The organism is Pseudomonas sp. S11P7 (assembly GCF_023195435.1).
GTDB lineage: Bacteria > Pseudomonadota > Gammaproteobacteria > Pseudomonadales > Pseudomonadaceae > Aquipseudomonas > Aquipseudomonas fluorescens_G.
This window is the reverse complement of record NZ_JALPKS020000002.1, coordinates 5,655,488-5,770,830: the sequence shown is the minus strand read 5'-3', so window position 1 is coordinate 5,770,830 and position 115,343 is coordinate 5,655,488. Positions and strand designations below refer to the sequence as shown.

The following is a 115,343-nucleotide window of genomic DNA, read 5'->3' as shown; positions in this document are numbered from 1 at the left end:
GCCCAAGCCACCGGCCGACATGCTCAACAACGGCTCGATCGAAATTGTTGCGCCGTTTGTTTATTCGCTCGAACGCCGCCGCTAAGCAACATCGCAATACCTGTGGGAGCTGGCTTGCCAGCGATAGCGGTGTGTCAGAGAAGGCTTTATTAGCTGACCCACCGCAATCGCTGGCAAGCCAGCTCCCACAAGGTTCTTCGCCAGCCGAGAGAACCAAGCCAAAAGGCACCGAAAGGTGCCTTTATCGTATCTCCCTGCGGCAAACCGACATCGCCCGGTGTCGCACTCAGCCCTCAGTCTGATAACGTGCGTCTATCGATTGCAGCCGGTATGCTTGGCGCGCATCTTCATGGACGCTTGCTATGACCCTCACAGAATTACGCTACATCGTTACCCTCGCCCAAGAGCAGCATTTCGGCCACGCAGCCGAGCGTTGCCACGTCAGCCAGCCGACGCTGTCGGTGGGCGTGAAGAAACTTGAAGACGAACTCGGTGTGCTGATTTTCGAGCGCAGCAAAAGCGCCGTGCGCCTGACCCCGGTCGGCGAAGGCATCGTCGCCCAGGCGCAGAAAGTGCTTGAGCAGGCCCAAGGCATCCGCGAACTGGCCCAGGCCGGCAAGAACCAGCTGACCGCACCGCTGAAAGTCGGCGCCATCTACACCGTCGGCCCGTACCTGTTCCCGCACCTGATTCCGCAACTGCACCGGGTCGCCCCGCAGATGCCGTTGTACATCGAAGAAAACTTCACCCACGTGCTGCGCGACAAACTGCGCAACGGCGAGCTCGACGCGATCATTATCGCTTTGCCGTTCAACGAAGCCGACGTGCTGACCCTGCCGCTGTACGACGAGCCGTTCTACGTCCTGATGCCGGCCCAGCACCCGTGGACCAAAAAAGAAACCATCGACGCCGGCCTGCTCAACGACAAGAGCCTATTGCTGCTCGGCGAAGGCCACTGCTTCCGCGATCAGGTGCTCGAAGCCTGCCCGACCCTGACCAAGGGCAACGACGGCGCCAAGCACACCACAGTCGAATCCAGCTCGCTGGAGACCATTCGGCACATGGTCGCCTCCGGCCTGGGCATCTCGATCCTGCCGCTGTCGGCAGTGGACAGCCATCACTACGCCCCGGGTGTGATCGAAGTCCGTCCGCTGACCGCGCCGGTGCCGTTCCGCACCGTGGCGATCGCCTGGCGCGCGAGCTTCCCACGGCCGAAAGCCATCGAGATCCTCGCCGACTCCATTCGCCTGTGCTCGGTGGCCAAGCCTGCCGCGCCGGTCACGGCCGGTTAAGCCAGGGTCATGACGGAGCTGTCGCAAGTGTCGGTGACGGCACTCAAGGGTGTCGGCGAAGCCATGGCCGAGAAGCTGGCCAAGGTCGGCCTCGAGAATCTGCAGGACGTGCTGTTTCACCTGCCGCTGCGTTATCAGGACCGCACCCGCGTGGTGCCGATCGGTGCGCTGCGGCCGGGGCAGGACGCCGTGGTCGAAGGCACCGTCAGCGGTGCCGACGTGGTCATGGGTCGCCGTCGCAGCCTTGTAGTGCGCTTGCAAGACGGGACCGGCGGCCTGAGTCTGCGCTTCTACCATTTCAGCAACGCGCAGAAAGAAGGCCTCAAGCGTGGCACGCGCGTGCGCTGCTACGGCGAAGCGCGGCCCGGTGCGTCCGGCCTGGAAATCTACCATCCGGAATACCGCGCGATCACCGGCGACGAACCGCCGCCCGTAGACGAAACCCTGACACCGGTCTACCCGCTCACCGAAGGCCTGACCCAACAGCGTCTGCGCCAGTTGTGCATGCAGACCCTAACCATGCTTGAACCTTCGACCCTGCCCGACTGGCTGCCGACCGAGCTCGCTCGCGACTACCAACTCGCGCCGCTGGCCGATGCGATCCGTTACCTGCACAACCCACCCGCCGATGCCGATGTCGATGAACTCGCCCTCGGTCATCATTGGGCGCAGCATCGTCTGGCCTTCGAAGAATTGCTCACCCATCAACTGTCGCAGCAGCGCCTGCGCGAAAGCCTGCGTTCGCTACGCGCACCGGCGATGCCGAAAGCCACGAAGCTGCCACCGAAATACCTGAAGAACCTCGGCTTCAGCCCGACCGGTGCCCAGCAACGGGTCGGCAACGAAATTGCCTACGACCTCAGCCAGCACGAACCGATGCTGCGGCTGATTCAGGGCGACGTCGGCGCGGGCAAAACCGTGGTCGCCGCCCTCGCTGCGCTGCAAGCGCTGGAGGCTGGTTATCAGGTCGCGCTGATGGCACCGACCGAGATTCTTGCCGAACAACACTTCATCACCTTCAAGCGCTGGCTCGAACCGCTAGGGATCGACGTCGCGTGGCTGGCCGGCAAGCTCAAGGGCAAGAACCGCGTCGCCGCGCTGGAACAGATCGCCAGCGGCACGCCAATGGTCGTCGGCACTCATGCGCTGTTTCAGGACGAAGTGCAGTTCAAGAACCTGGCGCTGGTGATCATCGACGAACAACACCGCTTCGGCGTGCAGCAGCGTCTGGCGCTGCGGCAGAAAGGCGTCGGTGGGCGCATGTGCCCGCATCAACTGATCATGACCGCCACACCGATTCCACGCACGCTGGCGATGAGCGCCTACGCCGACCTCGACACCTCGATCCTCGACGAATTGCCGCCCGGCCGGACCCCGGTCAACACCGTGCTGGTCACCGACACCCGTCGCGTTGAAGTCATCGAACGCGTGCGCGGCGCCTGTGCCGAGGGCCGACAAGCGTATTGGGTATGCACGCTGATCGAAGAATCCGAAGAGCTGACCTGCCAGGCCGCCGAAACCACCTTCGAAGACCTCACCGCCGCCCTCGGCGAATTGAAAGTCGGGCTGATTCACGGGCGCATGAAGCCCGTCGAAAAAGCTGCGGTGATGGCCGAGTTCAAGGCTGGCAACCTGCAACTGCTGGTTGCCACCACGGTGATCGAAGTCGGCGTCGACGTGCCTAACGCCAGCCTGATGATCATCGAAAACCCCGAACGCCTGGGTCTTGCGCAACTGCACCAGTTGCGCGGTCGGGTGGGTCGAGGCAGCGCGGCCAGTCATTGCGTGCTGCTTTACCATCCGCCGCTGTCGCAGATCGGCCGGCAGCGTTTGGGCATCATGCGCGAGACCAACGACGGTTTCGTCATCGCTGAGAAAGATCTCGAACTGCGCGGTCCCGGGGAAATGCTCGGCACTCGTCAGACCGGCCTGCTGCAATTCAAGGTCGCCGATCTGATGCGCGACGCTGACCTGTTGCCCGCCGTGCGCGACGCCGCGCAAGCCCTGCTGGAGCGCTGGCCGACCCACGTCAGCCCGTTGCTTGATCGCTGGCTGCGGCATGGGCAGCAATACGGCCAAGTGTGAGCACTGTCGCAGTTTCCGACAGCTCGTTCCGGCAGAGGTGGTTATACTCCTGCCATTGTTTCAAAAACGGATACAGACCATGACCGAAGCTGCTCTCGTCCCCGAATCTCCGCAAGCTCCGTCTGTTATTCGGCTGCTGCTCAACAAGCTGGGCGTTGCCTACGAAGAAGTGCTCGACCACCACGGCCTCAATGCGTCGCGCAAAGTGCAGGCCGTTCTGCTGGACGACGCCGTCGGCGCGTTGATGGTGCTGTTTCCACAGAGCCAGTTGCTGGATCTCAATCGCCTCGCCGAACTCACTGGTCGCCGCCTCACAGCCGTGTCCACCGAACGCCTGGAAAAGATGCTCGGCAAACACAATCTGAGCCTGCTGCCGGGCCTGCCGGCGCTGACCAGTTCGCCTTGCCTCTACGAAGAAAGCCTGTTGCGCGAGCCGAAGTTGCTGATCAACTCCGGCGAGCCCGGCGTGCTGCTGGAAATCGCCAGCGAAGATTTCAAGACCATGCTGACCAAGGCCAGCGCCGCCAACTTCGGCGAAGCCCTGAGCAGCATCCGCCCCAACCTCGACCGCCCGGACGATGACCGCGAGGAAATCACCCAGGCCGTGCAGGCGTTCACCGCGCGGCGCATCCAGCAGCGTCTGGAAGCGACCATCGAGATTCCGCCGCTGGCCGAAACTGCGCAAAAAATCATCAAGCTGCGCGTCGATCCCAACGCCACCATCGACGACATCACCGGCGTCGTTGAAACCGACCCGGCGCTGGCCGCGCAAGTGGTGAGCTGGGCGGCGTCGCCGTACTACGCCTCGCCGGGCAAGATTCGTTCGGTGGAAGACGCGATCGTCCGCGTGCTGGGTTTCGATCTGGTGATCAACCTCGCGCTGGGCCTGGCCCTCGGCAAGACTCTGAGCCTGCCCAAAGACCACCCGCAACACACCACGCCGTACTGGCAGCAGTCGATCTATACCGCTGCAGTCATCGAAGGCCTGACCCGCGCCATGCCGCGTGCCCAGCGCCCGGAAGCCGGCCTGACCTACCTCGCTGGTCTGCTGCACAACTTCGGTTATCTGCTGCTGGCCCACGTGTTCCCGCCGCACTTCTCGCTGATCTGCCGGCACCTGGAGGTCAATCCGCACCTGTGTCACAGCTACATCGAGCAACACTTGCTGGGCATCAGCCGCGAACAGATCGGCTCGTGGCTGATGCGCTACTGGGACATGCCGGATGAATTGGCCACCGCCCTGCGCTTCCAGCACGACCCAAGCTACGACGGCGCCTACGCCGAATACCCGAACCTCGTCTGCCTGGCCGTACGCCTGCTGCGCAGCCGCGGCATCGGCTCCGGCCCCGACGAAGACATCCCCGACGCGCTGCTCGAACGTGTCGGTTTGAGCCGCGAAAAAGCCAATGATGTGGTCAGCAAAGTGCTTGAGGCTGAAGTGCTGCTGCGGGAACTGGCTTCGCAGTTCAGCCAGGCATAAAACGAAACAGGCCCGCTCCCCAGTATTTACACAAATCCCTGTGGGAGCGAGCCTGCTCGCGAAGAATCCAACTCGGTCTACCAGACCGCCACTGATCGTTCCCACGTTCCGCGTGGGAATGCATCCCGTGACGCTCCGCGTCACCAAAGGCTCAAGCCTTACCCTTAGCCTTCCTCGGCACCAAATACTTCATCAACCCCTGAAACCACATCACCAGCGCCGGATTACCCTTGAGCTGGATCGACTTGTCCTGAATGCCCTGCATAAACGCCAACTGCTTGTTCTTCGCCTGCATCGTCGCAAAGCCATAACCGGCATCTTTAAACGCAATCGCAAACGCCGGCTCCGCCACCACGCCAGACTTGCTGGTGATGCGCTGATCCTTGACCACGAAATGCCGCGCCACTTTCCCGTCCAGCGTCTGCAGCTGAAACACCAGATCCTTGTCACCCAACTGCTGTTGGAACGCAGGATTTGTCCGGCTGGCCTTACCCATCAACAAACCCATCATCCATAGAAGAAAACGAAATTTCATGCGCACAGCCTCAAAAGGAAAATGAACGGCCGGGGCAGTGTAAGGGATTCGGACGATAACGCCAGTATCTGACGCTATTGGAGGATTATGTAAGCGATTTCCTGCACGATGACTGCCAAGTCACGATTCAGCGCTCGCCCACTGATCGTTCCCCCGCTCCGCGTGGGAATGCATCCCGAGACGCTCCGCGTCTCACCACTCACCTTTCCTACACCTGTTGAAACACATCCCTGTAGGAGTTGGCGAAGCCTGCGATCTTTTGATCTTCCGCCCCGCGAACCCATGGGAAATTTCCTGCGAAGTGCCGGGCTGTCCGTGAACTAGGCGGGATTGGTCGTGAGGGATAGGCTTTGTGTGTCGCCGCAAAATCGGCGATACGGACGTGCAAGTCCGGCGGGAGTACACATTGGTTATGGCAATTCGCCGAGCGTTTTCCTATGCTCGCGGATCGTTATGGCTGCTGTGTATGGGAGGCCTTCGGGTCTGCCGGGTGACTCCACCGGTCTTGCACACCTATGCACAGCTGCCACCCCTTTCGAAGTGCGAGCGAAACGGTGCCAGCTCCTGAAACTGGAGTAAGACCGAATGAAGAAACCAACACCCAATCCCCCGGAAACCCCGGACATATCGCCCTACGAATCTCTGGAATCGAAGAAATTCCACGAAGCCGCCGAACGCGCCCTCGACCACCATTTCAAACCAGCCGTCGAACCACATCCCAAACGTGAGAACGGCCTCTTCAAACTCTCCCCCGGCACCGACGCCGAAGCCCTCATGGCCAACGCCTCGGAAGACCTCCTGTCCATCAGCGTCATCGCCTGCGACCTCGCCGACGACCTCCATGGCTCACGCCGTTCTGTGGCACTGGCCCTGAGCAGGATGGCGGATGGGGTGCGATTGATGGTGGAAGGGACGCTTGATCATATTGAGGTGAAGAGCGCGGCGGCGCAGCCGTAGCGGGATTTGCGGATGAAAAAAGGGGACGTTAAGTCCTCTTTCGAAATCTCGATAACAAAAACTAGCGAAAGTCCTCTGCGCTTTTTGGGCGCGCTTCCAACCCCGGAGCGCCGCCCGGTTTATGTAGGCATTCCCTCCCTCACCGCAATACTGCCGGAACACCGCCTTGTCGTCCTTGAGCACCGTCAGATAACTCAGAAAGGCTTGATTAACGAGGTAGGTATAAGCACCGTTTTTGAACTTGATGATGTTCAAGTTCACGCTGCCTTCAGAAGCGTTCACGACAAAGAATTTGCCCTTGGGCGGCAAAGCCGCCTTCGGATAGATCATCTCTATTTTGTTCGGCACGCCGTAACGGTACTGAACAAAACCGGCCGTGGGCTTGCTGTTTCCCCGTGCACAAACGGAAACCGTCTTACCACCCTCCAACGGGCAACTGAAGTAAATGTCTTCGTCATCTGAACACAACGTTCCATCCTGCCTGCCCTTCAATGGCGCTGTTTCTTGCGAGACGCGTTCTGATATTTGAGTGACATCGGCGCAATTGGACAAACACACCAGCTTCGAAAGATCCGGAACATCGCTTTCAGTAAACAGGTACGTCGCTGAACCATCACGGTTGCGAGCGTGGTAAACGGGAACACTGACAGCCAGCCCCTTGGCTGACACGGGCACGATTTTATCCTTCCCTGAGACGACCCAGCCTTCAGCACCACCGCACAACGCCTCCAAAGCAACTTCACTGAAGGGTTCTTCCGTGGGCACGGCGAACGGCTTGGCATCACCTCGGCAGTCGTAGCCGTGCCAGTACGGTCCGGTGTTCGGGTCAATGTCTATCGAGAAAATATAGGCGCCGTCGAGTACTACTTTTCCGCCGTTGTAGGTAAAAACCAGCCAACGACGCGTCTTTGCCTGGGAGTAGTTTTCGTTCTCCAGAATGTAACGCTCGCCATCTCGATACAGCCAGAAACCACTCATTGCTCCGGCCGACTCCGCCTCGTCGGAGAGACGTTGCCCGGATTTTGCGTCCACCAGAAGGTTTTCTTTCAACGCCAACGCACAGCCGCTGTCGGCCTCCATGCATGACTTGAGGGACGGGAACATTGGCCCCGCAGCCACAGAGAAAGAGCACAGCAATAACGCGACCAAAGCTAATCTTTTCAACTCGCCTCCCCGCTGATGATTCAAGAGCCTGATTGAATATGAAAAAAGGGGCGTTAAGCCCCCCTACGTGAGTATTCCCTGTCTCACCACTGGCAACCTGTTTCAGATTTCGAATCCACGTTGTAATCGTTTTCAAACGAATACTTCTTTGCAGATTTGTAATTCGTATACGTCATCGCATCAACCCGGCCACCCTGAGTGACCATCTGATACTCACCTGTCAGTGCGCCATCAACTACTTCAACCCAAGTTGTCGTGTACTGGTAGGGCCGGCCATACACGAGTTCTTCTTGTTCAGTATTGCGATGAACCAGAGTGATGGCCTTCTTCGACTTGCTGTACTTGACGCCAGCACCGCTCCACTTGGCGACAGAATCGTAATAGGTTCTGAACTCAAAATTTATGGGCTTGCCTTCGTGGGAGCGGAAGCAAAAAACCTCGGTCGTGACCTCGCTATGAGCCGCCAGAGGAACGAAAACGAGCAACGCGGAAAACAATGCAGACGAAAATTTCAAACCGAACATTCCTTTAGCGGTTTCAGGGGTGTCAACAAACTACTCGGGCCTGTTATGCACCAGGCTCAAGCGCGCCGCATTTCAGCTCTTTGATTTGCTCGTTCTTGATCGGAATCACACAAGCGAGGCGCTTCTCTCCGAGCCCACGAAGCTCCGTCAACCTGAGCGTCACGTGCAATCCATCATCGGCAAACGCATGATCCTCAAACCCGGCATCGGCATAGTCCGTCCAAAATGCCTTGCCCTCGAAACTGCAAAACCGCTCGGAGGACAGCACTCTCCAACCGCCGTTGGGCGCCAGTATCTGGAGCGTCAGGCATGGACTGCCAAAGGTGCTGACATAACGTGCCACGATATCGCCGAAGCGTTGAGAGCCGGACAGGTACACCTTGTTGAGATCGACCACATTACCCGGCTCATCAGCGATGATAGTGTCCAGGTAGGCCGCACGCTCCAGACTCATTCTGGCCATGCAGCTGCTGATCGTCGTGACATGCGCTGCCACCCCAGGCTCGATTTCCGTGGCTTCAAGCGGGCACGTGGTGTCGCGTAGCTTGATCCAGGCGCGCTGGGATTCTCTGGCCATGGCGACCAGCGCCTTACCCTGCTCAGGGTCGCGCCGCTGTTGAGCTTCAAACCGTCCCAGCAGTTTCTTGTAGCTGGCATTGAGTTGCGTGTCGGCTTCCTTGCGGGCTGCCTCCACACACCGATCAACCTGGGCGCTAACGGTGATTTCTTTGCAGTCGTCCTCGGCCATCGCAAAAGAGGCAAACAGGCATCCAAAGGACAACGCGATAAAACGCACACGCATGTTCAATTTTTCATTCCCTGATTGGCAGATCGCTCAACGACACGTTGAGGTATTTTCTGCGCCTTGCCGTCGGCGCTCATCGCGTCGCGGTACTGGCTGTAATAGCGCTGCGCTTCATCTTTGCGATCAAGGCGCCAGAGCGAGTCGGCAATGTTCAACATCAGTACCGTCCGTTTACCAACGGCCTCAACGCCGCGATAAAACTTCAGCGCCAGCTCATCTCTACCGCCCTCGGCCAAATAGAAAGCCAAGTCGTTGAAAGCTTGAACATCGCGCGCCGGAGGGTGACAAGCCATATAGGACTCTGGACTTATAGTGCGAAGATTGAATTTGAGTTCTTCCACGCGATATTGCGGCATCTCAATATTTGAGACCTGCTTCAATAAGTCCTTTGGAGACGGCGTCTGCATGACGAGGTGAGGCGCATCCTCCTCCCCGGAAGCCCACCGATTGCCCTCCCACTTGCCGTAGCAAAACCTGGCTGCGTGCTGACTGAGCAAGCAACCGGTCTCCATCGAAATGACCCCGCAACCTGTGCAGGATGTAATGGCCGGCGAAGTTGACCTTGCCTTTCAAGGCTTGCACCCGTGCTTGGTCCATCATTGGGCTGCTGTTTTCTTGCCGCACCAGTTTATGGTTGGGGCCGGTGAAAACTGGCGTGACGGTGTAATCCTTGAAGGCTGGATCGGCAGCGAATGCCATGGATGCGGCAGCCAATATCAAGCTGCCGAGAAGAACCGAAAATCCTTTCACGCTGTAGCTCCGTCGACGTAATGCATTTTGGGGATGTTCATTCGAAGGCAATGCCGCGCACCGCTTTCTTGATTTGCTCGAATCCTTCGTTGCTGATCGCCAACGGGGCGGATGAGCCCGATTCCGCCGAGCCGATCAGCACGTCCTTGCCCATCAGCAGGCAAAAAGCGATGCGGGTAATGTGCCGTCGTGATTTGTCGTGGAAACCGAAGATGAACCCCGAAGAATTCTCCCCTCCCCATTGTTCGAAGGTGTAGGTATTCGCACGACCCGCCAGAGAGTTGGGCACCCAGCCCTGATCGGTACGAGTCGCCGGACACCTGCGGTCGTTGTCGTCACGCAGGGCTTGCACCGCAAACGCCTCGTCTACCGGGGGTTTCCAGTTGGTGAGAAGCGAAAAATACTCCGAGTTTTCACACATCAAACCAAACCACGGCTGGCTCAGGTCGCCGTGTTTCTCGAAGTGCCAGTCGGCGCCACTCGAGGTTTGAGCTTGCCACAGGCTGGGGGCGCTGGACGGCTTTGGCAGTTGCTTGGCAGCGACAAAAATCGAATAGAAATCGTTGAACTCCAGCCATTGGTCCTGCAGCAGCGGCATGGAAAATCGACACGACCCCATATCGACGACTGTCTCGGTCGGGCCTTGCGCAACCGGCGACTGGCCGGGCTCGTTACCGACCAACACAGCAGCTGCGGCAGTCACATAATCTACCTGTAACAGCGCGACCAGACTAAAGATCAATTCGCGGGGGCATCGTAGTTTCACGTCACATCCTTCGAATTGATCAATTGCAATTCACCATCCCGATACAACACCTCACACCCCACCCACGCCTGATCCACCTGCGGCATCACCGCCGATGGCTTGCGCAACTCCCGCAACAACGTCGAGCCATGCGACAACCGCCCACCCATCCGCGCAATCACCGCCCGCGCTGTTTGATAGTGCGCATGTCGCCCAGGATCGAGGGTGTCTTCGAGCAGGATGTCGGCGCCGAGGATGCCCTGCACCTGCCCGGGATAAATCATGAACCCGGTCGCCTGCTCCGCACCTTCGCGACCGTCCTGCCAGAAGCTGCCATCGCGAGTGCGCACATCCGGATGCGGTGCGAACCAGTGCTCGCGATCCGCCAGCGGCATGGCGTGGTGCAGGCGGAAGAAGATGCGCATCAGGTTGTCGCGGTACCATTCGCGCACTTGCAGGTAGTAGCCGCGCAGGCCCGGCAGGCCGGTGGAATGGGCGAGGCGAATCAGAGCTGGCCATTGCGGGAATACCTGTAACGGCAACTCAGTCGCCCTAGGCCGAGGCGTAGCGGGATCGGTCTCCCACGGCAATCGATGCGGACTGTTTTCAAGATTGTCGTAAGCGGTCGGCGGGCGGCCCAGCCAATCACCACCACTGCTGGCCAGCGCCGTGGCGATGCAAAGATTGCCTTGCACCACAAACACGTAAAACCGGGTGAACCAGTCCGCGAGCTGTTGGCCATCGCCACCTTGGGCGACGAGTTCGGCCAGTTCCCGATCAAATCGCTGCAAGCCGTTTTCAAGGTTCAGCAAATGGCCGCGAGCCTTGCGTTGCATACGCAAAAACAGCGGCAACGAACGCAGCAGCTTCAGCGGTTGCCACGGCAGATGCGGCGTCGCGCCGCCGACTTCACCGGCGTAGTTAGCGGCGCTGATGCCCCAGTCGGCCAGCCGGGCGAGAAACAGATCATTGTTGATATAGGACGCGCCGCCGAACACTGCGGTGAACGGCTCGTTGTCCTGCAGCACCCGCGCATCCCAACGCGCCATGATCGCCGGAATACTCGCTGCCGCGCGGCGTTGGGCGTATTCCACCAACACGCTCGGTTGCGGCGGCAGGATCTCGGCGATGTTCGCGGCGGTGAGGTGCCGGCGCCAGCCGTAGTCGCTGATCGGCCGGTATTGCAGCAGCCAGAGTTGCGAGCCATCCCAGGCCCATTCGACGTCGCCCGGTACATAGTGAAAGACGCGCAACACGTCTTGCAGAAAGCGCCAGAGCAGGTCTTGGGTCAATCCATGGGACGGCGTGAACGTGCCGCTGCGCCAGGCATCGCCGAGCCGAGAAAGCGTTGCCCGCGAGGGGCTGACGTGACCATCGGCCAGCGATTCGAGATGACCTTCAACCCACTCAAGTTCTACCGAGAGATGGCGCACGAAAGCGATCCCGGAAACGACCGGCGTGATGAAGCGTTGCACCACCACTTCCTCGACGCCTTCGGCCGTCAGTTCGGCGATGCGTTTCGGCACATTGGCGGTCGGCTCGCGCAGATAGGTTGTGCTCAAACCGGCATTCGCAGAATCGGCCTGATCCTCGCCATAACTGGAGGAGCGCACCGCCCAGGTCACATCAGGTTGGGCGGCGAGAAATGCCGGCAGACGCGGATCGCTGCAATCGTTGAGCGTCAGCGCTGCCGGCACCGCTTGCCCCGCCAGTTCAGCCAGGCGCAAACGCCCGCCTTTGGTGTGGGCGACAAACCCGCGCTCGCCCGACTCCAGCCACTCGGCGAATTCGGCCGGCGAGTCGATCCACGGGTAATGGCCCCAACCGGGTTTGAGGCTGATGGTCAGATCTGCGCGGGCGAGAATGGCCGACCACGCTGCCGCTTGCTCGATACCGAGCACAGCGTCCTGATCGCCCCAAACCAGCTCGACCGGATCGGTGATCCACTCCAGCAGCGGCAGCGCAGTGTCGGCGCGAATCAGATCCCAATGTGGCACAAACGCACGGCAGCGCGCATAGCCGGCGCCCATGCGCTGGTACTGCGCAGGCGTCCAGGTCTGGTTGGAAAACTTGCGCGCGAACAGCGTGGGTTTGTTCGACAGCAGCCAGTGGATGGTCTTGCGGATCGGTAGTGGCGACATCAGCGCCGGCAACCGCCGCTGCCACAAAAACGCACCGACCGGCGCCAACAAAACGCTGCGGGAAAAGTGCCCGGGTCGACGTTGCAACGCATGCAACACCAGCAAGGCATTAACCCCGACTGCCATGATCGCGCTGCCCTGCTGCGTCATCGCCAGCAAGGTCTGCGCGTAGTCCGCCAGATCCTCGCAGGGCGGCTGGGGATTGGCACCGAAGCCCGGCAACTCCAACGGCACCACTTCGTAGCGCTGGAAGTGCGGCAGCGCGTCGTCCCACCAATCGGCAGCGCTGCCGTTGCCGGCTAGCACATACATCAACGGCTTGCTCATGAGCGATCCTCAGGTCAGATCGCGCAGAGCGGCGTCGAGGGTTGGAAAGCGGAATGTGTAGCCGGCCTCGGTCAAACGCTGCGGCACCACGCGCTGACCGTCGAAGAACAACTCCGCCATCTCCCCGGCCAATGCACGTACTGGCGCGGCGGGAATGTTGGACCACACCGGGCGCTTGAGGACCTTGCCGGCCTGCTCGGCGAACGCTGCCTGACTGACCGTTTCCGGCGCGACCATGTTGTAGGTGCCACGCAGAGTGTCGTCGTTGAAAGCCCGCGCGATCACCTGAAGCACATCGTCGCGATGCACCCAGCTCATGATTTGCCGACCATCGCCCATGCGCCCGCCGAAGCCCAGGCGGAACGGCAGTAGCAACGGCGTCAACGCACCGCCGGGGCCGAAGACCACGCCGAGGCGCAGCACCACCTGACGCACGCCGAATTCTGTGGCTGGTTGCGCGGCGGCTTCCCAACACGCGCAGAGTTCGGCCATGAAGCCATCGCCCTTGCTGGCGTGTTCGTCGAGGTTTTCACTAGCGTCGCGCACGCCGTAGAAGCCGATGGCCGAGGCTTGAATCCACAGCGCGGGCTTGTGCTTGGTGTTCTTCAGCCAGGTCATCAGCGCTTCGGTTGTGCCGACTCGACTGGCGAGCAGTTGCGCCTGACGCTTGGGAGTCCAGCGCGGCCGGGCCACTGGTGCACCTGCCAGATTGATCACCACGTCGAAAGTCTCGTCGTCGCTAAGCTGACTCAGCGAACACACGCACCGCGCACGACCCTCGAACAGACTCGCCGCTTTCGTCCGTTCCCGCGTCAGCACGCTGACCGCATGGCCAGCATCGAGCAATTGATCAACCAGCGCCCCACCGATAAACCCGGTGCCGCCGGTGACCAGCACACGCTTGAATGCGCCGCCAGCAAACGGGTTGGGCTCATGTCCAATGTTATCCACAGAGGATTTTCGACGGTCGTAGCGATACAGCCAGACCAGCGGCGGCAACAGCGCGAGCAACGCAAAACCATCGAGCCAAAGATGAGACCAAACCTGCTTCTGCATCGAGAACCAAATGTCCTGCGGCGCCCACAGCAGAATGCCGGCGATCACCCAAGCCCACGCCATCGGCGCTTTCAAACGATTGCCGATGTGCACCAGCGCGAGCATGTACAGCGAATAGCTTTGCAGCGTCGCGCCGAACAACGCGATCCACCAGACCTGTTGTTCACGGGCGGCGGCAGGCATCGCGTCCGTGCCCCAGAAAGTGTGTTCGAGGGATTGCAGGTAGCCGTCGAGTAAGCCGGAGTGTCCAGCCCAGGTCAGGGCGAGGCCGCCGAGTAAGTGCGCAAGTGCGGCGGCGTAAAGCCAGAGTACCAAGGCTGGGCGAAGCGAGGGAGAAGGGGCTGGCATTCCGTGTCCTGAGCGCATTCCTTGGGGGTGGGGAGTTTAAAGGGGACGGGTGAAACTCGATACACAATCGCCCCCTTTTAACTCACTTATTTCAATGCTTTGATGAAGGGATCTTGATAGCTCGATTCAATTTCAATGCCAGCCTTTTCCGCCTTGTCTTCTCGGGACTGCCGAATATCTGCGTATTCTTTCAACTTGGCTGGCAGTAGCTCTTTCCAGCGTTTTTTTTCTTCAGTCTCGGGAAAAGCAGCACTCCAGTACTCACGTTCGGTGTTGAAACTCAAACTCACCAAATAGGTTCCGCGCTCATCGGGAGCATCATCAGAATCTCGCCGCCATGCCTTTAGCGTCAGATGATTCCCATCCTTGTAAAAATGCCAATTGTAAAACTTTCCAACCTTTAACCAACGCTCAAGATCCAGTTCATAGTTTGGATCCAGCCACGGATGACTTAGTACGTAATCACCCATGACGTCATCAGCTGAATCAATCTTGTCAGCCTGACTACCCGAAATCCTGGGATCAGAAGGTGCGTAATAGTGCACCCAGCCTGCGTTCTTTATATCTTTTATCAACCCGTATAAATAAGTCCGATACTCATCATGTTTACTGCCATCCGGGAGGCTGCGAACTGACAGATCAAGGTTCTCAATAGTCGTACCTACTTCACCATCTACTGCAGTGCTGACACTGGCGACTTGATTCAATCGCAAAGCCTCATTCACCTCTACCGACGGCAGGTCATCATCACCGAAAGACTTCTTGATTTTATACCAGCACATTTCAACATCAGAAACGCACTCTTTTGAGAAAGGCACTGGAGAGTTAGAAAGTAGATCACTGATCTCTTCGCCGATCTCAACACTGATCAGCGGATTTTTATTCGTCATGGAGCCAGCTCCTACACTGTTTGAATCGCCACACGCAGCAAGCAATAAAAAAACCAATAATCCGTAAAATTTCATTTCCGGTTTTTCCAGGTAGAAATCATCCCTATTTGCTGTTCCATATAATCTTTCTTCTGCCCCATCATTTTATGGTATTGATCTGCAATTTCCTGGATAAATATCATTCGATCGGACTCACTGAACAAGTCGCCTTTCGTCATCTGAACTCTCAGCTCCTTATTATTTACATCGCAGGCTGAACTGAAAGAGGCCACCCGCAAAGGTACAAACGGGGCACCTTCGGCAGTAGCCTGTGCCTGCAGAACCTTCTGAAACAGAAAGCCGTTATAGATAAGCGGTTGAAGAATCCTCCTTTGCTCATGATCAGCAATTGCTAAAAGCGATTGCTGTTGAAGATTTCGTTTGGCAACCGGATCAGATGTCGTCTCGGATTTCTTTATGAGGTTGAAGCCGGCAGTGATATCAGGTGTCAGCCCCAGGTTTTTCAGGACTGGGAGTGCTTCATCTGCCCATGGTAGATCATCAATGTTTATCTGGACTTGCGCATCGCAGCTTTTCGCATTTCGCTTCGGGGCACAGTCATTAAACTGATCCGGGTATTTTTTATAAAACCAATGCCAGACAAAAATATCCTGAAACAGCCAAAAATTACCCATACCGAGGCCGTTTTTGCCAATTTTGTAGGGGATCTGAAAGGGCAACGGCACTATTCCTGTAAGGTACGGTTCCGAAGGAATGTAATCCAGACCGCACATGACTTGCTTGCTCGCGAAAGCCGCTAGCCCCATCCAGTAAAAGCGCCCCTTTAAATCAGGTTTTCCATCCTCACCACGCTCCAGATAGAACTCGGCGTAGGCTGCTGCAATGCGTGCAGCTCGTGCGCTGAAGTCACTCACCAGCACCATTTTGCTCGACGAAGAAAACCAGCTCTTTTCTGGCACACTCAATCGGCTGATAGCCTCTTGCTGCCCCATCGTCCATAGCTTGTCGCATTTCAACGTGATGTCTTGAACGGAGCAGCTTTGGTTATTGGTTTTGAATGTAGCAACGGGTGCGCTCATTTATTTCTACTCGCTTCGTAATCGTCGGAGCCTTCCGGCACGATGAGTTCGTCCCACATCAGATGGACTTCAGCGGTTTCCTCGCTGTCGGTCACAACACGTGGATGCAAGCCATCCGTGTTGCTTCTGGAGATTTTCGGTGCGGCCGAAGAAGGAACAATAATCGCGGCCTTCACTGACTTGATGGGTTGACCAAGCCCGGTCACAAAGCGGATCTGCTCGTCATATTTGGGGCTGTTGGCAGAAGCGGATTTCAGCGTATTGCCCGCCCGGGCCTGATCCGCGATTAGAGGAATGATAGGCGCCAGAATCCCGATCCCCGTGCCGGAACCAGCCGAGCCACCCGCATTGATCTTGATCACAGGCCCAACCACCGTCACCCCACCGCCATCGAGCTTGATAAAGCTCCCACCACCCAAGATGGTCAGCTCTGTCCCCGCCTCAATAACAATCTTGTCCCCAGCCTTGAGGTGAATCTCTTTCCCCACGCTGGTCAGTTGCGCAGTCCCGAGCTTCACATGCTGGTTCTGCCCAACCGTCAAATGATCATCCAGCTTCGCTTCAATCTTGCGGTCGGAGATCGTGGTGCGGTGTTCCTCGGCCTTGAGCTCGGTGTAAGTGTTCTTCTCGACGGTGTCATGACGTTCATTCCCGACCCGAATCTTCTGATCGTGCTCAACGTTTTCATCCCAATCGCGCTGGGCGTGGATGTAGATCTGCTCCGCACCTTTCTTGTCTTCAATACGAAGTTCGTTGTAACCGCCGCCACCCGGTGAGCTAAGCGTTTTGAACACACTGCGGGTCTTGTTCGCCGGCAGTGCATACGGCACCGGGTTTTCCTTGTGGTACAGGCAGCCGGTCACCAGCGGTTGGTCGGGGTCGCCTTCGAGGAAGGTGACGAGGACTTCCATGCCGATGCGCGGGATGCTGATGGCGCCGTAGCGGTCGCCGGCCCAGGCGCTGGAGACGCGCAGCCAGCAGCTGGTTTTGTCGTCGGCGAGCCCTTCGCGGTCCCAGTGGAACTGGACTTTGATACGGCCGTACTGGTCGCAGTGGATTTCTTCGCCTTTGGGGCCGGTGACCATGGCGGTCTGGCTGCCGAGCACGCGCGGTTTCGGGTGTTCGAGGGCCGGGCGGTAGAACACGTCCCACGGGGTGGCGAGGAAGGTGTTGCGGTAGCCCTGGTGGAAGTCGTCCTTGTTGTCGGTGGTGTCGCTGGTCACGCCTTCTTCGAGGACTTGCGGCTGTTTGCCTTCGTGGAAGATTTCGGTGAGCAGCCACAGGTCGTTCCACTCGCTGCGCGGGTGGTCGGACAGGGCCATGAAGTGGCCGCTAACCAGTTTGGTCTGGTCGCCGCGACCTTCGGCCTGGCGGTAATCGGCGCGATGGCGTTCGAGGGCGCGCTGGCTGAGGAATTTGCCGCGCGCGCGGTCGATGAAGCGGCCGGGGTAGTCGTAATCTTCGAGATCCGGTTCAGTGCTGTCGCCTTCCGGTTTGTACGCGGCTTCCATTTGCAGGCGTGGTTTTTCGAAGTCGTAGTCGCGGCGCGTGGTGCGGGTGGTGCGGGTTTCCAGGCGCAGTTTGAAGGCTTTGATTACCGGTTCGTCGGCGACCATGCCGCTGCCCTGCACGTACGCAGTCGGCTGGCCGAGGTCGGGGAACACGGTCTGGTCGTCGCCGAACACCAGCAGGTGAGCTTTTTCGCTGTGCTGAAAGTGGTAGTGAATCCCCTCTTCTTCGCACAGGCGCTGGACGAAATGCAGGTCGGTTTCGTCGTACTGCACGCAGTAGTCGCGGTCCGGGCACGGCTGGCTGAGCTGGAAGCTGTAGGCGTTGCTCTTGATGCCGTGTTCGTCGAGGATCAGCGCGATGATTTTCGGCGCTGACATCTGCTGGTAGATGCGCTGGTTGGTGCGGTGATGCAGGTATTGCAGTTGCGGCACGATGGAGACTTTGTAGCGGGTCAGGCGCTTGCCGGCATCGCCCTGGGCGACGCGGTAAATCTGCCCGTGGATGCCCGAGCCCTGTGGGTCGAATGCGAGAAACGCCTGCTTGTGCAGCAGCTGTTCCAAATCCAGATCGGGGTTTTCGCTGACCAGTTCAAGGTCGAAGCGATACGGCTGGCTGATGCCTTCGGTGCCGGTGAACGACAGCACTTGCAGGTCGCCGACGTAGTCTTCGACCTTGAGGCTGAAGTGGGTTTCGTTAGCTGAGTTGAACATCGTGTGCTCCCTGTTCGAATGTCATCCGTTACGCCCGAAGTCGCAGACGTTGCAGCCAGGACGAAGTGGCGCCCAAGGCGTCACGCAGTTGTTGGGCAGTGATGGTGCGTTCTGCCGGGTTGAAGCTCAGCGCGGTTCGCAGCGCTTGCCAGCCTTGTTGGGGTAGATTTTTCGGTGCATGCAGCTCGCGCTCCAGGTGCTCGTCGCGGGCCTGGGTCGAGGGCAAGCGGCGGAACGGGTGTTTGCCGCTCGCCAGTTCATAGATCACGCAGGCCACGCCGTACACGTCCGCGCTGGCCGACAGTGGTTGGCCCTCAAGCAGTTCGGGGGCGGCGTAGCCTGGGGTCCAGGCGTTGAAGCGTTCACGGCTCAGGTGCGGCAGGCCAGGCAAGGTGCCCTCTTCTGCCTGCCCCAGACCGAAGTCGAACAGGCGCAAGCCGTCTTCGCTGAGCATGACGTTGCTCGGTTTCATGTCACCGTGCAGCACGCCGCGACCGTGGGCGTAGGCCAGCGTGTCGAGCAGCGGCAGGACGATGTCGCGCAGTTCCTTCCACGGCAGGCCGAGGGGCCGCTCGCAGAGCAATTTGTCCAGGGTCAGGCCACGCATGTATTCCATGGTGATGAAGGCCCGCTGGCAGTCGGTGTCGACTTCAAAGGTGTGCGCACGCACGACGTTGTCGTGGCGCAGGCGCCGGGTCAGGGCGAACTCGCTGTAGAGCAAGGCACTGGCGTCCGGCGATTCGGCAAATTCTTCGCTGAGGATTTTCAGCGCAATGTAAGGATCGGGATCACCAAACTGTTCGTGCAGCAGATCCCGTGCCCGGTAAACGGCGCCCATGCCACCGGCCCCGAGCAAACGCTCGAGGTGGTAGCGACCGGCGAGTACATCCGGCAGCGCACCGATGCTGGCCTTGGTCGGCGCCAGCAACGGTTCTGCCTGATTACCTTTGGCAAAAGCGAAATAGGTCAGGTTGTTGGCCTGCTCTTCGCTGATCAACAGGTCATCGATGGGCGATTCGAATTCACTCATTGGCGGATCACCACGGCAGTCAGGTTGTCACGCGCGGCGCCACGCAGGGCGCCGTCGAACAAACGTTCCAGCGCCACATGCGGCGCGCTCAGGCTGAGGGCGTTGCCGAGGGCATCGCTGCTCAGGCCTTGATACAAACCATCGCTGCAGAGCAAAAACGCATCGCCCGGATAGACCTCGAGTTCGAGCACATCCAGGGTCAGTGTTTCGGCGGCGCCGACGGCTCGGGTCAAGGCTTGAGCCGCCGGGTGTGCTGCCGCTTGTTCGACGCTCATTTGTTGCTCGTCGATCAATTGCTGTTGCAGCGAATGGTCCTTGGACAGCTGATACAAACGCTGCCCACGCCACATATAGCAACGGCTGTCGCCGGCCCAGATGCAGGCCGCGCGATTGCCTTCCACCAGCAGCGCGACGACGGTGCTGCCCATGATGCTGTCGTGACGCCCGGCGGTGACCGTCAACTCTTGCCCCAAACGCCGGTTCAGCCAGTGCAGGCACTGGCGGATGGCTTTGAGGCGTTCGTCGAAGTCCTCGTGTTGCGGCAGTTCAGCCAGACTGGCGACGATCAACTGGCTGGCGATGTCGCCACCCTGATGACCGCCCATGCCGTCCGCGACCACCCACAGCCCATGCTGTGGCAGGTCGAGGAAGGCATCTTCGTTGCGCGCCCGCACCTTGCCCGGGTCGGTACGCGCCGCGCTGCGCCAGACACTGGCCACCAGCATCAGAGCTGCACCGGCATACGGAAGGTGCGCAGCACGCCCATGTCGAACGGGTTCGGCGTGCGCTGGCTGGTCAGCAGGTAGTTGGCGCGCAGGCCACCCACATCGGCTTTGAGCACCAGCACGTCGCGACCGGTCATGTACTCGGTCTGCATCAGGTCGAACAGGCGGAACAGCGACCATGGGCCGGAGTTCTTCTCGATGCCGATCGGGCGCCCGGCCATTTTGTCCATGACCAGACTGGTGCGACCGTCTTCAGCGTCGGTCGGCCATTTGAACGACATCGGCAGAATCGGACCGTGGCGGTATTCCATGGTCTTGTCGCCGAACTTGAACTCGGAACGGCTGACGGCCGGGTCGAGGGTGTACGGCTCCAGTTTGAACTGCACGGTCGGTTCGGCCGGGTTGATCGAGAAGAAGCTCTGGCGGATCGTCAGGGCTGCGGCCATCTGATCGAGGTAGACCTTGGACACCGGCAGGCTGTGACCGTCGACGCTGCGCATGCGGTAGTTGCCCGGATCGCCGCTGACGAACGGGCGCATGTAGTTGTCGAAGAAGCGGTCGACGATGCCTTGCGCCTTGAAGAACTCGCGGAAGTCGCTGATTGCAACGTCGCTGGTGCTGGTGGCGCTGAACGGATAACGCTTGCTGATGGTTTTGCCATACACGCTGTACAGCTCGTTCTGATAACGGCCGTTCAGGTATTGATAGGCATCGTTGAGCACCAGGCGCCACGAATCTTCGGCCAGCACGTTGAACCACACGCTCAGCGGACGCGGCAGACGACCGGAGGCGTTGCGCAGGTTGGTCAGCGCATCGCGCTGGCCGCTCATGCGGGTTTTCGCCAGTTCGAACGCGGCTTGTTCCGGCGTGCTGGAACGGGCCAGACCGGCCAGTTGCAGTTGCAGGTCGTTGAGCGCGCTCAGCGCTGGGGTCAGGTCCGCCGCCGGGCCGTTGTTGTCATCGAGCAAACGATGCAACGGCTCGAAGCGGCGTTGCAGCGACTTCTTCGCGGTGTCCGGCAGATTCTTCGCGACCTTCAGCGCCGAGGCCTTGTCCGCCACGGCAGACGCCAGTTTGCCGACCTTGCCCAGCTTGCCTTTCTGGTCGGCCAGCGCATCGGCCGCATCACCGGCTTCCTCGACCGGGTCAGCCGTCGCTTCGAAGCGGGTGTTCTCACGCACTTCGGTGAGCAGCGCCAGCACCGGCGAGTTGGCCGAAGTCAGCCCCGCCAGTTGCTCGGCGCCTTCACCGGCGTCGCTGATCGGCGGCAGTGCAACCTGGCCGACCGCTTCGCTCCAGTAGTTGGCGTAGTCGCGGAAGTACAGTTGCTCAAGCTCGACCATCAGGCGACGCAAGTCCATGTCGCTGATGCCCGCGCCTTCGCCCAGCACCCAGTTGTCGCGCAGGATGTCGGTGACCAGCGCCGAGCCCTGCACCGAGAAGTACTGCTGATAACCGCTCTGGGTGTAGAAGCCCGGAATCACGTATTCAGTACCGATGAACAACGAGCCTTGCGGGCCGAGGTGCTGGCTGAAACGGTAGTCCGGCAGGTTGCGCGCCTGCTCGCGGAGCATGCGGTACACCACGGTCGCCAGCGATTCGCTGCGCAGGACCTGACGCGCCTGCGTCACCAACTGATCGTTGAGCGGATAGATGAACGGCTGCTTGAGCAAACGATCGAGATGCGCATTCAGACCGTTCTGTACCGCCGTGTTGCCGGTGTAGCGCTGCGACCAGTCGGTGGCAATCCAGTCCTTGAGCCAGACCGCATCGCGACGGTCCTTCATGTTCAGCATCAGGTACGCGCGCAGGCTGTTGAGCAGGCGATCGCGGTCCTTCATGTTGGCGCGAATCTGCCCTTCGAGCATGGTCGCCACCCGTGGCAGCAGTTGCGCTTCAAGCTCATGCTCGTAGGCTTGCTTGACCACCGGATTGACGTCTTCGCCCTGATACAGCCCACCGCGTTCGTGATACGACACGTCGCCCTTTTTCGGGAACGCTTGCGTCGCCGCGTAACTGGTGTCGAGGGTTTTCAGCACGCCCATGGCGTCATCGCGTGGCGTCAGCGCCGAACGTTGCTGGGTCCAGTTCTGCGCCAGCGTGCGCAGGTTTTCCAGGCGCTCATAGTTGGCCGAGAAACCACCGGCCCAGAGCATGCCGAACAGCGCCAGTGCCGCCAGCGCGCCAACGTACAGCGCGCGTTGGCCCCAATGGATACGGCTGCGCTCGCGCTTGTCGAGACCGGCCAGATCAGCTTCGGGGAAAATCACCTGGCTGAACAGGTGATGAATGAATCGCGAACGGCCGCTGCGCAGGGTCGGCAGCACACCGGCGTTCATGCCGAGGCTGGCGCCGATGCCGGCGGTGGTCGAATCCATTTCCTGGGTCAGGTGCGGCGCGCTGGTCAGGTAGAAACCGCGCAGTTGCGTGGCCCGCTGATAACGGTTGCCGGTGAACGCCATGTCGACGAACAGGCACAGGCGCTCGCCGATCTGCCCGAGTTGATGCGGGAAGTCGAGGATGCGGCCACGGCGCTGGGTATCGCGCTCGGAGTGCATGCGCATGATCACTTGGCTGTTGAGACGACGCAGCAGTTCTTCGAACTCGTTGCGCAGCACCGCCACGTCGGTGCCGACCTGATCCTTGCGGAAACTGGTACCGAGCACCTGATCGCTTTCCTCGCGGGTCAGTTGATCGAAGAACTCGTCGAAACCGAGCAGCTTGTCGGCCTTGCTCAACACCAGATACACCGGCACATCGACGTGCAGTTTCTGATGCACATCTTGCAGACGCCCACGCACCTGACGCGCCAGCGTATCGATGTCCTGCTCACTGCCGCCGAGCAGGGTTTCCACCGGAATGGTCACCAGCACACCGTTCAATGGACGACCGCGGCGACGCTTGCGCAACAGCTCAAGCAAGGTGCTCCAGGCGTTGCCGTCGACTTCGGCGTCGGGCTGGGTCATGTAGCGCCCGGCGGTATCGATCAGCACGCCGTGATCGGCGAAATACCAGTCGCAGTGACGGGTGCCGAGGGTGTCGCGGGTCAGCTTGCGGTCGATCTTGTTGATCGGGAATTCCAGACCGGAAAAGTCCAGCAGGCTGGTCTTGCCAGAGGCCTGCGGACCGATCAGCAGATACCACGGCAAGTCGCTGCGCCAGCGCTCGCTGCGGCCGCGATACAGGCTCGAGGTCTTCAGGGTTTTCAGCGCGTCCTTGAAGCGCGCCTTCAACTCTTTCTGCTCTTCGTCGATCAGCTCTTCGCGGCGAATGCGGTCCTGGCCGTCTTCGCTGGCTTCCTCGGCTTTCTTGCGGATCCCGGCGCGCCAGCTGACGAAGACCATGGTCAGACCCCAGATCAGGAACAGCACGGCGATGGTCAGCAGACGCGAGGTCGGGCTTTCCCAGAACTTGTAATCGTCAACCGCCAACAACGGACCGGCGAACCACACCAGCAGCGCCAGAAACAGCACCAGCAGCAGGGTCCAGACCCAGGTCTGGCGCAGGAAGGCGCCGACTTTCTTGAAAAACTTTTTCATCACACGTCCCTGTTTACGGCTGCGACTGCGGTTGCACCGCGGCCGGATCAAGCGGCTGATAAGGTTGCAGAACGGTGTCGCGCTGCTCGCCCAAGACCCAGGCGAAGCCCGAATACATCACCACCAGGCAGACCAGCGTGAACAGCACCACCATCCACGCCGGCACGATGCGCACCAGGTTGCGGCGCTGGTCATTGAGGCCTTCCCAGTGCGGCGACAGCTCGCGCGGCACGTCGCCACGCAACTGACGGATCTGCCGGTACAAGGCATCGCGGATGCCTTCGAGTTCGAGCATGCCGCGCGCCTGCACGCGGTACTTGCCCTCGAAACCGAGCGACAGGCACAGGTACATCAGTTCGAGCATCGGCAGGTGCTTGACCGGGTTTTTCGACAGCCGATCGAGCAGCTGGAAAAACTTCTCACCGCCGAAGGTTTCGTTGTGGAAGCTGCTGAGCAGGCTCATCTGCGACCACTCGCTTTCGTTGCCCCACGGCGTGGTCACGACGGCTTCGTCGACCACGGTGCAGAGCACGTAACGCGCGGCCATCACCTGGCTGCTTTCGGCGCCGTTATGCAGGGCGCGTACTTCAAACAGTTTGAGCCCGGCGGTCAGGCGCTCATTGAGCGCGTACAGGTCTTCGCGGGTTTCGCTGTGCTTGAGGCGCACCACTTCCGAGAGCAGTTCCGACGAGGCCGCGACCAGCGAGTTGAGGCTGATGTTGAACGCCTCGGCCGGACGCAGGCGCGCGGCGTAGATCATGCGTTCTTCCAGTTGCTCGAAACGCGGCGGCGCGGCGAAGTCGGTCAATGGACTCGACGCCGGTCCGTGGCCCTGGCGATCGAGCAGGACGGTTTTGTCGTCCTGGCTGTAATCCGTTTCCTTGATCATGTCGGTCAGTTCCTGATGGCCCAGAATTTCAGTTCAAGATTGGCGAATTCGCCGGACACGTGGAACGCGAAGCCGCCGGAGCGCTCCAGTTGTGCCAGGTCTTCGGAACTGAGTTCGAGAATGAAATAGGTTTTGTTGGAGTGGAACGCGATCTGCCGCGGCGCCACCGGCAACGGTTTGACCTTGATGCCCGGCAGGTGCAGGTTGACCAGTTGGCGAATGCGCTCCACCGGGCCGACCTTGAGGTGCGCCGGCAGACGCTGGCGCAGTTCTTCGGAGTCGCAGTCGGCACTGGCTGCCAGCACGAACGACGCCGAGCCGAGCAGTTTGTGGTCGTGCAACGGCGAAACGATGATGCCGTACTGACGCGCTTGCAGGATCAGTTCGATGGCGTGCTGTTCGAGCACCATCGACAGCACCTGACGAATCGCTTCCATCAGTTTACGGAAGCTGGCGCCCTGATCGGCGTGGGAATAACGGCTGTCCAGACGCGGACGTTTGCTCTCGCCGGAAAAAGTCGCCAGATCGCCGAGCATGGTCAGCAGCGTGCGGTACAACTCTTCCGGATGCACCTGCTCCAGCCCCAGATAATGGCGCAGCAGCAGTTCGGTGCGGTTGATCAGTTGCAGCATCATGAAGTCGCCAACCTCGGCGCCGCCGACCTTGCCGTTGGAGCGAATCCGCTCGGCAATGGTGTCGCCACGGTGGCTGAGCATGCTGATGACTTCTTTCAGGCACGACAGCAGATAGCTCGACGCGTGGGCCTGGATGTAGGTCGGCACGAAAGTCCGGATCGAGGCTGATCACCCCGTCGGGCGTGGTGTCGAGCACGTCGCAGATCTTCAGCTTGACGTAGGCCTGATCGCTCTGCTGCTCGCCGAGCAACAGTTTGAAGTCCGGACGACCGCAGCTGACCTGGCTGGCGGAATCGTCGCCGGCGTTGGAGTCGGCAACTTCGGCGTCGTACGCGGTGTAGCGCGCGAGCACGTCGGATTGCTCCGGGCGGCGGGCCTCGATGTGGTTGCCGGTGACCAGTGGCAGCGCCAGATAGATCGGGGTGTTACCGGTGTTCGGCGGCACGTCCAGCGCCAGCGGTTCGGTGTTGCCGCCGAGTTCGAACAGGCTGCCGTCCGGCAGAATCCCCGAGGCTTCACTGATCACCAGTTTGCCCATGTTGAGGAACTGCAGGTCGATTTCCAGATTGAGAAAACCCCAGGTGTAGCCACCGAGCAATTGCGTGCGGGTTTTCATCTGGTGATCGTAATAGCGATCGTTGTGCTGGAAGTGCTGCGGACGCAGCAGCATACCTTCCTGCCAAATGACTTTATGGGTATTCATGATCAGTCATCCGCCTTGGCGAGCACTTGATGGGTGTTACGGATACCGGTCTGGTCCAGCGTCAGATCGACGTCGGTGACTTCCAGCGGAGTGATCTGAACCGTGTGGCGCCATTGGGTGTCCGGCAAGTCGCGGTAAGCGGCGAGAACGCCAACATACAGGCTGCCCTCTTCCACCTTGAGCTTCATCTCAACGGTTTCACCCGGGCGCAGTTCGAGTTCTTCGCTGGCCACCAGATCCGGGTTTAGGGCTTCCTTGGCGCGTTCGTAGAGGCTGAAGAAATCAGCGTTTTCGAAGGTCACCGGGTGCTTGAGTTCGAACAGGCGCACGACGATCGGCGACGGCCGTCCGTTGAGGTCCGGGTTGAGCTGATCGCTGCCGGTCAGTTTCAGGTTGATCTTGGTCACTTTCGAGTACGGCGACAGCGACGAGCAACCGGCGAGCAGCACCAGCAGGGTGAGCGCAGTCAGCGTCTGGAAAAAAGCGGTCGAACGGCGAGACATGCGCATCATCCTTGGTGGTCGGTGTGAAGGGTGGAAATCAGGCGGATCTGTTCTTCGTAGGCCTGAGCAAAATCGCGGGCCAGCAGGCGCTCGCTCCAGTCATCGTCCTGACGCAGCGCCTGGTGATAACGGCCGAACGCTCTCCAGCGCCCGCCAGACGTGGCGATCAGTGGCTTGTTGTCGCGCTCGAAACGCAGGGTCAACTGCTCCGGCGAGAAGTGCTCCAGCGTGCCGCGCACGGCGGCGCGGCTGGCGGTGAGCAAGGCCACTTGATGCGCCTGCAAATCACGGAACGCACGGGAGATTGCCTGTTCGGCCGGCAGATGCCCGGGCTTGCTCGGCTGCAACAGAATCTCCAGCGCTTCGCTCGGGTCAACGGCGAATTTCAGCGGGTTCTTGTTGGTGCCTTGCACGGTGGTCTGGGCCAGACGCAGTTCGTTTTTCAGCTCCGAGCGGGTGCGCAGGCTCTGCTGCAAACCGCCGATGCTCTGGCGCAGCAGGCGCGCCGCATTGATCGCCATGGCCTCGCGTTCGTCGTGGCTGAGGCCTTTGACGTCGACACCCAGCGCCGCGCCGAAATGTTCCCAGAAGCCGTCGCTCTGACGCTCGACGGCTTTTGGGGCCGGAGCGGGCTCGGGTTCGACCGGGGCGGCGATCAGCTCCGGGACCAGCAGGCTTTCCATGTCGATGCGCGCGTAGTCGGCACGCTGACGCGAATCTTCCGGTTTGGCCGTGGGCGCCAGCAACTCGTCGATTTCCGAGTACACGCGCTCTTGCTGCTCAAGCGCATTGAGCGGGTCGAGATCGAGGAACGCGTCATCCGGAATGATGCTGCCGGCAGCGCGCGGACGGCCGACTTCACCGTCGAAGGTTGCCGGGTCGCGCACCAGCCGCGCGCGAATCTCGAAGTCACCGAGGATGTAGGTGCTGCCGTGCTCGATGCGCACCGGCTCGCCCTTGTGCAGGCGCGCGTGGCTGCTGCCGTCCTGGACACCGTTGCTGCTGGTGTCGGTCAGGAAAAACGAGCCATCGCGGTAGCTGACAATTGCGTGGTGATTGGACAGGTGACGCTTGCGGTCAGGGATGATCCAATCGCAGTCCTCGCCCCGCCCGATCACGCCGCCGGCCTGCTTGAAGGTCCGTTGGCACAATTCGGTGGGCACGAACTGCTTGGTGTTCAGCATTTCGAAAACCAATTCCATGTTTGATGCTCCTTGCGGTCACTTGCCGCGATTGACCGCTTGCGGATCACCCAACGGGCGATAGTCGTTGTCGTTGAATTTGTAATTGCCGCTACAGCCGCCAAGGCCGCATAGAACGACGAGGGTCAGCAGGACAGCGTGCCAGTGACGAACAGACATCAGAGGGTCTCCAGGTGTAGACAAAGCACAAAGCGCCGACCCTTGCGGGCGGCGCTGAAATTGGTTTTTCGGGGCAGATCGATGCGTTTTTGCCTAGCCATCGAAATCCCCCAGATTGATGTTCAGACGGCCGAGCCGATACAGCAGCGTGCGCCGTGGCAGCCCCAGTTCGCGGGCGGCGAGAGTCTGGTTGCCGTCGTTCTTGCGCAGGCAATCGAGTAACAAGGTGCGTTCGACCTGCTCCAGGCGTTCGCGCAGATTCAGGTGGCTGTTGTCCTCGAGGATCGGCTCCATGCGCAGAGCAAAATGTTCGGCGAGCAGTTCGCCGCCTTCGCACAGCAGCACGGCACGTTCGACCAGCGCCTTGAGTTCGCGCACGTTGCCGGGGAAGGTGTAACCCGACAGGTGCTCCAGCGCCGCGCTCGACCAGCGCACCGGATCGCGCTGCAGATAGGCACAGGTTTTTTCGGCGAAGTGTTGCGCCAGTTCGAGGATGTCACCCTCGCGCTGACGCAGCGCCGGCAACTCGATCGGAAATTGCGCGAGGCGGTAATACAGGTCCTCGCGGAACTTGCCTTCGCCGACCAGCGCCGCCAGATCGCGGTGCGTTGCGGCGATGATGCGCACGTCGATCTTGTGCGTGTCGTTCGAACCCAGCGGACGAATCTCGCCTTCCTGCAACACGCGCAGAATCTTCGCCTGCAACGACAGCGGCATGTCGCCGATCTCGTCGAGCAGCAGCGTGCCGCCATTGGCCGCATCGAACAGACCGGCGCGGTCGCGATCGGCACCGGTGAAAGCACCTTTGCGATAGCCGAACAGCTCGCTTTCAAGGAGGTTTTCCGGCACCGCCGCGCAGTTCTGCACGATGAATGCCTGGGACCGGCGCGGGCCACAATCGTGGATCGCCCGCGCAACCACTTCCTTGCCAGTGCCGGTTTCGCCGCGCAGCAACACGGTGTACGGGCTGTGCAGGACTTTACTGATCAGCGAATGGGTCTGGCGCATCGCTGCGCTTTTGCCGATCAGACCGTAGCCGCTGATGCTCGGTACGCTGCGTACCGCCGTCGACGATTCCGCCGATGGCTGACGCAGACGTTGCAGCAAATGCAACTGGCCGAGCACGAACGAACCGAGCTGACCGAGGGAATCGGCAAAGCCCTGCAAGTCGGTGCGACGACGGCTGGCGCAGAGCAACAAGCCCTCAACCGCCTTATGGCTGTTGACCAGCGGCACGCACAGCAACGACTGCCAGGCGCTCGTAGTCGCTGGCAGAAAACTGGTCTCGTGCAGGCTGCCGCTCAAATCGTCGAGGCATACCACGCGGTTCTGGCACAGGGCGAACTGCAGCAGTTGTTCACCGTTGTAATCGGCCGGCAGGCTCGCCGCCTGGCGCGGTTGCAGCGCGCCATCAAGGCATTCGGCGTTCATCCCCAGGCAAGTGTGGGTGGCGTCGAGCAGATACAGCTGCGTCAGTTCGCAACCGCTCAGCTCGGCCAGCCCGCGCACGAAGTCACCCAGCAGCGCAGCACCGTCCGCCGCCCGCGACAGACTGGCGAACTGCGCCAGCAACGCTTCGGCGTAGACCAGTGGCTGCGGCACTCGAGTGAACATCACACCCACCTCAGGCGAACTCGCACGTCACGCTGGCGTCGCCGTCGAGCGTGGCGTGCACGCGCTTGAGGCTTTCACCCGTGGCCATCGCATCGAGCAGACGATCAGCCACCAGCGGCAATACGTGCTGGTCGAGCAAATGGTCGATCAGACGCGCGCCGCTTTCGCTTTGCGTGCAGCGTTCGGACAGGTGATCGACGAGGTTCTGGCACCAAGTGAAATCCAGCTGACGACGATTCAGGCGCTCGCCAAGACGACCGAGTTTGATCTCGATCAGCTCGCGCAGCACCGGGCCGCCGACCGGGTAGTACGGCACCACTTTCATCCGCGCCAGCAGCGCCGGTTTGAAGTGTTTGCTGAGCACCGGGCGAATGGTTTCTTCGAGGACTTCGGCGGTTGGCCGCGCGCCGTTCTCGCAGAGGTCGCTGATCTTGTCGCTACCGAGGTTCGAGGTCATCAGGATCAACGTGTTGCGGAAGTCGATCTCGCGACCTTCGCCGTCGTTGGCCACGCCTTTGTCGAAGATCTGATAGAACAGGTTGAGCACGTCCGGGTCAGCCTTTTCGACTTCGTCGAGCAGCACCACCGAATACGGTTTCTGCCGCACGGCTTCGGTGAGCATGCCGCCCTCGCCGTAACCGACGTAGCCCGGTGGCGCGCCGATCAGGCGCGAGACGGTGTGCTTCTCCTGGAATTCGGACATGTTGATGGTGGTGATGAAACGGTCGCCGCCATACAGCAGGTCAGCCAGGGCCAGCGCGGTTTCGGTCTTGCCGACGCCGCTCGGGCCGACCAGCAGGAACACGCCGACCGGTGCGTCAGGCTTGTTCAGACCGGCAGCAGTGGCGCGCATCGAGCGATCCAGCGCGTGCACGGCTTGTTCCTGACCACGAATGCGCGTGCGCAAATCGGTGGCGAAACTGGCGACCTTGGCGTTGTGTTCGCGGGCCAGTTGCGCCAGCGGCACGCCGGTCCAGGCGCTGATCACTTCGGCAACCAGACGCGGGCACACTTCGAAGCTGACCAGACGTTCTTTGACTTGTGCAGCGGTCAACGCCGTGTGGGTTTCGTGAAGCTGCGCTTCCAGCGCTTCGAAGCTTTGCCCTTCTTCCACTTCGACAGCGTGGGTTTCGATCACCGTGCCTTCAGCATCTTGTTCAACGCTGACGGTCGGCTCGACAGCCGCGGCTTCGCGGGCCTTGGCCAGTTGCTGACGCAATTCCAGCAGGCGCTCGGCCAATGCCTTCTGCTCGGTCCACAGGGTTTCCAGCGCGACCATCTCGCTTTCGGCTTCGTCCAGACGCGCTTCCAGTGCTTCCAGCGCTTCGTGGTCGATCAGCAGACCGGCCTCGGCATCGCGGCGCAGGGCCTGACGCTGACGGCCGCCTTCAGCCAGTTCACCACGCAGGCGCTCAAGGCTTTCCGGGGCGGCGGCGAGGCTGATGCGCACGCGCGCGCATGCGGTGTCGAGCACGTCGACGGCTTTGTCCGGCAGTTGCCGCCCGGCCAGATAACGCGCGGACAATTCGGCCGCGGAGACCACCGCGTCATCGCGCAGGTAGATGCCGTGGCTCTTCTCGTAGACCTGAGCCAGGCCACGCAGAATGGTCACTGCTTCGCTGACGGTCGGTTCGTGCAGTTGCACGGGCTGGAAACGACGGGCCAGCGCTGGATCTTTCTCGAAGTATTTCTTGTACTCGGCCCAGGTGGTCGCGGCGATGGTGCGCAATTCGCCACGGGCCAGTGCCGGTTTCAGCAGGTTGGCCGCGTCGGAGCCACCGGCATTGCCGCCCGCGCCGATCAGCGTGTGGGCTTCGTCGATGAACAGAATGATCGGTTTCGGCGAGGCTTTGACTTCGTCGATCACGCCTTTCAGACGACGCTCGAATTCACCTTTGACGCTGGCGCCGGCCTGCAACAGGCCCATGTCCAGCGAGAGCAATTCAACGCCTTTGAGCACCTGCGGCACTTCACCGGCGGCGATGCGCGAGGCCAGACCTTCGACGATGGCGGTTTTACCGACACCGGCCTCACCGACGACGATCGGGTTGTTCTTGCGGCGGCGGGCGAGGATGTCGACCATCTGGCGGATCGCGCCGTCACGGCACAGCACCGGGTCGAGTTTGCCGTCGCGGGCCTGCTGGGTCAGGTTGTGGGTAAATCGCTGCAACAGCGATTCGCCTTGCGCGGCCGGTTTGCCATTGGCCGCCGGTTGCTCCTGTTGCGACAGGGCAAATTCCTTCAAACGATCGATGTTCAGCTTGGCGAGCAGCGGCTGATAACGGCTGCCGGCGTAGCGCATCGGGTTGCGCAGCAAAGCCAGAATCAGCGCGGCGTCTTCGACCTGGGTCTGGCCCAGTTCAAGGTTGGCCACCAGCAGTGCGTCTTGCAGCCATTGCACCAGTTCCGGGGCGAACACCGGGTTGCGTGAAGCGCTGTGCTCGACCCGCGATTGCAGCGCGGCGCTCAGCTCACCGGCATCGACGTCGGCATCCTGCAAGGCGCGCGAGAGCAAGCCGTTCGGACGTTCCAGCAAGCCCAGCAGCAGGTCTTCGACGAGAATCTTGCTGCCGCCCCGGGCCACACACCGCTCGGCCGAACGCTCCAGATCACGACGGGTTTCGGCGTCCAGCGCCTGGATGAGTTGTTGCAGGTCTACGTTGATCATGGCTCACGTCCTTAATGAATTTTGCTGCCCAGGGTCACCACGCCGTCCGCTTTCTCGCGGCCCAGCCAGCTGGTCCAGCCGAGGCGACAGGCGTTCTGCTCACCGATGCGCAGTTCGCGGATTTCTTCCTGGCGCAGGACCAGGCGAATGTCGTAATCGAGCGGATCACGCAGGGTGAACCGCACCAGCGCGCAGAGCGGCTGGTAACCGAAACCGATCGGCAGGAATTCGTGGAAGCGCTGCCAGTCGAGTTCGGTGATGTGGATGCGGAATTTGCCGCTGCGATCGCGCACGTGCTCGCCGAGCACCAGGTCTTCGCCGAGCACGCTGTTGGCGCGGCCCAAACGATTGCGCTGCTCGTCGAGAATTTCCACGCGGCGCTCGATGCACTGCTCGATGACCAGGTCTTCGTGCTTGAAGTAGTAACGCAGTACGGCTTCGATCAGCGCCGCCGAGTGCGCCCGCAGGCTGAGCAGGCCGAGGTACGGCAGCAGGCGTTTCCAGTTGAGTTCCTTGGCCTTGCGGATCTCGTCGCCGCCCAGACCGATCAGCGCGAACAGCTGCGCCGAGAACGGATCGACCGCGCCGCTCTGAAAGCTTGCGCGGTAGCGGTACTTGCGCCAGATCGGCAGCATCAGCCGTTGCAGGCGATGGTGGAACAGGTCGAGGAAATTGCGTGTCGGGTTGCCGTCCTCGCTGTCGCCCAGCGCCTGCTCGCCGTAGAACGCCGGCAACGGCGAACCGGAGCCGACCAGGCCGATCAGGTTGAAGCGCATGCGCGCGCGCATCTTGCCGTGCTCTTCGAAGAACTCGACGCGATCGACGTCGCTGCGCGGAAAGCCCAGGCTCGGGTTGGCCTGAAACTCGACCTGATCGTACAGATCGTCTTCGCTCAGATGCGGGTGGGCCTCGCGCAGCCGGTCGATCACCAGCAGCACTGCCTGAAACAGCGAGTACTCGCGTATTACCTTGGTCAGCCCGCTTAGAGCAGGGGCTGCAGGCCCATACGTGGTGTCCATTGGTACACCTCTCCCTGTGTGCTTTTTACCCGCAGCTCATGGAATGAATTGAGACTGGCGTAAAGCGCGAAAAACTCGTTGAGAACCGAAGCGAAGACGAACAGGTCGCCTTCGCCGATATAGCCTTCCGGGTCGATGGTCAATTCGGTGCGCAAGCCGCGCACCGGCAGGCCGCGATGCAAGCGGTCGACGTGGTGATGTTTGATGTGCTTTAGCCCGCCGAGCAGGCGTTTGCTGACCTTTTCTGCGTGCTGGTCGTAGTAGCGCGGCAAGTCGTAGGTTTCGAGAATCACCTTCAACGCATTGACGTCAGCCAGCGACAAGTAGTTAAGCGACATGTTGCTGATCAGCTTCCACAGGAAGTCACGGTTCAGCGGCGGCGCGAAACTCGGCGTCGCCGGGGTGATGTTGCGGAAGCTCAGGAACTCCGGCGTCTCCTCGCAGGCCATGCAGATGTCGCCGAGCTTGAGCTTTTTCGGCAGGTTCTGGTTGGTGCACATCAGCTCGATCGACAGGGTTTCGTGGGCTTCGGTATGGCGGATGCCGAAGCTCAGGTAGGTGTCGAGGCCGTCGTGCAGCAAGGACGAACGCTGGCGGATGCTGTAATGCGGACGGCTGTTGGGGACGTCGAAACTCGGGTCGTGCTCGAACGATTCGAACGGCACGTACTCCTGATAACCGAGGCCGCCGGGCTTCCAGCCGGTCACGGTTTCGACCGAGAACACACCGCAGTTTTCCAGGTCGTATTCCGCCGGCAGCAGCAGGTATTCGTCTTGCTTGCCGTCGAGCCGGATCGGCAATGCATCGTGGGCAAACAGGTTGGCAATCGGCGTGCAGAACAGCTTGACGTTATCCAGCGTCGGACGCATGCGCATGATGCCGCTCTTGCGAATATCAAAACGCAGTTCGAGGCCGCGCATCTGCTTGAGCGTGTCTTCCGGCAGCGCCTTGAGGATGTCCAGACCGTTGACGTCGACGAAAAGGAATTTGTCCTGGAAGGCGAAGTATTCCTGCAGGTAACGATAGCCACGGAAGGTGTTCAGCGGATACGGGATCAACGCTTCTTCTTCGGCAAAGCCCACCGGTTTCACGCGGTCACCGGGAATCTTGAACGCCATCGGCTTGCCGCTGACACCATCGATCGGCTTGCCGGCGCCGTCGAGCGGGATCAGCTCGATGCCGTCGAGGTTGCGCAGCAGGCTCAGGTACAGCATCTGGCTGATATAACGCTCACCGGCAAAGTGCAGACGCAGTTTGCTCAGTTCCAGCTCGCCGAGGTGGCCGTCGGCACTCATCTCCAGGCGCAGACTGAGCAGCGAGCCATCGCCCTTCACCGAATAATTCAGCGCGGCCAGATCCAGCGGCAGCACTTCGGTCGGGTAGCAAGTGCGGAAGCGGCAGCGCACGTCTTCGATCGGCTTGCTCTCGATCGGCGTATCGCGCTCAACCAGCAGCGCCGGCCCGGAACGCTTGAGCGGGTCGAACTGCAAAATGCTGAACGCCGGCAGCGGGCGCATGTAGTTCGGCCACAGCAGCTGCATCAGCGAATGGCTGAGCTCCGGCAACTCGTCGTCGAGCTTCTGGCGCAAACGCCCGGTCAGGAACGCAAAGCCTTCCAGCAACCGCTCCACATCCGGATCCCGCCCGGCCTGCCCCAGATACGGCGCCAGCGCCGGACTACGCTCGGCGAAACGGCGACCGAGCTGGCGCAGTGCGGTGAGTTCGCTTTGGTAGTAGTGGTTAAAGGACATGTCGTTCGGTTTTCCGGATGTGTAGAGGATGAATGACTGATAAACATGCCCAGTCACTGCTCGCTCCCTTGCCGCGAGTAAGGACTGAATATCCGTTACCGCCAGCGCGAAGCTTAAAACAGCTCACTGAACACCCAATGATTGAAGCTGTATAACGCAGCCGAGATCACGATAAACATCAACAGCACTGGCAAGCCGACCTGCAAATTCCGCTGTCGAAAGAAAATGGTCACAGCCCTTACAAAATAATAAAAAGCCACCACCAGCATCGGAATAAAACTCACGATGCAGAATAGAAAAACCCACTCATAGAAACTTACCGGCGCTGGCAAAGAATTCAGGTCAACAACATCAGGCGCTTTACGCGGATGCGTAAAAGACATCAGCAAGAACAGCGCTGACACAAAAAGATAAAAGTACCTGATCAATTAACGAAGCCCCTTGGCGTACAGAAATTTCGCCAGTTCACGACGTCGTGACTTACCCTCTGCGTTATCGCCCGAGTAATAAAAATGACCACCGCCGTTGAGCATCTGCTGACCCAACTCGACGGATGCCTTCATGAGTTCTTCGTCGGAAATACCTGCATAGATAGGGTCGCCCTTGTCTTTCAGGTCGATGATCGTTGCGTTCTTGATGTTAGGGTGCGTGGTGACGGCGACCTTCAGGCTTTTATTGATCGGGGCGCCAATCAAGACAAGATGATCGACTTTCACCCCGGCGCGCGCGTAATAAATGGCACTGCGTGCGGCAATAACCGCGCCCCAGGAGTAGCCGACGATATTGAATTGGCCGACCTTGGGAACCGGTTTGTTTATCTGCAAAGCGCTCAACGGAAACTCGGTGGCCTTGATCTTGCTGATATCTCGACTGATTTTCATCGCCAACAGATCACCTGGAGGGGTACAAACAACCTCTTTGTAACTTCTTACGGTGACCATTCCGAACAGATATTTTTTCTCTATATACTCGTTTCCGTACTCACATTTTTGCAATTCGCCATACTCAAAAACTACAGGATCCTTTTCGTCCTGGTTATAAAGCACGACCGACGACGCATCGCTGAGCATGTCGGCGAGAGCAGGCACGTATTTGTCCATGCCTGTAATAAGAGATGAGTAATTCCCATAAACAGCATTGGATATACCGACCTCTTCAAATGCCGCGATCATGTCATCGTTATAGGCCCCGATCATCCCTGCGCCACCGAGAAAAACCGTAAGCCCATGCTCCACTGCGACGGGCTTAGGCTCAGGGCTCTGGGTCGGAGTACTCTGCAACGTAGTGACTTTGACGTAATTTCCGTTCGCTGTGGTTTTGGTATCTGCACCCATTGATCAGTCCCTCGAAGCGATGTAAATGTCGATTTTCTCGGCATTTTTGTGGCGAGACACGCGATGGGTCAGACCCTGATCGTCAGTCACGCCTTCTTCTTCGGAACCATCTTCACGAACCAACAAGTAACGCGAATTGGCCATAGGCTTGCCAGCCGTATCCGTCAGGACAAACTGTTCGTCGAAACCTGGCATTACCACCGGCAACGGCGGCACAAACGGCGCCGGCGAATGCGAATTGCCGATAATCACCGTCCCGGACCCAGCCGTGACCTTGTTGCCATGGGTCCCCACCGAATCAACCGTCGCGGCAGGCTTGCCGTTGATCAACACAGTGGTCGCCAAACCGCCCGACATCGCACCACCACACGCCGAGGCATCGCCTTGGCGGGCGGCCGCGAGGCCGTCGAAGAACACGTCGCCGGAACCGGCGGCGATCGGGTTGGTGCCGTGGCCGGGGAGCGGGCAAGCGGTGGGGTCGGATACGCGTGCTGCGGGTTTGCCAGACATCGGGGATCTCCTTAGGTGACCTTGACTTGACCGCTGCCATCCAGGCGCGCGGAAAAACTGACCTGACGCTTGAACCCTTCAACTTCCAGCAGGCCTTCGATACTGAAGGCCAGGCGCAGTTGATCGTGGTCACGCGGCAGGGAAATGACACGCACGTTGCTCAGGCGCGGCTCGTAGGCTTCGATGAAGCTTTCGATGGCCAGGCGGGCCTGACTCAGCGAGTCGTGCAGGCTCAGGCGCATGTCATTGAGATCGGGCAACCCGTAGTCGGCCAGCGTTTGCACGCTGCCGGCCCGGGTGCTGAGCATTTTGGCCAGATGGGCAGCCACCGACGCCATGGCAGAAACCTCAAGGCTCTTGCCATTGCGTAGTTGTGCGTCGCCGTTGAGGCGTTCGAACAGGCTGCCGTATCCGTCCATGAGTCGCTCTTACTCTTTGTCCAGCTTGCCAACCAGCGACAGGGTGAAATCGGCACCCATGTACTTGAAGTGCGGACGCACGTTCAAGCTCACGCGGTACCAGCCCGGCTCGCCTTCAACGTCGCTGACGATCACTTGCGCAGCGCGCAGCGGACGACGGCCACGCACTTCGGCGCTCGGGTTTTCCTGGTCGGCGACGTACTGACGGATCCACTTGTTCAGTTCCAGCTCGAGGTCGGTACGTTCTTTCCACGAACCGAGTTGCTCGCGCTGCAGCACTTTCAAGTAGTGAGCCAGGCGGTTGACGATCATCATGTACGGCAGTTGGGTGCCGAGCTTGTAGTTCAGCTCTGCCGCCTTGCCTTCTGCGCTGATGCCGAAGAACTTCGGCTTCTGCACCGAGCTTGCGGAGAAGAACGCCGCGTTGTCGGAGCCTTTGCGCATGGTCAGGGAAATGAAGCCTTCCTCGGCCAGTTCGTATTCACGACGGTCGGATACCAGAACCTCGGTAGGAATCTTGGTTTCGATTTCGCCCATGCTTTCGAAATGGTGCAACGGCAAGTCTTCAACCGCGCCACCGCTCTGCGGGCCGATGATGTTCGGGCACCAGCGGAATTTGGCGAAGCTGTCGGTCAGCTTGGTGCCGAACGCGTACGCGGTGTTGCCCCACAGGTAGTGCTCGTGGCTGTTGGCCACGGTTTCCTTGTAGACGAACGATTTGACCGGGTTTTCTTCCGGGTCGTACGGGTTGCGCAGCAGGAAACGCGGCACCGTCAGGCCAACGTAGCGGGAGTCTTCCGAAGTACGGAAGCTCTGCCATTTGGCGAATTGCGGGCCTTCGAAGTGGTCTTTCAGATCTTTCAGATCCGGCAGGCCGGTGAAGCTTTCCAGACCGAAGAATTTCGGGCCGGCGGCAGCGATGAACGGCGCGTGAGACATGCACGAAACGCTGGCCACGTACTGCATCAGCTTGACGTCTGGCGAGCTTGGCGACATGTAGTAGTTGGCGATGATCGCGCCCACCGGCTGACCACCGAACTGGCCGTATTCAGCGGTGTAGATGTGCTTGTACAGGCCCGACTGCATGACTTCCGGCGAATCTTCGAAATCGTCCAGCAGGTCTTCTTTGGAGACGTTGAGGATTTCGATCTTGATGTTTTCGCGGAAGTTGGTGCGGTCGACCAGCAACTGCAGGCCACGCCACGACGATTCCAGCGCCTGGAAATCCGGGTGGTGCAGGATTTCGTCCATTTGACGGCTGAGCTTGGCATCGATCTCGGCGATCATGCGGTCAACCATGGCCTTCTTGACCGGCTCACCGTTGTTCTGCGGCTTGAGCAGTTCTTCGATAAACGCCGACACGCCACGCTTGGCGATGTCATAGGCTTCGTCGTCCGGAGTCAGACGGGTTTCGGCGATGATGCTGTCGAGAATGCTGTATTCGCCGCTGGCGGCGCTCTTCTCTTGTGCTGCGCTAGTGCTCATTGTGTTGGCTTCCTTGGCAAGAGTCTCAGGCGTCCGGGGCTGCGGCGTTCAGGCCCAGCTCACCGAGTACGCGACCACGGGATTCGTCGTCGGCGAGCACGCCTTCGATCGCTTTACGGAACGCAGGCGCGTTACCCAGCGGGCCTTTGAGGGCCACCAGCGCATCGCGCAGTTCCATCAGTTTTTTCAGCTCAGGCACTTGCTCGACCAGGCTGGCCGGGTTGAAGTCCTTCATCGAATTGACGCGCAGTTGCACAGCCAGCTCGTCGGCCTCGCCATCTTCCTGCAGACGGTTCGGCACGCTCAGCGTCAGACCCAGTTCTTGCTTGGCCAACACTTCATCGAAGGTCATCTTGTCGATGCTGATCGGCTTGCGATCTTCGATTTTGCGATCGTCCTTGCGGTGGGTGTAGTCACCGATTGCCAGCAGTTTCAGCGGCAGTTCAATCTCTTCCTGAGCACCGCCGGTGGCGGGTTTGAAGGTGACGTTGATGCGTTCCTTGGGGGCTACCGAGCCTTCTTTGGCCATGGCTTTTCTCCTTGCGGTTGTGGCCCTGGGGCCTATTCGAGTACCACTTCGAGGTCGAGGTGGCACAGCCTGCGATAAATCTCTTCCTTGCGTTCACGTACGGCATGGTTCTGCGGCAACAACTCGCAGCAACTGTGCAGCAGGTGCAGCACTTCCAATGCAAGATCGGGCTCCCAGGCGTGCAGGCCTGAGTCCTGTAATGTCTGATCGAGGGTTTCGAGCTGGTTCTTGGCCAGTTCGTATTTCTTGGCCATGAAGCACAGCCGCGCGAGGGCGAACTGCCAGAAAAACCGTTCGCGCCCGCCGTGAGCCGACTGCAGACCCTGCTTGAGAACCTGCACGGCCGGCTTGAGACCTTCCTTGCGCAGCAGTGGCAGGACCTCCTCGAGCGCTTTCTCCCAGGCGGGCTGGGTTTCGACGTTTTCGCTCTCGACCTTGCGCGGCGCACTGGCGCTTTGCAGGTGCGGCATGACGTTGGCGGCGATCCACGCGCGGGTAGACGGATCGGCGAACGGCGCGCCGTCATGGAAGCGCAACTCGACAATGCCCGGCAGCCGTTGAACCAAAAGCGCGAAGTGGATTTCCACTTCGCGCATGGCCAATTCGGCGTTGAGGTTCTGGAGACATTCCCAGACCATCCTCTGGCCATCGAACCAGAACGGCGCCTTCGCCAGGCTCGCCTCCAGTTCCACCAGCAGGTCGGCGTATTTGCCCTGATCGAAACGGTCCTGATAGAGCTTGAGCTTTTCCAGCGGCAGGCCGCGCAACACGGTGATCTGCTCGGCGTTGCGCTCGGGCACCGCGTCGATAGTCATCCACAGCAACGTGCGGTTGAGACGCAGGGCGCGCAGGTCGGTGGCTTTCTGTTTCAGCCACCAGGCGCACAACGGCCGGGCGCTTTCCTGCTGGGCACGCAGGGCCTTGTGCGCATCGCGTTCGTTGTCTATCGGTGCGCCGGGAGTCAGCAACTGGGTCGCGGCCTGCTTGACCTGCGCCACCGCCGCGCCGACCACGCCAGGCGCCGGCTGGTTGTCGGCGGCGCGCTGGATCATGGTTTTCAGGCGACGGGAGATCGGCAGCAGCAGCGGCGCGTCATCGCCCAGATGTTCAGTGCAGGCGGCTTCAAGACCGGCCAGGTGCTCGGAGAGCTGCCGGAACATTGGCAACTGCTCTTTGATCGCGATGTTTTCGGTAATCACCTGCTCAAGACGCGGCACCAGCCAGCCAATGGCGGCGGCACGGGTGCGCGGTTTGAGCGGGTGGACGTCGGCCCAGTTGTTTTCCGACAAATGGTGCAGCAGACCGAGGCCGGCGAGCAGCCCGGGGAAGGATTCGCGCTGGTACAACGACCAGGTCAGCCAGGCGCCGACACGCAGATCCTTGGATTGGGTACGCAGCAGGTTTTCGCTGTTTTCACGGATTTTCAGCCAGTCGATCTGCCCGCTTTCGTGCATCGACGAGGCTTTGGCCAGCTCGCTTTCCAGCGCCTCGAATTCGCTCGAAAAACGAACGTCTTCGCCCGCAAAATTCTCTTTGGAAACAGAGGCTTTTGCGAGTTCGAGGTAATGGGCGGAAAGTTTGCTTGAGTAGGACATCCATGGCCTTTATTAAGGATTACAGTCGTGCGGGCGAATAGAGTGTCAGCCACGCGGGACAGTATCGAAGAGCAGTTCAGCGACTCATCCAATTGAGATGTGCTCTTTCAAGTGGGCGCATCGTAATCACAATGATGGCCACTAGCAAGCATCTGATTAAACAACAAGACGAAGTGTTCTTTGTTTGTTGTAGGAGGTTTCCTTATATCCTCTCAGGGTATCCCTGATACCCCCTTCGCCTGTGCATTCGCGCGAGACACGCCTGAAACCCTCGATCCAGAGCGCTCGTTCCAAAACCCCGCAACGCCCGTATGTGTGCTGGCAAAGACGGCTCGGAGCATGACCGCTTTTGAAAAAACCGGATGTAGGATGATTCCGAAAGACTTCGGTATTGTTTCAACACATCGCTGCGCGACAACAAAAGAACATTAAAAGTGCCATCATCTTGATAGCATTTATTAAAAAATTATTAATCGCCCGAAGGTATGCAAAGCCGCCGCGCTAATCAAAAGCCCCTTATTAACGCCTTTGGCATTAGCACGCCCTGCCCACTAATTGGCGGACATAAAAAATGGGCATTCGACCGCAATCGATATGCCCATTTTTCCCAGCGGTTCTCCCGTTATTCAGGAGGTTCGCCGCAATTAAGGATTAACGCTGTCTTTCAACGATTTGCCTGGCTTGAACGCAACGGTGTTGCTGGCCTTGATCTTCACCGGTTCGCCGGTTTGCGGGTTTTTGCCGGTGCGGGCGCCGCGGTGGCGTTGCAGGAAGGTGCCGAAGCCGACCAGCGTCACGCTGTCCTTGCGGTGCAGGGCGCCGGTGATTTCTTCGAGGACGGCGTTGAGGACGCGATTGGCCTGTTCTTTGGTCAGGTCCGCTTTTTCCGCGATGGCGGCGGCGAGTTCTGGTTTACGCATTAGTGAAGCCCCTTTGACGGTTTTTTGTTGTTATGTCCGTGCTGTTCTCGTTGGAACAGCGCCCAAAGCGCCGCAGGCTCTACTCTGCGGCAGACGGGAGTGAGAATGGCACGCGGATACGGGCGACGCCAGTCTCCCCGCGACCTTTGTCGGGGCAAAAGCGGGGTGTTTACGACAGAACGACCGGCATTTACGCCAGCAGGGCCGGAAGCTGTTTGTTCAGGGCGAGTTTTTCCATGACCGCCGCACCGGTCAGCGCATAACCGAGCAACTGACCGTCGGTACTGCGGCACAGCGCCTTGATGTCGGCGCCCTGCCCCTCCACCGTCCAGACGCCTTCGCTGCCACGCGGCGGCGGCGAGACCACCAGCGGGCACACCGGGGTTTTCACAGTGATCGGCATCGGGCCGTAGCTGACCGCTGTCGGGTTTCCCGCCAGGGTCTGGGCCAATGCTCGCGCGCAACTCATGAGCGGCATCACGTACAACAGATTGAGCCCGTCGACTTCGGCGCAATCGCCCAAGGCGTAGATATTGGCGTGGGAGGTTTTAAGCTGCCGATCAACCATGACGCCGCGATTGACCTGAATACCCGCCGCCGCTGCCAGATCGATGCGTGGGCGCAGGCCAATCGCCGAGACCACCACGTCACAGGCGATGACCTGACCGTCAGACAGGTGCGCTTCGAGGCCATCGGCAACTTTTTGCAGGCGGGTCAGCACCGGGCCGAGGTGAAATTTTGCGCCGAGACTTTCCAGCCCGGCCTGCACGGCGGCCGCAGCGGCTGGGTGCAACAGGGTCGGCATGACCTGCTCGCACGGCGCGACCAGTTGTACTTCGTAGCCGCCGAGGATCAAGTCGTTGGCGAACTCGCAACCGATCAGCCCAGCGCCGAGCAACAGCACGCGGCGTTTGCCGGCTGCGGCGGCTCGAAACCGTGCGTAGTCCTCGAGATCATTGATTGGAAAGACCAGATCGGCACCATCGCCATCGATCGGCACGCGCACGGTTTCCGCGCCCCAGGCGAGAATCAGGTCGCGGTAATACACCGCTTCTTCACCGATCCACAGGCGCTTGTGGCCGGCATCGATGCCGCTGATGCGCGTGTGAGTGCGCACCTCGGCCTTCAACTGCTCGGCCATGGCCCCCGGCTCGGCCATGCTCAGGCCGTCAGCGTCCTTGTTCTTGCCGAAACCGGTGGAGAGCATCGGCTTGGAATACGAGCGGCCGTCATCGGCGGTGATCAGCAGCAGCGGGGTTTCGCTGTCGAGCTTGCGAAACTCACGGGCCAGGTTGTAGCCCGCCAGGCCAGTGCCGATGATGACGACAGGTGCGCTCATGCCTTGCTCCTTGATTTTGCTTAGTTGATTTCGATCATTTCGAAGTCCATCTTGCCGACGCCGCAGTCCGGGCACAGCCAGTCTGCCGGCACGTCTTCCCAGCGGGTGCCCGGCGCAATGCCGTCATCCGGCCAGCCGTCGGCTTCGTTGTAGATCAGGCCACAGACGATGCATTGCCACTTTTTCATTCGGATACTTCCTCAAGGTTCAGGCGATTGCTGGCGCGGACAGTCGATGGGTGTAGCGCTGCCATCCGGCTCAGGGCGTTTTGTACTGAGGGTGCCCGGCAGATGCAAGCCTGTTCGGCGCAACGGCCACCCGGATCGATCAATCTCGCCGCCCGCCATGGTAAGCTCGCCGCCTCATTTGCGGCCAATAATGACTCATTGTGCAACATTCAAATGCCTGCCCCGCCCCGCTCTGGCTGACCCAAAGCCGACTGACACCCCGCCCCGATGCGTTGACCCTGGACTGGTTGTTCGACGAAGGCTCGCTGACCCGCCGCCTGACGCGGCTGTCCAGCGATGGCTTCAGCGTGACGCCGTTGTTCGAAGGCTGGGCCACCCTGCGCAGCGACGAATGCGCGGCGCTGGAACTGGCCGAAGGCAGCGAAGGCTGGGTGCGCGAGGTGTATCTGCGCGGCCACGGCGAGGCCTGGGTGTTCGCCCGCAGCGTGGCCTCGCGTGCGGCGTTGCAGGGTGACGGCTTGCACATGGACGAACTGGGCAGCCGCTCGCTGGGCGAACTGCTGTTTTGCGATCAGGCGTTTCAGCGCCGCGCTCTCGAGGTTTGCCACTACCCTGAAGACTGGCTGCCGGCAGAAGCCAAAGCGCCCGCGCTGTGGGCCCGCCGCTCGCGTTTCGACCGCGGCGCGCTGAGCGTGCTGGTCGCGGAAATCTTCCTGCCGAGCCTGTGGAGCGCCGCCCGCGCCCATCCGGAGAACTGCTGATGTATCAGAGCCTGCTCAAGTCCCTGAACCGCTTGAACCCGCGCGCCTGGGATTTCATTCAGTTGACGCGCATGGACAAGCCGATCGGCATCTATCTGCTGTTATGGCCGACGTTGTGGGCGCTGTGGATTGCCGGCAAGGGCTCGCCGTCATTGGCCAACGTGGTGATTTTTGTTCTTGGCGTAGTGCTGACCCGCGCCGGTGGTTGCGTAATCAACGACTGGGCCGATCGCAAGGTCGACGGCCACGTCAAACGCACTGCACAGCGCCCGCTGGCCAGCGGCAAGATCAGTTCGAAGGAAGCGCTGGTGTTCTTCGCCGTGCTGATGGGCATCAGTTTTCTGCTGGTGCTGTGCACCAACGCGCCGACCATCTGGCTGTCACTGGGTGGTCTGGCGCTGGCCTGTACCTATCCGTTCATGAAGCGCTACACCTATTACCCGCAAGTGGTGCTGGGCGCGGCGTTTTCGTGGGGCATGCCGATGGCGTTCACTGCCGAGACCGGCGAGTTGCCCGCAGCGGCGTGGCTGCTATGGATCGCCAACCTGCTGTGGACAGTGGGTTATGACACCTACTACGCAATGACCGACCGCGATGACGACCTGAAGATCGGAGTGAAATCCACGGCGATCCTGTTTGGCGAGGCGGATCGGGTGATCATTCTCAGCTTGCAGGCGCTGTCGTTGGGTTGCCTGCTGCTGGCGGGGTCGAAGTTCGAGCTGGGGATCTGGTTCCAGCTCGGTTTGCTGGTGGCTGCTGGCTGTTATGCGTGGGAATTCTGGTACACCCGCGATCGCGACCGGATGCGTTGCTTCAAGGCGTTCTTGCACAACCATTGGGCCGGGTTGGCGATATTTGTCGGGATTGTCGTGGATTACGCATTGCGCTAAACGCAAATCAGTTTAGGAGAGAGCCTGCTCGCGATAGCGGTATGTCAGTTAACGAAAATGCTGGCTGACACACCGCTATAGCGAGCAGGCTCACTCCTACAGGGGACCGCGTTTATTTGGCTTTGGCGACTTTCCAGGCGCCGTCCATCTTGCCGTCGCCGGTCATGTCGCCGGCCTTCTTGTCCATCACGAAGGTGTACAGCGGCATGCCTTGGTAAGCCCACTGCATCGAACCGTCGTCACGCTTGACCACCGTCCAGTCGCCCATCGACTTGTCACCTGCCTGCGCCATCAATGGCGGCCAGTTCGCTGCGCATTTGTCATTGCACGCTGACTTGCCGGCGGAGTCCTTGGCGAAGGTGTACAGGGTCATGCCTTTGTGGTCGGTGAACATGCCGTCCTTCTCCATCGCCGGATCGGCGGCCATGGCCAGGCCAGGCAACGCCAGGGCCGCGGCCATCAGCAGGGCTTTGAAAGAAGCAGTCATCTGAGTCATGGAAACCTTCTTTTGTGGTTGTCAGGATTCGGACTTAGAGCTTAGTCCAGGATGGTCAAACTTGTTGGCGGGCAGAAATACTGTCACACGACTGCAATAATTCCGTTATCTAATGCGGCGCAAGACAGTTAAATGACAAGAGGATTAAGGCATGGTTGGCAGGAGCATTCTGATCGTCGACGACGAAGCGCCCATTCGCGAAATGATCGCCGTGGCGTTGGAAATGGCCGGCTATGACTGCCTCGAGGCAGAGAACTCGCAGCAGGCCCACGCCATCATCGTCGACCGCAAACCGGACCTGATCCTGCTCGACTGGATGCTGCCGGGCACGTCCGGCATCGAACTGGCCCGACGCCTCAAGCGTGACGAGCTGACCGGGGACATCCCGATCATCATGCTCACCGCCAAGGGCGAAGAGGACAACAAGATCCAGGGCCTGGAAGTCGGCGCTGACGACTACATCACCAAACCGTTTTCCCCGCGCGAACTGGTCGCCCGGCTCAAGGCTGTGCTGCGCCGCGCCGGCCCGACCGACGGCGAAGCGCCGATCGAGGTGGGTGGCCTGCTGCTCGACCCGATCAGCCACCGCGTGACCATCGACGGCAAACCGGCCGAGATGGGCCCGACCGAATATCGTCTGCTGCAATTCTTCATGACCCACCAGGAACGCGCCTACACCCGCGGCCAGTTGCTGGATCAGGTCTGGGGCGGCAACGTCTATGTTGAAGAACGCACCGTCGACGTGCACATCCGCCGTCTGCGCAAGGCCCTCGGCGATGCCTACGAAAATCTGGTACAAACCGTGCGCGGCACGGGCTATCGGTTCTCTACGAAGGCATAAAAACAGCTGCAAGCTTTCAGCTACAAGCGGCAAGACACAGCGCGCCGCTTCAACTTGTAGCTTGCAGCTTGACACTTGAAGCTGCGGCTAAGGACGCCTCTGTGAATCAAAACTGGCATGGCACCCTGATTCGCCACATGCTGCTGCTGGTCACCGCGTGCCTGGTGATCGGGCTGATCAGCGGTTATTACGGCTGGAGCCTCGCGGTGGGCCTGGGCCTGTATCTGGCCTGGACGCTCAAGCAATTGCTGCGGCTGCACGAATGGCTGCGCCAGCACCAGCCCGACGAAGCACCGCCCGATGGCTATGGCCTGTGGGGCGAAGTGTTCGACAGCATCTACCACCTGCAACGCCGCGACCAACGCGTGCGCGGGCGGTTGCAAGCGGTGATCGACCGCGTGCAGGAGTCCACCGCGGCACTGAAAGATGCGGTGATCATGCTCGACAGCGACGGCAATCTGGAATGGTGGAACCGCGCCGCCGAGACCCTGCTCGGCCTCAAGACCCCACAAGACAGCGGCCAACCGGTGACCAACCTGGTGCGGCATCCGCGCTTCAAGGAATATTTCGAGCAGGACAACTTCGCCGAGCCGCTGGAAATCCCGTCACCGACCAATGATCGCGTGCGCATTCAGCTGTACCTGACCCGTTATGGCAACAATGAGCACCTGATGCTGGTGCGCGACGTCACGCGTATTCATCAACTGGAGCAGATGCGCAAAGACTTCATCGCCAACGTCTCCCACGAACTGCGCACACCGCTGACGGTGATCTGCGGCTATCTGGAAACCCTGCTCGATAACGTCGAGGAAGTGAACCCGCGCTGGAGCCGCGCCCTGCAGCAGATGCAACAACAGGGCGGGCGCATGCAGACGCTCCTCAACGACTTGCTGCTGCTGGCCAAGCTCGAAGCCACCGATTACCCGTCGGACAACCAGCCGGTGCAGATCGATACGTTGTTGCAGTCGATCACCAGCGACGCCCAGCAATTGTCGGGCGCGAAGAATCAGCACATCACGCTGGAGGCCAATGCCGGCGTGCTGCTCAAGGGCAGCGAAGCGGAGTTGCGCAGTGCGTTTTCCAACCTCGTGTTCAACGCGGTCAAGTACACCCCGGCCGAGGGCAACATTCGGATTCGCTGGTGGGGCGACGATCAGGGCGCGCACCTGAGCGTGCAGGATTCGGGCATCGGTATCGACAGCAAACACCTGCCGCGCCTGACCGAACGTTTCTACCGCGTCGACTCCAGCCGCAACTCCAACACCGGCGGCACCGGCCTCGGCCTGGCCATCGTCAAACACGTGCTGTTGCGCCACCGTGCGCGCATGGAGATCAGCAGCGTGCCCGGCCATGGCAGCACGTTCACTTGCCATTTCGCCCCGGCCCAGGTGGCCAGCGCACGGGCCATCAGCGCCGCCGAGTGACGCCGCCCGGCACACGCCACTAGGCAATTGCCCAGTCAGCCGCTACATTGGCTGACTTGTGCCTGCATTTCAGGCGCTGCTTTCCCTTACTTTCGAATCACACGGAACCTGCAAAACTCCATCATGGACCCTTCCCCTGGCTTGTCCCTCGCTACCATTTTCGCCGACTTCGGCATGATTCTTTTTGCTCTGATCCTGGTACTGCTCAACGGCTTTTTCGTTGCGGCGGAGTTCGCCATGGTCAAGCTGCGCTCGACCCGGGTCGAAGCCATCGCGGAGCAGCATGGCTGGCGCGGACATATCCTGCGCACCGTGCACAGTCAGCTCGATGCCTACCTCTCGGCGTGCCAGTTGGGTATTACCCTCGCCTCCCTCGGCCTGGGCTGGGTCGGTGAACCGGCGTTCGCGCACATTCTCGAACCGCTGTTGAGCGCGGTCGGCGTCGACTCGCCGGAGATCATCAAAGGCGTGTCGTTCTTCACCGCGTTTTTCATCATTTCCTATCTGCACATCGTGGTCGGCGAACTCGCCCCGAAGTCGTGGGCGATCCGCAAACCCGAGCTGCTGTCGCTGTGGACGGCGGTGCCGCTGTACCTGTTCTACTGGGCGATGTACCCGGCGATCTACCTGCTCAACGCCAGCGCCAACGCAATTCTGCGTATCGCAGGGCAAGGTGAGCCCGGCCCGCACCATGAACACCATTACAGCCGCGAAGAACTGAAACTGATCCTGCACTCCAGCCGTGGCCAGGATCCGAGCGACCAAGGCATGCGCGTGCTGGCCTCGGCGGTGGAAATGGGCGAGCTGGAAGTGGTCGACTGGGCCAACTCCCGCGAAGACCTGATCACGCTCGAATTCAACGCACCGCTGAAGGAAATCCTGGCGATGTTCCGTCGCCACAAGTTCAGCCGTTATCCGGTGTACGACAGCGAGCGCCAGGAGTTCGTCGGCCTGCTGCACATCAAGGATCTGCTGCTGGAGCTGGCGGCGCTGGACCATATTCCCGAGTCGTTCAACCTCGCCGAACTGACCCGTCCGCTGGAGCGCGTGTCGCGGCACATGCCGCTGTCGCAACTGTTGGAGCAGTTCCGCAAGGGCGGCTCGCACTTCGCCGTGGTCGAGGAAGCGGATGGCAATATCATCGGCTACCTGACCATGGAAGACGTGCTGGAAGTGCTGGTCGGCGACATTCAGGACGAACACCGCAAGGCGGAGCGCGGCATTCTGGCCTATCAGCCGGGCAAGCTGCTGGTTCGTGGCGATACGCCGTTGTTCAAGGTCGAACGCCTGCTGGGCATCGATCTGGACCACATCGAAGCGGAAACTCTCGCCGGGCTGGTCTATGAAACCCTCAAACGCGTGCCGGAAGAGGAAGAAGTACTGGAAGTCGAAGGCCTGCGGATCATCATCAAGAAGATGAAAGGGCCGAAGATTGTGCTGGCCAAGGTGTTGATGCTCGATTGATGGGCTGATCCGCGACCGCGTCGCCGCTTTCGCGAGCAGGCTCGCTCCCACCCTGGAATGCATTTGCCAATGTTACTGCTTGCCCAACGCAAAGTTGGGCAACGCCCCCAGTGGCTGGTTGAACTGATACGGAATCGACACCAGCCCTTCCCCGGTATTGCGCTGCACCACGAAGTGCAGGTGCGGGCCGCTGCTGTTGCCGGTGTTGCCCGACAGCGCCAGCGGACTGCCGACCTTGACCCGCTGCCCCTCACGCACACTCACCGAGCCCTGTTTGAGATGCAGGTACACGCCCATCGTGCCGTCATCGTGCAGCACACGCACGAAATTGCCCGACGCATCGGTGCCGCGCCCGCTCTGTGAGTTTTCTGTCTTCACGACAACGCCGGCCCGCGCGGCGATGATTGGCGTGCCCACCGGCATGGCGATATCCATCGCGTAACGATTCTTAGGCCCGTAGTGGCTGTACTGGCCGTTGGCGCCCTGGCTCAGGCGGAACGGCCCGCCACGCCATGGCAGTGGATAGCGATAGCTCTGCGCCGCACCAGCGGGGTCGCCCAGCGAATAATGGAATTGCGGCGAATACACCAGTGGCTTGCCCGCGGAAATCGCCGTCAGCAGCGCCAGCCGCGTGTTGCTGCGCGCCGGCAGCACCCGGCGAATGGTCTGCGCCGGCGCGCCGCGCACATTGCTCAGGCCGGTGAATGCCAAGGCAATCTCGACCGGCGCGTACAGATCATTGCGCACGAACACCACGTCGGTGCCCTTCTGCTTTTTGATATCGAGGTAGACCTGGCGCTCCAGGCGCTCGACCATGCGGTCCTGAAACACGAACACCTGCGCGCCTTTGCTCGGCCGGTCGCTGTAGGAGACCACGCCGTTGGCGTCGGTGGATTTGTAGATGGTCATGGCCACTGCCGAGGTGCAGGCCAGGAAAAGACCACAGAGAAACAGCAGGCGCGCGAGCATGGGCAAGAATCTGTCGAAAGGAGGCCTGGAAATGAGCCTAGCAGGTGAAGCAGACCAGGCTAGTCGACAGATGTTGCAAATTGGCAGCGCAAGAGCTGATCGTTCCCACGCTCTGCGTGGGAATGCCTCAATCGGACGCTCCGCGTCCTCTGCGTAAGGGACGCAGAGCGTCCCGGGCTGCATTCCCACGCAGAGCGTGGGAACGATCACTGGCAGGCGAGGAAGATCATGCTCCCGGGACGAAATGCTTCTGCGCCGTGCCACGGGCGATCAGGCGGGAGATGTAATCAAGCTTCTGCGCGTCCTGATCGACGAAGCGGAAGGTCAGCTGCAGCCATTCACTGTCTGGCTTCTGCTCGACCGCAACCACGGCGTGCAGGTAACCGTTGAGTCGGGCGACTTCGGCGTTGTCGCCCTGCTCCAGATCGAGCACGGCGCTGTCGAGGACCTGCGGCAGGGTCTCGGTGCGCTTCACCACCAGCAGCGCCTCCTTGATGCTCAGCGCCTTGATCACGCATTGCTGAGTACCGCTCGGCAGGCGCAACTGGCCCTGACCGCGACCACCGACCGGCGCTTTCGCCGCGGCAGGTGCCTGCACCGGCGGCGCGTTGAGCAAACCGCGCGATGGCGCAGCTGCGGCGGCCGGCGCCGCTGCAGCAGGCTTGGCAAACGGGTTGGCCGCCGCAGCCGGGGCTGCGCCGACCACGGCAGGCTTGCCGCCGGTCAGTGCGCTCAGCGAATCGTTGCCGAACGCCGAATTCATCTTGGTCGGCGCGCTGTTCATCAGGGTGTCGAGCTTGCCGACCTTGTTCAGCGCCTGCTTGACCTTGGTCAGCAACTGCTCGTTGGTGAACGGCTTGCTGACGTAGCCGGAAACGCCGGCCTGAATCGCCTGCACAACGTTTTCCTTGTCGCCCCGGCTGGTGACCATGACGAACGGCATGGTCTTGAGATTGTCCTGTTCGCGGCACCAGGTCAGCAGTTCGAGACCGGACATTTCCGGCATTTCCCAATCGCACAACACCAGGTCGAAGGCTTCTCTGGCCAGCATGGCCTGAGCCTTTTGCCGTTCACGGCGTCCTCGGTGCGGATCCCCGGGAAGTAATTACGCAGGCACTTTTTCACCAGGTCACGAATGAACGAAGCATCGTCCACGACCAACACACTGATCTTGCTCATCCAACACCCCTATTAAAATCCCGGCAAGCATAACGCTGGCTGATGGCACATTGCCAAAACTCTTCAGTCACGCCGGGACTTTTCGTTCGCGGGTGCTGCTTTTTAATTCGAATCTGCCCATGAAAAGCACAAACAAAAACGCCCGGCCAAAGGGCCGGGCGCTTTTCTCAGGCAATCTTACTTATCGTCAGCTTCGCCCGGAACATTAGCGGTTTCGGCGCTGGTGCCTTCAACTTCTTCCTTCATGCGCTTGAGGCCCATGTGCCGCACGTCGGTGCCGCGCACCAGGTAGATCACCAGCTCCGAGATGTTGCGCGCGTGATCGCCGATGCGCTCCAGCGAACGCAAGACCCAGATGATGCTCAGAACACGCGAGATAGAGCGCGGGTCTTCCATCATGTAGGTCGCCAGCTCGCGCAGGGCGGTTTTGTATTCGCGGTCGATGATCTTGTCGTACTGCGCCACTGACAAGGCCAGATCGGCGTCGAAACGCGCGAACGCGTCCAGCGCATCGCGGACCATGTTGCGCACCTGGTCGCCAATGTGACGAACCTCGACGTAACCGCGCGGCGCTTCGCCTTCTTCGCACAACTGGATGGCACGACGGGCGATCTTGGTCGCTTCGTCGCCGATACGCTCGAGGTCGATCACCGATTTGGAAATGCTGATGATCAAACGCAAATCCGACGCTGCCGGCTGACGACGAGCCAGAATGCGCAGGCATTCTTCGTCGATGTTGCGTTCCATCTGGTTGATCTGGTCGTCGATCTCGCGCACTTGCTGAGCCAGACCGGAGTCGGCCTCGATCAGCGCCGTGACGGCGTCGTTGACCTGCTTCTCGACCAGCCCGCCCATGGCCAGCAGGTGGCTGCGCACTTCTTCCAGTTCGGCGTTGAACTGCGCGGAAATGTGATGGGTTAAACCTTCCTTCGAAATCATGATTTGCTCCGCAAAAGCCATGAGCTGCAAGCTACAAGCTGCAAGCTGATTTGTGTCGTACTCGAACCGCTCTTTCTTGCCGCTTGAAGCTTGCGGCTTGCAGCTGTTCGGTCAGCCATAACGACCGGTGATGTAGTCTTCGGTCTGCTTCTTCGCCGGATTGGTGAACAGGGTATCGGTGTCGCCGAATTCCACCAGTTTGCCCATGTACATGAACGCCGTGTAGTCGGACACCCGCGCCGCCTGCTGCATGTTGTGCGTGACGATAACGATGGTGAACTTGGATTTCAGCTCGTAGATCAGCTCTTCGACTTTCAGCGTCGAGATCGGGTCGAGGGCCGAGCACGGTTCGTCGAGCAGCAAAACTTCTGGCTCAACGGCGATGGTACGGGCGATCACCAGACGCTGTTGCTGACCACCGGACAGGCCAAGCGCCGAGTCGTGCAGACGGTCTTTGACTTCGTCCCACAGGGCCGCGCCTTTCAGTGCCCACTCGACCGCTTCGTCGAGGATGCGCTTCTTGTTGATGCCCTGGATGCGCAGGCCGTACACCACGTTTTCGTAGATGGTCTTCGGGAACGGGTTGGGCTTCTGGAACACCATGCCGACGCGACGACGCAGTTCGGCAACGTCTTCGCCCTTGCGATAGATATTGTTGCCGTACAGGTTGATCGCGCCTTCAACGCGGCAGCCGTCAACCAGATCGTTCATGCGGTTGAAGGTGCGCAGCAGGGTCGACTTACCGCAACCGGACGGGCCGATGAACGCGGTTACGCGCTGCTTCGGAATGTTCATGCTGACGTCGAACAGCGCTTGTTTCTCGCCGTAGTACAGGCTCAGGCCGGGCACTTCGATGGCCACGGTTTCCTGCTCGAGGTTCAGGCTCTGCTTGTCGCGGCCCAGGGCAGACATGTTGATGCCGTGGCTGTGTGTTTCGTGCTGCATGGGAGGCTCCCTGTGCTGACAAATTCGGTTTGTTGAACCGCAGGCCTGGCCAGCGGGTAACGCAAATTCAGTGTTTGTCGCAGCCCCTGTGGGAGCTGGCTTGCCAGCGATGGCATCACTGCGGTGTAACTGAAACACCGCGTCGTCTGCATCGCTGGCAAGCCAGCTCCCACAGGGTTTGTGTTAACTGTCCAAAGCTTTGTACTTTTCGCGCAGGTGGTTGCGGATATACACCGCCGACAGGTTCAACGTCGCGATCACCAGCACCAGCAACAGCGCCGTGGCGTACACCAGCGGGCGGGCCGCTTCGACGTTCGGGCTCTGGAAGCCGACGTCATAGATGTGGAAGCCCAGGTGCATGATCTTCTGGTCCAGGTGCAGGTACGGGTAGTTGCCATCCACCGGCAGCGACGGCGCCAGTTTCACCACGCCCACCAGCATCAGCGGCGCCACTTCGCCGGCGGCACGGGCCACGGCGAGGATCATCCCGGTCATCATCGCCGGGCTGGCCATCGGGATCACGATCTTCCACAGCGTCTCCGCCTTGGTCGCACCCAGTGCCAGCGAACCTTCACGCACGGTACGCGGGATCCGCGCCAGACCTTCTTCAGTCGCAACGATCACCACCGGCACCGCGAGCAGGGCCAGCGTCAGCGAAGCCCAGAGCAGACCCGGCGTACCGAAGGTCGGCGCTGGCAGCGCTTCAGGGAAGAACAAGCGGTCAACCGAACCGCCGAGCACGTAGACGAAGAAGCCCAGACCGAACACGCCGTAAACGATCGCCGGTACACCGGCAAGGTTGTTCACTGCGATGCGGATGACGCGGGTCAGGGTGTTCTGCTTGGCGTATTCACGCAGGTACACCGCCGCCAGCACGCCGAACGGGGTGACGATCATCGCCATGATCAAGGTCATCATTACGGTGCCGAAGATCGCCGGGAAGATCCCGCCCTCGGTGTTCGCTTCACGCGGGTCATCCGAAAGGAATTCCCAGATCTTGCTGAAGTAGAAGCCGACCTTGGTCAACGTGCTCATGCCGTTCGGCTGATAAGCGTGAACCACTTTGCCCAGACCGATTTCGATTTCCTTGCCGTTGGCGTCACGGGCGGTCAACGCGTCGCGGTTGAACTGGGCATGCAGATCAGACAGTCGTGCTTCGATGTCTTTATAGCGCGCGTCCAGTTCGGCGCGCTCGGAGGCCATGTCCGCTTGTGCGGTGGCGTCGAGCTTGCCTTCCAGCTCGAGTTTGCGACCGTGCAGACGGATGCGCTCGAGGCCGGCGTTGATCGCGCCGATGTCGGTTTTTTCCAGCGTCTTCAACTGAGCAGCGAGATCGTTGACCCGATCGATGCGCGCTTGCAGCTCAGGCCATGCGGCCTCGCCCTCGGCGATGACCTTGCCGTCCTGTTTGACGTTGACCAGGTAGCCGTAGAAATTGCCCCACTCGCGACGCTCGATCGCCATCAACTCCGGCGGCGTGGTCTGCTTGGTCAGCCAGTCGCCGACGATCCAGGTGAAGTCGTTGCCGTTCAGGTCGCGGTTACCGACCTTGACCAGCTCGCGGGTCATGAATTCCGGGCCTTCGTCAGGCACTGGCAGGCCGGCACTCTTCAGACGGGCACGCGGCACTTCTTCTTTCTGCACCACTTCGCCGACGATCAGGTGGTTGGCCTGGCCCGGCACGTCGTAATGCGCGTGGATCAGGTCCGCCGGCCAGAAATGACCGAGACCGCGCACGGCAATCACCGCCAACAGGCCAATGGTCATGATGACCGCGATGGACACAGCGCCACCGCTGATCCAGACGCCCGGGGCGCCGCTCTTGAACCATCCTTTCAGGGAGTTCTGTTTCACAGACTTCTACCTTTGCTTAAAGCGACGAGTATTTCTTGCGCAGACGCTGACGAATCAGTTCTGCCAGGGTGTTCATGACGAAGGTGAACAGCAGCAGCACCAGCGCCGAGAGGAACAGCACGCGGTAGTGGCTGCCGCCGACTTCCGACTCGGGCATTTCCACCGCGACGTTGGCGGCCAGGGTGCGCAGACCTTCGAACAGGTTCATTTCCATGACTGGCGTGTTACCGGTGGCCATCAGCACGATCATGGTTTCGCCGACTGCGCGGCCCATGCCGATCATCAGCGCCGAGAAAATCCCCGGGCTGGCCGTGAGGATGACCACGCGGGTCATGGTCTGCCATGGCGTCGCACCGAGGGCCAGAGAACCGAGGGTCAGGCCGCGCGGCACGCTGAACACGGCGTCTTCGGCGATCGAGTAGATGTTCGGGATCACCGCGAAACCCATGGCCAGACCGACCACCAGAGCGTTGCGCTGGTCGTAGGTGATGCCCAGATCGTGGGAAATCCACATGCGCATGTCGCCGCCGAAGAACCAGTTCTCCATGAACGGGCTCATGTACAGCGACAACCAGCCCACGAACAGGATCACCGGAATCAGCAGCGCACTTTCCCAACCGTCCGGGACTTTCAGGCGGATCGATTCAGGCAGGCGGCTGAAAGTGAAACCGGCCACGAGGATGCCGATCGGCAACAGCATCAGCAGGCTGAAGATGCCCGGCAGATGTCCTTCCACATATGGCGCGAGGAACAGACCGGCGAAGAAACCGAGGATCACCGTCGGCATCGCTTCCATCAGTTCGATCACCGGTTTGACCTTGCGGCGCATGCCCGGGGCCATGAAGTACGCGGTGTAGATTGCGGCGGCAACGGCCAGTGGCGCGGCCAGCAGCATCGCGTAGAACGCGGCTTTCAGGGTGCCGAAGGTCAGTGGCGACAGGCTCAGTTTCGGTTCGAAATCGGTGTTGGCGGCAGTCGATTGCCAGACGTATTTAGGCTCGTCGTAGTTCTCGTACCAGACCTTGCTCCACAACGCGCTCCACGACACTTCCGGGTGCGGGTTGTCGAGCAGCAACGGTTGCAGCTTGCCGCCGGCTTCGACGATCACCCGGTTGGCGCGCGGCGACAGACCGAACAGGCCCTGGCCGTCGACCACCTGATCGACCAGCAGCGTGCGGTGCGCGGTGCTGTGGAACACACCGAGCTTGCCGCTGGCATCGAGAGCGAGGAAGCCTTTGCGGCGTTCTTCGGCGGCGATTTCAACGATGGGCGTGCTGCCCATCTGGAACGTGCGAATCTGCTTCAGGCGCTGCTCGCCATCGGTGTCACGGGCCATGAACCACTGGGCCAGACCGCCCTTGGAGTCGCCGATGATCAGCGAGATACCACCGACCAGTTGCGTGGTCGCGGTGACTTCGGCATCAGCATTTTCCAGCAGCTTGTAGCGACCGTTGAGGCTCTTGTCGCGCAGACTGAAGACGTCGGCCTGAGCACGCCCGTTGACCACGTACAGCCACTGCTGGCGCGGGTCGACGAAGATGTTCTTCACAGGCTCGGTCATCTGCGGCAGATCGATACGCTGCTGCTCGTTGGTGACTTCGCCGGTCATCAGGTTTTCTTCGCTGGTCAGCGACAGAACATTGAGTTGCGAACCGGTAGAGCCGACCAGCATCAAGGTCGTATCGGTGGCATTGAGGCTGACATGCTCCAACGCGCCGCCGCTTTCGTTCAGCGCAATCGGCGTCTCACCGTACGGGTACTCGATGGCCGGCGTGATGGTTTTCTTGCCATCGGGGTAGCTGACCTTGTAGGTGTGACGGAACACCAGTGCCTGACCGTTGGACAGGCCCACGGCCACCAGCGGATGACCCGGCTGGTCTTCACCGATCGAGCTCACGCTGGCACCTGCCGGCAGGGGCAGATCGACGCGCTTGAGTTCAGCGCCACTGTCGATATCGAAGAACAACGCCTGACCCTTGTCGGAGACGCGCATCGCCACCTGATTCTGCTCTTCGAGCGAAATCATCAGCGGCTTGCCGGCGTCCTGCATCCAGGCCGGGGTGATCGAGTCTTTCGCGGTCAGGTCGGCACCCTGGAACAATGGCGCCACGACGTAAGCGAGGAAGAAAAAGATCAGGGTGATGGCCGCGAGCACCGCCAGGCCGCCAACGAGGACGTACCAGCGGGTGAAGCGATCCTTGAGCGCGCGAATGCGGCGCTTGCGTTGCAGCTCAGGCGTATTGAAATCAATGCGCTTGGGAGGGGAAGTCGTAGTCATTGGGGAATTGGCCAGATCATTCATGCGCACACCCTAGCGATCCTGTATGACAGAAAGATGACAATGCAGTGACGCAGCAAATCCGCCACCCGGAAGGCCCGGCAGCGGAGTCGAAAATTTGGTGATTGCGGGAGCGAGCAGGCTCGCCCCCACAAAGAGTCCGGCGTTACGCCGGGCTCGATTTGTTACTGCTTGGCGACAGAGCCGCCTTCCTGCAGACCGAGGTCAGCCAGTGCTTTGGCAGCAACCTTGGCTGGCAGCGGGATGTAGCCGTCTTTCACAACCACTTCCTGGCCCTGCTTCGACAGCACCAGTTTGACGAACTCGGCTTCCAGCGGGGCCAGAGGCTTGTTCGGGGCTTTGTTGACGTAAACGTAGAGGAAGCGCGACAGCGGGTACTTGCCGTTCAGGGCGTTTTCTTCGGTGTCTTCGATGAACTCGCCGCCTTCTTTCTTGGCAAGAGCAACGGTTTTCACGCTGGCGGTCTTGTAGCCGATACCCGAGTAGCCAACGCCGTTAAGCGAGCTGCTGATCGACTGCACCACCGACGCCGAACCTGGTTGTTCGTTGACGTTTGGTTTGTAGTCGCCTTTGCACAGGGCTTCTTCCTTGAAGTAGCCGTAGGTGCCGGATACCGAGTTGCGGCCGAACAGTTGCACTGGCTTGTTGGCCAGGTCGCCGGTCACACCGAGGTCGCCCCAGGTTTTGACGTCAGCTTTTGCACCGCACAGGCGTGTCGAGGAGAAAATCGCATCGACCTGAGCCATGGTCAGGTGCTTGATCGGGTTGTCCTTGTGCACGAACACGGCCAGGGCATCCACGGCAACCGGGATCGCAGTCGGCTTGTAGCCGTACTTCTGCTCAAAAGCCTGCAGCTCGTTGTCCTTCATCTTGCGGCTCATCGGGCCCAGGTTGGCGGTGCCTTCGGTGAGTGCAGGTGGCGCGGTGGAGGAACCGGCGGCCTGAATCTGGATGTTGACGTTCGGGTATTCTTTTTTGTAGTTCTCGGCCCACAGGGTCATGAGGTTGGCCAGGGTATCGGAACCGACGCTGGACAGGTTGCCCGACACACCAGTGGTCTTGGTGTAGCTCGGGATAGCAGGGTCAACAGCGGCGAACGCGTTGGCAGTCGCAACGCCAGCAGCGACAAAAGTCATTGCCGCCATCAAACGCTTCAGTTTCATGCCTTACTCCTAGCAGATAGGGTGTGTTAAGTCGGGGCCAAGTATCAGCAGGCCGTGTGAACACTCTATGGCTGAAATATGACAATTGGATGAAAGGCCAGTATTGCCGCCAGCAAATAAGAAGAAACGTTTGGCGAGTTGACAAATCACTACCAGAATATAGCCTTGTCAACCACGAGAGGCCCCTATGATAAACGACCGTATTCGCCGCGCGCGCCTGCAAAGTGGCCTCACCCTTGAGGCTCTGGCCGATCAGCTTGGCGATATAACCAAACAAGCCTTGAGCAAATATGAAAAAGGGTTGAGCACTCCAAGCTCGACTCGCCTGTTGCAATTGGCCAAGGCACTGCAGGTCAGCCCGGAGTATTTCTTCCGCGCGGATGCAATTGCGCTTGCGCCGTTGGAATTTCGAAAGCTGGCCAAGATGCCTAAATACCGCCAGGCACAAGTCGAAGAGAAAATCCGCGAACACCTCGAGCGCTACATAGCGCTCGAGGAATGTTTCAATCCTGTCGATATATATACCCCGGCCACTCCTGCGCAAATGATCCCGGTGTCCTGCCTCGATGAAGCCGAGCAAGCGGCTGAAGAGCTTCGCCAGGTCTGGGGAATCGGCAGCGACCCGATTGCCAACCTCACCGAGCAACTGGAGGAGCACAGCATCAAGGTAGCGATGCTCAAAGGTCCTGATGATTTCGATGGAGCCTGTGCTGCCACCGGCAACGGCGAGCATGTGTTGATTGCATTGAATGCCAATCGACCAGGCGAACGCATCAGGTTTACTGCCGCTCACGAACTCGGTCACTGGGTCATGGCATTACCTGAGGACATGCCCGAGAAAGACAAGGAAAATTGCTGCCATCGATTTGCCGGGGCCTTCCTCTATCCGGCAAAAGGCGTCACCAGTGATTTCGGCAGCCATCCTCGCTCCAGAGTTCACCCAAGAGAACTGCTGATTGCCAAGCGCCAATACGGCATATCGATGCATGCGGCGCTCAGACGCCTGAAGGATCTGAAGCTGCTCAGCGAAAGTGGCTATAAGTCACTGACCATCCAGTTCAGTGCAAACGGCTGGCGCAAGTCGGAACCCGAACCTCTGCCATGCAAGCCGCCACAACGATTTGAGTCCCTGGCATTCTGGGCGCTGGCCGAAGGACTGATCAGCAAATCCAGAGCTGCTGAACTCCTGCGCAAGCCGGTGAGCGCATTGGACCCTAATTTCCTGGGTTCACTGGAGAATGCATGAGTCTGATCTACATCAGCGATACGAATATCTGGATCGACTTTAGAAATGCCGGACTACTGGAGCAAATGTTCCAACTGCCCTTCACCCTTTGTTGTACCGACTTCGTAATGCAAGAGCTCGCCGACTTCCCACATGAAGAACTGCTCAAGCGAGGATTGAGCGTCGAGTCATTTGACGAATCTGGTGTGATCAAACTTTTCGGATTGAAAATCGAGCACAACAACAGCTCACTGGCGGACGTGTCTTGCTACTTGCTGGCGCAGGAAACAGGACGGCCGCTCTTGACTGGAGATGGCAGGTTACGGCGGCAGGCACAACGCGATGGGCTGCGGGTACACGGTGCACTTTGGTTACTGGATCTTATGGTTGAGCATAAAGTGATCAACGAACAGCACGCAGCAAATGCCTTGGACCACATGCTTGAGCACGGCGCCCGACTACCGGCTGGCGAGTGCGAAGCAAGGCTCTCGCGCTGGCGAGAGCCTTACGTAATCTGAAGTACAGATCAGCGCCCCTTCCTCCACAACCACGCACCTACCACAATCCCCATCCCGCACAGCACCGCCACGTAATAAGCAGGCCCCATCGCGCTTTCCTTGAGCAGCAGACTCACCACCATCGGTGTCAAGCCACCGAAGATTGCGTACGCAACGTTGTACGAGAACGACAAGCCGCTGAAGCGCACAACCGGCGGGAACGCCTTGACCATCACATAGGGCACGGCGCCGATGGTGCCGACCAGCAGACCGGTCAATGCGTACAGCGGGAACAGCCAGTCCGGGTGGTCGGCGAGGCTGTGATAGAAAGTCCACGAGCTGATCAGCAGGCCAAGGCAGCCGAAGACGAAGACGCGACCGGCACCGAAGCGATCGGCTAGCGCACCAGCGCCGATGCAACCCAGACTGAGGAAGACGATGGCCAGGCTGTTGGCCTGCAACGCAGTGGTCGGCGAGAAGTGATAGACCGTTTGCAGCACGGTCGGGGTCATCAGGATGACCACGACCACGCCGGCCGACAGCAGCCAGGTCAGCAACATCGAAATCGCGATCGCGCCGCGGTGATCACGCAGCACCGCGCGCAGCGGCACTTCTTCAGCCAACGCCTTGCGCTGTTGCAGCTCGGCGAACACCGGGGTTTCGTGCAGCCAGCGGCGCAGGTACACGGAGAACAGACCGAACACACCGCCCAGCAGGAACGGGATCCGCCAGGCGTAGTCGGAAACTTCCGCCGGCGTATAAATGCTGTTGATCGCCGTGGCGACCAGCGAGCCGAGCAGAATGCCGGCAGTCAAACCGCTGGTGAGCGTGCCGCAGGCATAACCGATGTGTTTTTGCGGAACGTGTTCGGAAACGAAGACCCACGCTCCCGGCACTTCCCCGCCGATCGCCGCGCCCTGAATGACGCGCATCAACAGCAGCAGGATCGGCGCCCAGATTCCAATTTGCGCATACGTCGGCAGCAAACCCATGATCAGGGTCGGCACGGCCATCATGAAAATGCTCAGGGTGAACATCTTCTTGCGCCCCAGCAGGTCGCCGAAGTGCGCCATGACGATGCCGCCCAGCGGCCGGGCGAGGTAGCCGGCCGCGAAGATGCCGAAGGTTTGCATCAGCCGCAGCCACTCGGGCATGTCGGCCGGGAAGAACAACTTGCCAACCACGGTGGCGAAGAATACGAAGATGATGAAATCGTAGAATTCCAGCGCCCCGCCGAGGGCGGACAGCGACAGGGTCTTGTAGTCATTGCGGGTCAACGGTCGTGCGGGTTGCTCGGGCTGCGCGAGGCTCGAAGGCGCTGTGGTCATGGCAAGGGCTTCTCTTATAGTCGAATCTGTCGCCACAACAACGCTGGCGGTGGCTTGGACAGGTTCGGCACCATAGCAAATTGTTCGAAAAAGCACATAGAGGCGCGTAATTGACGGTCGAAATCAGAACCGGACGGTCGTCGTGGAGTCTACCGACCGATATACTCGCCACCTGCGCAGGTTTTGTAAGAGGTTGCTGTGCGAAAACGTTGTTGGCCCGCCCTTTGCTCGGGATTTAGCCTTTTTCGCAGAGTTTCCCTTTAGGCGCCTGATGGAAAACGTGACGAACGCAGTGTGTTCGGTGTTGAATCGTTTTTCTTGAAGACGGCTACCACCCGCAATACCCACGAAGAGTCACGGGTCAGAGGCCCCTCGGCATGATAGAGCTCGAACAAGAAGATCCGATCCCGCAGGGCGACCTGGCCCTGCAAATCACCGCGCTCCCACGCGAAACCAACGGCTTTGGCGATATTTTCGGCGGCTGGCTGGTAGCGCAGATGGACCTGGCCGGCACCGCCATGGCCAGTCGCGTCGCCGGTGGCCGTGTCGCCACGGTGGCCATCGACCGCATGGCGTTTCTGGTCCCGGTGGCGGTTGGCGCGCAGTTGTCCTTTTATACCCAGACCCTGGAAATCGGCCGCAGCTCGATCCAGATGATGGTCGAAGTGTGGAGCGATGACCCACTGTCCAGCGAATGGCGCAAGGTCACCGAAGCAGTGTTCGTGTTCGTCGCCATCGACGGCAGCGGTCGCACCCGTTCGGTGCCGCCACGCGCGCGTTAAACCTCGCGGCCGTTTTGCGGTCGATAGTCGTCCCCAGTGTCTGATCGAGAGTTGCCTATGAACACGCCCAACGTTGAAGCCGTGAAACAGGATCAACTGAACTGCTGGCGCATCCGCCACGGCAAGGCCGAAGTGCTGGTGGCCCAGCAAGGCGCGCACATCCTCAGTTACCAGGTCGACGGCCAGCCGCCGATCATCTGGCTCAACGACAAGGCCGACTTCAAGACCGGCAAAAGCATCCGCGCCGGCGTGCCGGTGTGCTGGCCGTGGTTCGGCAAGTTCGAACGCAACCCGCAGAGCGTGCAAGCCATGTACACCGGCGCACAACCGGCCCCCGCACACGGTCTGGTGCGGGCGATGGATTGGGAACTGGGCGGCATCGAGTCGGAGGCTGACGGTATCAAGGTCGAGTTCAAGCTGCCCTACCCGGAAAACGGCCTGCCGGGCTGGCCCCACGAAGTCGATCTGACCCTGACTTTGCACCTGGCAAATCAGTTGAGCTACAGCCTGACCAGCCACAACCGTGGCGCCGACAGCGTGACCCTCAGCCAGGCGCTGCACACGTATTTCGCCGTCAGTGATGTGCGTAACGTGCACGTTGATGGTGTCGCCGGGCTGGATTACATCGAAACCCTGGACGACTGGAACACCGCCAGCCAGCAAGGCGATCTGCAGTTTGCCGGCGAAACCGACCGCATCTACCTCGACGCTCCGCCGCAACTGAGCATTGTCGATCCAGCCTGGGAACGCCGCATCGTGCTGACCTCGACGGGCTCGCGCACGGCGGTGATCTGGAACCCGTGGATCGACCGCGCCGCTGCATTGCCGGACATGGACAACGACGGCTGGCAGCGCATGCTGTGCATCGAGACGGCGAATGTTATGGATGACCTCGTCACATTGGCGCCGGGGGCGAGCCATACGATGGGTGTCAGCGTGGCCGCTGCACCGCTCTAAGCCACAGCGCAAAACCAATGCAGGAGTGAGCCTGCTCGCGATAGCGGTTTGTCAGATCCACCTGATTGACTGACACAACGCTATCGCGAGCAGGCTCACTCCTACATTTATCTGTGGCGGTCTTTAGAGATCAGCCTCCTGCACCACCCGCACCTTGTCCGCCTCCAGCGCATACGCTGCATCGGCCAGGTCATTGCTGACCTTTTCGATCTTCAGGGTGCCCGTCACCCACAACGGCGTGTAGATATCTTCCAGCTTCAACCCCTTTGGATATCGCACCAACACCAGTTGATTGGGCGGCGGTGGCGGCACGTGGATGCACGCGCCGGGGTACGGCACGAGGAAGAACAGCGTGCTGCGGCCCTTGGCATCCGATTCCAGCGGCACCGGGTAACCGCCGATGCGGATGTGCTTGTCGTTCATCGACGCCACGGTTTTGGTCGAATACATCACCGCGGGCAGGCCTTTGGCCTGCTTCATCCCGCCCTTCTCGGTGAAGGTGCCGGTGGCTTCCGGGGTGTTGTGGTCGATTTCAGGCATGGCCTCGAGGGCCTTCTGGTCCGACTTGGGCATCAGTTCGAGCCAGTCGGTTTCCGGCAGTTCGCCGGCGTGGGCCAAACCGCTGCCCAGCAAGAGGAGAGTCAACAAAAGACGGCGCATGAAGGTGCTCGGCATAGAAAGGAAGGAACGTTGAATCGCCGAGCATTCTAGCCCTCCCGGCCAGTTTGGCAGAGAGGGCTTTGTCGCTTTGGATCAGTTCTTTTTGATCAGGCCGTAGATCACCAGCAGCACGATCGCGCCGACCAGCGCACCGATGAAACCGGCGCCCTCGCCCGCCTGATAAATACCCAGAGCCTGGCCGCCGTAAGTGGCTGCCAGCGAACCGCCGATACCGAGCAGGATGGTCATGATCCAGCCCATGCTGTCATCGCCCGGTTTCAGGAACCGCGCCAGCAGGCCGACGATCAAGCCGATAAAGATGGTTCCGATAATTCCCATGACATTTCCCTCTGATTTGGTAGATATGCGAAAGCCTAGTCAGAGTTTCGCATCCTGCCATGAGAGAACGACGGTCCCTGAATGGTTCCGCCGTTGTCACATGAAACTGTCGTTACTCGGCGATCAACGCCTGGACCTTGACGATTTGCGCCTGCAGCGTGGCCATATCGGCGCAACGCAGGTTGGCGTGACCGACCTTGCGTCCGGCCTTGAAGGCTTTGCCGTAGTGATGCAGGTGGCAGTCTTCAATGGCGATGACCTTCTCCACTGGCGGAACCACGCCGATGAAATTCAGCATGGCGCTCTCGCCAACCTTGGCGGTCGAACCCAGCGGCAGGCCGGCAACGGCACGCAGGTGGTTTTCGAACTGGCTGCACTCGGCGCCTTCGGTGGTCCAGTGCCCGGAGTTGTGCACGCGCGGGGCGATTTCGTTGGCCTTCAGGCCGCCGTCGACTTCGAAGAACTCGAACGCCATCACGCCAACATAGTCGAGCTGCTTGAGCACGCGGCTGGAATAGTCTTCCGCCAGTGCCTGCAACGGATGATCGGTGCTGGCCACCGACAATTTGAGAATGCCGCTGTCGTGGGTGTTGTGCACTAGCGGATAGAACTTCGTTTCGCCATCGCGCGCGCGCACGGCGATCAGCGAGACTTCACCGGTGAACGGCACGAAGCCTTCGAGCAGGCAAGCGACGCTGCCCAGTTCGGCGAACGTACCGACCACGTCTTGCGGTGTGCGCAGGACTTTCTGGCCCTTGCCGTCATAACCCAGGGTGCGGGTTTTCAGCACAGCCGGCAGACCGATCGCAGCGACCGCGGCATCCAGATCGGCTTGCGACTGGATGTCGGCGAAAGCCGGGGTCGGAATGCCGAGATCCTTGAACATGCTCTTTTCGAACCAGCGGTCGCGAGCGATGCGCAAGGCTTCGGCGCTCGGATAGACCGGTACGAACTGCGAGAGAAACGCCACGGTTTCGGCCGGGACGCTTTCGAATTCGAAGGTCACCAGATCGACTTCATCGGCCAGTTGGCGCAGATGATCCTGATCGCCGTAATCGGCCCGCAGGTGTTCGCCCAGCGCAGCCGCACAGGCGTCCGGCGCAGGGTCGAGAAAAGCGAAGTTCATCCCCAGCGGAGTACCCGCCAGGGCCAACATGCGACCCAACTGGCCGCCACCGATTACACCGATCTTCATCTCAACAACCTCAGGCAATACGTGGGTCTGGATTGTCCAGGACGCTGTCTGTCTGCTCGGCACGGAAGGTCTTCAGTACCGCGTGGAACTGCGGATGCTTGGCGCCGAGAATGCTCGCCGAGAGCAGCGCGGCATTGATCGCGCCAGCCTTGCCGATGGCCAGGGTGGCGACCGGAATGCCTGCTGGCATCTGCACGATCGACAACAGCGAATCGACGCCCGAGAGCATGGCCGACTGCACCGGCACGCCCAGCACCGGCAGGTGGGTCTTGGCTGCGCACATGCCTGGCAAGTGGGCAGCGCCACCGGCGCCGGCAATGATCACCTCGATGCCACGGCCTTCAGCCTCTTCGGCGTACTGGAACAGCAGATCCGGGGTGCGGTGGGCAGAGACCACTTTGACCTCGTACGGGATGCCGAGCTTTTCCAGCATATCGGCGGTGTGGCTAAGGGTGGACCAATCGGACTTGGAGCCCATGATCACGCCAACCAGTGCACTCATCGTCGCGCCTCTTCTCTCAGGAGCGCCCGCAGGCGCGTCATAAAACAACAAGCCACGCAGGTTGCGTGGCTTGATTGTACGAAAAATGGCCGGACGTGCCGGCCGAAGGCCGCGCAGTATACCGCAAAGGAAGCAATAAACAGCCCCCGAAACGACCATCCGTCAAATCAGCGAAAGGCCCGGTTTTATTGACTTGAAGGTCAGCGCCGAGGCATTACCCGATCCCCTGTGGGAGCTGGCTTGCCAGCGATGGCGTCAGACCGACAACAGATCAGGTGACTGACCCGCCGCTATCGCTGGCAAGCCAGCTCCCACAGGGGTTTTCGATGCACTCAGGTGCTTTGCGCAGCGCCGCCTTCGAGCTTGCGCCACAGCAATCGCACATTGGCCTTGCGCACCAGTGCGCAGCGATACAGGCGAATCTCCAGCGGCACATGCCATTGCGGGCCGCCGCAGACCACCAGTTCGCCGCGAGCCAGTTCGGCGCGCACGCTCAGTTGTGGCACCCAGGCAATGCCGAGGCCTTCCAGCGCCATGCTTTTCAGGCTGTCGGCCATCGCGGTTTCGTAGATCGTGGTGAAGCGCAACTGGCGCTGGCGCAGCAGGCCGTTCACCGAGCGCCCGAGAAACGCCCCGGCGCTGTAGGCCAGCAGCGGCACACTTGCCTCGCCCTCCAGATCGAACAACGGCTTGCCCTCGGCATCCGCCGCGCATACCGGGAGCATTTCGGTCTGGCCCAGATGCAGCGACGGGAAGATTTCCGGGTCCATCTGCATCGCCGAATCCGGGTCATAGAACGCCAGCATCAGATCGCAACCGCCCTCGCGCAAGGCGTGCACCGCGTCGCCGACGTTGGTCGCCACCAGCCGCGTGGCGATGTTCAAACCTTCGTTGCGCAACTGCGCGATCCAGCGCGGAAAGAACCCCAACGCCAGCGAGTGTGCCGCCGCGACTTGAATGACTTCACCCTGCCCGCCTTCCAGATGATGCAGATGGCGCAGCACTTCACCGAGCTGTTCGACCACGGTGCGTGCGGTCACCAGAAACAGCTGCCCCGCCGCCGTCAGCTCGACCGGCGTACGCGAGCGATTAACCAGCGTCAGACCGAGCGCAGCTTCAAGGCTGCGGATCCGCCGACTGAACGCCGGCTGGGTCACGAAACGCCGTTCGGCCGCCTGCGAGAAGCTGCGGGTGGCGGCCAGAGCACTGAAGTCCTCGAGCCATTTGCTTTCCAGATTCATCACGCCCTCCCGGACACGCACCAAAACAGGTCACACGTCTGCCGCACAAGCGGCGTCACATCGACATTATGCCGAATGTGCATAGGCCAGTGCTTAACAGCATTGGCCCAAAAATCCCCACAAGCCTAGCATTCGCAGCGTTCCGGCACAGACCGGGTCCTTATCGAGATGATTTCCATCATGTCCTCCGCTGCATCTTTCCGCACAGAAACCGACCTGCTTGGCGCCCTCGAAGTACCGGCGCAAGCGTATTACGGCATCCAGACCCTGCGAGCGGTGAATAACTTCCGTCTCTCCGGCGTTCCGATTTCGCATTACCCGAAACTGGTTGTGGGCCTGGCGATGGTCAAACAGGCCGCCGCTGACGCCAACCGCGAGTTGGGTCACCTGAGCGAAGCCAAGCACGCTGCCATCAGCGAAGCCTGCGCCCGATTGATCCGCGGAGATTTCCACGAAGAGTTCGTGGTCGACATGATTCAAGGTGGTGCCGGTACGTCCACCAACATGAACGCCAACGAAGTGATCGCCAACATTGCGCTCGAAGCGATGGGTCACCAGAAAGGCGAATACCAGTATCTGCACCCGAACGACGACGTGAACATGGCGCAGTCGACCAACGACGCCTACCCGACGGCCATTCGCCTGGGTCTGCTGCTCGGTCACGACACTCTGCTGGCCAGCCTCGACAGCTTGATCCAGGCCTTCGCGGCCAAGGGCAAAGAGTTCGATCACGTCCTGAAAATGGGCCGTACTCAACTGCAAGACGCCGTGCCGATGACCCTCGGCCAGGAATTCCGTGCCTTCGCCACCACCATGGGCGAAGACCTGGCCCGTCTGAAGACGCTGGCCCCGGAACTGCTCACCGAAGTGAACCTGGGCGGCACCGCAATCGGCACCGGCATCAACGCCGACCCGCGTTATCAAGCGCTGGCGGTACAGCGTCTGGCGCTGATCAGCGGTCAACCGCTGGTGCCGGCGGCCGACCTGATCGAAGCGACATCCGACATGGGCGCGTTCGTGCTGTTCTCCGGGATGCTCAAGCGCACCGCGGTCAAGCTGTCGAAGATCTGCAACGACCTGCGCCTGCTGTCCAGTGGCCCGCGCACCGGCATCAACGAAATCAACCTGCCGGCGCGTCAGCCAGGCAGCTCGATCATGCCTGGCAAGGTCAACCCGGTGATCCCGGAAGCGGTAAACCAGGTAGCGTTCCAGGTCATCGGTAACGATCTGGCGCTGACCATGGCAGCCGAAGGCGGCCAACTGCAACTGAACGTGATGGAGCCGCTGATCGCCTTCAAGATCTTCGACTCGATCCGCCTGCTGCAACGCGCCATGGACATGCTGCGCGAGCACTGCATCGTCGGCATCACCGCCAACGAAGCGCGTTGCCGCGAACTGGTCGAACACTCGATCGGTCTGGTCACCGCGCTGAACCCGTACATCGGCTACAAGAACGCCACGCGCATCGCCGGCCTCGCCCTCGAAAGCGGACGCGGCGTGCTGGAACTGGTACGCGAAGAAGGCCTGCTCGACGAAGCCATGCTCGCCGACATCCTGCGTCCGGAAAACATGATTGCCCCGCGTCTGGTTCCGCTCAAAGCCTGAACCGACACGTAATTTGTAGCACCGCTCACCAGGTCGAGGGACTAGACACCTCTCACCTTTTGAGGGCTTGGGGACCTGGTCCCCGAGCCCTTTTTTTTAACTGTTTGAAGGACAAACGTCTTCTGTAGGAGTGAGCCTGCTCGCGATGAACGATGACGCGGTGTGTCATTAGAACCGCAGCGCCTGCATCGCGAACAGGCTCACTCCTACAAAAGCCCGGCGCCGGTTACGCCGGGTGTTTCAACGCTTCGTTTCGTCGCTTGCACCACAACCGTGCAGACGGGCGCGCCACTGATCGGTATAGTGCCGCCCCTCTTCGCGTGAGCGGTCGTCGGTAACGAGGCCATAACCCATGCGAAACCCGAACTAATAACAAAACCCGCGATATGGATCCGGGACGAAACCTTCGCCTCACCCGTTGTGCCGTGCGCACAGCGGTGTAACACGATGTTTCTCCGATCCAGCATTTGCTCTCACAAAAAACAGCGAGGAAAAATCCATGCTCGAAGTCATCAACGACTTCCTCTCAGGGAAAGTACTGATCGTGCTCATTGTCGGGCTCGGTAGCTACTTCACGATTCGCTCGCGTTTCGTTCAACTGCGCCACTTCTTCCACATGTTCGCGGTGTTTCGCGACAGCCTGAAAAGCAGCGCCGGGCAGCTCAGTTCCTTCCAGGCATTGATGCTCAGCCTCGCCGGTCGTGTCGGCGCCGGCAACATCGCTGGTGTCGGCATCGCCGTGACCCTCGGTGGTCCGGGTGCGGTGTTCTGGATGTGGGTGACTGCGCTGGTCGGCATGTCCAGCAGTTTCTTCGAATGCTCGCTCGGTCAGCTGTACAAGCGCACCGATTCGGACGGCACCTACCGTGGCGGCCCGTCCTACTACATTCAGCATGGTTTGCAGAAGCGCTGGCTGGGCATGGTCATGGCATTCCTGTTGCTGGTGACCTTCGGTTTCGCCTTCAACGGTTTGCAGGCCCACGCCGTGACGCACTCGCTGAATAACGCCTTCGGCCTCGACACAACCTACACAGGTCTGGGTCTGGCGGTGCTGCTGGGCCTGGTGTTCATCGGCGGGATCAAGCGCATCGCCAAGGTCGCTGACCTGCTGGTTCCGGTAAAAACCCTGATCTACATTGGCGTGACCATTTACGTGATCGTGCTGCAATTCGATCAGGTGCCGGCCATGCTGATGACCATCGTCAAGAGCGCCTTCGGTCTCGACCAGGCCTTTGGCGGTCTGATCGGCAGCGCTATCGTCATGGGCGTCAAGCGCGGTGTGTTCGCCAACGAAGCGGGTCTGGGCAGTGCGCCGAACGTGGCCGCGGTGGCCTCGGTCGAGCACCCGGTGGCACAAGGCGTGGTGCAGGCGTTCAGCGTGTTCCTCGATACCTTCGTGATCTGTACTTGCACCGCGTTGCTGATCCTGCTTTCGGGTTTCTACACGCCGGGCTTCGAAGGTGACGGCATCGCTCTGACCCAGAACTCGCTGGCTGCGGTGGTGGGTGACTGGGGCCGGATGTTCATCTCGGTAGCGCTGGCGCTGTTCGTGTTCACTTCGATCCTCTACAACTACTACCTGGGCGAAAGCAATCTGCGCTTCCTGATCGGTGAAAACCGCAAGGCGCTGATCGGCTACCGCGCACTGGTTCTGGCGTTGATCTTCTGGGGCGCCATCGAAAACCTCAGCACGGTGTTCGCTTTTGCTGACATCACGATGACCCTGCTGGCGTTCGTCAATCTGATCGCGCTGTTCCTGCTGTTCAAGATCGGCATGCGCATCCTGCGTGACTACGACGATCAGCGCGCAGCAGGCATCAAGACTCCGGTGTTCGATTCGAGCAAATTCCCGGACCTCGATCTGGACCGCAAAGCCTGGCCGGCCAACCCGCCGGCAGCTGCGGGCAAGACCGAAGCCGAGCCGCAAGGCGTACCTGCAGCGCAACGCTGACCGGTGAATGACGGGCGCATCCCCTGCGCCCGTCAGTTATTGTGGTGCAATAACCTGTAGGAGCGAGCCTGCTCGCGAATGCTATCCGTCAGTTGATACAAGGCTGACTGACACACCGCTTTCGCGAGCAGGCTCGCTCCCACAGGGCCCTCATCGTTTCGGAGAATCCCATGAATTCGTCGACTTACCCCGCCGCCCAACACGTCATGGTGCTCTACACCGGTGGCACCATCGGCATGCAGGCCAGCGCCAACGGTCTGGCCCCGGCGTCCGGTTTCGAAGCGCGCATGCGTGACTACCTGCACAGCCAGCCGGAGCTGGTCGTGCCGCAGTGGCGCTTTCGCGAGATGTCGCCGCTGATCGACAGCGCCAACATGACCCCAGCCTATTGGCAGCAACTGCGCGAAGCGGTGGTCGATGCCGTCGATGTGCAAGGCTGCGACAGTGTGCTGATCCTGCACGGCACTGACACATTGGCTTACAGCGCAGCGGCGATGAGCTTTCAACTGCTCGGCCTGAACGCCCGCGTGTGCTTCACCGGCTCGATGCTGCCCGCCGGCGTCACCGACAGCGATGCCTGGGAAAACCTCAGTGGCGCACTGGTCGCGCTCGGCCAGGGCCTGGCGCCCGGTGTGCATTTGTACTTCCACGGCGAACTGCTGGTGCCGACCCGTTGCGCGAAGGTGCGCAGCTTCGGCCGTCATCCGTTCAAGCGTCTGGAGCGTCAGGGCGGCGGCGTAAAGGCTGCGTCGATTCCAGCCGCGCTGAATTACAACCAGCCAAAACAACTGGCCAAGGTTGCCGTGCTGCCGTTGTTTCCGGGCATCAGCGCCGCGATCCTCGACGGTTTGCTCGACAGCGGCATTCAAGGACTGGTGCTGGAGTGCTACGGCAGCGGCACCGGGCCGAGCGATAACCCTGAGTTTCTCGCCAGCCTTGGTCGGGCACGGGATAACGGTGTGGTGGTGGTAGCGGTCACGCAATGCCATGAAGGTGGCGTCGAGCTGGATGTGTATGAGGCTGGAAGTCGTTTACGCGGTGCTGGTGTGCTGTCCGGTGGAGGCATGACTCGGGAAGCGGCGTTCGGCAAATTGCATGGACTGCTAGGTGCAGGGCTGGACATCGCACAAGTGCGCCAGCTAATGGTGTTGGATCTTTGCGGTGAGCTGACATCACCGCAGGACTAACCGGCACCGTATTTATACTGAAAAACGAGCCGCTCCTGACTAACCCGATAGCAGCGGCTCGTGCTAACTACTGGTCTTCCCAGATTTCAAAAATACCGGTGACTTTCTTAGGAATCCCGGGGTAAGTCGCAGGATTGAATTCAGCCTCAAACGATCCATAGTAACGTTGACTTATATGATCATAATTAACTGCCAACTTGCCATCCAGTTCCCAAGGTATGTACGCATTGTCGAGATTATAGGAAACCAGCGGAAACTCGCCATTTTTTAGCAGGACATTGTCGTTCCGCCGCTTCTCTCGCACACCGAACGTCGCAGAAATGACTTTGAAATCCTCAATTATATATAAAGACGAAGCAGGATATGTTCTCTCCACTCCATCTACCACGGCTTTCAATTCACCCATTACAGCCTCGACCCTTCTCGGCCGAGAGGCTTTATTCGGTTGCTTACTTTCCATAATCGCCTCGGTTATCTATTAACTGATCTAATCGAGTTTGCACATCCGGTGTGATTAAGGCCTCCAGCAGAAACGAGAGCCGCCAGCATTGAACCAAGCCGATCGAGCATAACGGTTAAATCTCATGCCGGAACGGAGCTTGATTAGTTAGTAATTTCAAAATCTCCCTCGGATAACGTCCAGCTCGAACCCGACACCGAGACAAGTGCTTGAAGAGTGCCTTCGTAACCGCCACCAGCCTTTGTAAGCACTTTGATCTTGCCACCCTCCCAGGAAATATTTTCACCATTAACGCGATATTTGACACTCATACTCGGATCGTCTTTGTCATATAAAAGCTCTTCAATAATTGATTAACAAAACTTCCAAGACCAAAACTAGACCCGAAAAAGCAACCGGTCAAGAAAAAACAAAACAACAAATACGCACTTTTCCAAAGCATCACAATTCAGACCAGCGGGCAATTTTCCGTCGAAAACCTGTCAACTATTACAGTGTCATTCACAAATAAAAAAGAATAACCTGAGGTGCACAACATGCTGTGCTGCTTATAACAAACCATTAACAGTTTCTTGCTCTTACTTGCACAAGCGGCGAACAGCTTGATTGAACCAACTAATCGGCACCCGCATGGCGGCACGCAACTTGCTGTGATTCCACGGTCTGGTTCCGGAAGATGCCCATGCTCCACTCCCACCTCACCACCCTCAACGCGGTCTCGTTGATCCTCAACACTTTCAAGGCCGAAGGCTTGTCGAGCGAGGCGTTGCTGGCCGGCAGCGGCATCACCGCGGCGGATTTACAGCGTGCCGACACGCGCATCACCACCAATCAGGAGATGCAGGTCTGCGCCAACGCGGTCGCGCTCAAGCGTGACATCGGCCTGGAACTGGGCCGGCGTATGCATGTTTCCTGCTATGGCATCCTCGGTTACGCCTTGCTCACTTGTGCCACCTTCGGTGACGCATTGCGCCTGGCGATTCGTTATCCGGCGCTGCTGGGAACACTTTTCGAGTTGAGCCTTGAAGATGACGGCGAGCGCATCTGGTTCGCCGCCGCCGATTACCGTGAAAGCCCGGCGATGGCCGTGTTCAACGCCGAATTTTGTCTGGTGTCGCTGAAAGTCATTTGCGATGACTTGCTTGGGCATCCATTGCCACTGCTCGCGACACGCTTCGAACATGCCGCGCCGGACTACCGCGACAGCTACGCCGAGCATTTCGATGCGCCGCTGCACTTCGGTGCCGGGGACAATGCGTTCGCCTTCGAACGCCAGTGGCTGAATCAACCATTGCCGCTGGCCGACAGCATCACCCATCAAGCCATGGCTGAGCGCTGCCGCAAGCAGAACCTGGAGTTCACCGGACGCCAGGCCTGGCTCGGGCGGATTCGTCAGTTGCTCAGCGCGCAATTGAATGCCGCGCCGGGGCTGGACGGTCTGGCGCAGCAGATGAAGTGCTCGCCGCGCACCTTGCGCCGGCATCTCAAGGACATGGGCAGCAGCTATCAGGAACTGCTCGATGAACTGCGCTTCGAGCGGGCCAAGCAGATGTTGTGTGAGGATCAGTTGCCGATCTATCGCATCGCCGAAACGCTGGGTTTCAGCGAAACCGCGAGTTTCCGCCATGCCTTTGTGCGCTGGAGTGGCGTGGCGCCGAGTCAGTTTCGCCCGCACTGAGTACTCATGTAGGGTGGATTCAAATCGAAGGGGCGAATTGCGGACAGCATTTTTGGCCAGATCCATCCCCTTTTGGCCGCTCCGGCCATTCTCCGATTCACCACGCGCCGCAACACTGAAGGCCACCGAACCAGTCTTGCGGAGAACAACAAATGCTGACGATCTACTCGGACGATCACCACCTGCACCACGGCCGCTGCGAGCTCATCGATGGCCAGCTCAAACCTTGCTTCGAGATGCCTTCACGCGCCGACCACGTTTTGCAGCGAGTGAAAAGCCAGAACCTCGGCGCGGTCGAAGCGCCGCAGGATTTCGGTCTGGAACCGATCGCGCGCATCCACGACCGCGGCTATCTGGATTTCTTCAAGGGTGCCTGGGCGCGCTGGACCGAGTTCAACACCGACGGCGATTTGCTGCCGTATACCTGGCCGGCGCGCACGCTGCGCGCAATAAAGCCGACCAGCCTGCATGGCCAGCTGGGTTATTACAGCTTCGATGGCGGCGCACCAATCACTGCCGGCACCTGGCAAGCGGCATACAGTGCGGCGCAAGTGGCCCTGACCGCGCAAGCAGAAATCCAGCGTGGCGCACGCGCGGCCTTCGCGTTGTGCCGCCCACCGGGACACCACGCCGCCAGCGATCTGATGGGCGGATATTGCTACCTCAACAACGCCGCCATCGCCGCGCAGGCGTTCCTCGATCAGGGTCACCAGAAAGTCGCGATCCTCGACGTCGATTACCATCACGGCAACGGCACGCAGTCGATTTTCTATCAACGCAGCGACGTGCTGTTCACGTCGATCCACGGCCACCCGGAAGCGGAGTTTCCATTCTTCCTCGGCTATGACGACGAACGCGGCGAAGGCGCCGGTGAAGGTTTCAACTTCAACTATCCATTGCCGGCCGGTTCCGGCTGGGATGTCTGGAGCGCCGCGCTGGATCGGGCCTGCGACGAGATTGATCGCTATGGCGCGGACATCATCGTCGTCTCCCTCGGCGTCGACACCTTCAAGGACGACCCGATCTCGCAGTTCAAACTCGACAGCCCGGATTACCTGGCGATGGGCAAACGCATCGCCGCCCTCGGCAAGCCGACCCTGTTCGTCATGGAAGGTGGCTATGCCGTGGAAGAAATCGGTATCAACGCGGTGAACGTGCTGGAAGGTTTCGAGCAATAAATCCCATCGTCTTCAAGCAATAAATGACCCGCCGACGCGGGTCTTTTTTGCCCCTCGCGTTGTTTTCTAAGCCCGCCATGCCTGTCGCAAGCGAATCAGCGCCGCTTTGATTGCAGTTTCCGGCACGGCGGCGAATCCCAGCACCAGCCCGGCGCGCTGATCCGCCGGGGTGCTGGAGTCCGGTAGCCAATAACTGCTCAAGGCATTGATCTCTACCTCGACGCAGGCGGCTTGTTCGACCAATTGTCGCTCGCGCTCGAGGCCATCGACAGCCACCGTCAAATGCAGGCCGGCGGAGACGGCGGGCAATTCGCCCACGCCTTCAATCTCACGCGGCCAGCCGTCGAGCAGCGTATTGCGGCGGCTCAACGCGGCCCGGCGCATGCGCCGGATGTGCCGCTGGAAATGCCCGGCGGCCATGAACTCGGCCATCACCGCTTGGGTACTCACCTCGGAATGCCGGACGTCTACAGCCCGACGTTGCGAGAAGGCATCCACCAACGCCGGCGGCAGCACCAGATAACCGAGGCGCAAAGCCGGAAATGCCACCTTGCCGAACGTGCCGACGTACAGCACCCGGCCCTGACGATCGAGTGCCGCCAACGGTGCCAGCGGCGCACCGGTGTAACGGTACTCGCCGTCATAATCATCCTCGACGATCCAGGCCTGACTGCGCTCGGCCCAGGCCAACAGTTCGAGGCGCCGCGCCAGACTCATCACCACGCCAGTCGGGTATTGATGCGAAGGCGTCACGTAGGCCACGCGACAATCGCCGCTGGCCGCCAACGCAGAGCAGTCCATGCCCTCGGCGTCCACCGCAACGCCCTGCAAACGAGCGCCCGCCACGGCGAAGGCGTGACCGGCTGCGCGGTAACCCGGATTTTCGATCGCAACACTGTCGCCCGGCTCCACCAGCAACTGTGCACAAAGGCTAATACCCTGCTGTGCACCGCTGGTGATCACAATTTGTTCAGCCGAACACTGCATGCCGCGCGAGCTGCGCAAGTACGCAGCGATCATCGCGCGCAGACGCGGGTCACCCGAGGGATCGCCGTAGCACAACTGCTCCAGGTCGGGCTTGCGCCAGAAAGCCGCATTCAGCTTGGCCCACACGTCAAACGGGAATAGATCAAATGCCGGAACGCCGACCCGAAATGCCCGGGGCGGACCACTCGGCGGTCGCGGCAAATGATTGCTTTCGATGCGCGAAAAACTGCTACTGTGGATAACTTTACTGGATGAAACCACAGGCAAATCCAGCCAATTTGTGGATAAGGCTGTGGGTAAGCCTGTTGAAAACCCTGTGGACAGTTTTGTGGATAGTTTTTTTGGCTGCACCGCTGCCGGCACTAATTGCGCGACATAAGTACCGTCCCCCACGCGCCCTTCAATAAACCCTTCGGCATAGAGCTGATCGTAAGCCCGCACTACGCTGTTGCGCGAAATCCCCAGCGCCGCCGCCAGATCACGACTGGCCGGCAACCGCGTGCCACTTGCCAGGCGCCCATCCAGAACCCGCAGACGCAGTGCTTGATAAAGCTGACGGCTCAAACCCTGCCGGCGATCGAGTTCGATACCGGCCGGATTGAACGGCATGGACAACGGCGCGGAATCAGGCATGACAATGGACCTATGAAATTGGTCAGCAATGGCTCTTACAACAGACCAATAGCCTGCCTAGGATGCAGGCATTCGCCAAGGAAATTCTGTCCATGTACACACCTCGCGCTTTTGCCATCGAAGATCTGTCTCAATTGCACGAATTGATCCTCGCCACCCGCCTCGCCATTCTCGTCAGCCATGGCGAAAACGGCCTGCAGGCCAGCCATGTGCCGGTGCTGCTGCATCGTGAACAAGGCGAATACGGCACGCTGTACGGGCATCTGGCCAAGGCCAACCCGCAGTGGAAAGACTTGCGCGACGGTGCCGAAGCCATGTTGATCTTTGCCGGCGCCGACGCCTACGTCAGCCCGGGCTTCTACCCGAGCAAGGCCGAGCACGGCAAAGTCGTGCCGACCTGGAATTACATCGCCGTGCACGCCTATGGGCATGCCGAGACCTTCAGCGATGGCGGGCGCCTGCTCGACATCGTCAGCACCCTCACCGACCGCCACGAAGCCGGACGGGCGCAACCCTGGGCCGTCGCCGACGCACCTGCCGATTACATCGACGGCATGCTCAAGGCCATCGTCGGTTTCGCCATTCCGATCGAGCGTCTCGAGGGCAAACGCAAGCTCAGCCAGAACCGCAGTGCCGAAGACATTGCCGGGGTGCGCGACGGCCTCGCCGCCAGCCCCGACGTCAACGATCAAACCCTCGCCCGCCTGATGCGTTAAGGAAGTCAGCATGAGTCAGATCGACATTCGCCCGGTCAGCGCCGCCGACCATGCCGCGTGGCTGCCGCTGTGGCAGACCTACCTGCGGTTCTACAACACCGAACTGCCGGACACCGTGACGCAAAGCACCTGGCAGCGCTTTCTCGATCCGAACGAACCCACCCATGCCGCGTTGGCCTGGGCCGACGGCAATGCGGTAGGCATGGTGCATTACATCTATCACCGTTCGAACTGGAGCATCGAAAACTCCTGCTACCTGCAGGACTTGCTGGTAGTGCCCGAGACCCGCGGCAGCGGCGTTGGTCGCCTGCTGATCGAACACGTCTACGCCACCGCCAAGGCCGACGGCTGTGGCAAAGTCCATTGGTTGACCCACGAAACCAACGCCACCGCGATCCAGCTCTACGAACGGATCGCCGAACGTCCGGGCTTCATCCAGTTTCGCAAAGCCCTTTAGGAGATGAACCCATGACCGCTTCACTCGCTGACTGGAAAGGCGTCCCCGCCCCCACCGCCACCTTGCTCGAAGGCCGTTTCATCCGCCTGGAAAAACTGGACCCGGCGCGGCATGCCGATCAGCTTTACGCCGCCCTTGAAGGGCCCGGTGCCGACCCGAAACTCTGGGACTATTTGCCGTACGGTCCGTTCTCCGAGCGCAGTGCATTCAATGACTGGCTGAATAATCACGCGGCCAACAGCGACCCGTATTTTTTCAGCGTTGTCGATCGGGCAACCGGTCAGGTGCAGGGCATTCTCAGCCTGATGTCGATTGTTCCGGCGCAGGGCCGTATCGAAATCGGTCACGTCACGTTCGGTGCGCCGATGCAGCGCTCGCCGAAAAGCACCGAGGCGGTTTTTCTGCTGGGCCAATACGCCTTTGAGCTTGGTTATCGTCGTCTCGAATGGAAATGCAACAACGGCAACGCCCGCTCCAAATACGCGGCCGAGCGTTTGGGGTTCAGCTTCGAAGGGGTGTTCCGCCAGCACATGGTGGTCAAAGGCCAGAACCGCGATACCGCCTGGTATTCGATTCTGGATTCGGAGTGGCCGGCGATCGGCGCAGGTTTTGAACGCTGGTTGAGCGATGACAATCAGACGCCGACCGGTCAGGTCAAAGGTCTGGCCGAGTGCCGAACCTAGTCTTCACAGGCGCCTCTGTGGGAGCGAGCAGGCTCGCTCCTACCATTGGCCGGGTATGGCTCAACGACGCAGTTGCTGCGCCAGTACCGCAATGTGTTCCGGGCCGATGCCACAGCAACCGCCCAAATGGCTGGCGCCGCGCTGTCGCCAATCCTTCGCCCACTGCAGATAACCCGGCGGGTCGAGGTCTTCACGCAACGGATCGAGGCCGTCGTTGGCCGTCGCTTCCTTGGGCTGTGGCGGAAACGCATTGGCGTAAGCGCCGATATGGATGCTCACACCGAGACGCTCGAAGGTCGCGCGCGCCGCATCAATCGCTGCGCCGATGACTTCCGGCTGGCTGCAATTGAACAGCAGCGTCTCCACGCCTAGCTCAGCCGCCACCGCCGCTGCTTCAGCAACCGGCTCACCGGAACGCAGGCGCGGCACCTCGTCAGTGTCTTCGTCTTTCAAAGTGAATGACAGCCAGAACGCTTTGCCGTCCTTCGGCAATCCGGCGTGAATGGCCCGCGCCTCGACGGTCGAACTCTGGGTTTCCGCCAGCCACAGATCCACATGCGGCGCCAGGCCCTGAACCAATGGCGTCAGCAATTCGCTGACGCGCGAGGCCTCGAACAGATCCGGGCGATAGGAGCCAAACAGCGGTGGCAATGAACCCGCCACGCGCACGGATTGGCCCGAGGCGTGTACCGCGCGTTGCGCCAGCTCGCCGGCCAATGCCGCCAGCGCCTGGCCTTCAGCGGCGAAGCGTGCTTCGCCGATATGGAACGGCACCACGGCGTAACTGTTGGTGGTGATCACGTTGGCGCCGCTCGCGATATACGCCGCATGCACCGCTTCGACCGCTTGCGGTGCTTCGCTCAACGCCAGCGCCGACCACTCAGGCTGACGAAATGGCGCCCCGGCGCGCTGCAGCTCACGGCCCATGCCGCCATCGAGAATTACTGTGCTTGCTGCGCCCATATGCTTTTCACTCATATGCTTATGAAAAAAACTCACTACCAGAGTCTTTGTTATAACTATTTAATGCTCACCATTCGGTTAATGACAACCTCTTTTTTTGCTCAGGGATCGCCCGTGAAACTGCAACCATTACTGGCTCTGGGCCTGACCCTGCTCGCCGCTTCGACACAGGTTTTTGCCGGCGCCACCCTGGATCGCGTCGAACAGAACAAAGAACTGGTCGGTGTGCTGATGGAAAGCTATCCACCGTTCTCGTTCCTCAATGAGCAGAACCAGCTCGACGGCTTCGACGTCGATGTCGCCAAAGCAGTAGCCGACAAACTGGGCGTCAAACTGCGCCTTGAGACGCCATCCTGGGACGTTATCGCTGCCGGGCGCTGGAGCGGGCGTTACGACATCTGCATCTGCTCGATGACACCGAGCAAGGCCCGCGCCGAAGTCTTCGATTTCCCGGTCGAGTACTACGCCTCTCCGGCGGTGATCGTGGTCAACGCCAAGGATGATCGCATTCACGGCGCCAAGGACCTGAGCGGCAAGAAAGTCGGCCTGACCAGCGCTTCCAGTTATGAAAGCTACCTGAACAAGAACCTGGTCATCGAAGGCGCCGAAGATACGCAACTGCAGTATCCGTTCGAGGATGTGCAGATCGCCCCCTACGACACTGATAACGTCGCGTTTCAGGACCTGGGACTTGGCGCCGGCGTGCGCCTTGATGCAATCCTCACCAACCTGGTCACTGCGCAGCCACGCCTGAATCAGGACAAACGCTTCAAACTGGCCGGCGCGGCGCTGTACTCCGAGCCGAATTCGGTGGCCATCGAAAAGGGCGATGCGCAGTGGGACGCGAAAGTCCGTGAGGTGTTCGCGCAGCTCAAGCAGGACGGCACCCTGAGCCAGTTGTCGCAAAAATGGATCGGCGCCGATATCAGTCAATGACTTCTTTCCCGACACCGCCACAGCCACCACAACCGGTGGCTGAAACACGCCTGCAGCGCCTGTTCGGTTTTCGCACACGGCTGTACCTGACCTGGGCCGCGCTGTTCTGCCTGTTCGGCGGATTCTTTCTGAGCTTCGATCTGAAGTTCTCGATCATCCTCGACAAGCTGCCCAACCTGATCGGCCTGCACCTGGCGCCCAACGGCTTTCTGCAAGGCGCGGCGCTGACGCTGTTTCTGTGTTTGTGCTCGATTGTCGCTTCGTCGCTGCTGGGCTTCGTCACGGCACTGGCGCGTCTGTCGAGCAGCGCCGTGGCGTTCGGTATCGCCAGTTTCTACACCTCGTTCTTTCGTGGCACACCACTGCTGATCCAGATCCTGCTGATCTACCTCGGCCTGCCGCAACTGGGCCTCGTCCCCGGTGCAATCGTCGCGGGTATCATCGCCCTGTCGCTGAACTATGGCGCCTACCTCAGCGAGATCTTTCGCGCCGGCATCCTCGGCGTCGACCACGGCCAACGCGAAGCCTCGCTGGCACTGGGCATGCGTGAAGCGGTGATCTTCTGGCGCATCACCCTGCCCCAGGCCATGCGCACCATCATCCCGCCGACCACCAATCAGTTCATTTCGATGCTCAAGGACTCGTCGCTGATTTCGGTGATGGGCGTCTGGGAAGTGATGTTCCTCGCCCAATCGTACGGCCGCTCAAGCTATCGCTACATCGAAATGCTCACCACCGCGGCGATCATCTACTGGCTGATGTCGATCGGGCTGGAATTGATCCAGGCGAAGATGGAGCGGCATTACGGCAAGGCGTACGTGCGGCGTAGTTGAAACAGCGAGGCCCCGCTCTGCGTACGGGGGTCAGCTGTTGTCCTGGCGAATCCGCACCACCCCCATCTTCATGCCAAACGGACGAAACACGGCATTCAACGATTTGAGTGTCTGATTGCCTTCGCCATGCTCGATATGCACCAGCGTCCGCACCGAGATCTTGCACATCCGCGCGAACTGGGTCTGATGCAAACCGGTCACTTCCACCCGTAGTCGACGCACGGCTTCGCCGATGTCCAGCGTGCCTTGGGCCAGGGCTTGCTGGATGCTTTCGATGAGCGCCGTGCGCTCAGCCACAGACAGGCTCATTTCAATCCCCAATCATTCAAGCGTTGCGGCAGATTTTTCAGGTGGACGCCGGGATGGTTCATTGTTCTGGCTGGCAGACCGCTGTCAGCCAGAATATCCGGCAGCGCCGACAGGCGTTGAGCCTCTTGGCGCAAGCGCTCAAACAGCATTGACTCGTCACTCACTGCCGACGGGTCGCCTGGCTCGGCAATATCCACCAGTGCGCGGCACACGCCTCGCCAATCGATGTCTCCCGCCCGCTCCAGCTCTCTTGGCCATTTGGTGGTACGGGTCACGCCTTCATCGTCCATGACCATCGGCGCCAGGTCATAAATCGGCGCCAGGCGAAAGGCGTTTGCCTCGCGAATGATTGCGGTATTGCGACCATGGTTATCCGAGTTACCGAGGATCTTGTTGATCAGGTCCCGACGCAAATAATCCACGACAAGGTCAGGGATCTGGCTGGCTTGCCCCGCCGTGCGCCAGAGCCCGGCAAGCAGGCGGATAACCTCCTGATGATTCATCGCACTGCCGGGTGTCGTCACCTGAGCCAGCGAGTAAATCGATTCGACAGCAAAACGGCTGACCTCGCCGTCCTCGACACTACGGTCGAAGCGGTGCATCCACAAACTCGGTTTGTTCGCCTCCTCCAGTGCCAGACCTTTCTCCGCGATCGTGTCGATGCCCAGCGTCTGCAGCGCCTTGTAGTAATGGAATTCGCTACGCAGGATGTCCTGATCGGTCAGCCCACCTCGGTTGCGGGCAAACTTCACGAACCAATGCTGTGTGACGTCCTCATCACTCAATACCGCGTCGGGGTACAACAGACCCGCGTGATTTTCGACCAGCAATAATTTCGGCGCTTCTCCACCTGCCCCGGTAGCACCACCGATTGCCGCGCCCAATTCGTAGGCATACTCAAGAAAACGCTGGTCACGGTGAATGACGTCTTCACGCTTGAAGCCGATAGGCTTGCGTTCATCCACGGCCGCAGCAGACTCCTTGATGCGCATGTTGCCGATGGGTGCCGGGGTGCTGCGCCCGAGCAGATACAGATCGGCGCTGATATCCGCCGGTTTTTCCTGCCCCAGACGTGCAAGCAGGAACCGCTTGGCTGCGCCTGCGGGGGCAATGTCGTGGACAAATGCCGGCGTCTCGGAGCGCCGACCGTTCCAGTCCAGCGGATACAGAGCACTCACCGCGCTGGAGAAAGGCGAGCCTATGGCGTCGATGTTTTCTGCGAGGTAGTCCGTCTCATAGCCGAAGCTGCAGCGACTCGCGAAGCCCTTTTCAGGATCATCGAAGCTCAGAACCATCGCGTCGTGCCAGATACCGGCTGTGAAAATCTGTAATGTCAGGTTGTACATGGTTTCGCCTGTCTGCATTTAAATGCATTTACTTCAGCGTTTTTTTGGCTGTGAACGCAATATAGTGCATTTCAGAAGCAATTGGGGACGCAGAAACTGCAACAAAATGCAGATCATGACGTCGCCAGCTTAGATGGCGCGCAAAATAATGCAGATCGCCTCCGACATCATTCTGTAAAAACCCCTCGCTATACAGGACGGCCCGTCCATAAGAAAAAGGCCGTCCCTTCATGCCGTTTCCGCCACAGCGCCTGTCTCTCGCCATCGCCCTGCTGATCACCGCCACTGCTGCTCACGGTAAAACCGTGCAGATCGACACCGCCACCACGGCCTCGCAAACGCTGGGCGGCAGCGACACGCTGACGATTTCGGCGCCGGGCAGTATCACCAACAGCGGCAAGGCCGTGAGCCTGAAAGACAGCACCAGCGGTGCCGGTGTGGTGATCGATAACGCCGGCAAGATCGTCTCCAGCGGTGGCCGGGCCATCGACAGCAGTGGCGATGAGAGCAAGGCGCGCAATTACGCGATCTACAATCGCAGTGGCGGGCAGATTCTCGGTGCCAACGATGCCTTGCGCATCGACAGCAACTTCGTCAGCGGCAGCCTGTTGATCGACAACAGCGGGGTGATTCGTTCGACCACCGGCCAGGGTCTGGATCTGGACGCGCTGCGCAGCGACGCGGTGAAGACCACCATTATCAATCGCGCCGGCGGACTGATTCGCGGCGAGGCCAGCGACGGCATGAAAACCGGCGCCAACGCCACCCTGACCAACTACGGTGAGATCTCCACCGGCGATGCGCACACGGCTGACGACAAGTTCGACGGCGTCGACATCGATACCGCCAGCGGCGTGTCGATCAGCAACTACGGAGTGATTTCCGGTGGCCGTCACGGCATCACCACCGACCTCGGCGCGACCTTGATCAACTACGGGCAGATCACCGGGCGTAACGGTTCCGGGTTTGGCTCAGATGGCGATGGCACGGTAATCAACCACGGCACCATCACCGGCGCGTATTCCGGCCTGCAAGCGAACGGCGACGGTGATGGCGTGGACATCGACAACCTCGCCCACATCGAAAACTACGGCACCATTCAAGGCGTCGGCGCCGGTGGCGTGGACAAGGCCGGTTTCGCCAATGGCAGCGAAGGCATCGCCCTCGGTGGCGGCTACATTCTCAACGCCAGCGGCGCGCTGATCAGCGGTGCCGACAGCGCGATTCTGGTTGACGACGGCAGCGGCAACTCGGGGCTGGCCGCGACCACGCTGGAGAACTTCGGCCGCATCGAGGGCCTGAACGGTTTTGGCGTGAAGTTCGTCGGCGAGTTTGCCGACAGCGTCATCAACGGCGGCACCGTCAGTGGCAGCAACGGCCTGGCGCTGGACCTGGGCGGCGGCGATGACCGCCTGACGCTGCGCAACGGCAGCCGCTTCATTGGCATCGTCGACGGCGGCAGCGGCACAGATCGATTGGTCATGGACGATGCGCTCGGTGGCGATTTCGGCGCCAGCCGCAACTTCGAGTGGCTGGAGGTCCGCCAAGGCGCCTGGACGCTGACCGGCAGCGGTGATTTCAGCGATGGCGGCGCAGTTCGCAATGGCGCCACCCTGATCAACCACGGCGGCATCGCCGGCACCCTGACTGTCGATGCCAGCGGCGCCTATGCCGGGGGCGGCTCGGTGGGCAGTCTCAACGTCAACGGCACCCTGCGCACCGACACCAGCCTGGGTCGCGCGACCATTGTTCGCGACTTGAACATGACCAGCACTGCCACTCTCGCCTACGGCGTCAACGCCGACGGCAGCAGCGCGCCGGTAGTGGTCGGCGGTATCGCCAACCTCAACGGCGCGACGCTCGCGGTGAATCCCGGCAGCGGCAGCTACCCTTGGCAAAGTCACTACACCGTGCTGCAAGCAGCCCGGGTCAACGGCACTTTCGGCGAAGTCACCAGTGACTACGCGTTCCTGACGCCAACCCTCGCCTACACCCCGACTCAGGTCGACCTGACCTACACCCGCAACGATGTAGCCTTCAATGAGTTCGCCACCACCGCCAACGGCAACAATGCCGCCAACAGCCTGGCTTCGATCGACAAAAACAATGCGCTGTACAACGCCTTGCTCAACACCACGCAAAGCAGTGCCGGTGCGGCAATCGAACAACTGGCTGGCACCAGCAATGCCAATCTCACCAGCGCCACGCTCAGTGCCAGCAGTCAGGTCGGCAGCAGCATGCTCGCGGCGATGCAGCAGATGGCGGCGCCGGGGTTGCTGGTCGGTCTTGATCAGCGCGACACGCCGGTGCTCGCCGCCAGTGGCGTGCCGGCGGCGGCGCGCAATCTCAATGATCCGAACGCGCGCGGCCGCCTCTGGCTGCAAGGCATCGGCGGCTACGGCAAGCTTGATGGCGAACATGGCAGCAGTGGCCTGGAGCAACGCACCAAGGGCAGCTTGCTCGGTGCCGACTGGGCGCTGAACCCGGCGTGGCGCGTGGGCCTTCTCGGCGGTTACTCGCAGACCGATCTGGATGCCAGCGGCGTCGATGGCGAGGTGGACAGCTGGCACGCCGGGGTTTATGCGCTGCATCAGAACGGCCCGCTCGCCCTGCGCCTCGGCGCCGCTTACAGCAGTCATCAAGGCGAGAGCCAGCGCCACATTGCGTTCGACGGTTTCAGTGATCGTCCGAGAGGCGACTACGAGGCCGACAGCCAACAAGCCTTCGCTGAACTCGGCTACGCCATGGGCAGCGGCCGGCTCAGCGCCGAACCGTTCGCCAGCCTCGGCTACCAGCGCTACCACCGCGACCGCTATCAGGAAAAAGGTGGCGCCGCGGCGCTGCAAATCGACAGCCAGACCCAGGACAATTTCAACAGCACCCTCGGCCTGCGCCTGACGCACTTGAGCAGCCTGGACAACGGCATGAGCGTCACCCCACGCATGGCCCTCGGCTGGAAACACACTTATGGCGACGTCAGCAGCTCGACGCGCCAGGCGTTTGTAACCGGCGGCACGGCGTTCAATGTCGAGGGCAGCGCGCTGGATCGGGACAGCCTGATGCTGGAAGCCGGGATTGATGTCGGGGTCTCGGCAAGGCATTCGCTGGGCTTGGGCTACAGCGGTGAGATCGGCAGCAACAGCCGCAACCACGGGCTGATCGGGCAATGGCAGATGAGCTTTTAAGCACCTCGACCGCCATGGCAGCCCAGCCTGGCTGTAGGAAAAAGCGCCCGGTAAGCCGCGTAAAAAACGTCCGGTTTCGAAACTGCCGGACTTTTTCATCCGAAACGCTCCGACGTCGCCTGCACAGGTACGAGAAGCAGCCGACAGCGGATTTTTGAGGGCCTCCATAGAGTTGAGTCTTCACTCTCTGGAAAAGGCTTTCCTTGATGCGTACTCAACACGGATTCAAACCAGAACACCTGGCGCTGGCCATTTCCCTGGCGCTAGGTTGCGTAGAGTTTGCCAACGCCGAGCAACCTTCTGACGCCGCTGAACCGCTTGCAACCATCGCGACACCGCAGGCGAACGAAGCCAGTGCCAAGAAGAATGCTGCTGAACGACTTCAGAGTTTTATCAGTGACCCGGGGACGGTACCCATCGTTTTCGAAACCGCGCAAAAAACCTTCAAGGGTACTGCGGTCAACGATCTGATCAGCCTCAGGGACGGTGCCAGCTTCACCGGCCGACTGGACGGTGGTGAGGGCGACAATGTCCTGTTTCTCGATGCCAGTGAGGGAGGCGCACTGAAAGACACGCGCAACTTCAACGGTCTGGTCGTCGCCAGGGGCGACTGGACGCTGAGTTCCAGAGGTGACTTCGCTGAAGGCGTGCTGGTTCAAGGCGGCACGGCCCTGACCAATCTGGGAAGTCTCAAAGGTGATGTCTATGTCGAGAACGGTGGCCGCTTCGCTGGCAAAGGCACGGTAGCCAATCTGGAGGTCGGCGGGCTGCTTAGCGTCAACGGAGCGCTGGGGGCGCCGCGGGTCAAAGGCGATCTGCGCCTGACACCAACCGCCGAACTGGCCTATGAAGTGACGCCTTCCGACAGCCAGACGATCAAGGTCGACGGCACCGCCGCGCTCGCCGGCGCCACCCTCAATATCGTCGCAGCGCCAGGAGAATATCCGCCGAGCAGCCAGTACAAAGTCATTGAAGCGGGTGCGGTGGAAGGTGAGTTCGGCACCATTCGCAACAACCTCGCGTTCATGACCGCTACACCTCAATACAACAAGAAATCGGTCGGATTGACCTATGCGCGCAATGACGTAGCGCTGAAAGAGGTGGCTACGACTGACGCCGGCCGCGCGATCGCCGATAGCATTGTCGAACCCGTTGCGCCACCTTCCTCTGCGATACCAACATCAACCCCAACCCCGACCGCTACCTCCACCCCTTCCGCTTCCGCTTTGATTGCACCCGAACAGGCCTCGATAGCGGCTTCAGCCTTGGCGTCAACGCCCGTTGCGGAATCGTTGCCCGTCGCTATCAACGAAGAAACCGTCACCGCACAGGCAGAGCAAGCTGTCGAACAGCCCGTGCCTGCGCTGGTTAAACCGGCGAACACAGCCGTCGCCGCACTCTTGTCCAGCGACAAGACCACCGCCCCCATCGCCCTCGAACAGCTCGCCGCCGGCAGCAATGCCAACCTCGCCAAAGCCACGCTGAGCAGCATCACGCCCGTGAGCGCCAGCATGCTCTCGGCGATGCAGCAATTGAGTAATCATCCGGACTCGACGTACACATCGGCCAACTCGCCTCGCCAGGCATCCGCCGCAGCCGACGCTGGCCGGGTATGGATTCAGGCACTTGGTCATGGCGGCAAGGTCGATCGCGATGCCGACAGCACCCTCAAGCACGCGACCCAAGGCCTGGTCCTGGGCGCCGACTGGCGGCTCGATGAGCAATGGCATGTCGGGCTCATCGGCGGTAAATCGCAAACCCGACTCGACGCCCGCCACTACGACGGCGACCTCGACAGCTGGCACCTGGGCGCCTACGCCGCACGCCAGGACGGCCCGTTGGCCGTGCGCCTCGGCGCAGCCTGGGCCAGCCATGAAGGCAGCAGCAAACGCCGTGTCGCCTTCAATGGCTTCAGTGATCGTCTGCAGGGCAACTACAACGCCAACACCCAGCAAGCCTTCGCCGAACTCGGCTACAACTTCGGCCGCCACAACGCCACCCTCGAACCCTTCGCCAGCCTCGGCTATCAACGCTACCAGCGCGATAGCTATCGTGAAAAAGGCGGCGACGCAGCCCTGAAAGTCTTCGGACAAACCCGCGACAACCTCAGCAGCACCTTCGGCCTGCGCACCGCCCACACCACCCGCCTGGACAACGGCATGAGCCTGACTCCGCGCTTCAGCGCCGGCTGGAAACACACCTTCGGCGAAATCGGCAACGACACCCACCAACAACTGATCAAAGGCGGCAAACGCTTCGAAATCGCCGGCGCCGCACTGGACCGCAACAGCCTGGCCATCGACACCGGACTCGACCTCGGCCTCGCCGCCAACCACACCGTCGGCGTCAGCCTCACAGCCGAAGCAGGCAATGACAGCCGGACTCATGGCGTGATGGGACAGTGGCGCGTGGCGTTTTGATGGTGGTTGATTAGCTGAATGCAGTGATTCAGTAAAAAGCCCCTCATCGGAACGCCGCCCGCCTAGCCCTCTCCCGGAGGGAGAGGGGACTGACCGAGGTGGATGCGAAAGGTACGCTGACCTGAAATACCGAGTCGTGCTCAAATTTCAAAACCAACCAAAATCGGCTCCCTCTCCAGGGGGAGAGGGCTGGGGTGAGGGGCAGCCACACCACAAATCCCAAGCCAACCCCCGCTTCTAACCACTCAACAATGAGCGTTAGCTCGAGTGCCTTTGATCTTGATCTTGCCTAACCAGCGACATCGGAAGGCTGAGTGGAGGGATTGATCCGGGCGTGGGAGCGCAGCGACCGTCTGGCGCAGCCAGACACAGCGGAAGGAGGTGCAGCGAAGCAAACCGTAGCCGCTGCGCCCGGATCGATCCCGCAGCGAAGGAACCCGAGCCTGCGAGGGCCGAACGCAGGAGCAAAGCCTTTTCGGTTACCTTTTCGGCGTCTGGAAAAGGTGACTCGCCGTAAGGGCGAAACCGCCACCCGCCACGCCCGAAGCAACGGATATTCACCCAAAACCCCAAGAGCCTGGTCGGCCCACAGGCCGCCACGGCAACCAGCAAAAAAAGGGGAGCACATGCCCCCCGAGGTTAAAACCATCACATCAAAGCGCTAAATCACCCTTCGATCTCAATCAAAATCTCACCCGGATTCACCCGATCGCCCGTGACCACATGAATCGCCGCGACCTTCCCGGCAATCGCCGCCTGAACCTCGGTCTCCATCTTCATCGCCTCGGTAATCAACACCGCCTGACCTGCCTTGACGGTGTCGCCCTCCTTGACCAGCACATCGACGATATTGCCCGGCATGGTCGTGCTGACATGCCCCGGTGCCGACGCCTGCTTGCGCTTGCTGCTGCCACCGCTGACAAACTCATTGAGCGGTTCAAACACCACTTCTTCCGGCATGCCATCGATCGACAGATAGAAGTGACGCTTGCCCTCAGCCTTGACACCCACACCGGTGATATCGACGCGGTAGGTTTCACCGTGAACATCAATGACGAACTCGGTCGGCACACCCTCACCGCCTGCGGAAGCAACGGCGCCCGCCTCAGGAATCGGCAACAGCACTTCCGGGGTCAGGGTTCCGGCGGCACGCTCTTCGAGGAATTTGCGACCAATGTCCGGGAACATGGCGAAGGTCAGCACGTCTTCTTCCGAAGTCGCCAGAGCGCCGATATCGGCCCGCAGCTTGGTCATTTCCGGCTTGAGCAGATCGGCCGGACGTACGTCGATGACGTCTTCGCTGCCGATCGCCTGACGCCGAAGTTTCTCGTTGACCACGCCCGGCGCCTTGCCATAACCGCCTTGCAGGTACAGCTTCACTTCATTGGTGATGGTCTTGTAGCGCTCGCCGGCCAGCACGTTGAAAAACGCCTGGGTACCAACGATCTGCGAAGTCGGGGTCACCAGCGGCGGGAAGCCGAGGTCTTCGCGCACCCGAGGAATTTCCGCCAGCACTTCGCCCATACGATTCAAGGCGCCCTGCTCTTTCAACTGGTTGGCCAGGTTGGAAATCATCCCGCCCGGCACCTGGTTGACCTGCACGCGGGTATCGACTGCGGTGAATTCGCTTTCAAACTGGTGGTACTTCTTGCGCACGGCATAGAAGTACAGGCCGATCTCTTGCAGCAGCTCCAGGTTCAGGCCGGTATCGAATTCGGTGCCCTTGAGCGCCGCGACCATCGACTCGGTGCCCGGATGGCTGGTGCCGGAGGCGAAGCTGGAGATCGCGGTGTCGATGTGATCGGCGCCGTTTTCGATGGCCTTGAGCTGACACATGGCCGCCAGGCCTGCGGTGTCGTGGGAGTGGATGAACACCGGCAGCGACTGTTCGGCCTTCAGCGCACGCACCAGCTCACCGGTAGCGTACGGAGTCAGCAGACCGGCCATGTCCTTGATCGCCACCGAGTCGCAACCCATGGCTTCCATTTGCTTGGCTTGCGCCACGAACGCGTCGATGGTGTGCACCGGACTGGTGGTGTAAGCGATGGTGCCTTGCGCATGTTTGCCGGCAGCCTTTACCGCTTCGATGGCTACGCGCAGGTTACGCACGTCGTTCATCGCGTCGAAGATACGGAATACGTCGATGCCGTTCTCTGCGGCTTTAGCGACGAAGGCCTGAACCACGTCGTCGCTGTAATGGCGATAGCCCAGCAGGTTCTGCCCGCGCAGGAGCATTTGCAGACGCGTGTTAGGCAGCGCCGCGCGCAGTTGGCGCAGACGCTCCCACGGATCTTCTTTCAAAAAGCGTACACAGGCGTCGAACGTCGCACCGCCCCAGCATTCCAGCGACCAGTAGCCGACTTTGTCGAGCTTGTCGCAGATCGGCAGCATGTCCTCGGTGCGCATGCGGGTGGCGAGCAGCGATTGGTGAGCGTCGCGCAGGATGGTATCGGTAACGAAGATCTTCTTGGTCATTGGTATCTCCTCATAGCGGCAAGCTTCAAGCTAAAAGCTGCAAGAAAAAGCCAATCTGCTTTTACTTGCCGCTTGCAGCTAAAAGCTCGCAGCTGTTTCATTCATAGGCCTGCGTGGGCGGCAATGGCGGCGGCGATGGCCAGGGCCAGCTCTTCGGGTTTGCGCTTGATCGAGTAGTTGGTCAGTTCCGGGTGGCTTTCAACGAAGCTGGTGTTGAACTGGCCGCTGCGGAATTCCGGGTTGCGCAGGATTTCCTGGTAGTAGGCAGCAGTGGTTTTCACCCCTTGCAAGCGCATGTCGTCCAGCGCGCGCAAGCCACGGTCCATTGCCTCTTCCCAGGTCAATGCCCAGACCACCAGTTTCAGGCACATCGAATCGTAGAACGGCGGAATGGTGTAACCGGTGTAAATCGCCGTGTCGGTGCGCACGCCCGGACCACCAGGCGCGTAGTAACGGGTGATCTTGCCGAAGCTCGGCAGGAAGTTGTTTTTCGGATCTTCCGCGTTGATACGGAACTGCAAGGCGAAACCACGGTGCTGAATGTCTTCCTGCTTCACCGAAAGCGGCAGGCCAGAGGCGATGCGGATCTGCTCGCGAACGATATCGATGCCGGTGATTTCTTCGGTGATGGTGTGTTCCACCTGCACGCGGGTATTCATTTCCATGAAGTACACCTCGCCCTCGGCGAGCAGGAACTCCACGGTGCCGGCGTTCTCGTAGCCCACCGCCTTGGCTGCGCGTACCGAAAGATCACCGATGTAGGCGCGCTGTTCCGGAGTCAGCTGCGGACTGGGGGCGATCTCGATGAGCTTCTGGTTGCGGCGCTGGATCGAGCAGTCACGCTCGAACAGGTGCACGACGTTGCCGAAACTGTCGCCAAGAATCTGCGCTTCGATGTGCTTGGGATTGACGATGCATTTTTCCAGGAACACTTCCGCCGAGCCGAACGCCTTGGTGGCTTCGGAAATGACCCGCGGGAAATTCTGTTCGAGTTCTTCGCGGCTGTTGCAGCGACGGATACCGCGACCGCCACCACCGGAAGTGGCTTTGAGCATCACCGGGTAACCGATACGGTCGCCTTCGGCCAAGGCTTCTTCGATGCCCGAAACGTTGCCTTCGGTGCCCGGCGTGACTGGCACCCCGGCCTTGATCATGCTGCGGCGCGCTTCGGTCTTGTCGCCCATGCGCCGGATGACTTCCGCCGACGGGCCGATGAATTTGATCCCGCGTTCGGCGCAGATCTCCGCCAGCTCGGCGTTTTCCGACAGGAAGCCGTAGCCGGGGTGCAGCGCATCGCAGCCGGTTTCGACGGCCAGGTTCACCAGCTTGCGCGGGTTGAGGTAACCGGCCAATGGCTCGGCGCCAATGCTGTGAGCCTCGTCCGCACGCTTCACATGCAAGGCATGACGGTCGGCGTCGGAAAAAATCGCTACCGAGCGAATGCCCATCTCGGCGCAGGCTCGTACGATTCGTACGGCAATCTCACCACGGTTGGCGATCAGGATCTTTGTTATCACTTGGAGGTTCCCTTGAGCCGGTGGCACCACGACCTGCTAGACCCAGGTCGACGCGTGACCAAATGTTTCAATTCGGTCGCAGGTCCACACTAGCGCTCGCAAGGGATTAACAAAAATGAATAAAAATTGGGTCAGGCATAAGCAAAGACTTATAGTTGAAACATCAATCACACTTCAGAGCCGGCAAAAATGCGTAAGTCCTTGATGCGTATGACATTGCGTCAGTTGCAGATATTCAACGAAGTGTGTGATTTGCGTTCCTATAGCCGCGCAGCTGACGAAATGTCGCTCACACAACCGGCCGTTAGCCTACAGATTCGTCAGCTTGAAGAGCTGATCGGCCAGCCCTTGTTCGATTATGTCGGCAAAAAACTCTACATGACCGAGGCTGCCGAAGCGCTGCAACGCGCGAGCCGCGACATTTTCGGGCGCCTGGAAAACCTCGATATGCAGCTGTCGGACATGCAAGGCTCGCTGCAGGGACAGTTGAAACTGGCGGTGGAATCCAGCGCCAAATATTTCGTTCCGCACTTGTTCGCCGCATTCAAGCGCCAGCACCCCGAGGTCAATCTGCAACTGACCGTGGTCAATCGCGGCCAGGTGATCCGACGGCTGTCGGACAACCGCGATGACCTGGTGATCATGTCGATGGTGCCGCAGGACATGGGCCTCGAATTCCTGCCATTTCTCAATAATCCGATTGTTGCGGTCGCACGCCCCGATCACCCGTTGGCGCATCTGGGACCGTTGCGCCTGCAGGATCTTGAACCCTACACATTGCTGATTCGCGAGCCAGGCTCGGGCACGCGACTGGCGTGCGAAGAGTATTTCAAAGAGAAACGCGTGCACTTCACCCAGACTCAGGAAGTGGCCTCGGCCGAGGCTCAGCGCGAGTGTGTGCTGGCGGGTCTGGGCGTGGCGCTGTTGACGCGTCACGCCCTGAACCTGGAGCTTGCGACCGGCGGGCTGGTCGAGCTGCCGGTCGAGGAATTGCCGCTGCTGCGTAGCTGGTGTCTGGTGCAGGCCAAAGCCAAACGCCTGTCACCGGTGGCGCACGCCTTCCTGGCGTTTATCCGCAGCGAGCGTGCGCAGATCAGCGCGCTGGTTGAGCGTTTCGACGGGAAGCTGCGGGCGCTGCCTGCCAGAGATTGATCTCGGGAAAATCGCCGATCTCGGCTTGAAGCTGGCGAAGTTCGAAGCGATCTTCGATAGCGCGGCGGAATTCCATGCGGCGCTGGTCTTCCTGCTGACGACGGGTTTTCGCGGCGCTGTTGCGTTCTTCGTAGGGCTGAGCCATTTCGATTCTCCCAAGGCGAGTACGGGAGTTTCACGATAGGCGCGGGGGATGACGGTTTGGCTGCGCGGGGATGACAGTGCGATGAAACTTGCGGTGTTTGTGAGGACGCCATCGCGGGCAAGCCCGCTCCCACACGGTTTTCTGTCGAACACAGAATCTGTGAACACTACCTACCACTGTGGGAGCGGGCTTGCTCGCGATCAAGGTCGGAATGACCCTGGATGACTTCAGTCATCCAGCGCTTTCACGGCTTTGGGCGACAAGCGCAAGCTGCGCAAACTGCGCTTCACGCTCTTGAGGTGATTGACCAGGCTCGGCCCGCGCGCCATGGCCACGCCCATCGCCAGCACATCGATCACCACCAGGTGAGCGATGCGTGAGGTCAGCGGCGTGTAGATTTCCGTGTCTTCGTGCACGTCGATCGCCAGATTGACCGTCGACAGCTCGGCCAGCGGTGTCTGGCTCGGGCACAGGGTGATCAACGAGGCGCCGCTTTCGCGAACGAGGTTGGCGGTGATCAGCAGATCCTTGGAGCGCCCCGACTGGGAAATGCAGATCGCCACATCGGTCGGCTTCAGGGTCACCGCCGACATCGCCTGCATGTGCGGGTCGGAATACGCCGCCGCGGTCAGCAGCAGGCGGAAGAACTTGTGCTGGGCATCCGCCGCTACCGCGCCGGATGCGCCAAAGCCATAGAACTCGACCCGCTGCGCCTGCGACATCAACGTCACCGCGCGCTGCAACTCCACCGGATCGAGTTTCTCGCGAACCTCCATCAGCGTGTGCAGCGTGGTGTCGAAAATCTTCAGGCTGTAATCGGCGACCGAGTCGTCTTCATGGATCGCGAACTGACCGAAGCTGGCACCGGCAGCCAGGCTTTGCGCCAGTTTGAGTTTCAGATCCTGAAAACCGGAACAACCGATGGCGCGGCAGAAGCGCACGATGGTCGGTTCGCTGATGCCGACGCTGTGGGCCAGATCGGCCATGGAACTGTGCATCACCGCCGCAGGGTCAAGCAGCACGTGGTCGGCGACCTTGAGCTCCGACTTGCGTAACAGGTGACGTGACTGGGCAATGTGTTGCAGCAGATTCAAGGGGCTGGACTCTTCTTGTGGGCAAGGATGTAGCAAGCTTGTAGTTATACTACATGAATGGGCATTTTGCCTGCTCAATGCGTAACTCAATGTCCCGGTATGTGGCGCGATGGCCTGCATGTAGCCCTTAACGCGGTTTTTCCTGATCGCGCAACAGCCCGGCCAGCGCGCCGGCGTCAACCGGGCGGCTGATCAGATAACCTTGCACTTCGTCACAGCCTTCGCCGCGCAAAAATTCCAGCTGTTGCGGGCGCTCGACCCCCTCGGCGACGACTTTCAGCGACAGCCCGTGGGCCATGGCAATGATTGCGCGGGTAATTGCCGCATCTTCGCTGCCCTCGCCTAATCCGCGAATGAACGCCTGATCGATTTTCACGTAATCCACCGGAATGCGCTTGAGATAACTGAGCGACGAATAGCCGGTGCCGAAATCGTCGATCGCCAGTTTCACCCCAAGATCGCGCAACTGCTGGAACGTCGCGATGATGTGCTCGACGCTGTCAAGCAACTGGCTTTCGGTGAGTTCCAGTTCCAGACAATCGGGCGCCAGTCCCGTCTCTTCCAGCACCTGTCGCACCAGACTGACCAGTTTGCCTTGGCGCAATTGGTGCACCGACAGGTTCACCGACACGCGAATCGGCGCCAGCCCCTGACGCTGCCATTCGCAGGCCTGCCAGCACGCCTGGCGCAGGACGAACTCGCCGATCGGCCCGATCAACCCGGTTTCCTCGGCCAGTCCGATGAAGTCGGCCGGCGGCACCTGGCCCATGCCCGGATGCTCCCAGCGCACCAGTGCTTCCGCGGCGTTCAGGCGGCCGGTTTGCAGGCACAGTTTCGGCTGATAGAAAACACTCAGTTGCTGCTCTTCGATGGCCCGGCGCAGATGGTTTTCCAGCTGCAGGCGCTCCAGCGTGCTGGCCTGCAAACTGTCGGTGTAAAACTGGAAGTTGTCGCCGCCCAGATGCTTGGCGTGCTGCATGGCCATGTTCGATTGGCTGACCAGCGCGGAAATCTCGCGGGCGTTGTCCGGCAACAGACTGATGCCCATCGAAGCGCTGACCACCAGCTCGTGCCCTTCCACCGTCAGCGGCAAACGCAGCTTCGATGACAGGCGCGTAGCGACGCGGGCCAGACTAGAAAGGTTGCCGTAGGCATCGAACAGCACCGCAAATTCATCACCGGACAAGCGCGCAATCGTGTCGGCTTCCGGCAAGGCGTTGACCAGCCGCCGTGCCATTTTCTGCAGCAACTGGTCGGCGACCTCATGCCCGAGGCTATCGTTGAGCAGCTTGAAGCGGTCCAGATTGATGTGCAGCAGGGCCAGGCTGCGTCGGCTCTGCCGCGAGCGCTGATGCGCTTCGTGCAGGCGTTCGCGAAACAGCGAGCGGTTGGCCAGGCCGGTGAGTTCGTCATAGTGGGTCAGGTAACGCATGCGCTCTTCGGATTCGCGCCGCGCCGACAGATCGGCGAAGAAGCCGACGATATGGCTGACATTGCCGCGATTGTCGCGCACCGCATTCAATTGCAGCCATTGCGGATACAGCTCGCCGTTCTTGCGCGTTTCCACCAGCTCGCCCTGCCAGCTGCCATGCTGTTCCAGCGCATGACGAATGGCCACGTAATGGCGGCGGGCATCGCGGCTGCACGGCAGCTCGACGACGTTGCGCCCGAGCATGTCGTCGATGTCATAGCCGGTGACCCGGCTGAAGGCCTGGTTGATCGCGATCAGCGCATAGTTCGGGTCGAGAATCACAATGCCTTCACTGGCCGCTTCGAACACCGTCGCCGCGAGCCGTTGCTGTTCTTCCAGACTTTTGCCGGCGCTGATGTCGCGACGGGTACCGACCATGCGAATCACTCGCCCGCTGTCGCTGCGCTCTACCGCGCGGCCACGGTCTTCGATCCAGACCCAATGGCCGTCGCCGTGACGCACACGATATTCAATCTGGTAGTCCTCGCTGCGCCCCTTCAGATGCTCGATCAACGCGTACTTGAGCGTCGGCAGATCTTCGGGATGCAAGCGTGGCTTGAGATCGCGCAGCAGCGCGGTGACGTATTCCGGGGCGAGGCCGAACAGCTCCTGAATTTGCGTGTGATGGACTTCGTCGGTCTGCAGATTCCAGTCCCACAACCCCAGCTCGCTGGCCTTCAACGCCAGCGCCAGACGCGCCTCGCTTTTGCTCAGGGCCTGATTGGCCGCGTCCAGTTCGCGGCTGCGCTGGGCGACGCGGTCTTCGAGTTCGACCTGAGCCTCGCGCAGCTTGCTCTCGGCACAGCGGCGCTGTTCGATCTCTTTGCCCAGTTCCTGATTGAGCTGCTCGCCGCGCAGTTGGGTCTGCTGCAAATGTTCGATCAGGTGCTGGTTCTGGAAGCGGCGCAGCAAACCGCGATCGATCAACCGGTTGACCTGCCAGGCGACCACGCTCAAGGAGCCGAGCAGGATCAAGCCGAGCCAGCCCCAACCGTGCGCCTGCTCATCGCCACCCCAGAACAGGTAGCCGATCGCTGGCAGCAGACAGGGCAAGGTAAACGACAGGAATGCCGGCAGGCTCACGGCGTAGGCGACGCTGGCCGACAGGGTCGCCGCGCCGATCAGGCCGAACACCCAGGCTTGTTGCATGAAGTTGTCGGCAGGCACCAGCGCGATGCCGGCGCCAGCGAGTGTCAGGCCGGTCATGGTCGAGCCGAGCAGAAACATGCGCCGCCAGATCGGCTGGGCCTGGCGATCCGGTATCGCCGAATCGAACGCCGCCACCTGAATCACCCGCAGCGCCACCAGCGACAACAGCCACACCAGCCAGACGCTGACCACGAAATAGCGCTGCGGGCTCCAGAGCAATGCTGCGCAGACCAGGCCGTTGATCAACATGAACAGCGTCGGCAGCAATGATCCCTGATACAGCAGACGTGTGCGCTCGACCGCCATTTCGACGGCATAGTGCTTGCGGATGACCCGGGGTTCCACAGAGGGTCCCGACAGTTCGGCGCTGAGGATCATGGGCAACGTTCTTGTTCTTATAAGGAGGGCGTGCGCCCGAAACGTCGACGGAGCATACACAAGCCGCTCCGGTTGCCAAACTGCTGCAGGTCAGAATTGCGCCGAAACTTGCCCTTGTCCCGGCACCGTCGCAACCGCTCAAGCGAGACGGGCCGAAGCCTGCAGCGGTGACCGACCGGTCGTCATCGGCAGCACTTTCATCGGCTAATGCAACACGCGGTTTGCCCGGGCCTGCGGCGCACCCTAGAATGCCCCGATGCGCGATGATCTCTCCCTTCTGCTGAACTCTCTCAACGATGCCCAACGCCAGGCCGTAGCGGCCCCTGTTGGCCGTCAGTTGGTCCTGGCCGGTGCTGGCTCCGGTAAAACCCGAGTGCTGGTGCACCGTATCGCCTGGTTGATCCAGGTCGAAAACGCCTCGCCCCACTCCATTCTGTCGGTGACCTTCACCAACAAGGCTGCTGCCGAGATGCGTCACCGCATCGAGCAGTTGCTGGGTATCAACCCGGCCGGCATGTGGGTCGGCACCTTCCACGGCCTGGCGCACCGCTTGCTGCGGGCGCACTGGCAGGAAGCCGGCCTGAGCCAGACCTTCCAGATTCTCGACAGCGACGACCAGCAACGCTTGGTCAAGCGGGTGATCCGCGAGCTGGGTCTGGACGAGCAGCGCTGGCCGGCGCGTCAGGCGCAGTGGTTCATCAATGGGCAGAAAGACGAAGGTCTGCGGCCGCAACACATTCAGGCCAGCGGCGATCTGTACCTGGCAACCATGCGTGGCATTTACGAAGCCTATGAGGCTGCATGCCAGCGCGCCGGGGTCATCGATTTCTCCGAATTGCTGCTGCGCGCCCTCGACCTGTGGCGCGACCATCCGGGCCTGTTGGCGCACTATCAGAAGCGCTTCCGGCACATTCTGGTCGACGAGTTCCAGGACACCAACGCCGTGCAGTACGCCTGGTTGCGCCTGCTCGGCAAGGGTGGCGACAGCCTGATGGTGGTCGGCGACGACGACCAGTCGATTTATGGCTGGCGCGGCGCGAAGATCGAGAACATCCACCAGTACTCGTCCGACTTCCCGGATTCCCAGACCATCCGTCTGGAGCAGAACTACCGCTCCACCGCCGGCATTCTCAAGGCGGCCAACGCGCTGATTGCCAACAATACCGGGCGCCTGGGCAAAGAGCTGTGGACCGATGGCGGCGACGGCGAAGCGATCAATCTGTACGCCGCGTTCAACGAACACGACGAAGCACGCTACGTTGTCGAAACCATCGAAAGTGCGCTGAAAACCGGCCTGGCACGCAGCGAAATCGCGATCCTGTACCGCTCCAACGCCCAGTCGCGCGTGCTCGAAGAAGCTCTGCTACGAGAGCGCATTCCCTACCGTATCTACGGCGGCCAGCGCTTCTTCGAACGCGCCGAAATCAAGAACGCTATGGCCTACCTGCGCTTGCTCGAAGGTCGCGGCAACGATGCGGCACTGGAGCGGGTGATCAACGTGCCGGCCCGCGGCATCGGCGAGAAAACCGTTGAAGCGATTCGCGAACACGCCCGGCACAGCGATGTGTCGATGTGGGAAGCGATGCGCCAACTGGTCGCCAACAAAGGCCTCACCGGTCGCGCGGCCAGCGCCTTGGGGGCGTTTATCGAACTGATCGAGAACCTTGCCGCCAAGTGCGCCGAGATGCCGTTGCACCTGATGACCCAGACCGTCATCGAGCAGTCCGGCCTGATCGCCTACCACGAAGCGGAAAAAGGCGAAAAAGGTCAGGCCCGGGTAGAAAACCTTGAAGAACTGGTCAGCGCCGCGCGCAACTTCGAAAACACCGAAGAAGACGAAGAGCTGACGCCACTGGCGGCGTTCCTCGGCCACGCTTCGCTGGAGGCCGGCGACACCCAGGCCGACGAGCACGAAGACAGCATCCAACTGATGACCCTGCACAGCGCCAAAGGCCTGGAATTCCCTTACGTGTTCCTCGTGGGCATGGAAGAAGGCCTGTTCCCGCACAAGATGAGCCTCGAAGAACCGGGGCGTCTTGAAGAAGAACGGCGTCTGGCCTATGTGGGTATCACCCGGGCGATGCAGAATCTGGTAATGACTTACGCGGAAACTCGCCGCCTGTACGGTAGCGAGACCTACAACAAGGTCTCGCGTTTCGTCCGCGAAGTGCCGAAAGGCCTGATTCAGGAAGTGCGCCTATCGAACAGCGTCAGCCGACCCTTCGGCGGCAACCAGTCGATGAGTGGCAGCAACCTGTTCAGCGGCAGCGAGATACCGGAGACCGGTTTCGTCCTCGGCCAGGCCGTGCGCCATTCGATCTTCGGCGAAGGCGTGATTCTCAACTTCGAAGGCTCCGGAGCGCAGGCCCGCGTGCAGGTGAACTTCAGCGAAGGCAGCAAGTGGCTGATGCTCGGTTACGCCAAGCTCGAGGCCATCTAACGCCGATTTCGCTTGCTTTCTGTAGGAGTGAGCCTGCTCGCGATAGCGGTCTGTCAGTCATCAATGTGGTGACTGACACACCCTCATCGCGAGCAGGCTCACTCCTACACGTGGCCCAAATCCCTCTGAACCTATCGCCTTTTCCTACACACAAAAGTACATCGGCTGATTGCCTCGCCAAGCTGAACGCAACCTGTCAGGCAAAAGCCGGAAACACTCTCTCGCTAGCCAGTAACACTTCAGCTGTGCAACATGGCGCGCGTGTCTCCACAAAACGGGAATACCCTTTATGAAACGTTTTCTTAGCATCGCCATGGCGTTGTGCATCGGCCTGACGATGAGCCTCGACGCCAACGCCAAGCGCTTTGGTGGTGGCAAAAGCGCCGGCGCTGCGCCGACGCACCAGACCAGCCAGATGGCTCCTTCTTCTCCAGGCGTGGGCGGCGCAGCTGCGACCGCTGGCGCTGCCGGTGCTGCGGGCGCTGCGGCCAAGGCCGGCGGTGCTACCAAGTGGCTCGGCCCTCTGGCCGGTATCGCCGCCGGTGGCCTGCTCGCTTCCATGTTCATGGGCGGCGGGTTCCAGGGCATGCAGATCTTCGACATCCTGATCATGGCGCTGATCGCGTTCGTGATTTTCCGCTTCATTGCCGCCCGTCGTCGCAAGCAGCAGGAGCAGTTCGCTCCGGCTGGCGCGCCGATGCAGCGTGAAGTCTTCGAACAGAAGCCTGCTGCCATGGGTTCGATCTTCGGTGGTTCGGCCGCTCCGGCCGCTGCCCGCCCGGTGATCAACGCTCCGGCCTGGTTCAACGAACAGCGCTTCCTCGAAGCTGCGCGCAGCCACTTCCAGTCGCTGCAGCAACACTGGGACGCTAACGAAATGGACAAGATCGCCGAGTTCGTGACCCCGCAAATGCTTGAATTCCTCAAGCGTGAGCGCGCTGACCTGGGTGACGGCTTCCAGTCGACCTACATCGACAACCTGCAAGTGCAGCTGGACGGCGTCGATGATCGTGCCGACAAGACCATCGCCACCCTGACCTTCACCGGCGTATCGAAGACTTCGCGCTTCGACCAGGGCGAAGTGTTCAGCGAGAGCTGGAACATGGAGCGCCCGCAGGGCGACAACCAGCCTTGGCTGGTCGCCGGTATCCGCCAGAACGGCTGATTGCCTGCTGCGCTTCACTTGCGGTAATAAAAAAACCCCAGCCTCGGCTGGGGTTTTCTATTTCGCAGTTGCATCTATAGCGAGCTACTGTATAAACCGGCCCCTATAAACCGCGCCATTCAAGCAAGAGGATCCCCGGACGTGGAAGAAATCATCGAACAATTACGCGAAGCCAACGAACCCGTACCGGTTCCTTTGGAGTTGCCTGACGAAGACCTGCTGGTAGAAATCGAAGAACAACTGTTCATCGACATTCCGTTTGTCTTCCGGGAATTTTTGCTGACCGTCAGCGATGTGGTCTATGGCAGTCTCGAACCGGTCACCGTTACCGACCCGCAATCCCACACCTATCTGCCGGACGTCGCGGCCAATGCATGGGATGCAGGGGTTGATCGCAGCCTGATCCCGATCTGTCAGGACGGCGATGATTACTACTGCGTTGAAGAAGACGGCACCGTGGTGCTTTGGCAGGCCGAAGAAGAACTGATTGCCGAAGAAACCTGGGAATCGGTGTGGCACTGGGCGCGGGACGTCTGGCTGGAAAGCTGATCGGCCAGCCGCCCCGGCGGCTAATGCCCTGACGACTCCTTGTGATTGTCGAGGGTTTCCAGCAAGGCTACCTGCATCCGCGTGTGCACGCGGATGAACCAGCGCCAGAGCAGCGCCGCCACGGCGGCCGCGACCACGGCGACCAGCACCAGCAACTTGTTGGTCGGCAAGATACTGGCCGACAAGGCTGCCAGCAGCAGGAAAATCACCAGCAGCGAGAGAATCGGGATCACTTCGGCGATCACCCGGCGCACTCGCTGCGTGTGCCGCCCGGCCATCTCCGGCTTGACGCCCATCTCCGCCAACAGCATCGACAACGCCTTGAGCTTGCGATAAGCCGCGATCAGGAACGGCAGCGACACCAGCAGCGCGCCGCCCCAGATCAACGCCTTCTGCCAGCTCGGATCTCCGATCCAGTCCTGCAGCCACACCGACAGGCGTTCGGCGAAGTAAGCCCCGGCGATGAAAATCGCAATCACCAGCGCCAGATTGACCCCGACCTGCAACAGAATCCGCCGGATCATCGACGCCAGCATCGCACCCTCGCCTTGCGGCTGGATGCTGCGCAGCCATTCACCGTACATGCCCAGCACCCGGCCGAGACGCTTGGGCATGGCTGCGGACAACTTGATCGACAGCGGATCGGCCGCGCGAATCAGATACGGCGTCAGCAACGTGGTAATCACCGACACCGCCACGGCCACCGGATAAAGGAAATGGCTGGTGACCTGCAAGGTCATGCCCAAGGCGGCGATGATGAAGGAAAATTCGCCGATTTGTGACAGGCCCATCCCCACTCGCAGTGAGGTACGTCCGTCGTTGCCAGCGATAAAAGCACCGAGGCCGCAGGACAGCATTTTGCCCAGCACCACGGCCACGGTGATCACCGCAATCGGCCAGGCGTATTCGAGCAGGATCATCGGGTCGAGCATCAGGCCGATGGCGACGAAGAAGATTGCGCTGAACAGGTCACGCACCGGCTCGACCAGCCGTTCGATCTTCAGCAATTGCCGCGACTCGGCCATGATCGCGCCAATGAGGAAGGCGCCGAGGACCATGCTGTATTCGAGTTTCACCACCAGCAGGCAGAAGCCGAAACACAGGCCCAGCACAGTGATCAGCAGCATCTCGTTGCTGTCGAATTTCGCCACGTAGGCCAACAGGCGCGGCACCAGCAGGATGCCGATGACCAGCGCAACGATCATGAACAGCGACAGCTTGCCGACCGTGGAAAACACCTCGCCCGAACTCACCGTACCGCTGACGGCAATGCTCGACAGCAGCGCGATGATGCCGATGCCGAGGATGTCCTCGACGATCAGCACGCCGAAGATCAACTGCGCGAAGCGCTCGTTCTTCATCTTCAGATCGTTGAGGGCCTTGACGATGATGGTGGTCGAGGATATCGCCAGGATCGCGCCAAGGAACAGCGAGTCCATGGTGTTCCAGTCGAACCAGCGGCCGATTTCGTACCCGATCCAGATCATCAGGATGATTTCAAGAAACGCTGCGATAAACGCCGTGGCGCCGACCTTGAACAGCTTGCGCAGGCTGAATTCCAGCCCGAGGCAGAACATCAGGAAGATCACTCCCAGCTCGGCGAGGGTCTTGATGGTGCCTTCGTCGTGGATCAGGCCAAACGGTGGCGTATGCGGGCCGATGATGAAACCGGCAACGATGTAGCCGAGCACCACTGGCTGCTTGAAACGGTGAAACAGTACGGTCACCACACCTGCGACCAACATGATCACTGCCAGATCCTGAATGAAGCTGATGGCATGCATGGTGTGGGCTCCCTGAATGACGAGGCCGCGGACAGACGTCAGAAGTGTCTGCGCAGGCTGGGTAAAAATCCGCTTCGGCTGTAGGAATTGCCCTTGGGCAGGGCTTTTGCAGGTTAACACCGCGACTTCTTTCTGAAAGCCGGTGCAATATAAGGAAACAGATCGATTCCGGCGTGACGGCGAGCCTGCGCCCGGCGTCCCGATAACGGTGCTTTCGATAAGCGACCAGGCACCCGCAGAAGTGCTTTCAGCCACCCGCCTTGACCCGTGAGAACGTTATGGAACCCGGAAACGCCCAGCTGTCGATGACGGTACTGATGACCCCCGATATGGCCAACTTCTCTGGCAACGTCCACGGCGGTACGCTGCTCAAATACCTCGACGAAGTGGCCTACGCCTGCGCCAGCCGTTATGCCGGCCGCTACGTGGTGACCCTGTCAGTGGATCAGGTGATTTTCCGTGAGCCGATCCATGTCGGCGAACTGGTGACCTTCCTCGCGTCGGTCAACTACACCGGCAATACCTCGATGGAAGTCGGCATCAAAGTGGTCACCGAGAACATCCGCGAGCGCTCGGTGCGCCACACCAACAGCTGTTTCTTCACCATGGTCGCCGTGGATGACCAGCGCAAACCCGCCGCCGTACCGCCGCTGCAACCGCAGAACAGCGAAGACAAGCGCCGCTTCATGCAGGCGCAGCAACGTCGGCAGATTCGTCAGGAGCTGGAAAAGCGTTATCAGGAGATCAAGGGCGACGCTTGATCATCCTTTGATATTGCTGGATAGATAGCTTTCGCGAGCAGGCTCGCTCCCACATTGGCAACGCTCCCACAGAGTTGACGCTGTACCTGTGGGAGCGAGCCTGCTCGCGAATGGGGCAACGCAGCCCTACAGACTGATCGCCGTCGCTTCGAACTTCACCCGCGGATGCGCAATCCGGTCCTGCGCCCGCACCAGTTGCAACTCGTAACTGGCACACGCCTGGGTCTCCAGCAGCACCTCGTGCACCGCCGCTGCGGTGAACTCGAACGCGGCGAGCAGACTGTCGCCCAATAGCACTCGCGCCAGAAACAGACCGGACGTCAGATCGCCCACGCCCACCGGCTGACGCGGAAACGCCAGCAGTGGACGGCGCAGGTGCCAACTGCCCTCAGCGGTTACCAGCAACATTTCGAAGCCATCGGCCGGTTTGCCCGGATAGTCCAGATGCTTGACCAGCACCGCTTTCGGCCCGCGCGTCAGCAGCGCCCGCGCCATCGCCAGGCAATCGAACAACGACTGCGGCTTGCGCCCGGAAAAGCTGTCCAGCTCCAACTGGTTCGGGCACATGATGTCCGCCACCGCTGCCGCCTCATCCAGCAGGAAATCACTGACCTCGGTCGGCACGCTGCAGCCTTTCTCCGGGTGACCCATCACCGGGTCACACAGATACAGCATCTTCGGATTGACCGCTTTGATGCGCGCCACGCCGCTGAGAATCGCACGGCCCTGCGCGGCGCTGCCGAGGTAGCCGGACAGCACCGCATCACAGTTGCCCAGTTCACCAATGGCGGCAATCCCTTCGATCAGCGCGGGAATCTGCTGTGGCGCCAGCACTTCACCCGCCCACTGACCGTATTGGGTGTGGTTGGAAAACTGCACAGTGTTGAGCGGCCAGACGTTGACGCCGACCCGCTGCATCGGAAAAACCGCGGCGCTGTTGCCGGCGTGGCCGAACACCACGTGGGACTGGATGGCGAGCAGATGAGGCGTACGTTTCATTCGGGTCATTCCGTAAAACGATTGAAATTCAAGCCGCGCAGTATGCGACGAAACGCAGCCTGTACGACAGACCGGCGACGCAGTTAAGCTGACGCCATCTTTTGGAGTTCGATGTTGATGCTGACCCTGGAAAACATCTTCGTGCTGATGCTGTTCGCCGCTGGCGGCGCCTGGTTATGGCATAACCACGGCTTGCGCGAGCGCGCGCTGGAGCGGGTCAAGCAACATTGCACTAATGTCGGCGTCGAATTGCTCGACGGCAACGTCGCGTTGAAGAAAATCGGCCTGATCAAGGACGCCAGCGGTCGGCGGCGCCTGGCGCGGGTCTACAACTTCGAGTTCACCGTGACCGGCGAAACCCGGCACAACGGCACCATCACCCAGTTTGGCGCGCACAGTGCGCAGATCGAACTGGCGCCCTACCCCGCGCCGTTCGACGATTCCCCGCCAGTGGTAGAAGTCAGCAAACCGCGCGCCGAAGTGATCGAGCTGAGTCAGTGGCGTCAGGAACACACCAAGTGGAAGCCCTGAGCTGACTTACGGCAGCCGACACCGCGCGAGTCCCGCCTGCAATTGATCGATGTTTTGTGGCTCAGCAAAGATCAGCTCGATTCGCGAGTCTTTGCGCCATTCGCTGGTTTGCCATTCGAGACTGGCGTTATCCAGCGCATTTGCCGACACCCAGCCATCTGCGCTGTGGATCACCAGTTTTGCCCGCTTCCAGTGAAGGCTCTTCAGCCAACCTGCGACACGCTGTTTGTCGAACGTCTGGTGCGGATGCCAGCGCCAACCGATGCTCCAGCCGCCCTCCTGCGCCTGACTCAGGCAGATCGGCACGGTCGGATCGCTCCAGACTGCCGGAAGCTGCGTCGGCCCTTCAGGAATGAGCAAGTTATTTGCGCCGCTCATCGCTTGCGTGGACAAGCCCGGCAGATCACCCAAAGACAATTGCGCCTGGCGGGTCCAGATCAGCCTGACCGGCGGCAACTGTCTGGCGATTTTCTGCCGTTGGTCCTCATCAAGGCCTTCGGCTTTGTTCATCAATAACAGCCCGGTACTGCCCAACGCCTGTTGTTGCGCTGCTGGCAGTGCTTGTCCTGCGTGCAGTGCCTGAGCATCGAGCACCAGTACACTCGGTTGCACCGCCAGTACGCCCTGCCAAGGCGCCTCGCTCAATTGCCTGAGCAACTGCAGCGGATGGCCCAGCCCGGACGGTTCGATGAACAAGCGATCCGGCTGCGCCTTGCGCAGCAACCGGGCGAGGCCAATCTGGAATGGCGCGCCGTTGACGCAACACAGACAGCCGCCGGCGACTTCGGCCAGGTCGGTACCCGCTGCGTCACGGCTCAGCAAGGCAGCATCCAGGCCGATCTGGCCGAACTCATTGATCAACACCGCCCAGCGTTCGCCAGCCGGACGCTGGGCCATGAGCTGGCGAATCAGACTGGTTTTGCCTGCGCCCAAAGGGCCAGCAATGACATGGGTGGGAATGTTCTGCAACATGGCGGCAAGTTTTTCGGAGATTCGAAGATGCGTTGGATGGGATGGTCGTTGCTGTTGGCGCTGCTGTCGAGCGAAGCGTGGGCCCAGGCCTGTGTGGTGCACAGTCAGGGCGAGCGGCTCGACGTCAAAGTCTGTCAGCAGAACCGCAACATTCCCGAGAAACTGTTCAATGACGGCTTCTGCCAGCCGACCCTGGCCGGGCAAAAAGTCGAAGTGCAATACGTCGACCAATGCCCGAGCGGTGCGTTTGGCGTGTGCAGCAACGCGCAAGTCGCCAATATGCCCTATCGCCAGGACATCCACTATTACGGTGTCGCCACTGATGCGGCGTACCTGAAGCCGTATTGCGAAACTCAGAGCCAGGGGTCGTGGCTCAAGCCTTGAGGCATCAGCCAAGCCAGTCGAGGGTCAGGATCAAGCGACGCTCGCCCGCTGGCGGTTGCGGCGAGCGGTGGATCATGCCGAAACCTTCGTTGCCATGCCATTTCTCGCCCTTCAGTAATGCAACATCGCCGCTGTTGAGTTGCCGGATATCCGCCTGGGGCTCGGCGTTGGCCTGGCCGAGTTGACGGCGGTCCATCGCACCCTCCTCGAGCCACTGGCTGCCGACGCCGGCGTAAGTCGTGATCAGCCGCACCGGTACGTGATCAACGTGGAAACGCGGGCACATGGCGTTGTTCAGCACCCGCAGGCGAAGACCGATCCGCCGCGCACCGAGCAAGCAGGCAAAAGCGCTGACCAGCCATTGCACATCAGCGATAAAGCTTTCGTAACCCTGCACATCGCGAAACTCCGCAGCCAGCCCGGTGAGATCCGGTTCTGCGTCTTCTTCTGGCAACTCCAGGCACAGCGACTGCGCCAACGGCTGGTTGAGCGACAGCAGCCCATCGGCAAACTCGCTGATGTGCAGTGGCAACTGTCGCTGCCAGGCGGCCAGATTGACGTCGTCTTCGAGAATTCGTGTCAGCGCTTGCGGGGTCGGGCCGTGGTGCTGATGACGGTTTTTTAGCCTCTGGATTGCAGACATCAGGCAGCCTCTTCGTACCAAGGGCCGAACGGGTCCGCGAGCGATCGCCAGCCTTCGGCACCCAGCGCCATTTCATCATCGTTGAGCAAGCAGGCATCCAGCTCGGCAGTCAGCTGTGGGAAATCGATGTTCTGGCCAATGAATACCAGCTCCTGGCGGCAATCTCCTACGCTCGGCGTCCAGTTTTCCAAGATGGCTGCGCTGCTTTCCTGATCCTGTGGCCATTGGTCTTTCGGTACGAACCGCCACCAGCGCCCGGCATAACCGTGGCGCATCAAGCCACCGGCCTGCGACCAGCTACCGGCATCGGTGGGTTTGCTCGCCAGCCAGAAAAAACCTTTGGAGCGCAGCAATTTGCCGTTCTGCCACGGGCGGTTGATGAAGTCGAAGAAGCGCTGCGGGTGAAAAGGCCGCCGAGCGCGGTACGCCGTCGAGGCGATGCCGTACTCATCGGTTTCCGGAATGTGCTCACCGCGCAGCTCCTTGAGCCAACCTGGTGCTTGTGCGGCTTTGTCAAAGTCGAAACGGCCGGTGTTCAGCAGTTTCTCCAGCGGCACCTCGCCCATCACCATCGGGATGATTTCGGCCTGAGCATTCAGGCGTTTGAGGATGGCGATCAGTTCTTCACGTTCCGGCTGGCTGATCAGGTCGATCTTGCTGATCAACAGCACGTCGGCGAATTCGATTTGCTCGATCAACAGGTCGGTAATCGAGCGTTCGTCTTCCTCTGCCAGCTCTTCGCCACGAGAAGCCAGGCTTTCTGCCGCTTGGTAATCGGGGAGGAAATTCACGCCGTCGACCACCGTCACCATGGTGTCGAGACGGGCGACGTCGCACAGGCTTTGGCCGTGTTCATCGCGAAAGGTGAACGTTTCCGCGACGGGCAGCGGCTCGGAAATGCCGGTGGATTCGATGAGCAAATAATCGAAGCGGTTTTCGCGGGCAAGCTTACTGACTTCTACGAGCAGGTCCTCGCGTAACGTACAACAGATACAGCCGTTGCTCATTTCGACTATTTTTTCTTCAGCGCGGTTAAGGCTGACATCACGCTGGACTTCGCTGCCATCGATATTGATCTCACTCATATCATTGACGATTACAGCCACGCGCATTCCACTTCGGTTACGTAGTACGTAATTCAAAAGCGTACTTTTTCCGGCACCCAGAAATCCTGAAAGCACGGTGACGGACAATTTTTCTGACATTGGATAATCCTGTGTTCTGTGCGCATTTGGCGAATATCCCATCGCTGTTCACCCATCGCCCCACGTAAGCATCTGAAAAACCAAAATCATGGACTGGGGCAGGTGCTGCTTTATGTTATGTTATAACTAACAACGCAAACCAGCTTTTGTTTCGCCTGAGGTGCCTGCGCTTGACACGAACCATGATGAAAAACGCGCTGCGTGGGGTTGTGCTGAGCTGTGCTCTGCTGCCCGTCGTAAGCATTCTGGCGCAGCCGGGCCCAGCGGCTACCTGTACGCGCAGTGCGAATCTCTTGGCCTGCGCGGACGCCGACGGCAACAGCTACAGCGTGAACACCTTGGGCAACACGCTCTATTTACGCGGCTTTGAAAAAGACGGGCATCGCTATTGGGCGCAAACCAACAGCCGTTTCGGTCAGCTCACTTTTTTACAGGTATCGCTTCGAACGGGGAGGCCTGGGTGGGTTACACCCGTCGTGTGGGCTGGACCACGATCAATCGTTTTTCAAGCTCTGGCGGAGGGAGCTCGAAGTTCACCTGTAGCCGAATTACCGGGTGCTGAGCACGCGTGGTTTTGCTTCGGTAAAAATTCATTCATGAAACAAGCATTAATTTTCGCATTGTTATACTGTAACGTTAGATTCGTATTAGTCGACGGTTACAGCCATGAATTCACTGACACTTCCGGATATTGCTGCAGAGGCTCTGCGCGAAAACGTGCCGCTTGAGTGGGTAGGTATGCAGGGCATCGCTTTGCCGATCATCCTGCAAGGAAAGCCGTTGAGCGCCAAGGCAGACGCTGGGGTAAGCCTCGATGATGGCGAAGCGCGGGGCATTCATATGTCGCGCTTGTACCTGGCACTGGATGCACTTGAACGGAACGAGCTTTCGCCGTCTTTACTGCTTCAAGTACTCAGCCAATTTCTCGATAGCCATGAAGGCTTATCTAACTGCGCTTATCTCCGGCTGCATACTGAACTGCTAATGAAACGCCCTGCGCTAATCAGCCCATTGGCCGGCTGGAAAGCTTATCCAGTGAGCGTTGCCGCCACGCTGAATAAGAAAATGTTCCACGTGGAACTAAAACTTGAATTGCCCTATTCCTCGACCTGCCCCTGTTCAGCGGCATTAGCCAGACAAATGATCCAGCAACAATTCATTGATGATTTTGCCAACCAGACGTTGCAACACGCCGATGTCCTGGCGTGGCTCGGCTCTTCTCGCGGCATCGTCGCCACGCCTCACAGCCAGCGCAGTACCGCACAACTGCATCTTCATCTCGATGAATCCATCGACGAGTTGCCTCTGATTGCGATCATCAACGCTGCCGAAGCGGCACTCGGCACCGCCGTGCAAACGGCGGTAAAGCGCGCCGATGAGCAGGCCTTCGCTCTCGCCAATGGCCAAAATTTGATGTTCTGCGAAGACGCTGCACGCCGCTTGAATCTGGCGCTACGCCGCATCCCTGGGGTCAGCGCGTTCCATTTGCGCGTTGTCCACGCCGAAAGCCTGCATGCGCACGACGCGGTCGCTGAATGCCAATGGCAACGGGAGTCGGCATGATTCGTTGCCAATCATTGAGCTGGGGGCTCCGGGCCAACCGCTGACTTCGCCGCTGAACCTGCAGCTCGCCAGTGGCTCACTGACAGCAATCATCGGTGCCAATGGCTGCGGAAAAAGCAGTCTGCTCAAAGTCATCGCCGGCCTGCAAAAGCCACTCGCGGGCAAGGTCGCTCTCGGTGTTCCACGGCAAAGCGGAGTGTCTTTTCTTCCGCAACAGCAGCATCTCGATCGTCAGTTTCCAATCAATTTGCAAGAACTGGTGGCGGCGGGATTCTGGGGCCGCCGGTTGTCAACGCAACTGCGCGCACAACGGCTACAAGCCGCACTGGAAAACTGGCACTTGCACGGGCTCGAACGGCGGCCATTGATGGCGCTGTCCGGCGGTGAGTTGCAACGCGCTCTGCTCGCGCGCTTGAGCCTGACCGACGCTGCCGTGTTGCTGCTCGATGAACCCCACGCGGCGCTCGATGAACTCGGTCAACAACTGCTCTGGCAGCATATTCACGCCTGGCATGGTGAAGGCCGGACCCTCGTTGTGGTGTGCCATGACCTCGCAGCGGTGCGCCAGCACATTCCCAGCACGTTGCTGATCAAGCATCGCGAGTGCCGCTTGGCGACGAGCGCGGAGCTGATCGAGCAAAAGCCGCACACGCAGGTGGCCTGATGCTCGCCGTCAGCCAACTCTGGCAACCGTTTCACGAATTCATGTTCATGCGTCGAGCGCTGTTCGGCGGCCTGGTGCTGGCCTGCAGCACGGCGCCACTCGGGGTGTTCTTGATTCTGCGGCGTATGAGCCTGATCGGCGATGCGGTCGCCCATGGAATTTTGCCCGGCGCTGCGCTGGGCTTCTGGTTCGCCGGGTTCAGTTTGCCGGCGCTGACCTTCGGCGGCCTCGGCGCAGGTTTGGGCATGGCCGGACTGGCGGCCTGGATTACTCGGCGCACAGGTTTGCGTGAAGACGCCAGCCTCGCTGCGATCTACCCGATCTCACTGGCCAGCGGCGTGCTGATTCTCGGTATCGCCGGAAAGCGCCTGGACCTTCTGCATCTGTTGTTCGGTTCAGCCTTGGCCGTCGATGGACCCACGTTGCAAGGCATGCTGTGGGTCTCGGCGAGCAGCCTGATCGCCATGGTGCTGATCTATAAACCGCTGGTACTCGACACCCTCGATCCACTGTTTTTGAGAACGGTCAGCCGCCTCGGCCCGCTGGCCCACGGCGTGTTCCTGACTTTGGTGGTGCTCAATCTGGTCATCGGTTTCCAGGCCATCGGTGCCTTGATGGTGGTCGGTCTGATGATGCTGCCCGCTGCGGCTTCGCGATTCTGGAGTCGCCGCTTGCCGACCCTGATTGCCGTTGCGGCAGTGATCGGGTGCCTGTCGGTGTGGTTCGGATTGCTACTGTCGTTTTATTACTCGCTACCCAGCGGTCCGGCGATCGTGCTGGTCGCCGGAGCCGGCTATCTGTTGTCGGTGATCGTCGGGCCGGTCCATGGTCTGCTGCGCCGCCCGCCTTTGCTCACATCCCAATGAGGTGTTTCCCGATGCGCGCCCTACTCGTGCTGTTCAGCTTGTTGCTGTCGATGTCATTGTCGGCGGCGGAAAAAATGCCGGTGGTTACCAGCTTCAGCATCCTCGCCGACATGGTTCATCAGATTGGCGGCGAGCATGTGCAGATCACCAGCATGGTCGGTGCGGATGCCGACGCTCACACTTACGAGCCAACGCCGGATGATGCCAAAGCGCTGCTCAAGGCGAGACTGATCATTAAAAACGGACTGGGTTTCGAGCCATGGCTGGATCGTCTGGTCACCAGCACTGCCACCCAGGCAACAGTGATCAGTGCCAGCCGTGGCGTGATCCCGCGATCCCTGGATGAGGACGGCGAAAGCGTTCCCGATCCGCATGCCTGGCACAATCTGGCCAACGCCGAGCTGTATATCGCCAACATCACCAAGGCGTTGATAGCGGCTGACCCGGCGAACAAGGTCGACTACGAGCGCAACAGCCAAACCTATCTGAAGCAGATCTACGCCCTGCTCGCCGAAGCCAAAAGCAAACTGGGTTCGCTGCCTGCGGGCAACCGCAAGATCGTTACCAGCCACGATGCGTTCGGTTACCTCGGTCAGGCCTACGGCATCGACTTCATCGCGCCTCAAGGTTTGTCCACCGAGCGCGAGCCGTCAGCCGCTGAGGTTGCCGCGCTGATTACGCAGATCCGTCAGGCCAAGGTCAAAGCGGTGTTCATGGAGAATATCAAGGACGCGCGCCTGCTCAAGCAGATCGCCGATGAGAGCGGCGCGCATATCGGCGGCACGTTGTACTCGGACGCGCTCGCTGCGAGCGGGCCGGCGAGCACCTTTACCGGCCTGTTCGAGTACAACCTCAACACGCTGTACAAAGCGTTGAGCCAGCCATGACGTGAAGCATCAAGCGCGGGGCTTCACCGTCCCGCAATCGTGACCCAGCCACACCGCGCGGGTTTCCAGACTCCCCTTCTGATTGATTCCGATGGCGTTGAACGTGCCATTGGCGACAGTCGTGAATTCGCGATCACTGAGAAAAGTCGCGACCCCGGTGCCCTGCGCTTTCGGGCAGCTGAAACGGAATTTCCACTGGTTGCCGGTGCGCTCGGTGATCTGCTGCTTGCAGCCCGATTGTGGATCGGCCAATGGAATATCATTGGTCGCCACTTGCTGCGGCGTAAGACAGGCACGAATGCCCTTGCCGCCAATGTTGATACCGTTCTTCTCCAGCGCCGCACGTTGTTGCGGCGTGATCTGGCCTTGAATCTGGCCGAGGATCGACTGCACGTCCATCGCTTGATCGTCGACTTTCAAATTGCTCGAGGTCATTTCCCACAGCCCCGGCTGCAACATCTGCGCTTGCGCAACCACCGGCAATGCCAAACCCAGGCCCAGCGCCAAACCCAGCAGACGAACGTTCATCGACAAACTCCTGATCAGTTGTGGCCGTTAGACGCCGGCCGGTTGCTTCGGTTCATGGGCCAATTAAATAGCGACATTCACCGCAGAACATGGTCTGTTAAGCATTGCATCTTCCGGAGCAAGGCTGCCCCATGGATTATTTTGGACCGCACATTTTCGGTTATCTGATCGCGCTGATTCACACCCTCGGATCGATTGCCGCGATACATGCGGTGCTCACCGTGCGCACCGCGCAAGGTTCGATTGCATGGGCATTGTCGCTGATCTTCATTCCTTACCTCACGCTTATTCCGTATCTGGTGTTCGGTCGCAGCACCTTCGACGGCTACATCAAGGCGCGGCGCCAGGCCAACGAACAAATGCGCGTGGCCATCTCCGAGCTGAACTGGCGCCCGTGGGTCGAAGAAGCCCTCGCCGCCCGCGCCTCCAATGCGTACGCATCGTTACGCGCCATGCCCAAACTCGGACGTATGCCGTGTCTGGCCAACAATGAAGTGCAGCTGCTGGTAAACGGCGCGGCCACGTTCGAAGCAATCTTCAGTGCCATCGAGCAGGCTAAAGAAGCCGTGCTGGTGCAGTTCTTCATCATCCACGACGACCGCCTCGGGCAACGCTTGCGCGACCTGCTGCTGAGGAAAGCGGGCGAAGGCGTGACGATTCATCTGCTCTACGACCGCATCGGCAGCCACGCCCTGCCCCACAGCTATGTGCAGGCATTGCGCGACGGCGGCGTTGCGGTGAAAGCATTCGCCACCCGCAGTGGCTGGCTCAACCGTTTTCAGGTCAACTTTCGTAACCACCGCAAGATTGTGGTGGTCGACGGCATCGTCGGTTTTGTCGGCGGGCACAACGTCGGCGACGAATACATGGGCGAGAAACCACCGCTGGCGCCGTGGCGCGACACCCATGTGCAAGTCCGCGGCCCGGTCGTGGCGAGCATGCAGGAATCCTTCGCCGAGGACTGGTTCTGGGCGGCGCGCTCGCTGCCACCCTTGATCCTGCCGGACGCGTACCCGGAGGATGGTGTGCTCTGCCAATTGCTCGCCAGCGGCCCGGCCGATGCCTATGAAACCTGCTCGTTGTTTTTTGTCGAAGCGATCCACGCTGCCACCGAGCGGGTATGGATCACCAGCCCTTATTTCATCCCGGATGAAGCAGTGTTCGCCGCTCTACGACTGGCCGTGTTACGCGGGGTTGATGTGCGCTTGCTGCTACCGTCGCGCCCGGATCATCGCATTGTCTACGCTGCCTCAAGCCTGTATGCGTTTGAAGCGGTGCGCGCAGGCGTGCGGGTGTTCCGTTATGAGCCCGGATTTCTGCATCAGAAAGTCGTGTTGATCGACAGCGAGATCAGCGCGATCGGCAGCGCCAATCTGGACAACCGCTCG

At 60.3% G+C, this 115,343-nt stretch carries 100 protein-coding genes and 4 pseudogenes (2 of these 104 running past the window's edge); 39 read left to right on the top strand and 65 right to left on the bottom strand.

Translation table 11 applies throughout. The features are described 5' to 3' along the window. From M0746_RS26345 to M0746_RS26330, 4 genes are all read left to right on the top strand, one after another. Positions 1 to 85 carry the final stretch of a TonB family protein gene (locus M0746_RS26345; RefSeq protein WP_090287542.1) on the top strand. It extends 662 nt beyond the left edge of the window, so 85 of the gene's 747 nt are visible here — the last part of the coding sequence; its start codon lies beyond the left edge, outside the window; its stop codon occupies positions 83 to 85. Positions 86 to 362: 277 nt separating this feature from the next. Next, entirely contained in the window at positions 363 to 1,292 is a 930-nt protein-coding gene (locus tag M0746_RS26340; protein ID WP_090287545.1) for a hydrogen peroxide-inducible genes activator, read from the top strand. 9 nt (positions 1,293 to 1,301) lie between these two features. Beyond that, positions 1,302 to 3,377, top strand: coding sequence for an ATP-dependent DNA helicase RecG (gene recG / locus M0746_RS26335; protein ID WP_258451163.1), 2,076 nt, complete (start codon positions 1,302 to 1,304; stop codon positions 3,375 to 3,377). A gap of 79 nt (positions 3,378 to 3,456) precedes the next feature. Beyond that, positions 3,457 to 4,857, top strand: a complete 1,401-nt coding sequence (locus tag M0746_RS26330) for an aminoacyl-tRNA deacylase and HDOD domain-containing protein (RefSeq protein ID WP_258451162.1) — start codon at positions 3,457 to 3,459, stop codon at positions 4,855 to 4,857. A gap of 151 nt (positions 4,858 to 5,008) precedes the next feature. Here the strand turns inward: M0746_RS26330 and M0746_RS26325 are convergent, their stop codons facing one another. Further along, positions 5,009 to 5,392 (bottom strand): SCP2 sterol-binding domain-containing protein, encoded by a 384-nt coding sequence (locus M0746_RS26325; protein ID WP_258451161.1) that lies wholly within the window; start codon positions 5,390 to 5,392, stop codon positions 5,009 to 5,011. Between the two features lie 585 nt (positions 5,393 to 5,977). Here M0746_RS26325 and M0746_RS26320 point away from each other — a divergent pair. After that, entirely contained in the window at positions 5,978 to 6,349 is a 372-nt protein-coding gene (locus M0746_RS26320) for a DUF6124 family protein (RefSeq protein ID WP_258451160.1), read from the top strand. On the opposite strand, the gene M0746_RS26315 is transcribed toward M0746_RS26320, so the two are convergent. The 33 genes and pseudogenes from M0746_RS26315 to M0746_RS26155 form a co-directional block, all read right to left on the bottom strand. Next, positions 6,239 to 7,429, bottom strand: a complete 1,191-nt coding sequence (locus M0746_RS26315; protein ID WP_258451159.1) for a hypothetical protein — start codon at positions 7,427 to 7,429, stop codon at positions 6,239 to 6,241. The two genes, M0746_RS26320 and M0746_RS26315, sit on opposite strands and share 111 nt — an antisense overlap. 167 nt (positions 7,430 to 7,596) lie before the next feature. After that, positions 7,597 to 8,037, bottom strand: coding sequence for a hypothetical protein (locus M0746_RS26310; protein ID WP_258451158.1), 441 nt, complete (start codon positions 8,035 to 8,037; stop codon positions 7,597 to 7,599). Positions 8,038 to 8,080: 43 nt separating this feature from the next. After that, positions 8,081 to 8,839, bottom strand: coding sequence for a lysozyme inhibitor LprI family protein (locus M0746_RS26305; RefSeq protein ID WP_258451529.1), 759 nt, complete (start codon positions 8,837 to 8,839; stop codon positions 8,081 to 8,083). 2 nt (positions 8,840 to 8,841) lie between these two features. Then, positions 8,842 to 9,222, bottom strand: coding sequence for a tetratricopeptide repeat protein (locus M0746_RS26300; RefSeq protein WP_258451157.1), 381 nt, complete (start codon positions 9,220 to 9,222; stop codon positions 8,842 to 8,844). After that, the gene (locus M0746_RS26295; RefSeq protein WP_258451156.1) at positions 9,200 to 9,592 is read right to left on the bottom strand and encodes a hypothetical protein; all 393 of its coding nucleotides are present in this window, start codon (positions 9,590 to 9,592) and stop codon (positions 9,200 to 9,202) included. The genes M0746_RS26300 and M0746_RS26295 overlap by 23 nt, the downstream gene beginning before the upstream one ends. A 37-nt stretch (positions 9,593 to 9,629) precedes the next feature. Next, the gene (locus M0746_RS26290; RefSeq protein ID WP_258451155.1) at positions 9,630 to 10,358 is read right to left on the bottom strand and encodes a hypothetical protein; all 729 of its coding nucleotides are present in this window, start codon (positions 10,356 to 10,358) and stop codon (positions 9,630 to 9,632) included. Further along, positions 10,355 to 12,805 (bottom strand): alpha/beta fold hydrolase, encoded by a 2,451-nt coding sequence (locus M0746_RS26285; protein WP_258451154.1) that lies wholly within the window; start codon positions 12,803 to 12,805, stop codon positions 10,355 to 10,357. The genes M0746_RS26290 and M0746_RS26285 overlap by 4 nt, the downstream gene beginning before the upstream one ends. A gap of 9 nt (positions 12,806 to 12,814) precedes the next feature. Then, positions 12,815 to 14,209 (bottom strand): TIGR01777 family oxidoreductase, encoded by a 1,395-nt coding sequence (locus M0746_RS26280; RefSeq protein WP_258451153.1) that lies wholly within the window; start codon positions 14,207 to 14,209, stop codon positions 12,815 to 12,817. A gap of 86 nt (positions 14,210 to 14,295) precedes the next feature. Continuing rightward, positions 14,296 to 15,174, bottom strand: coding sequence for a hypothetical protein (locus M0746_RS26275; protein WP_258451152.1), 879 nt, complete (start codon positions 15,172 to 15,174; stop codon positions 14,296 to 14,298). Next, the gene (locus tag M0746_RS26270; RefSeq protein ID WP_258451151.1) at positions 15,171 to 16,178 is read right to left on the bottom strand and encodes a DUF2515 family protein; all 1,008 of its coding nucleotides are present in this window, start codon (positions 16,176 to 16,178) and stop codon (positions 15,171 to 15,173) included. Before M0746_RS26270 ends, M0746_RS26275 begins: the two co-directional genes overlap by 4 nt. Then, positions 16,175 to 18,400, bottom strand: a complete 2,226-nt coding sequence (locus M0746_RS26265; RefSeq protein WP_258451150.1) for a type VI secretion system Vgr family protein — start codon at positions 18,398 to 18,400, stop codon at positions 16,175 to 16,177. The genes M0746_RS26270 and M0746_RS26265 overlap by 4 nt, the downstream gene beginning before the upstream one ends. A gap of 28 nt (positions 18,401 to 18,428) precedes the next feature. Beyond that, positions 18,429 to 19,430, bottom strand: coding sequence for a serine/threonine-protein kinase (locus M0746_RS26260; protein WP_258451149.1), 1,002 nt, complete (start codon positions 19,428 to 19,430; stop codon positions 18,429 to 18,431). Beyond that, positions 19,427 to 20,155, bottom strand: a complete 729-nt coding sequence (locus M0746_RS26255; RefSeq protein ID WP_258451148.1) for a PP2C family protein-serine/threonine phosphatase — start codon at positions 20,153 to 20,155, stop codon at positions 19,427 to 19,429. The genes M0746_RS26260 and M0746_RS26255 overlap by 4 nt, the downstream gene beginning before the upstream one ends. Further along, entirely contained in the window at positions 20,155 to 23,694 is a 3,540-nt protein-coding gene (tssM, locus tag M0746_RS26250; RefSeq protein ID WP_258451147.1) for a type VI secretion system membrane subunit TssM, read from the bottom strand. The genes M0746_RS26255 and tssM overlap by 1 nt, the downstream gene beginning before the upstream one ends. 13 nt (positions 23,695 to 23,707) lie before the next feature. Continuing rightward, positions 23,708 to 24,583 carry a type IVB secretion system protein IcmH/DotU gene (gene icmH, locus M0746_RS26245; protein ID WP_090287580.1) on the bottom strand — a complete coding sequence of 292 codons (876 nt, stop codon included), beginning with the start codon at positions 24,581 to 24,583 and terminating at the stop codon, positions 23,708 to 23,710. Positions 24,584 to 24,588: 5 nt separating this feature from the next. Beyond that, positions 24,589 to 25,921, bottom strand: a pseudogene (gene tssK / locus M0746_RS26240) (type VI secretion system baseplate subunit TssK). Positions 25,922 to 25,923: 2 nt separating this feature from the next. Next, on the bottom strand, positions 25,924 to 26,424 hold the full coding sequence (gene tssJ, locus M0746_RS26235) for a type VI secretion system lipoprotein TssJ (RefSeq protein ID WP_208939233.1): 501 nt from the start codon (positions 26,422 to 26,424) through the stop codon (positions 25,924 to 25,926). Between the two features lie 5 nt (positions 26,425 to 26,429). After that, the gene (gene tagH / locus M0746_RS26230) at positions 26,430 to 27,626 is read right to left on the bottom strand and encodes a type VI secretion system-associated FHA domain protein TagH (RefSeq protein WP_208939232.1); all 1,197 of its coding nucleotides are present in this window, start codon (positions 27,624 to 27,626) and stop codon (positions 26,430 to 26,432) included. Between the two features lie 18 nt (positions 27,627 to 27,644). Continuing rightward, on the bottom strand, positions 27,645 to 27,785 hold the full coding sequence (locus M0746_RS26225) for a hypothetical protein (protein ID WP_003229566.1): 141 nt from the start codon (positions 27,783 to 27,785) through the stop codon (positions 27,645 to 27,647). Positions 27,786 to 27,878: 93 nt separating this feature from the next. Further along, a complete protein-coding gene (locus tag M0746_RS26220) occupies positions 27,879 to 29,399 on the bottom strand; it encodes a sigma-54 interaction domain-containing protein (protein ID WP_258451146.1) in 1,521 nt (506 codons plus the stop codon). 10 nt (positions 29,400 to 29,409) lie between these two features. After that, positions 29,410 to 32,067 (bottom strand): type VI secretion system ATPase TssH, encoded by a 2,658-nt coding sequence (tssH, locus tag M0746_RS26215; RefSeq protein ID WP_258451145.1) that lies wholly within the window; start codon positions 32,065 to 32,067, stop codon positions 29,410 to 29,412. A gap of 11 nt (positions 32,068 to 32,078) precedes the next feature. Then, a complete protein-coding gene (gene tssG / locus M0746_RS26210) occupies positions 32,079 to 33,086 on the bottom strand; it encodes a type VI secretion system baseplate subunit TssG (RefSeq protein ID WP_093096850.1) in 1,008 nt (335 codons plus the stop codon). Next, a complete protein-coding gene (gene tssF, locus M0746_RS26205) occupies positions 33,050 to 34,837 on the bottom strand; it encodes a type VI secretion system baseplate subunit TssF (protein ID WP_093096845.1) in 1,788 nt (595 codons plus the stop codon). The genes tssG and tssF overlap by 37 nt, the downstream gene beginning before the upstream one ends. 113 nt (positions 34,838 to 34,950) lie before the next feature. Then, positions 34,951 to 35,265, bottom strand: a complete 315-nt coding sequence (locus M0746_RS26200; RefSeq protein ID WP_258451144.1) for a hypothetical protein — start codon at positions 35,263 to 35,265, stop codon at positions 34,951 to 34,953. After that, positions 35,266 to 36,171, bottom strand: coding sequence for an alpha/beta hydrolase (locus M0746_RS26195; protein ID WP_258451143.1), 906 nt, complete (start codon positions 36,169 to 36,171; stop codon positions 35,266 to 35,268). It lies immediately after the preceding gene. Between the two features lie 3 nt (positions 36,172 to 36,174). Next, entirely contained in the window at positions 36,175 to 36,681 is a 507-nt protein-coding gene (locus M0746_RS26190; RefSeq protein WP_258451142.1) for a PAAR domain-containing protein, read from the bottom strand. 11 nt (positions 36,682 to 36,692) lie between these two features. Beyond that, entirely contained in the window at positions 36,693 to 37,100 is a 408-nt protein-coding gene (tssE, locus tag M0746_RS26185) for a type VI secretion system baseplate subunit TssE (protein ID WP_090287609.1), read from the bottom strand. Positions 37,101 to 37,109: 9 nt separating this feature from the next. After that, positions 37,110 to 38,585: a type VI secretion system contractile sheath large subunit gene (tssC, locus tag M0746_RS26180; RefSeq protein ID WP_016772499.1), complete on the bottom strand. Its 1,476-nt coding sequence runs from the start codon at positions 38,583 to 38,585 to the stop codon at positions 37,110 to 37,112. A gap of 25 nt (positions 38,586 to 38,610) precedes the next feature. Beyond that, a complete protein-coding gene (gene tssB, locus M0746_RS26175; protein WP_003229587.1) occupies positions 38,611 to 39,114 on the bottom strand; it encodes a type VI secretion system contractile sheath small subunit in 504 nt (167 codons plus the stop codon). 32 nt (positions 39,115 to 39,146) lie between these two features. After that, the gene (tssA, locus tag M0746_RS26170) at positions 39,147 to 40,709 is read right to left on the bottom strand and encodes a type VI secretion system protein TssA (RefSeq protein WP_258451141.1); all 1,563 of its coding nucleotides are present in this window, start codon (positions 40,707 to 40,709) and stop codon (positions 39,147 to 39,149) included. Positions 40,710 to 41,353: 644 nt separating this feature from the next. Further along, positions 41,354 to 41,629, bottom strand: coding sequence for an HU family DNA-binding protein (locus M0746_RS26165; RefSeq protein WP_003213368.1), 276 nt, complete (start codon positions 41,627 to 41,629; stop codon positions 41,354 to 41,356). Positions 41,630 to 41,819: 190 nt separating this feature from the next. Continuing rightward, positions 41,820 to 42,968 (bottom strand): NAD(P)/FAD-dependent oxidoreductase, encoded by a 1,149-nt coding sequence (locus M0746_RS26160; protein ID WP_258451140.1) that lies wholly within the window; start codon positions 42,966 to 42,968, stop codon positions 41,820 to 41,822. Positions 42,969 to 42,988: 20 nt separating this feature from the next. Further along, a complete protein-coding gene (locus M0746_RS26155; RefSeq protein ID WP_003177199.1) occupies positions 42,989 to 43,156 on the bottom strand; it encodes a rubredoxin in 168 nt (55 codons plus the stop codon). A 200-nt stretch (positions 43,157 to 43,356) separates the two neighbouring features. Between M0746_RS26155 and M0746_RS26150 the strand changes: the two genes are divergently transcribed. Both M0746_RS26150 and ubiA read left to right on the top strand, forming a co-directional pair. Continuing rightward, on the top strand, positions 43,357 to 43,917 hold the full coding sequence (locus M0746_RS26150) for a chorismate--pyruvate lyase family protein (protein WP_258451139.1): 561 nt from the start codon (positions 43,357 to 43,359) through the stop codon (positions 43,915 to 43,917). Next, on the top strand, positions 43,917 to 44,807 hold the full coding sequence (gene ubiA / locus M0746_RS26145) for a 4-hydroxybenzoate octaprenyltransferase (RefSeq protein ID WP_208939221.1): 891 nt from the start codon (positions 43,917 to 43,919) through the stop codon (positions 44,805 to 44,807). The genes M0746_RS26150 and ubiA overlap by 1 nt, the downstream gene beginning before the upstream one ends. Positions 44,808 to 44,919: 112 nt before the next feature. Here the strand turns inward: ubiA and M0746_RS26140 are convergent, their stop codons facing one another. Further along, entirely contained in the window at positions 44,920 to 45,303 is a 384-nt protein-coding gene (locus M0746_RS26140; protein WP_203420041.1) for a COG4315 family predicted lipoprotein, read from the bottom strand. A gap of 151 nt (positions 45,304 to 45,454) precedes the next feature. On the opposite strand from M0746_RS26140, the gene phoB reads away from it, so the two are divergent. The 3 genes from phoB (at position 45,455) to M0746_RS26125 (ending at position 49,032) form a co-directional block, all read left to right on the top strand. Next, entirely contained in the window at positions 45,455 to 46,144 is a 690-nt protein-coding gene (gene phoB / locus M0746_RS26135; protein ID WP_007896474.1) for a phosphate regulon transcriptional regulator PhoB, read from the top strand. Positions 46,145 to 46,281: 137 nt separating this feature from the next. After that, positions 46,282 to 47,568, top strand: a complete 1,287-nt coding sequence (phoR, locus tag M0746_RS26130; protein ID WP_258451528.1) for a phosphate regulon sensor histidine kinase PhoR — start codon at positions 46,282 to 46,284, stop codon at positions 47,566 to 47,568. A 123-nt stretch (positions 47,569 to 47,691) separates the two neighbouring features. After that, positions 47,692 to 49,032: a hemolysin family protein gene (locus tag M0746_RS26125; RefSeq protein ID WP_016772486.1), complete on the top strand. Its 1,341-nt coding sequence runs from the start codon at positions 47,692 to 47,694 to the stop codon at positions 49,030 to 49,032. Positions 49,033 to 49,104: 72 nt separating this feature from the next. Here M0746_RS26125 and M0746_RS26120 read toward each other — a convergent pair whose 3' ends face one another. From M0746_RS26120 to M0746_RS26090, 7 genes and pseudogenes are all read right to left on the bottom strand, one after another. Further along, complete coding sequence (locus M0746_RS26120; RefSeq protein WP_208939218.1) at positions 49,105 to 50,001, bottom strand: peptidoglycan DD-metalloendopeptidase family protein; 897 nt, start codon at positions 49,999 to 50,001, stop codon at positions 49,105 to 49,107. Between the two features lie 226 nt (positions 50,002 to 50,227). Then, positions 50,228 to 51,180, bottom strand: a pseudogene (locus M0746_RS26115) (response regulator). Between the two features lie 177 nt (positions 51,181 to 51,357). Continuing rightward, positions 51,358 to 52,119 carry a phosphate signaling complex protein PhoU gene (phoU, locus tag M0746_RS26110; RefSeq protein WP_016772483.1) on the bottom strand — a complete coding sequence of 254 codons (762 nt, stop codon included), beginning with the start codon at positions 52,117 to 52,119 and terminating at the stop codon, positions 51,358 to 51,360. 111 nt (positions 52,120 to 52,230) lie between these two features. Next, positions 52,231 to 53,064, bottom strand: a complete 834-nt coding sequence (gene pstB, locus M0746_RS26105) for a phosphate ABC transporter ATP-binding protein PstB (protein WP_090287634.1) — start codon at positions 53,062 to 53,064, stop codon at positions 52,231 to 52,233. 183 nt (positions 53,065 to 53,247) lie between these two features. Beyond that, complete coding sequence (pstA, locus tag M0746_RS26100; RefSeq protein WP_258451138.1) at positions 53,248 to 54,918, bottom strand: phosphate ABC transporter permease PstA; 1,671 nt, start codon at positions 54,916 to 54,918, stop codon at positions 53,248 to 53,250. Positions 54,919 to 54,934: 16 nt separating this feature from the next. Continuing rightward, the gene (locus tag M0746_RS26095; protein WP_258451527.1) at positions 54,935 to 56,968 is read right to left on the bottom strand and encodes an ABC transporter permease subunit; all 2,034 of its coding nucleotides are present in this window, start codon (positions 56,966 to 56,968) and stop codon (positions 54,935 to 54,937) included. Positions 56,969 to 57,381: 413 nt separating this feature from the next. After that, on the bottom strand, positions 57,382 to 58,380 hold the full coding sequence (locus M0746_RS26090) for a phosphate ABC transporter substrate-binding protein PstS (protein ID WP_208939215.1): 999 nt from the start codon (positions 58,378 to 58,380) through the stop codon (positions 57,382 to 57,384). Positions 58,381 to 58,567: 187 nt separating this feature from the next. Between M0746_RS26090 and M0746_RS26085 the strand changes: the two genes are divergently transcribed. After that, positions 58,568 to 59,626: a helix-turn-helix domain-containing protein gene (locus M0746_RS26085; protein WP_258451137.1), complete on the top strand. Its 1,059-nt coding sequence runs from the start codon at positions 58,568 to 58,570 to the stop codon at positions 59,624 to 59,626. Beyond that, the gene (locus tag M0746_RS26080; protein ID WP_093096786.1) at positions 59,623 to 60,123 is read left to right on the top strand and encodes a PIN domain-containing protein; all 501 of its coding nucleotides are present in this window, start codon (positions 59,623 to 59,625) and stop codon (positions 60,121 to 60,123) included. The genes M0746_RS26085 and M0746_RS26080 overlap by 4 nt, the downstream gene beginning before the upstream one ends. 8 nt (positions 60,124 to 60,131) lie before the next feature. Here M0746_RS26080 and M0746_RS26075 read toward each other — a convergent pair whose 3' ends face one another. Beyond that, positions 60,132 to 61,430 carry an MFS transporter gene (locus M0746_RS26075; RefSeq protein ID WP_208939212.1) on the bottom strand — a complete coding sequence of 433 codons (1,299 nt, stop codon included), beginning with the start codon at positions 61,428 to 61,430 and terminating at the stop codon, positions 60,132 to 60,134. Positions 61,431 to 61,807: 377 nt separating this feature from the next. Between M0746_RS26075 and M0746_RS26070 the strand changes: the two genes are divergently transcribed. Next, on the top strand, positions 61,808 to 62,212 hold the full coding sequence (locus M0746_RS26070; RefSeq protein WP_003229628.1) for an acyl-CoA thioesterase: 405 nt from the start codon (positions 61,808 to 61,810) through the stop codon (positions 62,210 to 62,212). A gap of 57 nt (positions 62,213 to 62,269) precedes the next feature. After that, positions 62,270 to 63,169, top strand: coding sequence for a D-hexose-6-phosphate mutarotase (locus tag M0746_RS26065; protein WP_258451136.1), 900 nt, complete (start codon positions 62,270 to 62,272; stop codon positions 63,167 to 63,169). Between the two features lie 123 nt (positions 63,170 to 63,292). Here the strand turns inward: M0746_RS26065 and M0746_RS26060 are convergent, their stop codons facing one another. From M0746_RS26060 to M0746_RS26040, 5 genes are all read right to left on the bottom strand, one after another. Continuing rightward, positions 63,293 to 63,829, bottom strand: a complete 537-nt coding sequence (locus M0746_RS26060) for a DUF3299 domain-containing protein (RefSeq protein WP_208939210.1) — start codon at positions 63,827 to 63,829, stop codon at positions 63,293 to 63,295. Between the two features lie 93 nt (positions 63,830 to 63,922). Further along, a complete protein-coding gene (locus M0746_RS26055; RefSeq protein WP_208939209.1) occupies positions 63,923 to 64,168 on the bottom strand; it encodes a GlsB/YeaQ/YmgE family stress response membrane protein in 246 nt (81 codons plus the stop codon). A 112-nt stretch (positions 64,169 to 64,280) separates the two neighbouring features. After that, a complete protein-coding gene (locus tag M0746_RS26050; RefSeq protein ID WP_090287654.1) occupies positions 64,281 to 65,363 on the bottom strand; it encodes a 5-(carboxyamino)imidazole ribonucleotide synthase in 1,083 nt (360 codons plus the stop codon). A gap of 10 nt (positions 65,364 to 65,373) precedes the next feature. Next, positions 65,374 to 65,865: a 5-(carboxyamino)imidazole ribonucleotide mutase gene (gene purE, locus M0746_RS26045; protein WP_007954291.1), complete on the bottom strand. Its 492-nt coding sequence runs from the start codon at positions 65,863 to 65,865 to the stop codon at positions 65,374 to 65,376. 332 nt (positions 65,866 to 66,197) lie between these two features. Beyond that, positions 66,198 to 67,106: a LysR substrate-binding domain-containing protein gene (locus M0746_RS26040; protein WP_258451135.1), complete on the bottom strand. Its 909-nt coding sequence runs from the start codon at positions 67,104 to 67,106 to the stop codon at positions 66,198 to 66,200. 180 nt (positions 67,107 to 67,286) lie between these two features. Between M0746_RS26040 and aspA the strand changes: the two genes are divergently transcribed. The 3 genes from aspA to M0746_RS26025 all read left to right on the top strand — a co-directional run bounded on the left by aspA (position 67,287) and on the right by M0746_RS26025 (position 71,849). Next, positions 67,287 to 68,711: an aspartate ammonia-lyase gene (gene aspA / locus M0746_RS26035; protein WP_208939206.1), complete on the top strand. Its 1,425-nt coding sequence runs from the start codon at positions 67,287 to 67,289 to the stop codon at positions 68,709 to 68,711. Between the two features lie 499 nt (positions 68,712 to 69,210). Beyond that, positions 69,211 to 70,662 (top strand): alanine/glycine:cation symporter family protein, encoded by a 1,452-nt coding sequence (locus M0746_RS26030; protein WP_258451134.1) that lies wholly within the window; start codon positions 69,211 to 69,213, stop codon positions 70,660 to 70,662. A gap of 170 nt (positions 70,663 to 70,832) precedes the next feature. Continuing rightward, a complete protein-coding gene (locus M0746_RS26025) occupies positions 70,833 to 71,849 on the top strand; it encodes an asparaginase (RefSeq protein WP_258451133.1) in 1,017 nt (338 codons plus the stop codon). A gap of 67 nt (positions 71,850 to 71,916) precedes the next feature. On the opposite strand, the gene M0746_RS26020 is transcribed toward M0746_RS26025, so the two are convergent. Beyond that, the gene (locus tag M0746_RS26020) at positions 71,917 to 72,255 is read right to left on the bottom strand and encodes a hypothetical protein (RefSeq protein WP_258451132.1); all 339 of its coding nucleotides are present in this window, start codon (positions 72,253 to 72,255) and stop codon (positions 71,917 to 71,919) included. Positions 72,256 to 72,452: 197 nt separating this feature from the next. After that, the gene (locus M0746_RS26015) at positions 72,453 to 72,620 is read right to left on the bottom strand and encodes a hypothetical protein (RefSeq protein WP_258451131.1); all 168 of its coding nucleotides are present in this window, start codon (positions 72,618 to 72,620) and stop codon (positions 72,453 to 72,455) included. 371 nt (positions 72,621 to 72,991) lie between these two features. On the opposite strand from M0746_RS26015, the gene M0746_RS26010 reads away from it, so the two are divergent. Then, positions 72,992 to 73,987 (top strand): AraC family transcriptional regulator, encoded by a 996-nt coding sequence (locus M0746_RS26010; RefSeq protein WP_258451130.1) that lies wholly within the window; start codon positions 72,992 to 72,994, stop codon positions 73,985 to 73,987. 152 nt (positions 73,988 to 74,139) lie between these two features. Then, entirely contained in the window at positions 74,140 to 75,165 is a 1,026-nt protein-coding gene (locus M0746_RS26005) for a histone deacetylase family protein (protein ID WP_258451129.1), read from the top strand. 66 nt (positions 75,166 to 75,231) lie between these two features. Here the strand turns inward: M0746_RS26005 and pdxR are convergent, their stop codons facing one another. After that, the gene (gene pdxR / locus M0746_RS26000) at positions 75,232 to 76,785 is read right to left on the bottom strand and encodes a MocR-like pyridoxine biosynthesis transcription factor PdxR (protein WP_258451128.1); all 1,554 of its coding nucleotides are present in this window, start codon (positions 76,783 to 76,785) and stop codon (positions 75,232 to 75,234) included. 92 nt (positions 76,786 to 76,877) lie between these two features. Between pdxR and M0746_RS25995 the strand changes: the two genes are divergently transcribed. From M0746_RS25995 to M0746_RS25985, 3 genes are read left to right on the top strand one after another with little or no spacing between them, the layout of a single operon-like run. Next, a complete protein-coding gene (locus tag M0746_RS25995; RefSeq protein ID WP_258451127.1) occupies positions 76,878 to 77,501 on the top strand; it encodes an FMN-binding negative transcriptional regulator in 624 nt (207 codons plus the stop codon). Positions 77,502 to 77,511: 10 nt separating this feature from the next. Next, a complete protein-coding gene (locus M0746_RS25990; protein ID WP_258451126.1) occupies positions 77,512 to 77,958 on the top strand; it encodes a GNAT family N-acetyltransferase in 447 nt (148 codons plus the stop codon). Positions 77,959 to 77,969: 11 nt separating this feature from the next. Beyond that, entirely contained in the window at positions 77,970 to 78,641 is a 672-nt protein-coding gene (locus tag M0746_RS25985; RefSeq protein WP_258451125.1) for a GNAT family N-acetyltransferase, read from the top strand. Between the two features lie 60 nt (positions 78,642 to 78,701). Here M0746_RS25985 and M0746_RS25980 read toward each other — a convergent pair whose 3' ends face one another. Next, positions 78,702 to 79,604, bottom strand: a complete 903-nt coding sequence (locus M0746_RS25980) for a homocysteine S-methyltransferase family protein (RefSeq protein WP_208939195.1) — start codon at positions 79,602 to 79,604, stop codon at positions 78,702 to 78,704. A 114-nt stretch (positions 79,605 to 79,718) separates the two neighbouring features. Here M0746_RS25980 and M0746_RS25975 point away from each other — a divergent pair, with 114 nt between their 5' ends. Both M0746_RS25975 and M0746_RS25970 read left to right on the top strand, forming a co-directional pair. After that, positions 79,719 to 80,540 (top strand): ABC transporter substrate-binding protein, encoded by an 822-nt coding sequence (locus M0746_RS25975; protein ID WP_258451124.1) that lies wholly within the window; start codon positions 79,719 to 79,721, stop codon positions 80,538 to 80,540. Continuing rightward, on the top strand, positions 80,537 to 81,373 hold the full coding sequence (locus tag M0746_RS25970) for an amino acid ABC transporter permease (protein ID WP_258451123.1): 837 nt from the start codon (positions 80,537 to 80,539) through the stop codon (positions 81,371 to 81,373). The genes M0746_RS25975 and M0746_RS25970 overlap by 4 nt, the downstream gene beginning before the upstream one ends. A gap of 30 nt (positions 81,374 to 81,403) precedes the next feature. Here the strand turns inward: M0746_RS25970 and M0746_RS25965 are convergent, their stop codons facing one another. Together M0746_RS25965 and M0746_RS25960 are read right to left on the bottom strand one after the other, a co-directional pair. After that, positions 81,404 to 81,682 carry a helix-turn-helix domain-containing protein gene (locus tag M0746_RS25965; protein WP_093096715.1) on the bottom strand — a complete coding sequence of 93 codons (279 nt, stop codon included), beginning with the start codon at positions 81,680 to 81,682 and terminating at the stop codon, positions 81,404 to 81,406. Then, entirely contained in the window at positions 81,679 to 83,028 is a 1,350-nt protein-coding gene (locus M0746_RS25960) for a HipA domain-containing protein (RefSeq protein ID WP_258451122.1), read from the bottom strand. The genes M0746_RS25965 and M0746_RS25960 overlap by 4 nt, the downstream gene beginning before the upstream one ends. A gap of 230 nt (positions 83,029 to 83,258) precedes the next feature. Between M0746_RS25960 and M0746_RS25955 the strand changes: the two genes are divergently transcribed. Beyond that, positions 83,259 to 86,213 carry an autotransporter outer membrane beta-barrel domain-containing protein gene (locus M0746_RS25955; protein WP_258451121.1) on the top strand — a complete coding sequence of 985 codons (2,955 nt, stop codon included), beginning with the start codon at positions 83,259 to 83,261 and terminating at the stop codon, positions 86,211 to 86,213. A gap of 206 nt (positions 86,214 to 86,419) precedes the next feature. Continuing rightward, entirely contained in the window at positions 86,420 to 88,633 is a 2,214-nt protein-coding gene (locus M0746_RS25950; protein ID WP_258451120.1) for an autotransporter outer membrane beta-barrel domain-containing protein, read from the top strand. 666 nt (positions 88,634 to 89,299) lie between these two features. On the opposite strand, the gene oadA is transcribed toward M0746_RS25950, so the two are convergent. Then, positions 89,300 to 91,108 carry a sodium-extruding oxaloacetate decarboxylase subunit alpha gene (gene oadA, locus M0746_RS25945; RefSeq protein WP_258451119.1) on the bottom strand — a complete coding sequence of 603 codons (1,809 nt, stop codon included), beginning with the start codon at positions 91,106 to 91,108 and terminating at the stop codon, positions 89,300 to 89,302. A gap of 101 nt (positions 91,109 to 91,209) precedes the next feature. Continuing rightward, on the bottom strand, positions 91,210 to 92,625 hold the full coding sequence (locus M0746_RS25940; protein WP_090287702.1) for an acetyl-CoA carboxylase biotin carboxylase subunit: 1,416 nt from the start codon (positions 92,623 to 92,625) through the stop codon (positions 91,210 to 91,212). Positions 92,626 to 92,814: 189 nt separating this feature from the next. Here M0746_RS25940 and M0746_RS25935 point away from each other — a divergent pair, with 189 nt between their 5' ends. After that, positions 92,815 to 93,777: a LysR family transcriptional regulator gene (locus tag M0746_RS25935; protein ID WP_258451118.1), complete on the top strand. Its 963-nt coding sequence runs from the start codon at positions 92,815 to 92,817 to the stop codon at positions 93,775 to 93,777. Here M0746_RS25935 and M0746_RS25930 read toward each other — a convergent pair. From M0746_RS25930 to M0746_RS25920, 3 genes are all read right to left on the bottom strand, one after another. Then, positions 93,719 to 93,922, bottom strand: a complete 204-nt coding sequence (locus M0746_RS25930) for a PA3496 family putative envelope integrity protein (RefSeq protein ID WP_203420073.1) — start codon at positions 93,920 to 93,922, stop codon at positions 93,719 to 93,721. The two genes, M0746_RS25935 and M0746_RS25930, sit on opposite strands and share 59 nt — an antisense overlap. Before the next feature lie 227 nt (positions 93,923 to 94,149). Next, complete coding sequence (gene hexR / locus M0746_RS25925; protein ID WP_007962240.1) at positions 94,150 to 95,016, bottom strand: transcriptional regulator HexR; 867 nt, start codon at positions 95,014 to 95,016, stop codon at positions 94,150 to 94,152. A gap of 127 nt (positions 95,017 to 95,143) precedes the next feature. Further along, entirely contained in the window at positions 95,144 to 98,014 is a 2,871-nt protein-coding gene (locus M0746_RS25920) for a putative bifunctional diguanylate cyclase/phosphodiesterase (RefSeq protein WP_258451117.1), read from the bottom strand. Positions 98,015 to 98,270: 256 nt separating this feature from the next. Between M0746_RS25920 and uvrD the strand changes: the two genes are divergently transcribed. The 3 genes from uvrD (at position 98,271) to M0746_RS25905 (ending at position 102,168) form a co-directional block, all read left to right on the top strand. Further along, a complete protein-coding gene (gene uvrD / locus M0746_RS25915) occupies positions 98,271 to 100,454 on the top strand; it encodes a DNA helicase II (RefSeq protein WP_208939188.1) in 2,184 nt (727 codons plus the stop codon). A gap of 289 nt (positions 100,455 to 100,743) precedes the next feature. Further along, positions 100,744 to 101,619, top strand: coding sequence for a Tim44 domain-containing protein (locus M0746_RS25910; RefSeq protein ID WP_258451116.1), 876 nt, complete (start codon positions 100,744 to 100,746; stop codon positions 101,617 to 101,619). A 141-nt stretch (positions 101,620 to 101,760) separates the two neighbouring features. Further along, the gene (locus tag M0746_RS25905) at positions 101,761 to 102,168 is read left to right on the top strand and encodes an SMI1/KNR4 family protein (RefSeq protein WP_003187120.1); all 408 of its coding nucleotides are present in this window, start codon (positions 101,761 to 101,763) and stop codon (positions 102,166 to 102,168) included. A 20-nt stretch (positions 102,169 to 102,188) separates the two neighbouring features. Here the strand turns inward: M0746_RS25905 and M0746_RS25900 are convergent, their stop codons facing one another. Continuing rightward, positions 102,189 to 103,952 (bottom strand): cation:proton antiporter, encoded by a 1,764-nt coding sequence (locus M0746_RS25900; RefSeq protein ID WP_258451115.1) that lies wholly within the window; start codon positions 103,950 to 103,952, stop codon positions 102,189 to 102,191. 278 nt (positions 103,953 to 104,230) lie between these two features. Between M0746_RS25900 and M0746_RS25895 the strand changes: the two genes are divergently transcribed. Then, entirely contained in the window at positions 104,231 to 104,713 is a 483-nt protein-coding gene (locus M0746_RS25895; RefSeq protein WP_016772447.1) for an acyl-CoA thioesterase, read from the top strand. 126 nt (positions 104,714 to 104,839) lie between these two features. On the opposite strand, the gene pdxY is transcribed toward M0746_RS25895, so the two are convergent. Beyond that, positions 104,840 to 105,712: a pyridoxal kinase PdxY gene (pdxY, locus tag M0746_RS25890; RefSeq protein ID WP_208939185.1), complete on the bottom strand. Its 873-nt coding sequence runs from the start codon at positions 105,710 to 105,712 to the stop codon at positions 104,840 to 104,842. 117 nt (positions 105,713 to 105,829) lie between these two features. On the opposite strand from pdxY, the gene M0746_RS25885 reads away from it, so the two are divergent. Beyond that, positions 105,830 to 106,243 (top strand): DUF3301 domain-containing protein, encoded by a 414-nt coding sequence (locus tag M0746_RS25885; protein WP_208941021.1) that lies wholly within the window; start codon positions 105,830 to 105,832, stop codon positions 106,241 to 106,243. Between the two features lie 6 nt (positions 106,244 to 106,249). Here M0746_RS25885 and M0746_RS25880 read toward each other — a convergent pair whose 3' ends face one another. Continuing rightward, on the bottom strand, positions 106,250 to 107,215 hold the full coding sequence (locus tag M0746_RS25880) for a CobW family GTP-binding protein (protein ID WP_258451114.1): 966 nt from the start codon (positions 107,213 to 107,215) through the stop codon (positions 106,250 to 106,252). A 27-nt stretch (positions 107,216 to 107,242) separates the two neighbouring features. On the opposite strand from M0746_RS25880, the gene M0746_RS25875 reads away from it, so the two are divergent. Further along, a complete protein-coding gene (locus M0746_RS25875) occupies positions 107,243 to 107,599 on the top strand; it encodes an NADH:ubiquinone oxidoreductase (protein WP_258451113.1) in 357 nt (118 codons plus the stop codon). Between the two features lie 4 nt (positions 107,600 to 107,603). On the opposite strand, the gene M0746_RS25870 is transcribed toward M0746_RS25875, so the two are convergent. Next, a complete protein-coding gene (locus tag M0746_RS25870; RefSeq protein ID WP_258451112.1) occupies positions 107,604 to 108,242 on the bottom strand; it encodes a DUF1826 domain-containing protein in 639 nt (212 codons plus the stop codon). Then, positions 108,242 to 109,447: a zinc metallochaperone GTPase ZigA gene (gene zigA / locus M0746_RS25865; protein WP_258451111.1), complete on the bottom strand. Its 1,206-nt coding sequence runs from the start codon at positions 109,445 to 109,447 to the stop codon at positions 108,242 to 108,244. The genes M0746_RS25870 and zigA overlap by 1 nt, the downstream gene beginning before the upstream one ends. A 185-nt stretch (positions 109,448 to 109,632) precedes the next feature. On the opposite strand from zigA, the pseudogene M0746_RS25860 reads away from it, so the two are divergent. The 5 genes and pseudogenes from M0746_RS25860 to M0746_RS25840 all read left to right on the top strand — a co-directional run bounded on the left by M0746_RS25860 (position 109,633) and on the right by M0746_RS25840 (position 113,427). Next, positions 109,633 to 110,009 (top strand): annotated as a pseudogene (locus tag M0746_RS25860) (glutamine synthetase). Between the two features lie 104 nt (positions 110,010 to 110,113). Next, positions 110,114 to 111,010 (top strand): GTP cyclohydrolase FolE2, encoded by an 897-nt coding sequence (folE2, locus tag M0746_RS25855; RefSeq protein ID WP_258451110.1) that lies wholly within the window; start codon positions 110,114 to 110,116, stop codon positions 111,008 to 111,010. Beyond that, a pseudogene (locus M0746_RS25850) lies at positions 111,007 to 111,674 on the top strand (metal ABC transporter ATP-binding protein). Before folE2 ends, M0746_RS25850 begins: the two are co-directional and overlap by 4 nt. Then, positions 111,674 to 112,540, top strand: a complete 867-nt coding sequence (locus M0746_RS25845) for a metal ABC transporter permease (protein ID WP_258451109.1) — start codon at positions 111,674 to 111,676, stop codon at positions 112,538 to 112,540. The pseudogene M0746_RS25850 and the gene M0746_RS25845 overlap by 1 nt, the downstream one beginning before the upstream one ends. An 11-nt stretch (positions 112,541 to 112,551) precedes the next feature. Next, the gene (locus M0746_RS25840; protein ID WP_258451108.1) at positions 112,552 to 113,427 is read left to right on the top strand and encodes a metal ABC transporter substrate-binding protein; all 876 of its coding nucleotides are present in this window, start codon (positions 112,552 to 112,554) and stop codon (positions 113,425 to 113,427) included. A 9-nt stretch (positions 113,428 to 113,436) separates the two neighbouring features. On the opposite strand, the gene M0746_RS25835 is transcribed toward M0746_RS25840, so the two are convergent. Continuing rightward, positions 113,437 to 113,955 carry a DUF3617 domain-containing protein gene (locus tag M0746_RS25835; protein ID WP_258451107.1) on the bottom strand — a complete coding sequence of 173 codons (519 nt, stop codon included), beginning with the start codon at positions 113,953 to 113,955 and terminating at the stop codon, positions 113,437 to 113,439. A 131-nt stretch (positions 113,956 to 114,086) separates the two neighbouring features. On the opposite strand from M0746_RS25835, the gene cls reads away from it, so the two are divergent. Beyond that, positions 114,087 to 115,343 carry the 5' portion of a cardiolipin synthase gene (gene cls, locus M0746_RS25830; RefSeq protein WP_258451106.1) on the top strand. 183 nt of this gene lie beyond the right edge of the window, so the window shows 1,257 of its 1,440 coding nt (coding positions 1-1,257); the start codon lies at positions 114,087 to 114,089; the stop codon falls past the right edge of the window.

Bases quoted from the DNA above. Each gene is read 5' to 3' on its own strand.
- M0746_RS26020 (WP_258451132.1), bottom strand. From the start codon at position 72,255: ATGGGTGAATTGAAAGCCGTGGTAGATGGAGTGGAGAGAACATATCCT.
- ubiA (WP_208939221.1), top strand. From the start codon at position 43,917: ATGTATCAGAGCCTGCTCAAGTCCCTGAACCGCTTGAACCCGCGCGCC.
- M0746_RS26285 (WP_258451154.1), bottom strand. From the start codon at position 12,805: ATGAGCAAGCCGTTGATGTATGTGCTAGCCGGCAACGGCAGCGCTGCC.
- M0746_RS26305 (WP_258451529.1), bottom strand. From the start codon at position 8,839: ATGCGTGTGCGTTTTATCGCGTTGTCCTTTGGATGCCTGTTTGCCTCT.
- M0746_RS25920 (WP_258451117.1), bottom strand. From the start codon at position 98,014: ATGATCCTCAGCGCCGAACTGTCGGGACCCTCTGTGGAACCCCGGGTC.
- folE2 (WP_258451110.1), top strand. From the start codon at position 110,114: ATGAATTCACTGACACTTCCGGATATTGCTGCAGAGGCTCTGCGCGAA.
- M0746_RS26075 (WP_208939212.1), bottom strand. From the start codon at position 61,430: ATGACCACAGCGCCTTCGAGCCTCGCGCAGCCCGAGCAACCCGCACGA.
- phoB (WP_007896474.1), top strand. From the start codon at position 45,455: ATGGTTGGCAGGAGCATTCTGATCGTCGACGACGAAGCGCCCATTCGC.
- tssC (WP_016772499.1), bottom strand. From the start codon at position 38,585: ATGAGCACTAGCGCAGCACAAGAGAAGAGCGCCGCCAGCGGCGAATAC.
- aspA (WP_208939206.1), top strand. From the start codon at position 67,287: ATGTCCTCCGCTGCATCTTTCCGCACAGAAACCGACCTGCTTGGCGCC.
- M0746_RS25840 (WP_258451108.1), top strand. From the start codon at position 112,552: ATGCGCGCCCTACTCGTGCTGTTCAGCTTGTTGCTGTCGATGTCATTG.
- M0746_RS25910 (WP_258451116.1), top strand. From the start codon at position 100,744: ATGAAACGTTTTCTTAGCATCGCCATGGCGTTGTGCATCGGCCTGACG.
- M0746_RS26095 (WP_258451527.1), bottom strand. From the start codon at position 56,968: ATGCAGGACGCCGGCAAGCCGCTGATGATTTCGCTCGAAGAGCAGAAT.
- M0746_RS26080 (WP_093096786.1), top strand. From the start codon at position 59,623: ATGAGTCTGATCTACATCAGCGATACGAATATCTGGATCGACTTTAGA.
- M0746_RS26280 (WP_258451153.1), bottom strand. From the start codon at position 14,209: ATGCCAGCCCCTTCTCCCTCGCTTCGCCCAGCCTTGGTACTCTGGCTT.
- M0746_RS26320 (WP_258451160.1), top strand. From the start codon at position 5,978: ATGAAGAAACCAACACCCAATCCCCCGGAAACCCCGGACATATCGCCC.
- M0746_RS26140 (WP_203420041.1), bottom strand. From the start codon at position 45,303: ATGACTCAGATGACTGCTTCTTTCAAAGCCCTGCTGATGGCCGCGGCC.
- pdxY (WP_208939185.1), bottom strand. From the start codon at position 105,712: ATGAAACGTACGCCTCATCTGCTCGCCATCCAGTCCCACGTGGTGTTC.
- tssE (WP_090287609.1), bottom strand. From the start codon at position 37,100: ATGGACGGATACGGCAGCCTGTTCGAACGCCTCAACGGCGACGCACAA.
- pdxR (WP_258451128.1), bottom strand. From the start codon at position 76,785: ATGCCTGATTCCGCGCCGTTGTCCATGCCGTTCAATCCGGCCGGTATC.
- tssF (WP_093096845.1), bottom strand. From the start codon at position 34,837: ATGTCCTTTAACCACTACTACCAAAGCGAACTCACCGCACTGCGCCAG.
- M0746_RS25845 (WP_258451109.1), top strand. From the start codon at position 111,674: ATGCTCGCCGTCAGCCAACTCTGGCAACCGTTTCACGAATTCATGTTC.
- M0746_RS26260 (WP_258451149.1), bottom strand. From the start codon at position 19,430: ATGAGTGAATTCGAATCGCCCATCGATGACCTGTTGATCAGCGAAGAG.
- M0746_RS25950 (WP_258451120.1), top strand. From the start codon at position 86,420: ATGCGTACTCAACACGGATTCAAACCAGAACACCTGGCGCTGGCCATT.
- M0746_RS25885 (WP_208941021.1), top strand. From the start codon at position 105,830: ATGCTGACCCTGGAAAACATCTTCGTGCTGATGCTGTTCGCCGCTGGC.
- M0746_RS26270 (WP_258451151.1), bottom strand. From the start codon at position 16,178: ATGAGCGCACCCGTTGCTACATTCAAAACCAATAACCAAAGCTGCTCC.
- tssJ (WP_208939233.1), bottom strand. From the start codon at position 26,424: ATGTCTCGCCGTTCGACCGCTTTTTTCCAGACGCTGACTGCGCTCACC.
- tagH (WP_208939232.1), bottom strand. From the start codon at position 27,626: ATGGAATTGGTTTTCGAAATGCTGAACACCAAGCAGTTCGTGCCCACC.
- M0746_RS26330 (WP_258451162.1), top strand. From the start codon at position 3,457: ATGACCGAAGCTGCTCTCGTCCCCGAATCTCCGCAAGCTCCGTCTGTT.
- M0746_RS26190 (WP_258451142.1), bottom strand. From the start codon at position 36,681: ATGTCTGGCAAACCCGCAGCACGCGTATCCGACCCCACCGCTTGCCCG.
- M0746_RS26195 (WP_258451143.1), bottom strand. From the start codon at position 36,171: ATGGGTGCAGATACCAAAACCACAGCGAACGGAAATTACGTCAAAGTC.
- M0746_RS26125 (WP_016772486.1), top strand. From the start codon at position 47,692: ATGGACCCTTCCCCTGGCTTGTCCCTCGCTACCATTTTCGCCGACTTC.
- M0746_RS26015 (WP_258451131.1), bottom strand. From the start codon at position 72,620: ATGAGTGTCAAATATCGCGTTAATGGTGAAAATATTTCCTGGGAGGGT.
- M0746_RS25875 (WP_258451113.1), top strand. From the start codon at position 107,243: ATGCGTTGGATGGGATGGTCGTTGCTGTTGGCGCTGCTGTCGAGCGAA.
- M0746_RS25835 (WP_258451107.1), bottom strand. From the start codon at position 113,955: ATGAACGTTCGTCTGCTGGGTTTGGCGCTGGGCCTGGGTTTGGCATTG.
- M0746_RS26310 (WP_258451158.1), bottom strand. From the start codon at position 8,037: ATGTTCGGTTTGAAATTTTCGTCTGCATTGTTTTCCGCGTTGCTCGTT.
- icmH (WP_090287580.1), bottom strand. From the start codon at position 24,583: ATGATCAAGGAAACGGATTACAGCCAGGACGACAAAACCGTCCTGCTC.
- uvrD (WP_208939188.1), top strand. From the start codon at position 98,271: ATGCGCGATGATCTCTCCCTTCTGCTGAACTCTCTCAACGATGCCCAA.
- tssA (WP_258451141.1), bottom strand. From the start codon at position 40,709: ATGTCCTACTCAAGCAAACTTTCCGCCCATTACCTCGAACTCGCAAAA.
- M0746_RS25990 (WP_258451126.1), top strand. From the start codon at position 77,512: ATGAGTCAGATCGACATTCGCCCGGTCAGCGCCGCCGACCATGCCGCG.
- M0746_RS26340 (WP_090287545.1), top strand. From the start codon at position 363: ATGACCCTCACAGAATTACGCTACATCGTTACCCTCGCCCAAGAGCAG.
- tssB (WP_003229587.1), bottom strand. From the start codon at position 39,114: ATGGCCAAAGAAGGCTCGGTAGCCCCCAAGGAACGCATCAACGTCACC.
- M0746_RS26275 (WP_258451152.1), bottom strand. From the start codon at position 15,174: ATGAAATTTTACGGATTATTGGTTTTTTTATTGCTTGCTGCGTGTGGC.
- M0746_RS26265 (WP_258451150.1), bottom strand. From the start codon at position 18,400: ATGTTCAACTCAGCTAACGAAACCCACTTCAGCCTCAAGGTCGAAGAC.
- M0746_RS26325 (WP_258451161.1), bottom strand. From the start codon at position 5,392: ATGAAATTTCGTTTTCTTCTATGGATGATGGGTTTGTTGATGGGTAAG.
- M0746_RS26065 (WP_258451136.1), top strand. From the start codon at position 62,270: ATGAACACGCCCAACGTTGAAGCCGTGAAACAGGATCAACTGAACTGC.
- zigA (WP_258451111.1), bottom strand. From the start codon at position 109,447: ATGTCAGAAAAATTGTCCGTCACCGTGCTTTCAGGATTTCTGGGTGCC.
- M0746_RS25960 (WP_258451122.1), bottom strand. From the start codon at position 83,028: ATGTACAACCTGACATTACAGATTTTCACAGCCGGTATCTGGCACGAC.
- M0746_RS25980 (WP_208939195.1), bottom strand. From the start codon at position 79,604: ATGGGCGCAGCAAGCACAGTAATTCTCGATGGCGGCATGGGCCGTGAG.
- M0746_RS26070 (WP_003229628.1), top strand. From the start codon at position 61,808: ATGATAGAGCTCGAACAAGAAGATCCGATCCCGCAGGGCGACCTGGCC.
- M0746_RS25970 (WP_258451123.1), top strand. From the start codon at position 80,537: ATGACTTCTTTCCCGACACCGCCACAGCCACCACAACCGGTGGCTGAA.
- M0746_RS26030 (WP_258451134.1), top strand. From the start codon at position 69,211: ATGCTCGAAGTCATCAACGACTTCCTCTCAGGGAAAGTACTGATCGTG.
- M0746_RS26155 (WP_003177199.1), bottom strand. From the start codon at position 43,156: ATGAAAAAGTGGCAATGCATCGTCTGTGGCCTGATCTACAACGAAGCC.
- M0746_RS26040 (WP_258451135.1), bottom strand. From the start codon at position 67,106: ATGAATCTGGAAAGCAAATGGCTCGAGGACTTCAGTGCTCTGGCCGCC.
- M0746_RS26090 (WP_208939215.1), bottom strand. From the start codon at position 58,380: ATGAAACTGAAGCGTTTGATGGCGGCAATGACTTTTGTCGCTGCTGGC.
- M0746_RS26220 (WP_258451146.1), bottom strand. From the start codon at position 29,399: ATGTTCACTCGAGTGCCGCAGCCACTGGTCTACGCCGAAGCGTTGCTG.
- purE (WP_007954291.1), bottom strand. From the start codon at position 65,865: ATGAGTGCACTGGTTGGCGTGATCATGGGCTCCAAGTCCGATTGGTCC.
- M0746_RS26160 (WP_258451140.1), bottom strand. From the start codon at position 42,968: ATGAGCGCACCTGTCGTCATCATCGGCACTGGCCTGGCGGGCTACAAC.
- M0746_RS25935 (WP_258451118.1), top strand. From the start codon at position 92,815: ATGCGTAAGTCCTTGATGCGTATGACATTGCGTCAGTTGCAGATATTC.
- M0746_RS25965 (WP_093096715.1), bottom strand. From the start codon at position 81,682: ATGAGCCTGTCTGTGGCTGAGCGCACGGCGCTCATCGAAAGCATCCAG.
- oadA (WP_258451119.1), bottom strand. From the start codon at position 91,108: ATGACCAAGAAGATCTTCGTTACCGATACCATCCTGCGCGACGCTCAC.
- recG (WP_258451163.1), top strand. From the start codon at position 1,302: ATGACGGAGCTGTCGCAAGTGTCGGTGACGGCACTCAAGGGTGTCGGC.
- M0746_RS25930 (WP_203420073.1), bottom strand. From the start codon at position 93,922: ATGGCTCAGCCCTACGAAGAACGCAACAGCGCCGCGAAAACCCGTCGT.
- M0746_RS26255 (WP_258451148.1), bottom strand. From the start codon at position 20,155: ATGCTGGTGGCCAGTGTCTGGCGCAGCGCGGCGCGTACCGACCCGGGC.
- tssM (WP_258451147.1), bottom strand. From the start codon at position 23,694: ATGAAAAAGTTTTTCAAGAAAGTCGGCGCCTTCCTGCGCCAGACCTGG.
- M0746_RS25895 (WP_016772447.1), top strand. From the start codon at position 104,231: ATGGAACCCGGAAACGCCCAGCTGTCGATGACGGTACTGATGACCCCC.
- M0746_RS25985 (WP_258451125.1), top strand. From the start codon at position 77,970: ATGACCGCTTCACTCGCTGACTGGAAAGGCGTCCCCGCCCCCACCGCC.
- phoU (WP_016772483.1), bottom strand. From the start codon at position 52,119: ATGATTTCGAAGGAAGGTTTAACCCATCACATTTCCGCGCAGTTCAAC.
- M0746_RS26225 (WP_003229566.1), bottom strand. From the start codon at position 27,785: ATGTCTGTTCGTCACTGGCACGCTGTCCTGCTGACCCTCGTCGTTCTA.
- M0746_RS25995 (WP_258451127.1), top strand. From the start codon at position 76,878: ATGTACACACCTCGCGCTTTTGCCATCGAAGATCTGTCTCAATTGCAC.
- pstB (WP_090287634.1), bottom strand. From the start codon at position 53,064: ATGCAGCACGAAACACACAGCCACGGCATCAACATGTCTGCCCTGGGC.
- phoR (WP_258451528.1), top strand. From the start codon at position 46,282: ATGCTGCTGCTGGTCACCGCGTGCCTGGTGATCGGGCTGATCAGCGGT.
- tssH (WP_258451145.1), bottom strand. From the start codon at position 32,067: ATGATCAACGTAGACCTGCAACAACTCATCCAGGCGCTGGACGCCGAA.
- M0746_RS26010 (WP_258451130.1), top strand. From the start codon at position 72,992: ATGCTCCACTCCCACCTCACCACCCTCAACGCGGTCTCGTTGATCCTC.
- M0746_RS25880 (WP_258451114.1), bottom strand. From the start codon at position 107,215: ATGTTGCAGAACATTCCCACCCATGTCATTGCTGGCCCTTTGGGCGCA.
- M0746_RS25870 (WP_258451112.1), bottom strand. From the start codon at position 108,242: ATGTCTGCAATCCAGAGGCTAAAAAACCGTCATCAGCACCACGGCCCG.
- M0746_RS26315 (WP_258451159.1), bottom strand. From the start codon at position 7,429: ATGGAGGCCGACAGCGGCTGTGCGTTGGCGTTGAAAGAAAACCTTCTG.
- M0746_RS26050 (WP_090287654.1), bottom strand. From the start codon at position 65,363: ATGAAGATCGGTGTAATCGGTGGCGGCCAGTTGGGTCGCATGTTGGCC.
- M0746_RS26005 (WP_258451129.1), top strand. From the start codon at position 74,140: ATGCTGACGATCTACTCGGACGATCACCACCTGCACCACGGCCGCTGC.
- M0746_RS26120 (WP_208939218.1), bottom strand. From the start codon at position 50,001: ATGCTCGCGCGCCTGCTGTTTCTCTGTGGTCTTTTCCTGGCCTGCACC.
- M0746_RS25900 (WP_258451115.1), bottom strand. From the start codon at position 103,952: ATGCATGCCATCAGCTTCATTCAGGATCTGGCAGTGATCATGTTGGTC.
- M0746_RS26055 (WP_208939209.1), bottom strand. From the start codon at position 64,168: ATGGGAATTATCGGAACCATCTTTATCGGCTTGATCGTCGGCCTGCTG.
- tssG (WP_093096850.1), bottom strand. From the start codon at position 33,086: ATGGACACCACGTATGGGCCTGCAGCCCCTGCTCTAAGCGGGCTGACC.
- M0746_RS26165 (WP_003213368.1), bottom strand. From the start codon at position 41,629: ATGCGTAAACCAGAACTCGCCGCCGCCATCGCGGAAAAAGCGGACCTG.
- M0746_RS26025 (WP_258451133.1), top strand. From the start codon at position 70,833: ATGAATTCGTCGACTTACCCCGCCGCCCAACACGTCATGGTGCTCTAC.
- M0746_RS26060 (WP_208939210.1), bottom strand. From the start codon at position 63,829: ATGCGCCGTCTTTTGTTGACTCTCCTCTTGCTGGGCAGCGGTTTGGCC.
- M0746_RS26085 (WP_258451137.1), top strand. From the start codon at position 58,568: ATGATAAACGACCGTATTCGCCGCGCGCGCCTGCAAAGTGGCCTCACC.
- M0746_RS25955 (WP_258451121.1), top strand. From the start codon at position 83,259: ATGCCGTTTCCGCCACAGCGCCTGTCTCTCGCCATCGCCCTGCTGATC.